This is a genomic window from Pseudomonas sp. GW821-FHT03C07 (genome assembly GCF_059420925.1).
Map to the genome: position 1 here is coordinate 1 of NZ_JBWKUQ010000025.1, position 92,680 is coordinate 92,680.

General features: G+C 62.3%; 86 protein-coding genes. 51 read left to right on the top strand and 35 right to left on the bottom strand.

Features of this window, described 5'->3' with window-relative positions; all coding sequences use genetic code 11:
• Positions 1–136: 136 nt before the first annotated feature.
• Together argE and argA are read left to right on the top strand one after the other, a co-directional pair.
• On the top strand, positions 137–1,297 hold the full coding sequence (gene argE / locus AC07VG_RS30000) for an acetylornithine deacetylase (RefSeq protein WP_495000009.1): 1,161 nt from the start codon (positions 137–139) through the stop codon (positions 1,295–1,297).
• Between the two features lie 144 nt (positions 1,298–1,441).
• A complete protein-coding gene (argA, locus tag AC07VG_RS30005) occupies positions 1,442–2,740 on the top strand; it encodes an amino-acid N-acetyltransferase (protein ID WP_495000008.1) in 1,299 nt (432 codons plus the stop codon).
• Positions 2,741–2,903: 163 nt separating this feature from the next.
• Here the strand turns inward: argA and gshA are convergent, their stop codons facing one another.
• The 3 genes from gshA to AC07VG_RS30020 form a co-directional block, all read right to left on the bottom strand.
• Entirely contained in the window at positions 2,904–4,487 is a 1,584-nt protein-coding gene (gene gshA, locus AC07VG_RS30010; RefSeq protein WP_495000007.1) for a glutamate--cysteine ligase, read from the bottom strand.
• Between the two features lie 199 nt (positions 4,488–4,686).
• A complete protein-coding gene (locus tag AC07VG_RS30015; protein WP_495000006.1) occupies positions 4,687–5,070 on the bottom strand; it encodes a PaaI family thioesterase in 384 nt (127 codons plus the stop codon).
• A complete protein-coding gene (locus AC07VG_RS30020; protein WP_495000005.1) occupies positions 5,070–7,394 on the bottom strand; it encodes a Tex family protein in 2,325 nt (774 codons plus the stop codon). Before AC07VG_RS30020 ends, AC07VG_RS30015 begins: the two co-directional genes overlap by 1 nt.
• 339 nt (positions 7,395–7,733) lie before the next feature.
• On the opposite strand from AC07VG_RS30020, the gene ompR reads away from it, so the two are divergent.
• Positions 7,734–8,474 carry an osmolarity response regulator transcription factor OmpR gene (gene ompR, locus AC07VG_RS30025; protein WP_100942051.1) on the top strand — a complete coding sequence of 247 codons (741 nt, stop codon included), beginning with the start codon at positions 7,734–7,736 and terminating at the stop codon, positions 8,472–8,474.
• A 132-nt stretch (positions 8,475–8,606) separates the two neighbouring features.
• Positions 8,607–9,920, top strand: coding sequence for an ATP-binding protein (locus AC07VG_RS30030; RefSeq protein ID WP_495000004.1), 1,314 nt, complete (start codon positions 8,607–8,609; stop codon positions 9,918–9,920).
• Positions 9,921–9,923: 3 nt separating this feature from the next.
• Here AC07VG_RS30030 and rimK read toward each other — a convergent pair whose 3' ends face one another.
• Positions 9,924–10,829: a 30S ribosomal protein S6--L-glutamate ligase gene (rimK, locus tag AC07VG_RS30035; protein WP_040071574.1), complete on the bottom strand. Its 906-nt coding sequence runs from the start codon at positions 10,827–10,829 to the stop codon at positions 9,924–9,926.
• Positions 10,826–11,308, bottom strand: a complete 483-nt coding sequence (gene rimB, locus AC07VG_RS30040; protein ID WP_121141562.1) for a retropepsin-like aspartic endopeptidase RimB — start codon at positions 11,306–11,308, stop codon at positions 10,826–10,828. Before rimB ends, rimK begins: the two co-directional genes overlap by 4 nt.
• Positions 11,309–11,526: 218 nt before the next feature.
• Between rimB and AC07VG_RS30045 the strand changes: the two genes are divergently transcribed.
• From AC07VG_RS30045 to AC07VG_RS30055, 3 genes are all read left to right on the top strand, one after another.
• Entirely contained in the window at positions 11,527–11,931 is a 405-nt protein-coding gene (locus tag AC07VG_RS30045) for an RNA-binding S4 domain-containing protein (RefSeq protein ID WP_495000003.1), read from the top strand.
• A gap of 251 nt (positions 11,932–12,182) precedes the next feature.
• Positions 12,183–13,085: an Hsp33 family molecular chaperone HslO gene (hslO, locus tag AC07VG_RS30050; RefSeq protein ID WP_495000002.1), complete on the top strand. Its 903-nt coding sequence runs from the start codon at positions 12,183–12,185 to the stop codon at positions 13,083–13,085.
• Between the two features lie 179 nt (positions 13,086–13,264).
• Positions 13,265–14,812 (top strand): phosphoenolpyruvate carboxykinase, encoded by a 1,548-nt coding sequence (locus AC07VG_RS30055; protein ID WP_495000001.1) that lies wholly within the window; start codon positions 13,265–13,267, stop codon positions 14,810–14,812.
• 129 nt (positions 14,813–14,941) lie between these two features.
• Here AC07VG_RS30055 and AC07VG_RS30060 read toward each other — a convergent pair whose 3' ends face one another.
• The 6 genes from AC07VG_RS30060 to AC07VG_RS30085 all read right to left on the bottom strand — a co-directional run bounded on the left by AC07VG_RS30060 (position 14,942) and on the right by AC07VG_RS30085 (position 18,531).
• Positions 14,942–15,481, bottom strand: a complete 540-nt coding sequence (locus tag AC07VG_RS30060; protein WP_495000000.1) for a hypothetical protein — start codon at positions 15,479–15,481, stop codon at positions 14,942–14,944.
• Positions 15,465–15,773, bottom strand: a complete 309-nt coding sequence (locus AC07VG_RS30065; protein WP_103497973.1) for a hypothetical protein — start codon at positions 15,771–15,773, stop codon at positions 15,465–15,467. Before AC07VG_RS30065 ends, AC07VG_RS30060 begins: the two co-directional genes overlap by 17 nt.
• Positions 15,774–16,063: 290 nt before the next feature.
• A complete protein-coding gene (locus tag AC07VG_RS30070) occupies positions 16,064–16,477 on the bottom strand; it encodes a type II toxin-antitoxin system VapC family toxin (protein ID WP_494999999.1) in 414 nt (137 codons plus the stop codon).
• Positions 16,474–16,911, bottom strand: coding sequence for a type II toxin-antitoxin system VapB family antitoxin (vapB, locus tag AC07VG_RS30075; protein WP_495022369.1), 438 nt, complete (start codon positions 16,909–16,911; stop codon positions 16,474–16,476). The genes AC07VG_RS30070 and vapB overlap by 4 nt, the downstream gene beginning before the upstream one ends.
• A gap of 88 nt (positions 16,912–16,999) precedes the next feature.
• Positions 17,000–17,290 (bottom strand): hypothetical protein, encoded by a 291-nt coding sequence (locus AC07VG_RS30080; RefSeq protein WP_494999998.1) that lies wholly within the window; start codon positions 17,288–17,290, stop codon positions 17,000–17,002.
• A gap of 473 nt (positions 17,291–17,763) precedes the next feature.
• On the bottom strand, positions 17,764–18,531 hold the full coding sequence (locus AC07VG_RS30085; protein WP_494999997.1) for a hypothetical protein: 768 nt from the start codon (positions 18,529–18,531) through the stop codon (positions 17,764–17,766).
• 230 nt (positions 18,532–18,761) lie between these two features.
• Between AC07VG_RS30085 and AC07VG_RS30090 the strand changes: the two genes are divergently transcribed.
• Complete coding sequence (locus AC07VG_RS30090; RefSeq protein ID WP_494999996.1) at positions 18,762–19,937, top strand: tetratricopeptide repeat protein; 1,176 nt, start codon at positions 18,762–18,764, stop codon at positions 19,935–19,937.
• A gap of 308 nt (positions 19,938–20,245) precedes the next feature.
• Positions 20,246–22,198 (top strand): RecQ family ATP-dependent DNA helicase, encoded by a 1,953-nt coding sequence (locus AC07VG_RS30095; RefSeq protein WP_494999995.1) that lies wholly within the window; start codon positions 20,246–20,248, stop codon positions 22,196–22,198.
• Between the two features lie 193 nt (positions 22,199–22,391).
• On the opposite strand, the gene AC07VG_RS30100 is transcribed toward AC07VG_RS30095, so the two are convergent.
• Positions 22,392–23,150 carry a DUF2059 domain-containing protein gene (locus AC07VG_RS30100; RefSeq protein WP_494999994.1) on the bottom strand — a complete coding sequence of 253 codons (759 nt, stop codon included), beginning with the start codon at positions 23,148–23,150 and terminating at the stop codon, positions 22,392–22,394.
• A 108-nt stretch (positions 23,151–23,258) separates the two neighbouring features.
• Here AC07VG_RS30100 and AC07VG_RS30105 point away from each other — a divergent pair, with 108 nt between their 5' ends.
• Positions 23,259–23,894, top strand: coding sequence for a 2OG-Fe(II) oxygenase (locus AC07VG_RS30105; RefSeq protein WP_494999993.1), 636 nt, complete (start codon positions 23,259–23,261; stop codon positions 23,892–23,894).
• Complete coding sequence (locus AC07VG_RS30110; protein ID WP_495000289.1) at positions 23,894–24,394, top strand: 2-thiouracil desulfurase family protein; 501 nt, start codon at positions 23,894–23,896, stop codon at positions 24,392–24,394. The genes AC07VG_RS30105 and AC07VG_RS30110 overlap by 1 nt, the downstream gene beginning before the upstream one ends.
• A 9-nt stretch (positions 24,395–24,403) precedes the next feature.
• Here the strand turns inward: AC07VG_RS30110 and AC07VG_RS30115 are convergent, their stop codons facing one another.
• Positions 24,404–25,003, bottom strand: a complete 600-nt coding sequence (locus tag AC07VG_RS30115) for a transporter substrate-binding domain-containing protein (protein ID WP_494999992.1) — start codon at positions 25,001–25,003, stop codon at positions 24,404–24,406.
• Positions 25,004–25,139: 136 nt separating this feature from the next.
• Here AC07VG_RS30115 and AC07VG_RS30120 point away from each other — a divergent pair, with 136 nt between their 5' ends.
• Positions 25,140–25,577: a DUF4399 domain-containing protein gene (locus tag AC07VG_RS30120; RefSeq protein ID WP_494999991.1), complete on the top strand. Its 438-nt coding sequence runs from the start codon at positions 25,140–25,142 to the stop codon at positions 25,575–25,577.
• A gap of 63 nt (positions 25,578–25,640) precedes the next feature.
• On the opposite strand, the gene serA is transcribed toward AC07VG_RS30120, so the two are convergent.
• Positions 25,641–26,870 carry a phosphoglycerate dehydrogenase gene (gene serA, locus AC07VG_RS30125; protein WP_495022370.1) on the bottom strand — a complete coding sequence of 410 codons (1,230 nt, stop codon included), beginning with the start codon at positions 26,868–26,870 and terminating at the stop codon, positions 25,641–25,643.
• A gap of 202 nt (positions 26,871–27,072) precedes the next feature.
• On the opposite strand from serA, the gene AC07VG_RS30130 reads away from it, so the two are divergent.
• Positions 27,073–28,467 (top strand): FAD-binding oxidoreductase, encoded by a 1,395-nt coding sequence (locus AC07VG_RS30130; RefSeq protein WP_495000288.1) that lies wholly within the window; start codon positions 27,073–27,075, stop codon positions 28,465–28,467.
• 37 nt (positions 28,468–28,504) lie between these two features.
• The gene (locus AC07VG_RS30135) at positions 28,505–29,170 is read left to right on the top strand and encodes a fumarylacetoacetate hydrolase family protein (protein WP_494999989.1); all 666 of its coding nucleotides are present in this window, start codon (positions 28,505–28,507) and stop codon (positions 29,168–29,170) included.
• Between the two features lie 133 nt (positions 29,171–29,303).
• On the opposite strand, the gene rpiA is transcribed toward AC07VG_RS30135, so the two are convergent.
• Positions 29,304–29,975: a ribose-5-phosphate isomerase RpiA gene (gene rpiA, locus AC07VG_RS30140; RefSeq protein ID WP_494999988.1), complete on the bottom strand. Its 672-nt coding sequence runs from the start codon at positions 29,973–29,975 to the stop codon at positions 29,304–29,306.
• A gap of 139 nt (positions 29,976–30,114) precedes the next feature.
• On the opposite strand from rpiA, the gene ilvA reads away from it, so the two are divergent.
• From ilvA to AC07VG_RS30160, 4 genes are all read left to right on the top strand, one after another.
• Complete coding sequence (gene ilvA, locus AC07VG_RS30145; RefSeq protein ID WP_494999987.1) at positions 30,115–31,698, top strand: threonine ammonia-lyase, biosynthetic; 1,584 nt, start codon at positions 30,115–30,117, stop codon at positions 31,696–31,698.
• Positions 31,699–31,914: 216 nt separating this feature from the next.
• Complete coding sequence (locus AC07VG_RS30150; protein WP_494999986.1) at positions 31,915–32,343, top strand: DUF2269 domain-containing protein; 429 nt, start codon at positions 31,915–31,917, stop codon at positions 32,341–32,343.
• A gap of 22 nt (positions 32,344–32,365) precedes the next feature.
• The gene (locus tag AC07VG_RS30155) at positions 32,366–33,622 is read left to right on the top strand and encodes an SDR family oxidoreductase (RefSeq protein ID WP_494999985.1); all 1,257 of its coding nucleotides are present in this window, start codon (positions 32,366–32,368) and stop codon (positions 33,620–33,622) included.
• The gene (locus tag AC07VG_RS30160; protein ID WP_494999984.1) at positions 33,619–34,086 is read left to right on the top strand and encodes a DUF2269 family protein; all 468 of its coding nucleotides are present in this window, start codon (positions 33,619–33,621) and stop codon (positions 34,084–34,086) included. Before AC07VG_RS30155 ends, AC07VG_RS30160 begins: the two co-directional genes overlap by 4 nt.
• Positions 34,087–34,426: 340 nt before the next feature.
• Here AC07VG_RS30160 and AC07VG_RS30165 read toward each other — a convergent pair whose 3' ends face one another.
• Positions 34,427–35,083, bottom strand: coding sequence for a histidinol-phosphatase (locus tag AC07VG_RS30165; RefSeq protein ID WP_494999983.1), 657 nt, complete (start codon positions 35,081–35,083; stop codon positions 34,427–34,429).
• 143 nt (positions 35,084–35,226) lie between these two features.
• Between AC07VG_RS30165 and AC07VG_RS30170 the strand changes: the two genes are divergently transcribed.
• On the top strand, positions 35,227–35,706 hold the full coding sequence (locus tag AC07VG_RS30170) for an RNA pyrophosphohydrolase (RefSeq protein ID WP_040071746.1): 480 nt from the start codon (positions 35,227–35,229) through the stop codon (positions 35,704–35,706).
• A 21-nt stretch (positions 35,707–35,727) separates the two neighbouring features.
• Complete coding sequence (gene ptsP, locus AC07VG_RS30175) at positions 35,728–38,001, top strand: phosphoenolpyruvate--protein phosphotransferase (protein ID WP_494999982.1); 2,274 nt, start codon at positions 35,728–35,730, stop codon at positions 37,999–38,001.
• A 10-nt stretch (positions 38,002–38,011) separates the two neighbouring features.
• On the opposite strand, the gene AC07VG_RS30180 is transcribed toward ptsP, so the two are convergent.
• Entirely contained in the window at positions 38,012–38,758 is a 747-nt protein-coding gene (locus AC07VG_RS30180; RefSeq protein WP_495000287.1) for an NRDE family protein, read from the bottom strand.
• 110 nt (positions 38,759–38,868) lie between these two features.
• Here AC07VG_RS30180 and AC07VG_RS30185 point away from each other — a divergent pair, with 110 nt between their 5' ends.
• The 3 genes from AC07VG_RS30185 to AC07VG_RS30195 all read left to right on the top strand — a co-directional run bounded on the left by AC07VG_RS30185 (position 38,869) and on the right by AC07VG_RS30195 (position 41,618).
• Complete coding sequence (locus tag AC07VG_RS30185) at positions 38,869–39,651, top strand: sulfite exporter TauE/SafE family protein (RefSeq protein ID WP_495022371.1); 783 nt, start codon at positions 38,869–38,871, stop codon at positions 39,649–39,651.
• A 125-nt stretch (positions 39,652–39,776) separates the two neighbouring features.
• A complete protein-coding gene (lgt, locus tag AC07VG_RS30190) occupies positions 39,777–40,598 on the top strand; it encodes a prolipoprotein diacylglyceryl transferase (RefSeq protein ID WP_495022372.1) in 822 nt (273 codons plus the stop codon).
• A gap of 48 nt (positions 40,599–40,646) precedes the next feature.
• Positions 40,647–41,618: a thymidylate synthase gene (locus tag AC07VG_RS30195; protein ID WP_494999979.1), complete on the top strand. Its 972-nt coding sequence runs from the start codon at positions 40,647–40,649 to the stop codon at positions 41,616–41,618.
• A gap of 129 nt (positions 41,619–41,747) precedes the next feature.
• Here AC07VG_RS30195 and cadR read toward each other — a convergent pair whose 3' ends face one another.
• Positions 41,748–42,194 (bottom strand): Cd(II)/Pb(II)-responsive transcriptional regulator, encoded by a 447-nt coding sequence (gene cadR, locus AC07VG_RS30200; protein WP_494999978.1) that lies wholly within the window; start codon positions 42,192–42,194, stop codon positions 41,748–41,750.
• A gap of 84 nt (positions 42,195–42,278) precedes the next feature.
• Here cadR and AC07VG_RS30205 point away from each other — a divergent pair, with 84 nt between their 5' ends.
• The 13 genes from AC07VG_RS30205 to AC07VG_RS30265 all read left to right on the top strand — a co-directional run bounded on the left by AC07VG_RS30205 (position 42,279) and on the right by AC07VG_RS30265 (position 58,730).
• Complete coding sequence (locus AC07VG_RS30205; RefSeq protein WP_495022373.1) at positions 42,279–44,612, top strand: heavy metal translocating P-type ATPase; 2,334 nt, start codon at positions 42,279–42,281, stop codon at positions 44,610–44,612.
• Positions 44,613–44,629: 17 nt separating this feature from the next.
• A complete protein-coding gene (locus tag AC07VG_RS30210) occupies positions 44,630–45,493 on the top strand; it encodes a LysR family transcriptional regulator (protein ID WP_495022374.1) in 864 nt (287 codons plus the stop codon).
• A 337-nt stretch (positions 45,494–45,830) separates the two neighbouring features.
• Positions 45,831–46,907, top strand: coding sequence for a putative 2-aminoethylphosphonate ABC transporter ATP-binding protein (locus AC07VG_RS30215; protein ID WP_495022375.1), 1,077 nt, complete (start codon positions 45,831–45,833; stop codon positions 46,905–46,907).
• Between the two features lies 1 nt (position 46,908).
• The gene (locus tag AC07VG_RS30220; RefSeq protein WP_495022376.1) at positions 46,909–48,633 is read left to right on the top strand and encodes a putative 2-aminoethylphosphonate ABC transporter permease subunit; all 1,725 of its coding nucleotides are present in this window, start codon (positions 46,909–46,911) and stop codon (positions 48,631–48,633) included.
• 53 nt (positions 48,634–48,686) lie between these two features.
• Positions 48,687–49,709 carry a putative 2-aminoethylphosphonate ABC transporter substrate-binding protein gene (locus AC07VG_RS30225; RefSeq protein ID WP_494999973.1) on the top strand — a complete coding sequence of 341 codons (1,023 nt, stop codon included), beginning with the start codon at positions 48,687–48,689 and terminating at the stop codon, positions 49,707–49,709.
• Between the two features lie 150 nt (positions 49,710–49,859).
• Positions 49,860–50,996, top strand: a complete 1,137-nt coding sequence (locus tag AC07VG_RS30230; protein ID WP_494999972.1) for a TIGR03364 family FAD-dependent oxidoreductase — start codon at positions 49,860–49,862, stop codon at positions 50,994–50,996.
• The gene (locus AC07VG_RS30235) at positions 50,993–51,589 is read left to right on the top strand and encodes a phosphonate degradation HD-domain oxygenase (protein WP_495022377.1); all 597 of its coding nucleotides are present in this window, start codon (positions 50,993–50,995) and stop codon (positions 51,587–51,589) included. Before AC07VG_RS30230 ends, AC07VG_RS30235 begins: the two co-directional genes overlap by 4 nt.
• Positions 51,590–51,899: 310 nt before the next feature.
• Entirely contained in the window at positions 51,900–52,052 is a 153-nt protein-coding gene (locus AC07VG_RS30240) for a hypothetical protein (protein ID WP_191489403.1), read from the top strand.
• Between the two features lie 195 nt (positions 52,053–52,247).
• On the top strand, positions 52,248–53,528 hold the full coding sequence (locus tag AC07VG_RS30245) for an HlyD family secretion protein (RefSeq protein WP_494999970.1): 1,281 nt from the start codon (positions 52,248–52,250) through the stop codon (positions 53,526–53,528).
• Entirely contained in the window at positions 53,525–55,690 is a 2,166-nt protein-coding gene (locus tag AC07VG_RS30250; protein WP_495022378.1) for a peptidase domain-containing ABC transporter, read from the top strand. The genes AC07VG_RS30245 and AC07VG_RS30250 overlap by 4 nt, the downstream gene beginning before the upstream one ends.
• Positions 55,687–56,697 carry a lysophospholipid acyltransferase family protein gene (locus tag AC07VG_RS30255; protein WP_494999968.1) on the top strand — a complete coding sequence of 337 codons (1,011 nt, stop codon included), beginning with the start codon at positions 55,687–55,689 and terminating at the stop codon, positions 56,695–56,697. Before AC07VG_RS30250 ends, AC07VG_RS30255 begins: the two co-directional genes overlap by 4 nt.
• Positions 56,694–58,076, top strand: a complete 1,383-nt coding sequence (locus AC07VG_RS30260; RefSeq protein ID WP_494999967.1) for an efflux transporter outer membrane subunit — start codon at positions 56,694–56,696, stop codon at positions 58,074–58,076. Before AC07VG_RS30255 ends, AC07VG_RS30260 begins: the two co-directional genes overlap by 4 nt.
• A gap of 117 nt (positions 58,077–58,193) precedes the next feature.
• The gene (locus tag AC07VG_RS30265) at positions 58,194–58,730 is read left to right on the top strand and encodes a hypothetical protein (RefSeq protein WP_494999966.1); all 537 of its coding nucleotides are present in this window, start codon (positions 58,194–58,196) and stop codon (positions 58,728–58,730) included.
• Positions 58,731–58,740: 10 nt separating this feature from the next.
• Here AC07VG_RS30265 and AC07VG_RS30270 read toward each other — a convergent pair whose 3' ends face one another.
• Together AC07VG_RS30270 and AC07VG_RS30275 are read right to left on the bottom strand one after the other, a co-directional pair.
• Positions 58,741–60,114, bottom strand: a complete 1,374-nt coding sequence (locus AC07VG_RS30270; protein WP_495022379.1) for a DUF3482 domain-containing protein — start codon at positions 60,112–60,114, stop codon at positions 58,741–58,743.
• The gene (locus AC07VG_RS30275) at positions 60,107–61,486 is read right to left on the bottom strand and encodes a DUF2868 domain-containing protein (RefSeq protein ID WP_494999964.1); all 1,380 of its coding nucleotides are present in this window, start codon (positions 61,484–61,486) and stop codon (positions 60,107–60,109) included. Before AC07VG_RS30275 ends, AC07VG_RS30270 begins: the two co-directional genes overlap by 8 nt.
• A 140-nt stretch (positions 61,487–61,626) precedes the next feature.
• Here AC07VG_RS30275 and AC07VG_RS30280 point away from each other — a divergent pair, with 140 nt between their 5' ends.
• On the top strand, positions 61,627–62,139 hold the full coding sequence (locus AC07VG_RS30280; RefSeq protein WP_495022380.1) for a dihydrofolate reductase: 513 nt from the start codon (positions 61,627–61,629) through the stop codon (positions 62,137–62,139).
• 166 nt (positions 62,140–62,305) lie between these two features.
• Here AC07VG_RS30280 and AC07VG_RS30285 read toward each other — a convergent pair whose 3' ends face one another.
• Complete coding sequence (locus AC07VG_RS30285; protein WP_494999962.1) at positions 62,306–63,697, bottom strand: L-cystine transporter; 1,392 nt, start codon at positions 63,695–63,697, stop codon at positions 62,306–62,308.
• Positions 63,698–64,192: 495 nt separating this feature from the next.
• Here AC07VG_RS30285 and AC07VG_RS30290 point away from each other — a divergent pair, with 495 nt between their 5' ends.
• Positions 64,193–64,774, top strand: a complete 582-nt coding sequence (locus AC07VG_RS30290) for a YopT-type cysteine protease domain-containing protein (RefSeq protein WP_494999961.1) — start codon at positions 64,193–64,195, stop codon at positions 64,772–64,774.
• A gap of 76 nt (positions 64,775–64,850) precedes the next feature.
• Here the strand turns inward: AC07VG_RS30290 and ilvD are convergent, their stop codons facing one another.
• On the bottom strand, positions 64,851–66,698 hold the full coding sequence (gene ilvD, locus AC07VG_RS30295) for a dihydroxy-acid dehydratase (protein WP_494999960.1): 1,848 nt from the start codon (positions 66,696–66,698) through the stop codon (positions 64,851–64,853).
• A gap of 398 nt (positions 66,699–67,096) precedes the next feature.
• Positions 67,097–68,293: a class I SAM-dependent rRNA methyltransferase gene (locus AC07VG_RS30300; RefSeq protein ID WP_494999956.1), complete on the bottom strand. Its 1,197-nt coding sequence runs from the start codon at positions 68,291–68,293 to the stop codon at positions 67,097–67,099.
• Positions 68,294–68,492: 199 nt separating this feature from the next.
• Between AC07VG_RS30300 and AC07VG_RS30305 the strand changes: the two genes are divergently transcribed.
• The 3 genes from AC07VG_RS30305 to AC07VG_RS30315 all read left to right on the top strand — a co-directional run bounded on the left by AC07VG_RS30305 (position 68,493) and on the right by AC07VG_RS30315 (position 70,575).
• On the top strand, positions 68,493–69,305 hold the full coding sequence (locus AC07VG_RS30305) for an HDOD domain-containing protein (protein WP_495000286.1): 813 nt from the start codon (positions 68,493–68,495) through the stop codon (positions 69,303–69,305).
• Positions 69,306–69,354: 49 nt separating this feature from the next.
• On the top strand, positions 69,355–70,167 hold the full coding sequence (gene mutM / locus AC07VG_RS30310) for a bifunctional DNA-formamidopyrimidine glycosylase/DNA-(apurinic or apyrimidinic site) lyase (RefSeq protein ID WP_495022381.1): 813 nt from the start codon (positions 69,355–69,357) through the stop codon (positions 70,165–70,167).
• Between the two features lie 69 nt (positions 70,168–70,236).
• The gene (locus AC07VG_RS30315) at positions 70,237–70,575 is read left to right on the top strand and encodes a multidrug transporter (RefSeq protein ID WP_494999954.1); all 339 of its coding nucleotides are present in this window, start codon (positions 70,237–70,239) and stop codon (positions 70,573–70,575) included.
• A gap of 240 nt (positions 70,576–70,815) precedes the next feature.
• Here AC07VG_RS30315 and AC07VG_RS30320 read toward each other — a convergent pair whose 3' ends face one another.
• The 5 genes from AC07VG_RS30320 to AC07VG_RS30340 all read right to left on the bottom strand — a co-directional run bounded on the left by AC07VG_RS30320 (position 70,816) and on the right by AC07VG_RS30340 (position 75,466).
• Positions 70,816–71,067, bottom strand: coding sequence for a YfhL family 4Fe-4S dicluster ferredoxin (locus AC07VG_RS30320; protein WP_191489419.1), 252 nt, complete (start codon positions 71,065–71,067; stop codon positions 70,816–70,818).
• A gap of 136 nt (positions 71,068–71,203) precedes the next feature.
• Positions 71,204–71,683: a pantetheine-phosphate adenylyltransferase gene (gene coaD / locus AC07VG_RS30325; protein WP_248795101.1), complete on the bottom strand. Its 480-nt coding sequence runs from the start codon at positions 71,681–71,683 to the stop codon at positions 71,204–71,206.
• Between the two features lie 117 nt (positions 71,684–71,800).
• Positions 71,801–73,396, bottom strand: coding sequence for a GMC family oxidoreductase (locus AC07VG_RS30330; protein ID WP_494999953.1), 1,596 nt, complete (start codon positions 73,394–73,396; stop codon positions 71,801–71,803).
• A gap of 68 nt (positions 73,397–73,464) precedes the next feature.
• Positions 73,465–74,007, bottom strand: a complete 543-nt coding sequence (locus tag AC07VG_RS30335; RefSeq protein ID WP_494999952.1) for a twin-arginine translocation pathway signal protein — start codon at positions 74,005–74,007, stop codon at positions 73,465–73,467.
• Between the two features lie 28 nt (positions 74,008–74,035).
• Complete coding sequence (locus tag AC07VG_RS30340; protein ID WP_494999951.1) at positions 74,036–75,466, bottom strand: coniferyl aldehyde dehydrogenase; 1,431 nt, start codon at positions 75,464–75,466, stop codon at positions 74,036–74,038.
• A 176-nt stretch (positions 75,467–75,642) separates the two neighbouring features.
• Between AC07VG_RS30340 and AC07VG_RS30345 the strand changes: the two genes are divergently transcribed.
• Positions 75,643–76,311 carry a TetR/AcrR family transcriptional regulator gene (locus tag AC07VG_RS30345; RefSeq protein WP_495022382.1) on the top strand — a complete coding sequence of 223 codons (669 nt, stop codon included), beginning with the start codon at positions 75,643–75,645 and terminating at the stop codon, positions 76,309–76,311.
• 132 nt (positions 76,312–76,443) lie between these two features.
• On the top strand, positions 76,444–77,298 hold the full coding sequence (locus AC07VG_RS30350) for a sulfurtransferase (RefSeq protein ID WP_494999949.1): 855 nt from the start codon (positions 76,444–76,446) through the stop codon (positions 77,296–77,298).
• A 48-nt stretch (positions 77,299–77,346) separates the two neighbouring features.
• Here the strand turns inward: AC07VG_RS30350 and AC07VG_RS30355 are convergent, their stop codons facing one another.
• The 6 genes from AC07VG_RS30355 to AC07VG_RS30380 form a co-directional block, all read right to left on the bottom strand.
• The gene (locus tag AC07VG_RS30355) at positions 77,347–78,402 is read right to left on the bottom strand and encodes a hydrolase (RefSeq protein WP_495022383.1); all 1,056 of its coding nucleotides are present in this window, start codon (positions 78,400–78,402) and stop codon (positions 77,347–77,349) included.
• 78 nt (positions 78,403–78,480) lie between these two features.
• A complete protein-coding gene (locus tag AC07VG_RS30360; RefSeq protein WP_495022384.1) occupies positions 78,481–79,944 on the bottom strand; it encodes a M16 family metallopeptidase in 1,464 nt (487 codons plus the stop codon).
• Positions 79,937–81,283: a M16 family metallopeptidase gene (locus AC07VG_RS30365; RefSeq protein WP_495022385.1), complete on the bottom strand. Its 1,347-nt coding sequence runs from the start codon at positions 81,281–81,283 to the stop codon at positions 79,937–79,939. Before AC07VG_RS30365 ends, AC07VG_RS30360 begins: the two co-directional genes overlap by 8 nt.
• Before the next feature lie 119 nt (positions 81,284–81,402).
• A complete protein-coding gene (rsmD, locus tag AC07VG_RS30370; protein WP_494999945.1) occupies positions 81,403–82,017 on the bottom strand; it encodes a 16S rRNA (guanine(966)-N(2))-methyltransferase RsmD in 615 nt (204 codons plus the stop codon).
• A complete protein-coding gene (locus AC07VG_RS30375; protein ID WP_495022386.1) occupies positions 82,017–83,507 on the bottom strand; it encodes a M16 family metallopeptidase in 1,491 nt (496 codons plus the stop codon). Before AC07VG_RS30375 ends, rsmD begins: the two co-directional genes overlap by 1 nt.
• Positions 83,504–84,856: a M16 family metallopeptidase gene (locus AC07VG_RS30380; protein WP_495022387.1), complete on the bottom strand. Its 1,353-nt coding sequence runs from the start codon at positions 84,854–84,856 to the stop codon at positions 83,504–83,506. Before AC07VG_RS30380 ends, AC07VG_RS30375 begins: the two co-directional genes overlap by 4 nt.
• Positions 84,857–85,030: 174 nt before the next feature.
• On the opposite strand from AC07VG_RS30380, the gene ftsY reads away from it, so the two are divergent.
• The 4 genes from ftsY to rpoH all read left to right on the top strand — a co-directional run bounded on the left by ftsY (position 85,031) and on the right by rpoH (position 89,204).
• Complete coding sequence (ftsY, locus tag AC07VG_RS30385; RefSeq protein ID WP_495022388.1) at positions 85,031–86,533, top strand: signal recognition particle-docking protein FtsY; 1,503 nt, start codon at positions 85,031–85,033, stop codon at positions 86,531–86,533.
• Complete coding sequence (gene ftsE / locus AC07VG_RS30390; protein WP_494999941.1) at positions 86,530–87,201, top strand: cell division ATP-binding protein FtsE; 672 nt, start codon at positions 86,530–86,532, stop codon at positions 87,199–87,201. Before ftsY ends, ftsE begins: the two co-directional genes overlap by 4 nt.
• Entirely contained in the window at positions 87,198–88,220 is a 1,023-nt protein-coding gene (ftsX, locus tag AC07VG_RS30395; RefSeq protein WP_494999940.1) for a permease-like cell division protein FtsX, read from the top strand. Before ftsE ends, ftsX begins: the two co-directional genes overlap by 4 nt.
• Positions 88,221–88,349: 129 nt before the next feature.
• Positions 88,350–89,204 (top strand): RNA polymerase sigma factor RpoH, encoded by an 855-nt coding sequence (gene rpoH / locus AC07VG_RS30400; protein WP_100944601.1) that lies wholly within the window; start codon positions 88,350–88,352, stop codon positions 89,202–89,204.
• A 231-nt stretch (positions 89,205–89,435) separates the two neighbouring features.
• Here the strand turns inward: rpoH and mtgA are convergent, their stop codons facing one another.
• On the bottom strand, positions 89,436–90,158 hold the full coding sequence (gene mtgA, locus AC07VG_RS30405; RefSeq protein ID WP_494999939.1) for a monofunctional biosynthetic peptidoglycan transglycosylase: 723 nt from the start codon (positions 90,156–90,158) through the stop codon (positions 89,436–89,438).
• Positions 90,159–90,228: 70 nt separating this feature from the next.
• On the opposite strand from mtgA, the gene AC07VG_RS30410 reads away from it, so the two are divergent.
• From AC07VG_RS30410 to trmB, 4 genes are all read left to right on the top strand, one after another.
• A complete protein-coding gene (locus tag AC07VG_RS30410; protein WP_495022389.1) occupies positions 90,229–90,609 on the top strand; it encodes a DUF423 domain-containing protein in 381 nt (126 codons plus the stop codon).
• An 87-nt stretch (positions 90,610–90,696) separates the two neighbouring features.
• Complete coding sequence (gene thiS / locus AC07VG_RS30415; RefSeq protein WP_177098270.1) at positions 90,697–90,897, top strand: sulfur carrier protein ThiS; 201 nt, start codon at positions 90,697–90,699, stop codon at positions 90,895–90,897.
• A 65-nt stretch (positions 90,898–90,962) separates the two neighbouring features.
• A complete protein-coding gene (locus AC07VG_RS30420; protein WP_100944605.1) occupies positions 90,963–91,757 on the top strand; it encodes a thiazole synthase in 795 nt (264 codons plus the stop codon).
• A gap of 9 nt (positions 91,758–91,766) precedes the next feature.
• Entirely contained in the window at positions 91,767–92,492 is a 726-nt protein-coding gene (trmB, locus tag AC07VG_RS30425; RefSeq protein WP_494999937.1) for a tRNA (guanosine(46)-N7)-methyltransferase TrmB, read from the top strand.
• Positions 92,493–92,680: the final 188 nt, after the last annotated feature.

Sequence of the window (92,680 nt, forward strand, 5' to 3'; positions counted from 1 at the left end):
CGCTGTCGTTGGCTTCATTAGAATGCCACCGTGGCGCTACAGACGCCTCGGCTTGGGCGAGTCCATCCAATTACAGGATGGCGTGTGACCTGGAGTCGTGCATCGGGGGCCGTCCTGTGAACGAGGAGTCAGCGTCATGCCGTTGCCGTCGATGAAAGATCAATTCGCTGCGCTGATTGCAGTCCCGTCTGTAAGCTGTACCCAGCCGAGCCTGGATCAGTCCAACCGGCCGGTGATCGACCTGCTGGCGACCTGGCTCGGCGACCTGGGCTTCAACTGCGATATCCAGCAGGTCAGCCCCGGCAAGTTCAACCTGCTCGCCAGCTTCGGCAGTGGCCCCGGCGGCCTGGTGCTGGCCGGGCACAGTGACACCGTACCGTTCGATGGCGCACTGTGGCAGACCGACCCGCTGAAACTGACCGAAGTTGACGGCCGCTGGGTCGGCCTGGGCAGTTGCGACATGAAGGGCTTTTTCGCCCTGGCGATCGAAGCCGTGCTGCCATTGCTCGACCAACCGTTCAAGCAGCCGTTGCTGATCCTCGCCACCTGCGACGAAGAAAGCTCCATGTCCGGCGCCCGCGCCCTGGCCGCCGCGGGTCGTCCGCTCGGCCGCGCCGCGGTGATCGGCGAACCCACGGGGCTGAAGCCGATCCGCCTGCACAAGGGCGTGATGATGGAACGCATCGAGATTCTCGGCCGCAGCGGCCACTCCTCGGACCCGAGCCTGGGCCATAGCGCCCTGGAGGCCATGCACGACGTCATCGGCGAGCTCAAGGGGCTGCGCTGGCAATGGCAGCGCGAATACAACAACCCGCAATTCAGCGTACCGCAGCCGACCCTGAACTTCGGCTGCATCCACGGCGGCGACAATCCCAACCGGATCTGCGGCCAGTGCTCCCTGGAATTCGACCTGCGGCCTTTGCCGGGCATGGACCCGAGCCTGCTGCGCGCGGCGATCCACGCCAAGCTCGAACCCCTGGCGCAGCGGCATCAGGTGAAGATCGACTATGCACCGCTGTTTCCCGAAGTGCCGCCGTTCGAACAGGCCGCTGACACGGAACTGGTACAAGTTGCTGAAAAACTTACCGGTCATCGCGCCGAGGCAGTGGCATTTGGCACCGAAGCACCTTATCTTCAGCGCCTCGGCTGCGAAACCCTGGTCCTGGGCCCGGGCGATATCGCTTGTGCGCATCAGCCGGGGGAATACCTCGAAATGTCACGTTTGCAGCCTACCGTGCATCTACTGCGTGAATTGATTCAACATTACTGCTTGAGCCCGGCCGCAACCTTGCGTTAAATGCGCGGCTGACTGACTTTTTACCCGATACCAAGGAGAGCGCGCGTGTCGCCAAGCCTGTTCCGACGATAACCAACAGCCCGTTGTGCGTTTTGACGTTGCATCTATTTTTTATTGGCTGTTTTTTATACAGGTTCAGGTTTTATGCCCGATTACGTGAATTGGCTTCGCCATGCGTCTCCCTATATCAATGCCCACCGGGACTGCACCTTTGTGGTCATGTTGCCCGGCGACGGCGTCGAACACCCCAACTTCGGCAATATCGTCCACGACCTGGTGCTGCTCCACAGCCTGGGGGTGCGGCTGGTGCTGGTGCACGGTTCGCGTCCGCAGATCGAAAGCCGCCTGGCGGCGCGTGGCCTGACCCCGCATTACCACCACGGCATGCGGATTACCGATGCGGCGACCCTGGAATGCGTGATCGATGCCGTGGGCCAACTGCGGATCGCCATCGAGGCGCGCCTGTCCATGGACCTGGCCGCTTCGCCGATGCAGGGCTCGCGGCTGCGGGTCGCCAGCGGCAACCTGGTCACGGCGCGGCCGATCGGCGTGCTCGAAGGGGTCGACTATCACCACACCGGCGAAGTGCGCCGGGTCGACCGCAAGGGCATCAATCGCCTGCTGGACGAGCGCTCGATTGTCTTGCTGTCACCGCTGGGCTACTCGCCCACCGGGGAAATTTTCAACCTGGCCTGCGAAGACGTGGCGACCCGTGCCGCCATCGACCTGGGAGCGGAAAAGCTCCTGCTGTTTGGCGCCGATCATGGCCTGATCGATGAAAATGGCAAGCTGGTCCGCGAGCTGCGCCCACAGCAGGTGCCGGCGCATCTGCTGCGTTTGGGCAACGATTACCAGGGCGAGTTGCTGGATGCGGCGGCGCAGGCCTGCCGCGGCGGCGTGGCGCGCAGCCATATCGTCAGTTATGCCGAGGATGGCGCGCTGTTGACCGAGCTGTTTACCCGTGACGGCGGCGGTACGCTGGTGGCCCAGGAGCAGTTCGAACTGGTGCGCGAGGCGGCCATCGAGGATGTCGGCGGTTTGCTCGACCTGATCAGCCCGCTGGAAGAGCAGGGCATCCTGGTGCGGCGTTCGCGGGAAGTGTTGGAGCGTGAGATCGAGCAGTTCAGTGTGGTCGAGCGCGAGGGGATGATCATCGCCTGTGCGGCGTTGTATCAGATCGCCGATTCAGAGGCGGGGGAGTTGGCGTGCCTGGCGGTGAACCCGGAGTATCGCCATGGCGGTCGCGGTGATGAATTGCTGGAGCGGATCGAGGCGCGGGCGCGGGCGCAGGGCTTGAAAACCTTGTTCGTGCTGACGACCCGTACCGCGCACTGGTTCCGCGAGCGCGGTTTCGAGCCGAGCAGCGTGGAACGGCTGCCGAGTGCGCGGGCTTCGCTGTACAACTACCAGCGTAATTCGAAGATCTTCGAAAAAGCCCTTTAACCTTTGAGGGCGGATCTTGCCTGAGAGGCTTTTGTTAGCCTTGAGGGCCTCTTCGCGGGCAAGCTCCGCTCCCACAAGGCCTGCATCGTACGCGTCTTCTGTGCACGACACCGACCTTGTGGAAGCGGAGCTTGCCCGCGAAAGCGTCAGTGGCAGCGCCGCATCAGTTACTGATCGCCAGGATGCTCGCCTGGTACGACCCGACAAACACGTCGAAATCCCCCACTTCGTTCTGTTCCAGCTCAGCCTGTTGCACCAGGGACTGACGGGCCTTCTCCTCGAAGCCGGCCTGCTCTTCCTTGCTCAACGGCTGGCCATGGAAGAACTCGGCATGGGCCAGGCTCTGGCGCATCGAGAACTGCGCGAAGCTTTCCTTGTGCAGGGTCATGCTTGCCAGGACCTGGGCCGATGGCGTCAGGGATGGGTCCTTGACCTTGGCGAACTGCTCGTCCAAGGCCTTGCCATGGCCGTCGCCACCGTGGCTGCGGTCCAGCAACGCCGCCAGCGGCGCGATCTTCTCCAGCAACTCGGCGGCCCATTCCTTCAGCTCCACCGGTTGGCCCTGACGCTGCAATTGCAGGCCCGGACGCCGACCTTCCTTGACCACGGTGAGGAAGTTCGAAGTGGCGTTGCCGCACTCGTTGTTTGCGAACAACGGGCTTTCGTTCAACGCGCAATACAACAGGAACGCATCAAGGAAGCGCGCTTCGGTCAGATCGATGCCGGTCGGCAGGAACGGGTTGATGTCCAGGCAGCGCGCCTCGACATACTGCACGCCACGGGCCATCAGCGCCTGGATCGGCCGCTCGCCGGTGTAGGTCACGCGCTTGGGGCGAATATTGGAGTAGTACTCGTTTTCGATCTGCAGGATGTTGGTGTTGAGCTGCACCCACTCACCATCCTTGTGCGTACCGATCTCTACGTAAGGCGCGTAGGGAGTGGCCACCGCTTTACGCAGGCTGTCGATGTAGCTGTCCAGATCGTTGTAGCACGGCGTCAGGCCAGCCTGGGCGTTGCTTTGGTAACCCAGGTCGCTCATGCGCAGGCTGGTGGCGTAGGGCAGGTACAGCGTCTCGGCGTCGAATTGTTCCAACGAATGGGAACGACCGCGCAGGAACCCGGCGTCCAGGGCCGGCGAGGCACCGAACAGGTACATCAGCAGCCAGCTGTAACGGCGGAAGTTACGGATCAGCGCGATGTAGGCCAGCGACTGGTAGTCGCGGTCGCTGCCGACGAAACCTTCGGCCTGCTTGAGCACCGGCCAGAGGTTTTCCGGCAGCGAGAAATTGTAGTGAATCCCGGCAATGCACTGCATGGTCTTGCCGTAGCGCAGGGCCAGGCCCTGGCGGTACACATACTTGAGTTTGCCGATATTCGAGGTGCCGTAATAGGCGATTGGAATATCTTCTTCGGCCGGCAGCGGGCAGGGCATCGATGGGCTCCACAGGTACTCGTTGCCGAGCTTGCTGTAGGCGAAACGATGGATCTTGTCCAGGCTGGCGAGGGTGTCCGCCGGGTCGGCCAGGGCGGGAGTAATGAACTCCAGCAGCGACTCGGAATAGTCGGTGGTGATTTGCTCGTTGGTCAGTGCGGAGCCCAGCTCTTCGGGGTGCGGTGTCTGCGCCAGGCGAGCAACGCTGGTGACGCGCAGGCATTCACGCTCGATGCCGTGCAGGCACTGTTCGAGCAGAGAGAGGTGGTCGCGCTCGCCGAGCAAAGCCAGGCGGCGGTTGAGAAGTTCGCTCAAGTTGGATTCCTTCACGCGTCGGTCGCCCCAATATGGGGGTGGGCAAGACGGTCTACAAGGGTGAAGTTGAGAACTGGCGTGGTCGCCTGGTAAATATCAGAAAACGCCGACACTTCCTCCCTGGGTCGGAGGCGGTGCTGGAAAAAATTCCGACACCGCTTTCACAGTGTCGAAATTAACCCAAATCGAGCAGGGGCGGCTAGAGAACAGCGAACGTGCCTTGTGCTTTCGCGACAAGTTTGTCGCCTTGGCGCACTTCGGCCTCGACCACCAAGGTGCGGCGGCCGGGATGGATGACCGTGGCGACGCACAGCACTTCGCCCTCGGACACCGCGCGCATGTAGTTGATCTTGCACTCGATGGTCACGCTGCGCTGGTCAAAACCATGGGAGCTGGAACAGGCCAGCCCCATGCTGATGTCCACCAGGCTGAAGATCGCCCCGCCGTGCATCACATTGCCGCGATTGCGCAGGTGCGGCTCCAGTGTCAGGGCCACTTCGGCCACGCCGTTTTCCAGGCGTAGCGGGCGGCAGCCGAGCATCTCGCTGAAAGCGCTCTGGGTGAGGCCGTCAGGCAGATCCATCAGCGTTTCTTCAACTGTTTGGCGTTGGCGAACAGCGAGGCCATGGCATTGTTGCTTGGCGCGGCGGGCGTGCTTTCCTTGCGCGGCGCGGTGTTCTGCGACGGCCGTGGTGCCGAGCCCGGGCGCGAGCCACGGGCACCGTCGACTTTCTCGCCGGGGGTGTCGCTCATGCGCATCGACAGGCCGACGCGTTTGCGCGGGATGTCGACTTCCATGACCTTGACCTTCACCACATCGCCGGCTTTCACCGCTTCACGCGGGTCCTTGATGAATTTCTCGGACAATGCCGAGATATGCACCAGACCGTCCTGGTGCACACCGATATCGACGAAGGCACCGAAATTGGTGACGTTGGTCACCACGCCTTCGAGGATCATCCCGGGTTCCAGATCCTTGAGGTCTTCGACGCCGTCCTGGAACGCAGCGGTCTTGAACTCGGGACGCGGGTCGCGGCCCGGTTTCTCCAGTTCCTGGAGAATGTCGGTGACGGTGGGCAGGCCGAAGGTTTCATCGGTGAACTTCTTCGGGTCCAGACGCTTGAGGAAGCTGGCATCGCCGATCAGCGAGCGGATGTCGCGGTCGGTTTCGGCGGCGATGCGCTGCACCAGCGGATAGGCTTCCGGGTGCACGGCGGACGAATCCAGCGGGTTGTCGCCGTTCATCACCCGCAGGAAGCCGGCGGCCTGCTCGAACGTCTTCTCGCCGAGGCGGGCGACTTTCTTCAGCGCGGCGCGGGTCTTGAACGCGCCGTTTTCATCGCGGTGGTTGACGATATTCTGCGCCAGGGTCGGGTTGAGGCCGGAAATCCGCGCCAGCAGCGCCACCGAAGCGGTGTTCACATCGACGCCGACGGCGTTCACGCAGTCTTCCACCACCGCATCCAGGCCACGGGCCAGCTTGAGCTGGGACACGTCGTGCTGGTACTGGCCGACACCGATGGATTTCGGGTCGATCTTCACCAGTTCGGCCAGCGGGTCCTGCAAGCGGCGGGCAATGGACACGGCGCCACGGATCGACACATCCAGGTCGGGGAATTCCTTGGAGGCCAGTTCCGAGGCTGAGTACACCGATGCGCCTGCTTCGGAAACCATGACCTTGGTCATCTTCATGGCGGGGTATTTCTTGATCAGTTCGGCGGCCAGCTTGTCGGTCTCACGGCTGGCGGTACCGTTGCCGATGGCGATCAGGTCCACCGCATGCTTGGCGCACAAGGCGGCGAGCACGGCGAGGGTCTGGTCCCACTTGTTGTGCGGTACGTGCGGATAGACGGTGGCGTGGTCGAGCAGCTTGCCGGTGGCGTCCACCACCGCGACCTTGCAACCGGTGCGCAGGCCCGGGTCGAGGCCCAGGGTGGCGCGCGGGCCGGCCGGCGCGGCCAGCAGCAGGTCGTGCAGGTTGTGGGCGAACACGTTGATCGCCTCGGTTTCCGCGCCGTCGCGCAACTCGCCCAGCAGGTCGGTTTCCAGGTGGGTGTAGAGCTTGACCTTCCAGGTCCAGCGCACCACTTCGCCCAGCCATTTGTCGGCGGGACGGTTCTGGTTCTGGATGCCGAACTGCTGCCCGATCATGCCTTCGCACGGATGCATGCTGCCTGGTTGCTCGTCGCCGACTTTCAGCGCGGAGCTGAGAATGCCTTCGTTGCGGCCACGGAAAATCGCCAGGGCGCGGTGCGACGGCATGCTTTTCAGCGGTTCGTCGTGTTCGAAGTAGTCGCGGAACTTGGCGCCTTCTTCTTCCTTGCCGGCGATCACCCGGGCACTCAGGGTGGCTTCCTGCTTGAGGTAGTTGCGCAGCTTGTCGAGCAGGCCGGCGTCTTCGGCGAAGCGCTCCATCAGGATGTACTTGGCGCCTTCCAGTGCCGCTTTCACGTCCGCCACGCCTTTTTCGCCGTCGACGAAGCGCGCGGCTTCGCTTTCCGGGGCCAGCGACGGGTCGTTGAACAGGCCGTCCGCCAACTCGCCGAGACCGGCTTCGAGGGCGATCTGGCCCTTGGTGCGGCGCTTCTGCTTGTACGGCAGGTAAAGGTCTTCGAGACGGGTCTTGGTGTCGGCCAGCTTGATATCGCGGGCCAGCTCCGGGGTCAGCTTGCCTTGCTCTTCGATGCTGGCGAGGATGCTGATACGCCGTTCGTCGAGTTCTCGCAGGTAGCGCAGACGCTCTTCCAGATGCCGCAGCTGGATGTCATCCAGGCTGCCGGTCACTTCCTTGCGGTAGCGCGCGATGAAGGGCACCGTGGAGCCCTCATCCAGTAGAGCGACGGCCGCTTCGACCTGTTGTGGGCGGACGCCGAGTTCTTCGGCGATGCGGCTGTTGATGCTGTCCATAAAACCACCTGACAAAGTGTGAAAGCAGACGCGTCGAGGCTCTCAAGCCATGGGACGAATCTGGTTTGGGATCAAAAGGCAGCCTTGAGACCCATGAAATCAGCACATTGCTGTGTGCCTTGGAAAATAAAGAGCGGCACGCCACAGCAATGATCAGACGTTGCCTGAGACAAGAGGCGGCGCATTATAACCAGCGTTCCGGGCTTGCGGGGATTGTGCACCGGCGCGGGGGGCTTTAGAGCGTTTACTGGTAGTTGAGGAAAAATCTGCTAACAATGCACCGGATACGGATAAGGGCCGCTGGGCCCATAATGCGTGCCGAGATCAAAGGAGCATCCAATGAGCAGCACTGCAAACCCTGCTGAAGGCGAAAAAATTCTCATCGTTGATGACGATCCCGGGCTGAGCAGCCTGTTGGAACGTTTTTTCACCAGCAAGGGCTATCGCGCCCGCGCAGTGGCGAACACCGAACAGATGGACCGCCTGCTGTCGCGTGAAGTTTTCAACCTGGTGGTCCTCGACCTGATGCTGCCCGGCGAAGACGGCCTGACCGCCTGCCGTCGCCTGCGCGCGGCGAACAACCAGGTACCGATCATCATGCTCACCGCCAAGGGCGACGAGCTGAGCCGGATCAAGGGCCTGGAACTGGGCGCCGACGATTACCTGGCGAAACCCTTCAACCCCGATGAGCTGATGGCCCGGGTCAAGGCCGTGTTGCGTCGCCAGTCGGCACCGGTGCCGGGCGCACCGGGCAGCGAAGACGAAAGCGTGACCTTCGGTGACTACGAACTGTCCCTCGCCACCCGCGAACTCAAGCGCGGCGAAGAAGTGCACATGCTCACCACCGGCGAGTTCGCGGTACTCAAGGCGCTGGTCATGCATGCCCGCGAGCCACTGACCCGCGACAAGCTGATGAACCTGGCCCGTGGTCGTGAGTGGGATGCCCTGGAGCGTTCCATCGACGTGCAGATTTCCCGTCTGCGCCGCATGATCGAACCCGACCCGTCCAAGCCACGCTATATCCAGACCGTCTGGGGCGTGGGTTACGTGTTCGTGCCGGACGGCGCCGCGACCAAGTGACGATGCCTGGTGCCTGTTGACGGGCGCCTGTTGATCGATAGGAACGATTCGCCCGGGTAAACCCCGGGCGAGTCGCAATCCGCAATATGCGAGCCCGCCCGCTCGCCTCTGCAAAGTGTCCAGCGGCTGCTCATGAAAACCCCTCTCTGGTTCCCCCAAAGTTTCTTCGCCCGTACCCTCTGGCTGGTGCTGATCGTCGTGCTGTTCTCCAAGGCGCTGACCCTGGTGTACCTGCTGATGAACGAAGACGTGCTGGTGGACCGTCAGTACAGTCACGGCGTGGCGCTGACCCTGCGCGCCTATTGGGCGGCGGACGAGGACGATCGCGACAAGATCGCCGACGCCGCGGGCTTGATCCGGGTGGTCAGCGGTGGGGTGCCGGAAGGTGAACAGCACTGGCCCTACAGCGAGATCTACCAGCGCCAGATGCAGGCTGAGCTGGGGGCCGACACCGAAGTGCGCTTGCGCATGCACTCGCCGCCGGCCCTCTGGGTGCGGGCGCCGAGCCTGGGCGCCGGCTGGTTGAAAGTGCCGCTGTACCCGCATCCGCTGCGCGGGCAGAAAATCTGGAGCGTGTTGGGCTGGTTCCTGGCCATCGGCTTGCTCTCCACCGCGTCAGCCTGGATTTTTGTCAGCCAGCTCAACCAGCCATTGAAACGCCTGGTGGATGCGGCGCGGCAACTGGGCCAGGGGCGCAGCGTACGGCTGCCGATCAGTGATACCCCCAGCGAAATGACCGAGGTGTACCGGGCCTTCAACCAGATGGCCGAGGACGTCGAACAGGCGGGGCGAGAGCGGGAGTTGATGCTGGCGGGGGTGTCCCATGACTTGCGCACGCCGTTGACGCGGCTGCGCCTGTCGCTGGAGCTGATGGGTAGCCATGACGATCTCAGCGACGAAATGGTCCGCGATATCGAGGACATGGACGCCATCCTCGACCAGTTCCTCGCCTTTATCCGTGACGGTCGCGACGAATCGGTGGAGGAGGTCGACCTGAGCGAACTGGTGCGCGAGGTGGTGGCGCCCTACAACCAGAGCGAAGAGCGGGTGCGCACACGGCTGCAACCGATCCAGCCGTTCCCGTTGCGCCGGGTGTCGATGAAGCGGCTGTTGAACAACCTGATCGGCAACGCCCTGCACCATGCCGGCGAAGGCGTGGAAGTGGCGGCCTATGTCTCGGGCGACAGCAGTGCGCCGTATGTGGTGCTGAGCGTCATGGACCGCGGTGCGGGGATCGATCCGGCGGAACTGGAGGGGATCTTCAACCCCTTCACCCGGGGTGACAAAGCCCGTGGCGGCAAGGGCACAGGCTTGGGGCTGGCGATCGTCAAGCGGATCGCCTCGATGCATGGCGGCAATGTCGAACTGCGCAACCGCACCGGCGGCGGCCTGGAAGCGCGAGTTCGTTTGCCGCTGGGGTTGATGCTGCCCCGCGATGCGGTCTAGGGTTTAACCCTTACCCTTGGTCCGAGTCATGTTCGGGCCACCATTTTTCTCGATATGCTCGATGATGATCCCGGCCACGTCCTTGCCGGTGGTTACTTCGATGCCTTCCAGGCCTGGCGAGGAGTTCACCTCCATCACCAACGGACCGTGATTGGAACGCAGGATATCCACCCCGGCCACGCTCAGGCCCATTACCTTGGCCGCGCGAATTGCGGTCATGCGTTCTTCCGGGGTGATCTTGATCAGGCTGGCGCTGCCACCACGGTGCAGGTTGGAGCGGAACTCACCGGGCTTGGCCTGGCGCTTCATCGCCGCAATCACCTTGTCGCCGACCACGAAGCAGCGGATATCGGCGCCACCGGCTTCCTTGATGTACTCCTGGACCATGATGTCCTGCTTCAGGCCCATGAATGCCTCGATCACCGACTCCGCCGCCGTCGCCGTTTCACACAGCACCACGCCGATACCCTGGGTGCCTTCGAGCACCTTGATCACCAGCGGCGCGCCATTGACCATCGCGATCAGATCGGGAATATCGTCCGGCGAGTGGGCAAAACCGGTCACCGGCAAGCCGATCCCGCGCCGCGAGAGCAACTGCAGCGAGCGCAGCTTGTCCCGTGAGCGGGCGATGGCCACCGATTCATTGAGGGGGAACACCCCCATCATTTCGAACTGGCGCAGCACCGCGCAGCCATAAAAGGTCACCGACGCGCCGATCCGCGGGATCACCGCGTCGAAGCCTTCCAGGGGCTTGCCGCGATAGTGGATCTGCGGCTTGTGGCTGGCGATGTTCATATAGGCGCGCAAGGTGTCGACCACCACCATCTCATGGCCACGGGCGACGCCGGCCTCGACCAGGCGACGGGTGGAATACAGACGCGGATTACGCGACAGCACAGCGATCTTCATGCAACACCTGTGGCAGAGGTAGTAGTGACCGGGAAAACCGGCTTGTCTTGAACGTATTTGTGTCCCGGATTGACCACCAACTGGCCATCGATCAGGGCTTTGGAACCGAGCAACAGGCGATAACGCATGGCCTTGCGGCAGGCGAGGGTGAATTGCACCTGCCAGACCCGGTCGCCCAGGGCCAGGGTGGTGGCGATCACGTAACGCACCTGGGCATGGCCATTGGAGCTCTTGATGGTCTTCATCGTCAGCAGCGGCGCTTCGCAGCGGCGGTGTCGCAGTTGCACCACGCTGCCCAGGTGGGCGGTAAAACGCACCCACTTCTCGCCGTCGCGCTCGAAGGGCTCGATTTCGGTGGCGTGCAGGCTGGAGGTGCTGGCACCGGTGTCGATTTTTGCCCGCAGGCCGGCGACTCCCAAATCTGGAAGCGCCACCCACTCGCGCAGACCCACAACAGTCAAATGGTCAAATGTCTTCAAAATGCTCAACCGGTGGAGAAAGGCGCGCTGGCTGCCCGGCAGCCATAATCGCGGTATTCACGCAGAATATTGGGTAAATGGCGATAGTTATCTCAGCGACCTGTTTCAGGTTGTGAAATTACCCCCAGGATCACCTGGCATTCTAGACTGGCCAGGACCATTCAGCTTCGACAGCAACGGTAGTACAGTTCGACAATATTTCAGTTTGAGGAAGGACCGTGGCGCAGAAAACGGAAGAGGACGACAAGGTTCGGCTGGACAAGTGGTTGTGGGCGGCGCGCTTCTATAAGACCCGTGCCCTGGCCAAGGCGGCGATTGAAAGCGGCAAGGTGCATTGCCGTGGCGAGCGTTGCAAGCCGGGCAAGGAGCCGCGGGTGGGCGACGAGATCCAGATTCGTACCGGCTTCGACGAACGGACCGTGGTGGTGCAGGCGCTGTCGCTGGTCCGCCGCGGCGCTCCTGAAGCGCAGACGCTCTATGCTGAAACCGAGCAGAGCCTGGCCAAGCGCGAAGCCGCGGCGGCTCAACGCAAGGCCGGTGCCTTGGGCCTGACCACCGATGGCAAGCCGAGCAAGAAACAGCGCCGTGATCTGTTCAAGTTCCGTGACAGCGGCGCCGACTAGGGCGCCGTGCGGGAGGGGCTTGCAGCGCTGAGGTTTACCGGACGGGGGCTGTCCTTGTGGGAGCCGGCTTGCCGGCGATGGCGATGCGGGATTCGCCGCCGCTCTCACTGGCCCTGCACGGCCTACAGGATCTTATGCCCTTGACTGGTCGCCATTCGCCCCCATGTTGCTTGGTACAAATCCCGTTTGTTCATAAAATGCTCACTTCCCTGGGCAGAACACCCTTATTCCTACTTCCAGAATCGATACCTATGTCAGACCTACCGGACACCGACTACACCCAGCGCTTCATCTTCGATGACAGCGACACCCGCGGCGAATTGGTGTCGCTGGAGCGCAGCTACGCCGAGGTGCTGGCCAAGCACCCCTACCCGGAGCCTATCGCGCAACTGCTCGGCGAGCTGATGGCTGCCGCGTCGTTGTTGGTCGGTACCCTGAAATTCGACGGCCTGCTGATTCTCCAGGCGCGCTCCGACGGCCCGGTGCCGCTGCTGATGATCGAATGCTCCAGCGAGCGTGAAATCCGTGGCCTGGCCCGTTACGACGCGGAGCTGATCCCGGCCAATGCGACCCTGGCCGAGCTGATGCCCAACGGTGTGCTCGCCCTGACCGTCGATCCGACCCAGGGCCAGCGCTACCAGGGCATCGTCGACCTGGACGGGGAAACCCTGTCGGAGTGTTTCACCAACTACTTCGTCATGTCCCAGCAGGTCGGCACGCGCTTCTGGCTCCACGCCGACGGCCGTCGTGCCCGTGGCATGCTGCTGCAACAGTTGCCCGCCGACCGCCTGCGCGAGCAGGACGAACGCGATGCCAGCTGGCAGCACCTGACCGCCATGGCCAGCACCCTGACCGCCGACGAACTGCTGAGCCTGGACAACGAGACCGTCCTGCACCGCCTCTACCACGAAGAGAGCGTGCGCCTGTTCGACCTCCAGCCGCTGCGTTTCCATTGCAGCTGTTCGCGGGAGCGTTCGGGCAATGCCCTGGTCAGCCTGGGGCTGGAAGATGCCCAGCAACTGGTGGTCGAGCACGGGGGCCGGATCGAGGTCGATTGCCAGTTCTGCAACCAGCGTTATCTGTTCGACGCCGCTGATGTTTCGCAATTGTTCGCCGGTGCTGGCGTCGACACCCCGTCAGATACTCGTCACTAAAACGTTTCAGCGCAGGTAAATCTCCTGTCAAACGACAGAAAATGGGCGTTCTGACAGGAGGACCCTACTTTTTTTGGGCTTTTCTGGCATAATCCGGCCCACTTTTTTCGCGGTAGTAGTGCGCGACTTTCTACTACAAAACGTTTGGAGCACTCGGCCAGTGGCCGACGGGGAATCTCATGACGCAAGCAATCAATGCCGTGTACACCGATCTGAGTGTTGACGATCTGGTAAAAGAAGCCCTGGCTCGTGGTGAAGGCGAACTCGCCGACACTGGCGCGCTGGTCGTGCGCACCGGTCACCGTACCGGTCGTTCGCCGGTCGACCGTTTTATCGTCGAAGAGCCTTCCACCCAGGACGCGATTGCCTGGGGCCCGATCAACCGCAAGTTCCCGGCCGACAAGTTCGACGCCCTGTGGAACCGCGTTGAAGCCTTTATCGGCGAGCGCGAGCGTTTTGTTTCCCACGTGCATGTCGGTTCCGACCCGGCGCACTACCTGCCGGTCAAGATGACCACCGGTACCGCCTGGCACAACCTGTTCGGCCGTTGCCTGTTCATCAACCCGGAAGCCGGCCAGTACAACGCCGGTGGCAAGGACGAGTGGCAGATCCTCAACGTGCCGGAGTTCGAGTGCGTGCCAGAGCGTGACGGCACCAACTCCGACGGCACCGTGATCCTCAACTTCGCGGCCAAGAAAGTCCTGATCGCTGGCATGCGTTACGCCGGCGAGATGAAAAAAGCCCTGTTCTCGGTGCAGAACTTCCTGCTGCCGGCTGTCGACGTGCTGCCAATGCACTGCGCGGCGAACATGGGTGAAGAGGGCGATGTGACCCTGTTCTTCGGCCTGTCGGGCACTGGCAAGACCACCCTGTCGGCTGACGAAAGCCGTTACCTGATCGGTGACGACGAACACGGCTGGGGCGTGGGCGTGGTGTTCAACATCGAAGGTGGTTGCTATGCCAAGTGCATCGACCTGTCCGAGAAGAACGAGCCGGTGATCTGGAAAGCCATCCAGCACGGCGCCGTGCTGGAAAACGTCGTGTTGGACGCCAACAAAAAGGCCGACTACGCCGACGACAGCCTGACCCAGAACAGCCGTGCGGCCTACCCGCGTGAACTGATCGAAAAACGCGCACCGAAAAACCTCGGTGGCGAGCCAAACGCCGTGATCTTCCTGACCTGCGACCTGACCGGCGTACTGCCACCGGTGTCGATCCTCAGCGAAGAACAGGCCGCTTACCACTTCCTGTCCGGCTACACCGCGCTGGTGGGCTCGACTGAAATGGGTTCGGGCGCCGGCATCAAGTCGACCTTCTCCACCTGCTTCGGCGCACCGTTCTTCCCGCGCCCGGCTGGCGAGTACGCTGAACTGCTGATCAAGCGTATTCGTGGTTTCGGTTCGAAGGTCTACCTGGTCAACACCGGCTGGACCGGCGGCGGCTACGGCGTTGGCAAGCGCTTCAACATCCCGACCACCCGTGGCGTGATTGCCGCGATCCAGAGCGGCGCGTTGATTGGCGCAGAGACCGAGCACCTGGACACCATCAACCTGGACGTGCCATTGGCCGTACCGGGCGTCGAGACTGGCCTGTTGAACCCACGCAACACCTGGGCTGACAAGGCTGCCTACGACGAAGCGGCGAAAGCGCTGGCGGGTCTGTTCACCGAGAACTTCAAGAAGTTCGACGTGAGCGACGCGATCAAGGCGGCTGGGCCGAAGTTGTAATCGAGTCTGGTTATCCGCCTCCAGAAAACCGCCCTTCGGGGCGGTTTTTTATTGTGTGGCTGATTTTGCTGTCGATAGCTTCAGGGGTATCCACTTTTGACGGTTTGTGAACGGCTGCGGGATTTTTGCTCATGGGCTGGGTGCTGGTAATCCGTTTGCACTAGCGGATTCCAGTAGTTTAAAGGGATGTCTCAGTATCTCCAGATCGTCCAGTTGCCTGCGCTTCGACTCTGGCAAGGTCTGATACCTGGCCTTGTAACGCAGCATTGTGTCGTAGCCCATGAGCTGAACAGTGGCGGCCAGGTTTTGTGGGTCGTCGGTTGCGGAGAATTCCGGCAGACCTGTTTCCCTGGCCATCTGTGTGGCAGCGAGTAGCTCGAGAGTGGCATGCTTCTCGCACTCCCACGACGCCAGGGATCTGAAGTACAGCAAGGCAATTTTCTTTTCTTCGTCATCCAGTCCGGCAGGGGACAATAGATTGGCAGGCAGGACCTTTTCCGTGTTTAGGCAGGCTTGTTGTTGTGCCTCCATGGCGGCGGTGGCCCTGGCGAAGTCGGCAATAACGAAGCCATGGAAGCGCTGCTCGACGGTTATGGACTGATCGGCGCTGGCTCCAAGGGCCAGTGCGCCAAGGCATCCGATCCAGATTGCCTTAGTACATGCAGCCATTGGCGACTCCTTTCCAGAACTCGAATTGAGCTCGATCGTGTAAGTGCTGCAGTGCCTGGTCATTGGCGATGGTGACGACTCGATTGCGCTGTATTTTCGACCAGGCATGTGTGCTTTCGCTGAAGAGCTTCCAGTCGTATTGGGTGATGTTGAAGGCCGTTTCCAGCGGCACGCTACGGGTGAATAAGCGGGCTATCACGCCACTCGACGTCACGGCTGCACCGAGCTGGGTCATGCGAGTGATTTTGTTGATCTGTTCGATGCTGGCGAGGCTTTGGGCATCGAGTTTCAATTGATGAATCAATGGGCAGGTATACACGGGAGCAGACCTCAACAGTATGAGGTTGCCTTATAACAATATTTATTTTTCGTGCTTAGTATGGCGAGCATCTTTCAGGCAGGGCTTTCGATATTAAAAGAAATAACTTACAAGAAAGTATGCATTTCTTATCCCCAGATGCACGAAAGCCCGCTCGATGAATCGATGCGGGCCTCGGAAGGTGGGCAAATGGTTGACCAGATGCGTTGTGGCTATTTTATCAATCTGCTCGTCCCAAGACAACAAACTTGGCGAGTAATACTTCAGTGAACCCAGTCTTCGTATTCAAGACCTGTAACACGACTGAACTCGCGCAGATTATTGGTGACTAGCTTGCACCCCATGGCTATGGCGTGGCCCGCAATGGCAGTATCATTGCCGCCAATGATTGAGCCGCTATCAGTTAATTGACGTCTTACTTCGATCACTGCGTCCACGGCGCTCTGATCCCACGGTAGGACAGCATCCAGGCGTTTCACAAACTCATCAACCATCGTTTTGTGTCTGGCGGACGCTTTCTTGCCGATCTGTCCGTAGCGCATTTCTGAATAAGTGATCGCAGAAATTACGATTCGGTTATTTCGGCCAACTTCTGCTACCAACCGCTTCAATACGGATTCTGGGCGTTCACGCATGATGAACGAGCAAATGCAGGTATCGAGCATATAGGTGGTCACAGGTTGAACCTACCTTCATCGGTGATGATGTCCGGACGCTCTTGCAGAAAGTCCGTGTCAGCAGCGGGCACTTCTGCCAGCGATTGCCAGCTGGGACGCACGGGGCGCAGGGTGATCACATCGCCATTGCGGGTAATTTCCAGTTCCCCTACACCTTCGTAAGCCATGTCGTTTGGTAGGCGAATCGCCTGATTTTTTCCGTTCTTGAAAATTGAGACTGTGCGCATGATGTCGCTCCTGCATATGTCTAGCATATGCAGAGTAGCATCGGTTTTTTGCATAGGCAAGGCATATGCCTGCTCGAGCATTGTCTGAATTGTCACCTGATTACCTCCAGAAGGGATTTTCTGCGGGCTATTGAGAGGCTGCGTCAGAAAGCCGAATGCAAATATTGAAGGCGCTGATACCTGCTGTGGATCAGCTCTTACCTTCATTCTCGTAGCCAGACTCTCAAAATGGGTTGTGAATTACCCAAGCTAAGTAGGCCATTTCCTATAGAGAAATGGCCTGTCTTTGATGGCGTTACTGAGCGACTTGCCTGCCCAATGCCATCGTCCGCTGCTGGAGCAGTTGCAACAGGTCGCAGCCTTCACGCACCAACAGGTACGCGGCATTGGTGACGTGGGTGAAGTCTTTGTCGCAGGTGGTGATGAGGCTCACACACGTCATGGTTTCCAGCAGGTCGCTGGCCGCTTGAAGGCGTTGATAGGCGCTGGTTTGCAGGTCGTCGAGGCTGGCGTTGGTGTCGATGACCAGGACGGGGATTGTGGTGAAATTGGTGCTGAGAGGGATATAGCGATTTTGAGTATTCATAGGTGTGCGCTCTGATGAGTTCCATTGATCCGCTCTCATCGTGACCAAGCGATGGGTGGCGGACTGTGCACAGGTTGGTCAACCGGCAGAGCGCACCGGCACACCCGAAGGTGTCCTGCACACAGCCGCCATGAAGCGTGCCGGCACGAAACGCGCCTGCAACATCCACTGTGGCGCTAGTGCGCACTCTGACAGGTGACCAAACCCGGTCGCTGAATTGGCAGCGACGGGGCGAACTATAGGAGGCTTCGGCGGGGCAGCGCAAGGCGTGGCGATCTGCTCTCAAGATGATGCAACCGGAAGCACTTTTCACATTGACAGTGCTTGTGGCGCTTGAGCGAGTTGTCCACAGTCCATGGACCGTGGACAAGCGCCAAAATGTGTTCGATCAAACTCAAGATAAAAACAATGTGCGCTTGTTTCGGGTCAGCCGAATTGGCATCGATAGATGGGGCTCGGCAGGAGCGTCAGATTTACTCCGCCGCGCTATACGTCTTCATCGCCGTGCAATAGCGCACCTGCATCTCTTTGCTTTTCTCATCCTGGTCGCGGTCCCAGCGCTTGCCCCATTCGCCGCACTGTTCCTTGAAAAAGACCTCCGCCGATTTGCGACATTCACGGCGCTCGGTGCTGCCGGCGAGGAAGTTGCCGCAGACGCTGGCGTTGTCGATGACGTTGTTGAAGATCCGCCATTTCGCCTGATAACGGTCGCGGCCATCCCATTCGCGAATGCTCACCGTGGCAATTTCGTATTGGCGTGTCTGTCTGGCTTCAGGCGTGTTCAAGTTGGCTTGGTAGCCAGCCAGGTAGCTGGCCGACACCAGGCCCTGGACCTTCGGGGTGGGTGGGGCTGCGGCGTGTGCTACTGCTGCGGGCGCCTGGGTCTGCACCACGACAACCACTTGCGGTGCAGGCGCTGGCACGAGTTTGGCGGTAGGTTCTGGATGCGATACCGGCTCCACTGGCGCTTCGGACGGTTTGGCCGTTTCAATCGGCACTGGCTCAGCCGCCGGCAGTGGCGCAACAGGGATCGGGTGGCTGCTGTTATGGTTGACCGTCATGTAGCCGAGCATGCCCACCAGTATCAGCACCATTATCCATATGCCGTAGGGCTTGGGCTGTGCGGGGCGCGGTACTTTCTGTTTGGCCGGGTGCGATCCCAGCACCACGTCAAAATGTTCGGGGTGCAGGCGTTTGAAACGGATGACGCCATCGTCATCTTCTTGCTCGGGTTGGTGCATGTCGCCGCTGCCTTCCTTGGTGAGTCAGCGGGTTATCGGCGCTTTCTCGTGGGCTTTGAGGGGAGTCGCAGATTAAATCGTTCATCGGCCGTTGGCGAGTAACGACGCCTCCACAAAAATGAAATTTTCCTTTTAAAAAGCAGACGCGTCGGACAAAAAATCGGTATGTTTCCCACCAATTTTTAGGGCGCCATCCGGTGCTCGAGTTTTGCACTTAAAGGGAGTTAAGTATGTCTCTGCTTCGCGTGGCCTCGGTCTTATCGTTGTGTGCCGCCGCCTGGTCGGTCCAGGCCGGGCAATTGCCCATCGAAGTCCTCAGTGCCGTGGTCAAGGATCAGAAGATCGCCGACGCTGAAGTGCTGTTGCAGCGCAACGGCGAGCAGAACGTGGTCGGCAAGACCAACGCCCAGGGCCAGGTCGTCCTCGAGGCCAGCTTCGCCGACGATGCCAGCAACCTGCTGATCATCAAGAAGGCCGGTTATTCCAATCTGGTGGTCAAGTGCCCCTGCAAGGACATGACCTATGCCGTCAGTCCGGTGATGCAGAGCCTCGACGGCCTGCGCGTGGTGCTGACCTGGGGCAAGACTCCGGCAGACCTCGACTCCCACATGATTTTCCCCGGCAACAACATCTACTTCGAGCAGCAGAAGGGGACTGACGCCGAGCTGGATGTGGATGACACCGACAGCTATGGCCCGGAAACCATCACCCTGCAGAAGAAGCACTACGGCGAAAGCTATGTGTATGCGGTGCATGATTACACCAACGCCAACAACCCGAGCTCTCGCCAGTTGTCCAACAGCCAGGCCACGGTATTTGTCTACATGGGGCAGTCCCTGGTCCGTACCTATTACGTCCCCGTCAATCGCAGCGGCAACCTGTGGACCGTGTTCCGTATGACCGGCAACGGTGACTTCCAGGACATCAACACCTTCAGCGGTGTGACCGTGGAGGCCAAGGATGTGTTGAATGAAGTCTCGCCGCTGCTCGACGACAAGGTCGCGGTCGCTGAAGTAGCGGTCAGCTCTACGGCGCAGATCGATGCGAAGGCGCTGAATGTGAAAGGCGAGGCGGCCTACAAGGCGGGTAATCTGGAGCAGGCGATTGCCTTCTTCCGCCAGGCCATCGATCTGAACAACGGCTTCGGTCAGGCCTACAGCAACCTCGGTCTGGCGTATCAGAAGGCCGGTAATACCGCTGAAGCCATTTGGGCCAACCGCAAGGCTGTTGCCCTGGCAGCCGGCAACTCGGCCAACACCGTACGCGCGAGCTCGTACTACAACATTGCCCGTATCTATGAAGACGCCGGGCAGTTCTCCGACGCCCAGCGTCACTACGAGTTGGCCAAGGAACAGAAAGCCAACCCGGTGTACGACACGGCGATCGAGCGGGTAAAAAATCGCTGAATCGCACACTGATGCAACCCCACAACGCGCCCTGTCTGGCGCGTTGTTCGTTTCTGGAGACCGTTCAGGAACGTTGCGTTGGCCGGTAGCTCCCTGTGCATGCCTTGGCCGTCGCGGTTGATGTAATCGATATTTCCACAGGGATGCACCTGTGGATTTGTATCCGGGTATTGGCCGCCGTCGCGCAACCGCGGCCTGCTTTGCGCTAGTCTGGCGCGCCGTAGCAGTTTGTAATGCTTGCCTCGGACCTTTTCTCGCCCGACCGCCTAGGGTTTGTTTATCCACAGCGGTCAACGGAGTGACAGCTTATGCACGACACCCTCCAGCGGGTTTTTGGTTATCCACAGTTTCGCGACGGCCAGGAGGCAGCGATCAGCGCGGTATTGGCTGGGCGTTCGGCTGCGGCGATTTTCCCCACCGGTTCCGGCAAGTCCTTGTGTTATCAACTGCCGGCGCTACTCCTGCCGCACCTGACGCTGGTGGTGTCGCCACTGCTGGCGCTGATGCAGGACCAGTTGGCCTTTCTGCAACGTCACGGTATTGCAGCGGCGAGCATCGACTCAGCGCAGAGCCGTGATGAAGCCAATGCGGTGATGGCCCGGGCCCGCTCCGGCGAGCTGAAGATCCTGATGATTTCCGTGGAGCGCCTGAAGAACGAGCGCTTCCGCAATTTTCTCCAGCAGGTGCAGATTTCCCTGCTGGTGGTGGACGAGGCGCACTGTATTTCCGAGTGGGGCCACAATTTCCGCCCGGACTACCTGAAGCTGCCGGACTATCAGCGCCAGTTCCGCATTCCCCAGGCCTTGCTGCTGACCGCCACCGCGACGCCGAAGGTGATTGCCGATATGCAGGCCAAGTTCGCCATTGCGCCGGACGATGTGGTCACCACCGGTTTCTATCGGCCGAACCTGAACCTGCTGGTGGAATCGGTCGGCGGCCAGGACAAGCATCGTCGGCTGGTGGAGTGGCTGGGCGGGCGCCTCGGGCAGCCGAGTATTGTCTACGTCACCTTGCAGAAGACCGCCGAGCAGATCGCCCAGCACCTGAGCCGCAACGAAATCCCGGCCACGGCCTATCATGCCGGCTTGCCCCATGAGCAGCGGGAGGCGATCCAGAAGCAGTTCATGGCCGGGCAGTTGAACTGCATCGTCGCCACCATCGCGTTCGGCATGGGCATCGACAAGGCCGATATCCGTAACGTGGTGCATTTCGACCTGCCCAAGTCCATCGAGAATTACAGCCAGGAAATCGGCCGCGCCGGGCGCGACGGCCAGCCTTCCGATTGCCTGGTGCTGGCCAACCGCGACAGTCTCAATGTGCTGGAGAACTTCGTCTACGGCGATACGCCGGAGCTGGAGGGGATTCGCCGGGTACTGGACGAGCTGAAGGGGGCGATCCCGGACGGCCAGTGGGAGTTCCTGCTCGGGCCCTTGGCGGACCAGAGCAATATCCGCCAGTTGCCGCTCAAGACCTTGCTGGTGCAGCTGGAGTTACGGGGTTTGATCGCGCCGCGTTATGCGTATTTCGCCGAATACCGTTTCAAGTTTCTAGTGGAACCGGAAGTGTTGCTGGCGAAGTTCGAGGGCGAGCGGCACGACTTTGTCTCGGCGATTATCCAGACCTCCAGTCGCGCGCGGACCTGGGCCACGGTGAATTTCGACGCTTTGTATCAACAGCATCAGGCCGAGCGCGGCCGGGTGGTGAAGGCCTTGGACTTCTTCCAGGAGCGGCGCTGGATCGAGCTGGAAAGCAAGCAGATGACCGAGGTCTACAGCCTGTTGGTCAGCGACTTCGATCCCCATGCCCTGAGCCTGGAGCTGTACGCTTATTTTGCCCAGCATGAGGTCAGCGAGATTGCGCGGATTCACGCGATGCTGGCGTTGTTTGCGACCGAGCAATGCCTGGGCTACCGGTTGGCCCGCTATTTCGGCGACGAGCAGGCGCCTGAGCGCTGTGGGCATTGTTCGGTATGTCACGGACAGGTGGCGTGTCTGCCGGAGCCGCCGGCATTGCCTGCCCTTGATCAGCGCGATTTCCCGGGACTGTGCAGTGGCTTTATCCACAGGCACCAGGAGCACAACGGGCATTCACCCAGTGCGGAGTGCCTGACGCGCTTCCTGTGCGGTATCAGCGTGCCGTTGTTTACGAAGTTGAAGGCGAGGGCGCTATCGGGGTTTTCGGCGCTGGAGGCCTATCCCTATGCCGAGGTGCGGGAGTGGGTCGCGGCGTGGTCCCTGGAGGGGCAGGCACAAACCGCGTAGGCGTTGTTCGAAAGAGCGTCTGCTGAAATTGCCGGGAGCCGTTGGGCTATACCGTCGATATCCGCGGCCGTGGCAAGGTTGATCCTGTACATGAGGGGGCTCCTGAGGGGAGGCGAACCTACTGCATGGATGGCGCCCGGGCTTTCATATTACGCCTGGATTATCGGCGGTTGCAGGCAGGGTTGTGTTGCAGTCAGTTTCCAGACGGCGTGGCCGACAGGTTCTGCCCCACCGCCAGCCCCGCGCGGATCGCCGCCAGTGCCGCCTGATAGTAGGCCTTGCCTTCCGGCGACTCGGCGAAGGTGGTGAACTCTTCCAGCTCCGGGTCGGACAGGCCGCGATAGACGTAGAGCAAGGTGTTATCCAGGTCGTTGCCGATCTGCTCCATCAAGCGTTCGCGCTGGCCGTTCAACATGCTTTGCGCCGCGCCGGCCCCCAGCAGTCCGGGAATCATCGAGCTCAGGCTGTCGGCCGCCACGCCAGCGATGGCCAGGCTGACTTCGGCCCCGGCTTCGCGCGCCGGCAGCGCACGGCCCAGGTGGTTGATCAGCAGGCGCCGGGTGGCGCTGGCGTCGATATGCGGCAGGCCCTTGGCATTCTTGGCCAGCTGGTCGCGGCGGGTGGCGAGCAATTCGGCGGAGATAATCTTGCGTCCCAGCGGTGACTGGAAGAACGCCAGGGCCGGTTTCGGATTGTCGAGGTTCTGGCGTAACTGGGCCTCGGCCCGCTGGTCCATGGCCTGGGGCGCGAAACGCTGGTTGCTGTTGTTCACCAATGCGTCATAGACCGCCGGCGGCAGGCTGTTGCGGTACTTCTGCTGGGCCGCGCTCAGGGCATCGTTGAAATGCGCGCGTTGTTCCGGCCAACCGGCGACCCGATACAACTGGTCATGGTTGTCTGCCCAGGCGGGCAAAGTGCAGAACATCAACAGCGAAAAAAGCAAACGGCGCATAGGGACTCCTGTCTACAGCCGGCTATTGTCCCGGCGAGCGCGGTACTTGTCGAGAATTCCTGTAAGTCGTTCGGGTGGCTCTGTCGGATTTCCGGGCATCTGGATACTATGCGCGGCATGCACATTCCCTCTGATCACCCGCTGCTGTTACGTATTGTCGACGACCTGGCCGAGCGCGGCTGGTCGCAGCAGAACATCTTCCTGCCACAAGCGCTGACCGTCGCCCTGGCCGCCGAGTGCCGCCTGCGCGCCGCCGCGGGCGAGTTGGCCCCGGCCGGAGTGGGGCGCGGGCCGGCCCAGGAAGTCCGCGAGGCGATTCGTGGCGATCATATCCAGTGGCTGGAGCCGGGCCAGACCGGGCCCTGCGATGAATACATGGGTTTGATGGAGAGCCTGCGCGAAGCCCTCAATCGTGGGTTGTTCCTGGGGATCGAGGACTTCGAAAGCCATTTCGCGCTGTACCCGCCCGGAGCCTTCTACAAAAAGCATGTGGACCGTTTTCGTGACGACGACCGACGGACGGTCTCGGCGGTGATCTACCTGAACGACGCTTGGTTGCCGGAGCACGGCGGGCAACTGCGCATGTACCTGGAAGGCGGCGTGGAACATGACGTGGTTCCGACCGGCGGTTGCCTGGTGCTGTTCCTCTCGGGCGAGGTGCCCCATGAAGTCTTGCCGGCGACGCGCGAGCGCCTGTCACTGACCGGTTGGTTTCGTCGGCGCGGAAGTGATCCGTTCCCATGATGCAGAAGATCCTGGTCAGTCGCTGCCTGCTGGGGCATCTGGTTCGTTATGACGGCGGGGCCAGCGGGCCTTATGCGCAGTTGTCCCAGTGGCAGGCCGAAGGGCGGGTGGTGCCTTTGTGTCCGGAAGTGGCCGGCGGCCTGCCAACGCCCCGTGCGGCGGCGGAAATTCCCGGCGGGCAGGGCGCGCAGGTTCTGCAGGGGCTGGCCCGGGTGATCACCAACGAGGGCGAAGATGTCAGCGACGCCTTTCTCTCTGGCGCGGATCAGGCGCTGGAGTTGGTGCGGCGGCATGACATCCGTATCGCGGTGCTCAAGGCCAACAGCCCGTCATGTGGCAACCTGTTGACCTACGACGGGACCTTCAGCGGGGTGAAGGTTCGCGGCGAAGGCGTGACGGCGGCGTTGTTGAAGCAGGCCGGCGTACAGGTGTTCAGTGAGTTGGAACTGCCTGAAGCCCTTGTCGCCCTGCAGCGCCTGGAACATCCCTCGGCGCCATAGCGAGCCGACTCACTGCTTCGGTGGCTGGGTCGCATCCATGCCGAACCACTTCTGCGAAAGCGCCGCCAGGCGTCCGTCCGCCCTCAGGCGCTGCAATGCCTTGTCGAGGCTGGCCTGGAACGCCGGATTGCCTTTCTGAAACGGAATCGCCAGGGTCACTATCGGCGCCTCGGACGCATCCTGCGTGACGGCTAATGTATTTCCACCCATGGCAAACGGAACCTGCGTCGGCTGCGCTTCCTTGTGCACCAACCATTGCGCACTGGTGTAACCATAAGGTTCGCTGAAGTCGTAACGTTTTTGCAGTTCTGCAGTCATAGGCATGTGGTTGATGGCGACATCGTATTTGCCCGTCTCGACGCCTTGCAGCAAATCGGCGGCGTCGGTGGGGACGAATGAGGCTTGCACGTCCAGCTCCCGGGCCAGTTGTTCGCCCAGTTCGACTTCGAAGCCGGTCAGGCGACCGTCTTCGCTGAAGCCGAAGGGCCGCATGTCGCCTTCCAGGGCGATGCGCAACTCGCCCCGGTCGTTGACGTCATCAATCAGTTCAGCCTGGACGAAAGGGCTGGCGAGGGGCAGTAAAAGTAATAGGCCAGGCAGAAAACGCATGGTCGCTCCCGAATTGGAATACAAATATGTACCGTGCCGTTCAGGCACGTTTTGCTATGTTGTTGAGTGCCTTGGACCACAAATCGCCACAAAGTTGTCTTAACCGTACCGAAATTGCGGAAAACTGGAGAAGTTAATGAAAACCTTAGTATCTCGTGTTGCGTTGGCTACTGTTTTGCTGGGTTCTTCGATGCTGGCGGTTGCGGATGATCTTCCGCGTATTGCGGCGCCCAAGGACGCCAAGGTCTTTATCGTTTCGCCGAAAAACGGCGCCACGGTCGACAAGACCTTCACGGTCAAGTTCGGCATGAAGGGCTTGGTGCTCAAGCCGGCCGGTGACCTTACCCCGGACTCCGCTCACCATCACCTGCTGGTCGACCAGAAGGCCCTGCCGGACCCGGCCTTGCCGATCCCGGCGAGCGACACCGTGATCCACTATGGCAAGGCCCAGACCGAGACCCAGCTGACCCTGACCCCGGGCAAGCACACCTTGCAACTGGTGGCGGGTGACAAGGGCCACATGCAGTTCAAGCCGACCGTCGCTTCGAAAGTCATCACCGTCAACGTGAAGTAAACGCGCGAAAGAAAAAAAGGGAGGCCCTTGCAGGCCTCCCTTTTTTCGTCCAGCGCTTGAGGCTTAGAACAGCACGCGGGAACGGATGGTGCCGTTGATGTGTTGCAGCTTCTCTTGCGCCAGGTCCGAGTACTCGGCGTCAACGTCGATCACCACGTAACCGACTTTCTCATTGGTCTGCAGGAACTGACCGGAGATGTTAATGCCGTTTTCCGCGAAGACCTTGTTGATTTCACTCATCACACCCGGGATGTTTTCGTGGATGTGCAGCAGACGGTGCTTGCCAGGGTGAGCCGGCAGGGCCACTTCTGGGAAGTTCACCGACGATACCGAAGTACCGTTGTCGCTGTACTTGACCAGCTTTTCCGCGACTTCAAGGCCGATGTTGGCCTGGGCTTCGGCGGTCGAGCCACCGATGTGCGGGGTCAGGATCACATTGTCCAGGCCGCGCAGCGGGCTTTCGAACTCTTCGTCGTTGGAGCGTGGCTCCACCGGGAAGACGTCGATGGCCGCGCCGATCAGGTGCTTGTCCTTGATCGCGTTCGCCAGGGCGTCCAGCTCGACCACGGTGCCGCGAGCGGCGTTGATCAGGATCCCGCCTTTCTTGATCGCGCGGATTTCCTTCTCGCCGATCATCCACTGGGTTTCCGCGGTTTCCGGAACGTGCAGGGTGACGATATCGGACATGCCCAGCAGGTCGCTCAGGTTCGAGACCTGGGTGGCGTTGCCCAGCGGCAGCTTGGTCAGGGTGTCATAGAAGAACACCTGCATGCCCAGGCCTTCGGCGAGGACCGACAACTGCGTACCGATCGAGCCGTAACCGATGATCCCCAGCTTCTTGCCGCGGATTTCAAAGGAGTTGGCCGCGCTTTTGATCCAGCCACCGCGATGGCAGGAAGCGTTCTTCTCGGGAATGCCGCGCAGCAACAGGATCGCTTCGGCCAGCACCAGCTCGGCAACGGAGCGGGTATTGGAGTACGGGGCGTTGAACACGGCGATGCCGCGCTCGCGAGCCGCGTTGAGGTCGACCTGGTTGGTGCCGATGCAGAAACAACCCACGGCGACGAGCTTCTTCGCGTGATCGAAGATTTCCTCGGTCAGTTGAGTGCGGGAGCGAATGCCGATGAAGTGTGCATCGGCGATCTTTTCCTTCAACTGGGCTTCTGGCAAGGAGCCAGTGAGGTACTCGATATTGACGTACCCGGCGGCCTTGAGGACGTCGACGGCGGATTGGTGGACGCCTTCGAGAAGAAGGAACTTGATCTTGCTCTTATCGAGAGAAGTCTTGCTCATCTGCGTAAACCTGTGTCCCGGAGAAAAATGGCAGGGAAATGGACAGCTTGAGCTGACCGCGCGGCGTGATCGCCGGCACCGCAGATCGGCCTGATAGCACGCTTCTGCGGGGGGCGTATGCTAGCATATGCGACCCGCAAACACTCATTCTGCGACGTGAAGCGTCCTCAGGATGACCATGAATAGTTCGAGAGTTCTGTCGATGACCCATCCTGCCCTGATTGATGAGCTGAAGACCCTGGTTGAGCCTGGTAAGGTCTTGACCGATGCTGACTCCCTGAATGCTTACGGGAAGGATTGGACCAAGCATTTCGCTCCCGCGCCGACGGCCATTGTATTTCCGAAGACCACCGAGCAGGTCCAGTCCATCGTGCGCTGGGCCAACCAGCACCAGGTCGCGCTAGTGCCATCGGGCGGTCGTACCGGCTTGTCCGCCGCCGCGGTGGCGGCCAACGGTGAGGTGGTGGTGTCCTTCGACTACATGAACCAGGTGCTGGACATCAACCTCACCGATCGTACCGCCGTCTGCCAGCCGGGCGTGGTCACCGAGCACTTGCAGAACGTTGCCGAAGAAAAGGGCCTGTACTACCCAGTGGACTTCGCCTCGGCCGGTTCCAGCCAGATTGGCGGCAATATCGGCACCAATGCCGGCGGAATCAAGGTGATTCGCTACGGCATGACCCGTAACTGGGTGGCCGGTATGAAGGTAGTAACCGGCAAGGGCGATGTGCTGGAACTGAACAAGGACCTGATCAAGAACGCCACCGGCTACGACCTGCGCCAGCTGTTCATCGGTGCCGAGGGCACTCTGGGTTTTGTGGTCGAAGCCACCATGCGCCTGGACCGCGCGCCGAAGAACCTGACCTGCATGGTCCTCGGCACCGCGGATTTCGACTCGATCATGCCGGTGCTGCATGCGTTCCAGGGCAAACTGGACCTGACCGCCTTCGAATTTTTCTCCGACAAGGCCCTGGCCAAGGTCCTCGCGCGTGGCGACGTGCCGGCACCGTTCGAAACCGACTGCCCGTTCTACGCCCTGCTGGAGTTCGAGGCGACCACTGAAGAAGTGGCCAACCAGGCCCTGGAAACCTTCGAGCACTGTGTCGAGCAGGGCTGGGTGCTGGACGGCGTGATGAGCCAGAGCGAAACCCAGTTGCAGAACCTCTGGAAGCTGCGCGAGTACATCTCCGAAACCATTTCCCACTGGACGCCGTACAAGAACGATATTTCGGTCACCGTGTCGAAAGTGCCGGCTTTCCTCAAGGAAATCGACACCATCGTCGGCGAATACTACCCGGACTTCGAAATCGTCTGGTTCGGTCATATCGGCGACGGAAACCTGCACCTGAACATCCTCAAGCCGGAAAACCTGAGCAAGGACGAGTTCTTCGCCAAGTGCGCTACCGTCAACAAGTGGGTGTTCGAAACCGTCGAGAAGTACAACGGTTCGATCTCCGCCGAACACGGCGTGGGCATGACCAAGCGCGATTACCTGACCTATAGCCGTTCCCCGGTTGAAATTGAATACATGAAGGCGATCAAGGCGGTGTTCGATCCGAACGGGATCATGAACCCGGGCAAGATCTTCGCGGTTTGAACCTGAAGCCACTGATGACAAAGACCAGGAGTCGGTAATGAGCTATCAGCACCAGTATGTTGACGGTACCCGCATTCACTTCCCTCTCGGCAAGGTGGTCTGCATCGGCCGCAATTACGCCGAGCACGCCAAGGAACTGGACAATCCGGTGCCGACCGAGCCGCTGCTGTTTATCAAGCCGGGCAGTTGCGTGGTGCCGATCGAGGGTGGTTTCAGCATCCCGGCGGACCGTGGTTCGGTGCATTACGAGGCCGAGATTGCCGTGTTGATCGGCAAGCCGTTGTCCAACAAGCCGAGTGTTGAAGAGGTGCTGGATGCGATTTCCGGGTTTGCGCCGGCTTTGGACCTGACCTTGCGCGACAAGCAGGCAGAACTGAAGGGTAAGGGGTTGCCCTGGGAAGTTGCCAAGTCGTTCGACGGTGCCTGTGTGCTGGCGCCGTTCGTGGTCGGCAGTACCTTCCCGGACCTGACCCGGATCGGCATTCGCCTGACCATCAATGGTCAGGTTTGCCAGGACGGGATCAGCAGCGACATGCTCAATCCGATCGTGCCGATGATCCAGTACATGGCGGCGTGTTTCTCGTTGCAGGCCGGCGATGTGATCCTGACCGGTACGCCGGTGGGCGTCGGTCCGTTGAATGCCGGGGATGAGCTGGTACTGGAATTGCCAGGCGCCAGCAGCTTCAGCAGCAGCGTCCGTTAATCCCGACGCCCCCCCTGTAGGAGCGAGCTTGCTCGCGATGATGGCACAGACACCGTGGGGCATCAGGCGCCCCGCGTTATCGTTAACGCCCATCGCGAGCAAGCTCGCTCCTACAGAGGGGGCGGTGCTTGCCTCAGACCTTGAGGGTCTTCACGCCTTCGCTGGTGCCCAGCAGCAGCAGATCCGCCGGACGCGCCGCGAACAGGCCGTTGGTGACCACGCCGACAATCGCATTGATCTGGCTTTCCAGCTCCACCGGGTTGGTAATCCGCAGATTGTGCACATCCAGGATGATGTTGCCGTTATCGGTCAACACGCCTTCGCGATACACCGGATCGCCCCCCAATTTCACCAGCTGACGCGCCACATGACTGCGGGCCATCGGGATGACTTCGACCGGCAGCGGGAAGGCGCCGAGCACTGGTACCAGCTTGCTGCCGTCAGCGATGCAGATAAAAGTCTTGGCCACGGCCGCGACGATCTTCTCGCGGGTCAGGGCGGCGCCGCCCCCCTTGATCAGGTTCAGATGCGCGTCGCTTTCGTCGGCGCCATCGATGTAGAACTCCAGGTCGCTGACGGTGTTCAGCTCATAGACCGGAATCCCGTGGCCCTTGAGGCGCGCGGCGGTGGCTTCGGAGCTGGCGACCGCGCCGTCGAACGCACCCTTGTGTTGCGCCAGGGCGTCGATAAAGCAGTTGGCGGTGGAGCCGGTGCCCACGCCGATGACGCTTTTGTCATCGAGCTTGGGAAGGATGAAGTCGACAGCGGCTTGGGCCACGGCCTGTTTGAGTTGATCCTGGGTCATGCGGGCTCCGAAAGCGGGCAGGGGATGTGCGAAAGGTCGGCATTATAAGCGTCAGGGCAGGCAAGGTCATTGTCCGTTTGGCCGCAGGTGGCGCTCCCTGGCAAACAGGTGGGCCAGGCAACAAAACCTCAGGAACCCTGTGGTCGTTGCCGCAAGCGCTGGGTTAGACTCCTCGGTCCCTGTCCACACCCGCCAGCGATGCCTTCCGATGCTTGAACAGTACGTCAAGAAGATCCTCACCTCGCGCGTCTACGACGTTGCCGTGGAAACCCCGTTGCAGACCGCTCGCCAGCTCTCCGAGCGGCTGGGCAACAAGGTCTGGCTCAAGCGCGAAGACTTGCAGCCGGTGTTTTCCTTCAAAATTCGTGGGGCCTACAACAAGCTGACCCAACTCAGCGATGTCGAGCGCGCGCGCGGCGTGGTCACGGCTTCGGCTGGCAACCATGCCCAGGGCCTGGCCCTGGCGGCCAAGGTGTTGGGGGTCAAGGCCATTATCGTGATGCCCAAGACCACGCCGGAAATCAAGATCGAAGGCGTCCGCTCCCGGGGTGGCAAAGTGGTGCTGCATGGCGATTCCTTCGCCGAAGCCCTGGCGCATTCGCTGCGGCTGGTCGAGGAAAAGGGCTACGTCTACATCCACCCCTACGATGATCCGCACACCATTGCCGGGCAGGGCACCGTGGCGATGGAGATTCTGCGTCAGCATCCGGGCCCGTTGGATGCGATCTTCGTTCCGGTCGGCGGTGGCGGCTTGATTTCCGGTATCGCCGCCTATGTGAAGTACCTGCGACCGGAGATCAAGGTGATCGGCGTCGAGCCGGATGACTCCAACTGCCTGCAACAGGCCATGGCGGCCGGTGAACGGGTGATATTGCCCACCGTGGGGCTGTTCGCCGACGGCGTGGCCGTGGCGCAGATCGGCCAGCACACCTTCGATATCTGCAAGGACTATGTCGACGAGGTGATCACCGTCAGTACCGATGAGATCTGCGCTGCCATCAAGGATATCTACGACGATACCCGCTCGATCACCGAGCCGGCCGGCGCCCTGGGCGTGGCGGGGATCAAGAAGTACGTCGAGTCGCGCAAGATCAGCGGGCAGACCCTGGTGGCCATCGACTCCGGCGCCAACGTCAACTTCGACCGCCTGCGCCATGTCGCCGAGCGCGCCGAGTTGGGTGAAGGCCGCGAAGCGATCATCGCCGTGACCATTCCGGAACGGCCGGGCAGTTTCAAGGCGTTCTGCGAGGCCATCGGCAAGCGCCAGATCACCGAATTCAATTACCGTTATCACACTGGTCGCGAAGCGCATATTTTCGTCGGCGTGCAGACCCACCCCGACAGCGATCCGCGTAGCGCCCTGATCGACAGCCTGACCGAACAGGGCTTCCCGGTGCTCGACCTGACCGACAATGAGCTGGCCAAGCTGCATATCCGCCATATGGTTGGTGGCCATGCGGCCCATGTCAGCGACGAAATAGTGCTGCGCTTCGAATTCCCGGAGCGTCCGGGGGCGTTGTTCAACTTCCTCAACAAGCTCGGCGGCCGCTGGAATATCTCGATGTTCCACTACCGCAACCATGGCGCCGCCGACGGCCGGGTGGTCGCGGGCCTGCAGGTGCCGGAGGACGAACGGCATCTGGTGCCGGCGGCGCTGGCGGAAATCGGCTACCCGTATTGGGACGAAAGCGATAACCCGGCGTATCGCTTGTTCCTCGGCTGAAACGCGTTGGATGGCTGCTAAGCTGATGGGCAAGCCCGGTTCCCGAGGACGCTACAAAATCCTGTAGGAACCTGGCTTGCCAGTGATGAGGCCCGTAAGCCTTGTGTTGCCCGTGCGGGCGCCATCGCGGGCAAGCCAGCTTCTACAGGGGTTGCGTTCCACCTGTTGCTTGATAGCTGCTCGAAAGTTGATCGCAAACACCAAGGAAACGATGAAATGGAAACCCTCACTGCCTTGAAACTGCTTCACGGTGCGGCGCCGGTGCTTTTGCTCGGCAGCGCGCTGGCGGTGACGATCAGGCTTTGGCGCGGACGCCGTGCCGGCGATGCGACCCTTCAGAATCACACCTTGCAGCGCCCCTGGTTCTTCGTCTGGGCACTGATGGCGCTGTGCCTTGCGGTGCTGCCGGTCAGCGGCTGGTGGCTGGTGCACCTGGCCGGTTGGCCGCTGGGCCAGACCTGGCTGTTGGGTTCGAGCGTGCTCTATACCCTGGGTACCCTGAGCTGGGTGTGGCTGGTGGTGCGTCTCAATCGCCTGCGCCGTGGCATGACGGCGCGGCATCCAGGGTTCACATTGGCCCTGGCGATTTTCACGGCTGTCTGTTTTGTCGCCATTGCGGGCCTGATGGGCGCGAAACCGGTTTAAACCGTCAGGCCGGGGAGTTGCCATGAAGGTGCTTCTGGTGGGGGCCACGGGTTTCGTTGGTCGTCATTTGCTGGCTGCGTTGCATGCCGCGGGTCACGAAGTGATTGCCACCAGCCGTGGTCATCACCTGCGCTCGATGCCGGGTGTCGAATGGCAGGTGCTCGACCTGGGTCGGTTGGCCGAGGACTCCAAGCATTTCATCCTGCCCCACGGTATCGACCTGCTGATCAATGCCGCTGGATTGCTCAGCGTCGATGAGCAGGCACTGCGCCTGACCCAGGACCTGGGCACTCGGGCGTTGTTCGACCTGGCGGCGCGCCGGGGCGTGCGGGTGCTGCATATTTCCGCGCTGGGCGCCGGCGAGCAGCCGGATGTGCCGTTCCTGGCGAGCAAGGCGGCGGCGGATGATTACCTGATGGCGCTCGGCGTGCCGGCCGTGGTGCTGCGACCCTCGTTGCTGGTGGGCGCTGGCGGGGCCAGTAGTGCCTGGTTGGCGCGGCTGTCGCCGTGGCCGCTGATTCCCCTGCTGGACCTGCAGGCCCGCTTGCAACCGCTGCATATCGACGACCTGTGCGCCGCCGTGCTGGCCCTGCTGCGGCATTGGCCGGCGCACTCCCTGGTGTTGCCGCTGGTGGGGCCGCAAGTGCTGACGCTGGCGCAGGTACTCGATCAGATGCGTGCAGCCCAGGGGTGGGCCCCCGCGCGCTACGTGAAGGCGCCGGGGATCCTGGCGCGGGCCGGCGCCTGGCTGGGTGAGCGCCTGGGCTGGCGGGTGTTGAATCGCCAGAGTCTGCGCATGGCCCAGCGCGACAATGTCGCCGACCCCGAAGCCTTGGCCACGGTCTGTGGTTACCGGGTCGCGCCGCTGTCGAGCCGTCTGCTGGACTGGCCAAACGCCGGCCAGAGCGTCCAAGGGGCGCTGCGGCCGTTAATGCTGGCGGTGATGCTGTTGATCTGGCTGGGCACGGCGGCGGTTTGCCTCGGGCCGGGCTATGACTGGAGTCTGCGGATCATGGCCGAGGCGGGTGTCAGCGGCCCGCCCGCAGTGTTCGCGGTCTACGCCGGGGCGCTGTGCGACGGGTTGCTGGGCCTGGGGATGCTGTTGCGCCGCACGCGCAAGTGGGCGTTCCGGGCGCAATTGCTGTTGATGGGGGCCTACACCCTGATTATCAGCTTTATGCTGCCGCACTACTGGTTTGACCCTTATGCTGCCGTCGCCAAGAACCTGGTGCTGATGGTGGCGACCCTTTGGCTGCTTTGGACCGAACCGCGTCGATGAGTGCTTACCTGCTGCTGAAAACCCTGCATATCCTGTCTTCCACCATTCTCTTCGGCCTGGGTGCCGGTTCCGCCTATTACGCCTTGCGCGCCTGGCGCACGGGTCGGGTCGAAGTGATCGCGGTGACCTTCAAGCACCTGGTGTTCGCCGACTGGGCCTTTACCACCACCACGGCGGTGTTCCAGCCATTGAGCGGGTTGGGGTTGATGCACCTGGCGGGTTGGCCGATCCAGCAAAGCTGGCTGATGTGGAGCCTGGGCTTGTTCGTGTTGGCGGGGATCTGCTGGTTGCCGGTGGTCTGGCTGCAGATCCGGGTGCACAGGATGGCCGAGCAGGCCTTGCACGAGGGAACGGCGATGCCGATCCAGGCCGAGACTTATATGCGCGGGTGGTTTGTCCTGGGCTGGCCGGCGTTTTTGTCGTTTATGGCGATTTTTTATCTGATGGTCGCCAAGCCGGCCTGATCTGACACCGAGTCGCCTGCTTCGCGGGCAAGCTCCGCTCCCACATTAGATTTGTGTCGTGCGCAGAAGGTGCGTACGGCTTGGGACCTGTGGGAGCTGGACCTGCCTGGTCTGGGACCGAGTCGCCTTCTTCGCGGGCAAGCTCCGCTCCCACATTAGGGTTATGTCGTGCGCAGAAGGTGCGTACGGCTTGGGACCTGTGGGAGCTGGACCTGCCTGGTCTGGGACCGAGTCGCCTGCTTCGCGGGCAAGCTCCGCTCCCACATTAGGGTTATGTCGTGCGCAGAAGGTGCGTACGGCTCGGGACCTGTGGGAGCGGAGCTTGCCCGCGAAAGGGCCATCAGCCGCGTAGCGTAATCACCGGCCACCCACGCTTCTCGGCCTCGGCCCGCAGATTCGGGTCCGGGTCCACCGCCACGGGATTGGCCACCTGCTCCAGCAACGGCAGGTCATTCATCGAATCGCTATAGAAATAGCTGTCCTCCAGGTCATGCCCGGTCTCTTCCAACCAACGAATCAAACGCGTCACCTTGCCCTCGCGAAAGCACGGAACGTCGGTGCTGCGCCCGCTGTAGCGACCGTCGATCATCTCGCACTCGGTGGCGATCAGGGTTTCAACCCCAAGCCGTTCGGCAATCGGTGCCGTGACAAAACGGTTGGTGGCGGTGATGATCACCAGCTTGTCGCCGGCATCCCGATGTTGGGCCAGCAGCGCCAAGCCCTTGGGCAACACGATGGGCTCGATGCAGTCGCGCATATAGTCGCGATGCCACTCGTCCAATTGCGCCATCTCGCTGCGGCCGAGAATTTCCAGGCAGAAATTCAGATACTCGGCGTTGTCCAGGCGGCCGGCCAGGTAATCCTGGTAGAACTCATCGTTGCGGTTTTTATAGGCCACCGGATCGAGAATCCCCCGTTCGCAGAGGTAATCGCCCCAGGCATGGTCGCTGTCGCCGCCCAAAAGTGTGTTGTCCAAGTCGAATAAAGCCAGACGCATTGCGGTTACTCGCTGATAAGCCTGTAAAAAGACCTCCAGAATACGGTCTTTTCACAAGAGTGCACATAAGGTAGGCAGGCTCGTTGCTGCTTTCACAACCTTTGTGGAACAATGCGACGACATGCGTTTGCGAGGTGGTTGCCGTGATCGACCCCGATGGTTTCCGTCCTAATGTCGGGATAATTCTGACGAATGATGCTGGGCAGGTCCTCTGGGCGCGCCGTATCAACCAAGATGCATGGCAGTTTCCGCAAGGCGGGATCAATCCAGACGAAACGCCCGAAGACGCTTTGTACCGCGAATTGAACGAAGAAGTCGGCCTGGAACGCGAAGATGTGCAAATTCTGGCCTGTACCCGGGGCTGGTTGCGCTATCGTTTGCCGCAACGTCTGGTACGTACCCACAGCCAACCGCTGTGCATCGGCCAGAAACAGAAATGGTTTCTCCTGCGCCTGCTCTCCAACGAGCAGCGGGTGCGGATGGATTTGACCGGTAAACCGGAGTTCGATGGCTGGCGTTGGGTCAGCTATTGGTACCCGTTGGGCCAGGTGGTGACATTCAAGCGCGAGGTCTACCGTCGCGCGCTCAAAGAGCTTGCCCCGCGCCTGTTGGCGCGCGACTGACACGGAGTTCGACCCCGAGCCATGCTCAATACGCTGCGCAAGATCGTCCAGGAAGTTAACGCCGCCAAGGATCTCAAGGCGGCGTTGGGCATTATTGTATTGCGCGTCAAAGAGGCCATGGGCAGCCAGGTCTGCTCGGTCTATTTGCTGGACCCCGAAACCAACCGCTTTGTCCTGATGGCCACCGAGGGCTTGAACAAGCGCTCGATCGGCAAGGTCAGCATGGCGCCGAACGAAGGCCTGGTTGGTCTGGTGGGGACGCGCGAAGAACCGCTGAACCTGGAAAACGCCGCCGATCACCCGCGGTATCGCTACTTTGCCGAAACCGGCGAGGAGCGTTACGCCTCCTTCCTCGGTGCGCCGATCATCCACCATCGCCGCGTCGTCGGCGTGTTGGTGATCCAGCAGAAAGAGCGTCGCCAGTTCGACGAAGGCGAAGAAGCCTTCCTGGTGACCATGAGCGCCCAGCTCGCCGGCGTTATCGCCCATGCCGAAGCCACCGGCTCGATCCGCGGGTTGGGGCGTGAAGGCAAGGGCATCCAGGAAGCCAAGTTCATCGGTGTGCCGGGTTCGCCGGGCGCCGCGGTGGGCACGGCGGTGGTCATGCTGCCGCCGGCGGACCTGGATGTGGTGCCAGACAAGGCGATTGTCGATATCGACGCCGAACTGGCCCTGTTCAAGACCGCCATCGAAGGCGTGCGCGCCGATATGCGCACGCTCTCGGCCAAACTCGCGACCCAGTTGCGCCCGGAAGAGCGCGCGTTGTTCGACGTCTATCTGATGATGCTCGACGATGCCTCCCTGGGCAGCGAAATCACCAACGTGATCAAGACCGGCCAATGGGCCCAGGGTGCCTTGCGCCAGGTGGTGACCGATCACGTCAACCGTTTTGAGCTGATGGACGATGCCTATCTGCGCGAGCGCGCGTCGGACGTCAAGGACCTCGGGCGCCGGCTGCTGGCCTACCTGCAATCCGAGCGTCAGCAGGCCATGGTCTACCCGGACAACACCATCATGGTCAGCGAAGAACTGACCGCGGCAATGCTCGGCGAGGTGCCGGAAGGCAAGCTCAAGGGCCTGGTTTCGGTGCTGGGTTCGGGGAACTCCCACGTCGCGATCCTGGCGCGGGCCATGGGCATTCCGACGGTCATGGGCCTGGTGGACCTGCCATACTCGAAGGTCGACGGTATCGAGATGATCGTCGACGGTGCGCGCGGCGAGGTGTTTACCAACCCGAGTGAAGTCCTGCGCAAGCAATACGCCGGTGTGGTGGAAGAAGAGCGCCAGCTGTCCGAGGGCCTGGACGCCTTGCGCGAACTGCCCTGCGTGACCCCGGACGGTCACCGCATGCCGCTGTGGGTCAACACCGGCCTGCTGGCGGATGTGGCCCGGGCGCAGCAGCGTGGGGCCGAGGGTGTCGGTCTGTACCGCACCGAAGTGCCTTTTATGATCAATGAGCGCTTCCCGAGCGAGAAGGAACAACTGGCGATCTATCGCGAGCAGTTGTCGGCGTTCCATCCGCAACCGGTGACCATGCGCAGCCTGGACATCGGCGGCGACAAGTCGCTGCCGTATTTCCCGATTGAAGAAGACAACCCGTTCCTCGGCTGGCGCGGTATCCGCGTGACCCTCGACCACCCGGAAATCTTCCTGGTGCAGGCGCGGGCCATGCTCAAGGCCAGCGAGGGTCTGAACAACCTGCGGATCCTGCTGCCGATGATCTCGGGCATCCACGAGATGGAAGAGGCGCTGCACCTGATCCACCGGGCCTGGGGCGAGGTGCGCGACGAAGGCACCGATGTGCCGATGCCGCCCGTGGGCGTGATGATCGAAATTCCGGCGGCGGTGTACCAGACCCGCGAATTGGCGCGGCAGGTGGACTTCCTCTCGGTGGGTTCCAACGACCTGACCCAGTACCTGCTGGCCGTGGACCGCAACAACCCACGGGTCGCGGACCTTTACGACTACCTGCACCCGGCGGTGCTGCAAGCCTTGCAGAACGTGGTGCGTGACGCCCATGCAGAAGGCAAGCCGGTGAGTATCTGCGGCGAGATGGCCGGTGATCCGATGGCGGCGGTGCTGTTGATGGCGATGGGCTTTGACAGCTTGTCGATGAACGCCACCAACTTGCCGAAAGTGAAATGGATGCTGCGCCAGATCAACCTGAGCAAGGCCCAGGAACTACTGGCCCAGGTGATGAGCATCGACAACCCGCAGGTGATTCGCAGTACCTTGCAATTGGCGCTGAAGAACCTCGGCTTGTCACGGATGGTGGTACCGACCGTCACGCATTGAGGGCGGGGAGCTAGACCTTTAGCTCCACCTCTCCCAGATGTCCGCCATAAGGTCCGAAGCTGCGCTCCACGAGATGGCGCGTGCCATCGGCCTGGCTGATCAGTACCGTGCTGGCCCGTGTGCCGTAGCTGGGGCTGGCGATAAACACGCTGGACAACAGGCTCTCGGTCGCCACGCCCACCCCGGTGTCCGGCAACTCGGCAAGCGGCGCGATCGTCGGATCGCCGAGCATCGCCAGCAAGGCCTCCGGTCGGGGATCGGCCAGCGCCCAGGACAATGCGGCGCGAGCCTTGAGCAGTTTCGGCCAGGGCGTATCGAGCCCGGCATTGGACAATCCGTACACACCCTCCGCCAGCTGGCGTGGCTCGCCCTCATGGGAGTTGAAATGCCACAACGTGTCCGTTGTGCCCAAGAGCAGGTTGAAACCGGCATATTCCAGCGATCTTGCGCGAATTTCTGCTAAATAGTGGTCAATCGACAGGTCCTCGGTAAGAAAACGTGCCACCAGCTCCCCGCGTGAGCGCCGGGCTACCGGCTGGTGCGGATCGCGGATATTGGTCAAGGCCGCGAAGCGTCCCCGAGGGCCGATCCCGAGCCAGGTACCACCCGCCTCCAGATCCCGTCCCGCATAGACCTGCGGCGCTTCGGGCCATGGCGCCAGCGGCAGGCTCGGGCGGGCATAAAACTCGTCACGGTTGGCCGCGACGATCAGCGGCTGGGCATGGCGCGGGCGCCAGGCAAAGACAATCAGGCACATCAGCGGGTCCTCGATGTTTTTGCCCACTCTACTCAGGGTATCCATCGCCATCCAGTAGAGCCGTGTCCGTCCTTCCGTTACCATGCCGGACTTGTTTCGCGAGGTCGCGCATGGAATTTCTGCTCTATCTGGTCTTGGGGGCCTGTGCCGGTGTGCTGGCAGGGCTGTTCGGCGTGGGCGGCGGGATCATTATCGTCCCGGTGCTGGTGTTCAGTTTCACCCTGCAAGGGTTCGATCCACTGATCCTCACGCACCTGGCGGTGGGCACGTCCCTGGCGACGATCATTTTCACCTCGTTCAACACCATTCGCGGGCATCACAAGCGCGGTGCGGTGCTCTGGCCGGTCTTTGCCTGGATGGCCGTGGGCATCCTGCTCGGCTCGGGCCTCGGCGCGTTGACCGCCAAGGCCATCGCCGGCCCGAACCTGCAGAAGATCATCGGTGTGTTCGCCCTGGTGGTGGCGGCGCAGATGGCGCTGAACCTCAAGCCCAAGGCCAGTCGCAGCGTGCCCGGCAAATTCGGCCTTGGCCTGGCGGGAGGGGTGATCGGCTGGGCTTCGGCGATTTTCGGCATCGGCGGCGGTTCGCTGACCGTGCCGTTCCTGACCTGGCGCAGCGTGCCGATGCAACAGGCGGTGGCGACCTCCTCGGCCTGCGGCTTGCCGATAGCCCTGGCCAGCACCTTGAGTTTCATGATCCTGGGTTGGCACGATCCGTTGTTGCCGGCCCACAGCCTGGGCTTTATCTATCTGCCGGCCTTGCTCGGGATTGCCCTGACCAGTATGTTTTTTGCTCGTTTCGGCGTGCAGCTGGCGCACCAGCTGTCGCCGCTGTTGCTCAAGCGGCTGTTCGCCGGCCTGTTGTTCGTTGTCGGTCTGAAGTTCCTGATCTGAACCGCAGGCTCGGTTCAGTCGTGCAAGCGCAATATTGGCTTAATGGCGCGGTTGCAAGATGACCCGCCGGCCCGGAGGATTGCTGTTCGCCGGGCCCTGAATTTTTACTCTATCGAGGAGTTGCAATGCTGCCTTACCCGCAGATTGACCCGGTGGCCCTGGCCATCGGCCCGCTGAAAATCCACTGGTACGGCCTGATGTACCTGGTCGGCATTGGCGGTGCGTGGCTGCTGGCCTCCCGGCGCCTGAACCGTTTCGACCCGACCTGGACCAAGGAAAAACTCTCCGACCTGATTTTCTGGCTGGCCATGGGCGTGATCGTCGGCGGGCGTCTGGGTTATGTGCTGTTCTATGACCTGAGCGCTTACCTGGCGAACCCGACGCTGATTTTCGAGGTCTGGAAGGGCGGCATGGCGTTCCATGGTGGCTTTATCGGGGTGATGATTGCCGCCTGGTGGTTTGGTCGGCGCAACGGCAAGTCGTTCTTCCAACTGATGGACTTTGTCGCGCCGATGGTGCCAATCGGCCTGGGTGCCGGGCGTATCGGCAACTTCATCAACGCCGAGCTGTGGGGCAAACCGACTGATTTGCCGTGGGCGATGGTCTTCCCGCCGTTCAGCGACCCGGCCCAGTTGCCGCGTCACCCGTCGCAGCTGTATCAGTTCGCGCTGGAAGGTGTGGCCCTGTTCGTGATCCTCTGGTTGTTCTCGCGCAAGCCGCGGCCGACCATGGCGGTCTCGGGTATGTTCGCGTTGTTCTACGGGATTTTCCGTTTTGTCGTCGAGTTCGTCCGGGTGCCGGATGCGCAACTCGGCTATCTGGCGTTCGGCTGGGTGACCATGGGGCAGATTCTCAGTCTGCCGATGATCATTGGCGGCCTGGGCTTGCTGTGGTTCGCCTATCACCGCGCCGCGACTCCACCGGCCGCGAAAGGCGCCGCGCTTTAAATTCGGATCGGGGCCCACGGGCCCCGCATTCAAGGATGCAGGTAACTCATGAAGCAATATCTCGAACTGGTCGCCCACGTCATCAACAACGGCACCAAGCAGGCCAATCGTACCGGGGTGAACACCATCAGTTTTCCCGGGGCGATGCTGCGCTATGACCTCAAGGAAGGTTTCCCGGCGATCACCACCCGCAAGATGGCCTTCAAGTCCGCCGTCGGCGAGATGTGCGGTTTTCTCCGTGGGGTGAACAACGCCGCTGAGTTTCGTGCGTTGGGCTGCAAGGTCTGGGACCAGAACGCCAACGAAAACGCCCAGTGGCTGGCCAACCCGTTCCGCCAGGGCGAAGACGACCTGGGCGAGATCTATGGGGTGCAGTGGCGTAAATGGCCGGCGTACAAGCAGATTGCCAAGAGCAACGTCGCGGCTATCGAGCAGACCTTGGGCCAGGGTTACCGGCAGATTGCCGAGGGTGAGGAAAACGGCCTGGCCTATGTGGTGCTGTACAAGGCCATCGACCAGGTGCGCCAGTGCGTCGACACCATCATCAAGGACCCGGGCAGCCGGCGGATCCTGTTCCATGGCTGGAACTGCGCGCAGCTGGATGAAATGGCCTTGCCGCCGTGCCATTTGCTCTATCAGTTCCATCCGAATGTGGAGACGAAGGAGATTTCCCTGACCCTCTACATCCGTTCGAATGACCTGGGCCTGGGCACGCCGTTCAACCTGACCGAAGGCGCCGCGCTGCTGAGCCTGATCGGGCGTCTGACCGGTTATACGCCGCGCTGGTTCACCTATTTTATTGGCGATGCCCATGTGTATGAAAACCACCTGGACATGCTTAATGAACAGCTGACCCGCGAGCCGTTTCCGATGCCGAAGCTGGTGATTTCCGAGCGTGTGCCGGAGTTTGCCAAGACTGGGGTGTACCAGCCGGAGTGGCTGGAGTTGGTGGAACCTGGCGATTTTTCACTGGAAGGCTACCAGCACCATGCGCCGATGACGGCGCCGATGGCGGTCTGAGCCTGGTTCTGGACCGAGTTGTTTTCTTCGCGGGCAAGCTCCGCTCCCACATTAGGTTTGTGCCGTCCACAGAAGGTGTGTACGACTCAGGACCCAATGTGGGAGCGGAGCTTGCCCGCGAAAGGGCCCTCAATGCCCGTGACTTCTTCCGACATGTGAATGCTCTTCAGCCGCCACCACGCTGCCGCTGACTTCCAACCGCTGCAAAATCCCGCACTGATCCAGATCCGGCCCGCCGCCACAGCGCTGGCGCAGGTCGAGCAACTGCGTCTGCAACGCCAGCAACCCGTCAATCCGCGCCTTGACGTGATGGATATGCTCATCAATCAGCGCATTCACGCTTTCGCACTGATCCTGCGGGCTGTCGCGCAGGTCCAGCAGGCTGCGAATCTCTTCCAGCGTCATGTCCAGGCTGCGGCAGTTGCGGATAAAGGTCAGGCGTTCCACATGCGCCTGGGTATACAGGCGATAGTTACCCTCGCTGCGCGCCGGTTCCGGCAGCAGGTTTTCCTTTTCGTAATAGCGGATGGTTTCCACCTGGCAGTCGGTGAGTTTCGCCAGTTCGCCAATCTTCATCGTTCGATCTCGCCAATGGGTGCTTGACCCTATAGTGGCTACAGGGTGTTCACTTGGCAACAAGCACTTTCAGGGACGTACCCCATGAGCGACTCCATCCATACTTCGCCCAAACCCGGCAGCGATCACGCGCATGCTGATCACGATCACGGCCATGACCACGGTCCTGCCGATAAGCCGGCGCCTCAGTCTTTTCGTGTCCTCCAGCCGGTGAAGGCTCCTCACTCCCATGGGGCGGCCGGGCCTGCGCACAGCTGCTGTTCGAGCGCCGAAGCGCCCGCGCTGATCAAACTCAGTGAGACCACCAGCGCCGACGCACGGTTGAGCCGTTTCCGCATCGAAGCCATGGACTGCCCCACCGAGCAGACGTTGATCCAGAACAAGCTCGGCAAGCTGGCGGGTGTGCAGCAGCTTGAGTTCAACCTGATCAATCGGATCCTCGGTGTCACCCATGACCTGCCGTCGACTACACCAATTGTCGCGGCCATCCAGTCCCTGGGCATGCAGGCCGAGCCGCTGGAAGAAGGCGCGAGCGCCGAAACCCCAAGCCAGCCGCCAGTGAAAAAGCCCTGGTGGCCCCTGGCACTGTCCGGTGTCGGCGCGTTGGTCGCCGAAGTGATTCACTTCACCGCCGTGGCCCCGACCTGGGTGGTGGCAATCATTGCGCTGGTTTCCATCCTCAGCGGCGGCCTGACCACCTATAAAAAGGGCTGGATCGCCCTGAAGAATCGCAACCTGAACATCAACGCGCTGATGAGCATCGCCGTGACCGGCGCCGTACTGATCGGCCAGTGGCCGGAAGCGGCAATGGTGATGTTCCTCTTCACCATCGCCGAGTTGATCGAAGCCAAGTCGCTGGACCGCGCGCGCAACGCCATCAGCGGCCTGATGCAGATGACGCCGGAAAAGGCCACGGTGCGCCAGGCTGACGGCGAATGGGCCGAACGCGAGGTTAAAAGCATTGAACTGGGCGCATTGGTGCGGGTGCGACCCGGTGAGCGCATCGGCCTCGACGGCGAAGTGGTCTATGGCAGCTCCAGTGTCGATCAGGCACCGATCACCGGTGAAAGCCTACCGATCGAGAAGAACCCGGGTGACAAGGTTTTCGCCGGCACCATCAACCAGGCTGGCTCGCTGGACTATCGGGTGACGGCGGTGGCGGGGAATTCGACCCTGGCGCGGATCATCCATGCCGTCGAGCAGGCCCAGGGCGCGCGGGCACCGACCCAGCGTTTCGTCGACACCTTCGCGAAAATCTACACCCCGGCGGTATTCGCCTTCGCCCTGGCGGTGGCGGTGCTGCCGCCGCTGTTCATGAATGGCCTGTGGTTCGACTGGATCTACCGGGCGCTGGTCCTGCTGGTGGTTGCTTGTCCGTGCGCGCTGGTGATCTCGACCCCGGTGACCATCGTCAGCGGCCTGGCCGCCGCCGCCCGCAAGGGCATCCTGGTCAAGGGCGGGGTGTATCTGGAAAGCGGGCACAAGCTCGATTACCTGGCCCTGGACAAGACTGGCACCATCACCCATGGCAAGCCGGTGCTGACCGACTACCTGACCCTCAACCCACTGTTTCTCGAGACTGCACCGCTGATCGCCGCCAGCCTCGCGGCGCGCTCCGATCACCCGGTGTCCCTGGCGATTGCCAAGGATGCGCGGGACAAACAGTGGGCGCTGCGCGATGTCGAAGCCTTCGAGGCCCTGGCCGGGCGTGGCGTGCGCGGCGAGGTCGGCGGCAAGGGTTATCACCTGGGCAATCATCGGCTGGTGGAAGACCTCGGCCTCTGCTCGGCGGCCCTGGAAGAAAAACTCTTCGCCTTGGAAAAACAAGGCAAGAGTGTGGTGCTGTTGCTTGACGACTCCGGTCCACTGGCGTTGTTCGCCGTGGCCGATACCGTCAAGGCCTCCAGCCGTGAGGCGATCCGCGAGTTGCACGCGCTGGGGATCAAGACCCTGATGTTGACCGGGGACAATGTCCACACTGCCTCCGCCATTGCCGCCCAGGTCGGGATCGACGAGGCCCGCGGCGACCTGCTGCCCAGCGACAAACTGCTGGCCATCGAAGCGCTGTATACCCGTGGCCATCAGGTCGGCATGGTTGGCGACGGCATCAACGATGCCCCGGCCCTGGCCCGCGCCGAGATCGGTTTCGCCATGGCCGCCGCCGGTACCGACACCGCCATCGAGACCGCCGATGTCGCCCTGATGGACGATGATCTGCGCAAGATCCCGGCTTTCATTCGCCTTTCGCGCCAGACCGCGCGTATCCTCAGGCAAAATATCGCCCTGGCCCTGGTGATCAAGGCGATTTTCCTCGCGGTCACCTTCCTGGGCTTGGCGACCATGTGGATGGCGGTGTTCGCCGATATGGGCGTCAGCCTGCTGGTGGTGTTCAACGGGTTGCGTCTGTTGCGCAAGTAAACGAATGAGAGAGTGATGTGCTGAGTGCCGAGCTGAAGGCGTTTTACCTGGTCGCCCGCCTGGGCAGCATCACCCTGGCGGCGAAAAAGCTCGGGCTCAGCCAGCCCACGGTGACCACCCAGATCCGCCATCTGGAAAGCCAGTACTCGGTCGAGTTGTTCTATCGCGGCGGTCGGCGGCTGAGCGTCAGTGAAGACGGCGCGCGTTTGCTGCCGATGGTCAAGACGCTGTTGCAGCAGGAGGCCGATATCGAGTTTTTCCTGCGTAACGCCGGGCAGGTGCAGGGCACTTTGCGCATTGCCGCGACGGCGCCGTACTACATCCTCGATCTGGTGAAGGCCTTTCGCGAGCGCTTGCCGCAGGTGGACGTATCGGTGGAAATCGGCAACTCCCAGCAGGTGCTGGAGGCGCTGGAGGATTATCGGGTTGATGTGGCGGCCTCGTCGCAGTTGCTCGACGACCCGCGCCTGATCCGCCGTTTGCTGGGCAGCGACCCGCTGGTCCTGGCGGTGCATCGCAACCATCCGTTGGCGGTGCACGATCATGTGCCGCTGAGCGCGCTGGCCGGGCATTGCCTGCTGATGCGCGAGGTGGGCTCGACCACCCGTCGCCTGACCGAAGAGTTTTTGCACGGTGCCGGGGTGAGTTTCGGGCCGCTGCTGGAGATCGGCAGTCGTGAGTCGATCCGCGAGGCGGTGCTGCGCAATATCGGCATCAGCCTGATTGCTCGCCAGGAAGTCCCGCATGACCCGCAGTTGCGGGTTCTGAGCCTGGAGAACGCGCCGCAGATCGCCGAGTACCTGTATTGCCTCAAGGAACGCAAGGCGGCGCGCCTGCCAGCGGCGTTTCTGGGGTTGGCGCAGGAAATGGCGCCGGCCTGATAGTTCCGTGGTGAATGGCCGCCTGCTGCGCGGCGGTTCGCGGGCAAGCTCCGCTCCCACAATGTTCGTGTCGTACCAAAGTTTCGTATACGGTAGCAAACCTGTGGGAGCGGTTCGCGGGCGAGCTCCGCTCCCACAATGTTCGTGTCGTACCAAAGTTTCGTATACGGTAGAAAACCTGTGGGAGCGGAGCTTGCCCGCGAAAGCGTCAGTCCGGACAACACCGATCCCCAACCCAAATCTACCAATACCACTATCGGTAGCTTTGGCCTCGTTGCCACATAGCCTACGCATTAGCTCCCTAGCATGACCCTCATCCGCTTGATGAGGTCCGTCCATGAACAACTCGATCGCCAACGCTCTGGCCAACCCCGGCGCCCCGATGAAGGTCCGTGGTGTGCGCAAGCGCTTCGGCGCCTTCACCGCGTTGGACAACGTCTCCCTGGACGTGGCCGCCGGCGAGCTGGTCTGCCTGCTCGGCCCGTCCGGCTGCGGCAAGACCACCTTGTTGCGCTGCATCGCCGGCCTGGAGCGTCAGGACGACGGCGAGCTGTTCCTCGGCGAACGCAATGTCTCCGACCTGCCGCCACAAGCCCGCGACTACGGCATCCTGTTCCAGTCCTACGCGCTGTTCCCCAATCTGACGGTTGAAGCGAATATCGCCTACGGTCTCGCCGGCAGTAGCCGCGAGGAAACCCGCAAGCGCGTCGGTCAGATGCTGGAACTGGTCGGCCTGCTCGGCAGCGAAAAGAAATACCCCGGCCAGCTCTCCGGCGGCCAGCAACAACGGGTGGCCCTGGCCCGCGCCCTGGCCCCGGCGCCCTCGCTGTTGCTGCTCGACGAACCGATGTCGGCCCTCGACGCCCGGGTCCGTGAGCATCTGTGCACCGAGCTGCGCCAGCTGCAACGCAACCTTGGCGTGACCACCCTGATGGTCACCCACAACCAGGACGAGGCCATGCTGATGGCCGACCGCATCGCCGTGATGAACAACGGTAAGGTCGAGCAATACGCCACGCCCCAGGAAATCTACGACAAGCCGGCCACGCCGTTCGTCGCCGAGTTCGTTGGCCAGGGCAACTGGCTGCCGTTCCAGCGCAGCAGCGACAGCCATGCGCGGGTCGGCGGCATGGATGTGCGCCTGGCCGATGGCAGCGCCCGCGCCGCCTCCGGTCGACTGTTCTGCCGCCCTGAAGCGATCAACGTCAACCCAGCGGTGCATGAGGAAAACCTGTTCCCGGCGCGGGTGCGTGAAATCACCTTTCTCGGCAATCGCTGCCGCATGCGTTTCGAACTCAACCAATTGCCCGGGCACGCGCTGTTGGCCGAAGTCGGTCCACAGGACATGCCGCGCCTCGGTGCGCCGGATATCTGGGTGGCCTTGCCACCCCACAGCCTCCAGGTGTTTGCCTGAGATGGCCGCGGAAATCAGCCTGCCCCTGTCCCGGCAGTCGAGCGTGAAGACCGCCCGGGTCGGCTTCGGCGACCGCCTGTTCGTGGTCGGCGGCAAGCTGCTCTGGCTTTGCCTGCTGGGTGTGGCGGTGCTGCTGCCGTTGCTGGCGATCTTCTGGCGCGGCTTCAGCAGTGAAGCCGGGCAGGGCGGTGGTTGGGTCGCGGCGAAGGAACTGCTGAACAGCGACAATTTCCACTGGCTGCTGGGCAATAGCCTGAAGGTTTCCCTCAGCGTTGCGGCCATCGTCGTACCGCTGGCTTATCTGTTTGCCTACGCCCTGCAACGCACGCTGATCCCGGCCAAGCCGTTGTGGCGCGCCTTGTCGCTGTTGCCGCTGATGGCGCCGTCGATGTTGCCGGGTATCGCGCTGGTCTACCTGTTCGGTAACCAGGGCCTGTTGCGTGGCCTGCTGTCAGAGAATATCTACGGTTTCTGGGGCATGCTCCTCGGCGAAGTCATCTACACCTTTCCCCATGCCCTGATGATCCTGATCTCGGCCTTGTCCCTGGCCGATGCGCGCTTGTTCGACGCTGCGTCGAGCATGGGCGCCGGGCCCTGGAAGGCGTTTCGCAGCATCACCTGGCCGGCCAGTCGCCAGGCGCTGTTCGCCGCTTTCTGCCTGGTGTTCACCCTGACCATCACCGACTTCGGCGTGCCGGTGGTGGTGGGCGGCGACTATCAGGTGCTGGCGCTCGAAGCCTACAAGGCAGTGGTCGGCCAGCAGCAGTTCGGCCGTGGCGCCTTGATCGGCATGATCCTGTTACTGCCGGCGCTGTTCAGTTTTGTCGTCGATGCCTGGCTGCGGCGGCGTCATGGCGAGGCCATGAACGGGCGCGCCCAGGTGTTCAAAGCGGCGCCGTCATGGCGGCGTGATGCCTGCTACCTGGTGATTGTGCTGCTGATCTGCGCGGCCCTGCTGCTGGTATTCGGCATGGCGGTGTACTCGTCGCTGGTGAAGTTCTGGCCGTACAACCTGTCGCTGTCGTTCAGTCACTACGCCTTCAATGCGACCACCGGCAGCGGCTGGCTGGCCTACCGCAACAGCCTGACCCTGGCGCTGTGCACGGCGCTGATGGGCAGTGGGCTGATTTTCACCGGGGCCTACCTGATGGAGAAAACCCGCGGCCAGAGTGGCCTTAACCTGGCCTTGCGCATTCTCGGCTTTGTGCCGATGGCGGTTCCGGGTCTGGTCCTGGGCTTGGGCTACGTGTTTTTCTTCAACCTCAACGGCAACCCGTTGAATGTGTTCTACGGGACCATGACCCTGCTGGTGGTCTGCACCATCGCCCATTACCTGACCACCGCGCAGATGACCGCCAGCACCGCGCTGCGCCAACTCGACAACGAGTTCGAGGCCGCCGCCCTGTCGCTCAAGGCGCCGCTCTACCGGCACTACCTGCGGGTCACGCTGCCGATCTGCCTGCCGGCGTTGCTCGACATCGTCCGCTACCTGTTCGTCTCGGCGATGACCACGGTGTCGGCGGCGATCTTTCTTTATAGCCCCGACACCATCCTTGCGGCGGTGGCGGTGCTGAACATGGATGACGCCGGCAATGTCGGCGGTGCCGCCGCCATGTCGAGTCTGATCCTGTTTACCTCGGTGGCCGTGTCGCTGCTGCTGGCCTGGGCTTCGCGCGGCGTGTTGCGCCGCTCCCAGGCCTGGCGGCAGACCGAGCCTGGCCATTGATCCCGCGCCAACGCTTTGCCCAACCCCAACCGCACTCACCAAGGAACCGCATCATGTTCAAGCCCCTGGCTCTTGCCGCTGCTGTCCTCACTGCTTTCAGCCTGAATGCCTTTGCCGCGAAAACCGAGTTGACCGTGTACACGGCCCTCGAGTCCGAGCAGTTGACCGCCTACAAGAAAGCCTTCGAGGCCACCTACCCGGACGTGGAGATCAAGTGGGTGCGCGATTCCACCGGCATTATCACCGCCAAGCTGCTGGCCGAGAAGGCGCGTCCGCAGGCTGACGTGGTCTGGGGCCTGGCGGCTTCCAGCCTGGCGATCCTCGATCAGCAGGGCATGCTGCAAAGCTACGCGCCCAAGGACCTGGGCAAGATCGGCAACCACTACCGTGACGCGGCGAACCCGCCGGCGTGGGTCGGCATGGACGTCTGGGCGGCAACCATCTGCTTCAACACCGTCGAAGCCGAGAAGCAGCACCTGAGCAAGCCGGTGAGCTGGCAGGACCTGACCAAGCCCGAGTACAAGGGCAAGATCGTGATGCCGAACCCGGCCTCTTCCGGCACCGGCTTCCTGGATGTCAGCGCCTGGTTGCAGACCTTTGGCCAGCAGCAGGGCTGGAAGTACATGGATGAGCTGCACCAGAACATCGGCCAGTACGTTCACTCCGGCTCCAAGCCGTGCAAGCTGGCGGCGGCGGGCGAGTTCCCGATCGGTATTTCCTTTGAATACCCGGCGGTGCAGCTGAAGCGCCAGGGTGCGCCACTGGACATCATCCTGCCGAAGGAAGGCCTGGGTTGGGAGATCGAGGCTACTGCGGTGATCAAGGGTACGCCGCATGAAGAGGCGGCGAAGAAGCTGGCGGACTTCTCGTCCAGCCCCGCGGCCATGGAGCTGTACAAGGAAAACTTCGCCGTGCTGGCGCAGCCGGGCATTGCCAAACCGCAGACCGAACTGCCGGCGGACTACGAGCAGCGTCTGATCAAGAACGACTTTGTCTGGGCGTCGAAGAACCGCGACGAAATTCTTACTGAATGGCGCAAGCGCTATGACGGCAAGTCGGAGAAATTGCCTCAGTAACATCTTTGTCTGACTCGCGGGCCTCTTCGCGGGCAAGCACCGCTCCCACAGGTTCGCGTCGAACACATCATGTGCGTACGACACGGATCTGTGGGAGCGGTGCTTGCCCGCGAACCGCGCAGCGGCCATTCCCCTCAGGACCCCCCTTCAATGAAAAATCACAGCGACATCCTCATCGTCGGCGCTGGCATCCTTGGCCTGTCCCACGCCTACGCCGCCGCCCGGCGCGGCCTCAAGGTCACGGTCTTCGAACGCAGCACCACGCCCCTGGGCGCTTCGGTGCGCAATTTCGGCCAGGCCCTGGTCACCGGCCAACCGCCGGGCATCATGTCCGAGCTGGCCCGCGCCAGCCGCGATATCTGGGCTAACTGGGCGCAGCAGGCCGGCTTCGCCCTCAAGCGCAACGGCTCATACCTGTTTGCCCGCACCGAAGCTGAAGAACATCTGCTGGACGCCTTCTGCGCCGGTCGCGCCGAGGAACAGGGTTACCGCGTCGAACTGCTGCGCGGCGCCGCGCTGAACGATCTCTACGGCGGCCAGTTCGGTCATCACCGCGCCGCCCTGCACGGCCTTGACGACCAGCAGCTCTACTCCCGCGAGGCGATCCCGACGCTGATCGAGTACCTGCGACGGGAACTGGGCGTGACCTTCCACTTCTCGACCCTGGTCCGCGAAGTCGAGCCCGGCCGGTTGCATAGCACCGCCGGCACCTTTCACGCCGAACAGATCATCGTCTGTTCCGGCCACGATTATCAGACCCTGCTAGCCGAGCCCATCAGCCAGTTGCAACCGAGCATCTGCCGCCTGCAAATGCTCCGCGCCCGACCCCAGGTCGAGCTGAACCTGCAACACGCGCTGCTCACCGGCCTGAGTTGCGTGCACTACGGCGCCTTTGCCGACCTGCCGGAGGCGGCGGCCGTTCAGGCCGAGATCCTGCGCGACAGTCCGCACCTGCACGAACACGGCATTCACCTGCTGATCAGCCCGACGCCTTATGGCGAGTTGATCATCGGCGACTCCCACCACTACGGCAGCGATGCCTCGCCGTTCAATGCCGAACCGGTCGATACCTGGCTGCTGGAGCTGGCCGAGCACACCCTGGGCTGCAAGGTGCGGGTGCTGGAGCGCTGGCAAGGGGTTTACGGTGCCAAGGGGCCGGGACCGTTTTCGTTTCTTCGGGCCGCACCGGGGCTGAGCGCCGCGCTGATGCACACGGGTGTTGGCATGAGCGTCGGCCCGGCCCTGGCCGAAGGCAATATCGCCCGCTTGCTGGGGGAGTCGGCATGAGGTCCGTCGAGCAGGTGCTGGATGAAGTCTTCGGTTTGTACCGGCAGTTTGGCAACGCCGACTACATCGGTGAGCCGGTATCCCAGCTGGAGCATATGTCCCAGGCCGCGCAGTTGGCCTTGGCCGAGGGCTTCGACGATGAAGTGGTGCTGGCGGCGTTCTTCCATGACATCGGGCATATCTGCCCGTCTGGTGAACAACCGGCGGGGGATATGGGCGGTTATGGCGTGGTCAGTCACGAGCGCCTCGGTGCCGATTATTTGCGCCGGGCCGGCTTCAGCGAGCGGCTGGCGCGGCTGGTGGAGTATCACGTCCAGGCCAAGCGTTTTCTGACGTTGCGCGAGCCTGGGTACTACGAGCGTTTGAGCGAAGCGAGTCGCCGGACTCTGGAATACCAGGGCGGGCTGATGACGGAGGACGAAGCCCGGGAATTCGAGCTGAACCCTTTGTGTGCCGTGAGCCTGCGGATGCGCCATTGGGACGAGCAGGCCAAGTGCGAGGAAGTGCCGGTGATCGACCTGCAACTGTTGCGCGCCAAGGCGACGCAGCTGCTGATCCTCACATCGACTTCATCTACACCACGAACCTTGTAGCTGGCTTGCCAGCGATGAGGCCATTGAGTCTTGCGGTGTCTGCCCGGCCGCCATCGCCGGCAAGCCGGGCCCCTACAGGGGAATTCGGTACATCCAGAAGGGCGGGCGCAGTTCCTACATGCTCATGCGGCTTTACGCCGTTCTCCAGAGACTATTCGGATATAAATAAATACGACCTTGGCCGAAGATGGCACTCGCAGTTCAAGCACGGCGCGTCGTTCCGGAACTGCCTGAAAGTTCGATTCGCCGGTGCTCTCGCCGGACGACTCGATGTTGTCTTCATCCAATAATAATGCCGAGGTCCATACCTATGCTGGAAGCAACCCAACAAGAAAACACCCTTCAGGAAATGACCCTCGAAGAGACCCAGGACGTTCGTGGTTCCGGGTTCTTCACCGACTTCGGTCCGATCCTCGACAAAGCCGTCGACTGGATCTCCGAAGGCCTGAAAAAAGCCAGCTGATCCCGCTGCCAGGGCGTGCAGGAGCGAGCTTGCTCGCGATGAACTCAAGGGCGCCGCGTGGTTTCAGATGCCCCGCATTATCGTTGACGTCCATCGCCAGCAAGCTGGCTCCTACAAAGTGCTCAGTGTCCTCAAGGTTGTATTCCTTCATCGGCGCGAGCCCTGTCGCGTCGGTTGTCATGCACGAGTTCACCTATGCTTGAGTTGGGCAAGGTCGCGCCGCGAGCGGCGCTGGCACCCGTGGTCTTCGCCTGGTTCGTCTGCCTGTTTTTCGCCGGTGGCCTGGTCTTGCTGTTTATCGGCAACTACGCGAAGAAAGAAGATGTCCAGGGCCGGATCCTCACCCGCGATGTGGTCCGCATCACCAGTGAGCGCCCCGCCCATATCCGCGAAGTGCTGGTCGAGGCCGGCGCGTCGGTGAGCAAGGACCAGCCCTTGGTGCGGATCCGTACCCTGGAGCCGGAAAGCTTCAACGAAGGCAGCGACAAACCCCTTTCCGCCCAAAGCGCCGAGCGTCTGGGCAGCCTGCTGGACGATGCCGCCGGCGATGAAACCCAGGCCCGCTCGGCCCACGAAACCCAGCAAAAACTCCTGCAATTGCAGATCGGGCAGTTGCACAAGGATCTGCAACTCACCGCCACCATCAAGCGTTCGATCCAGCGCCGGGCCGCCATTGCCCAGGAAAACCGCCAGCGTCACGAGCGCCTGGCGGCCGAGGGCGCGGTGTCCGTGGCGGCGCTGAACGAGGCGATCGTCAAGCACGAGGCGGTGCTCCAGGATCTGGCCAATAACGACCTGGCCCAGGCCAGCGCGCAACAGCGGATCCTTGAGCTGGAGCAGCGCGGCAGTGAGGCCGATCACACCCTCGCCAGCCGCGTCAGTGACCTCGCCCGGCAACGTCACGACCTGCGCGAGCGCCTCGAGACCCTCAACAAAAGCCAGGAATATGTCCTGTTGTCGCCCGTCGAGGGGGTCGTCGATGCCGTCTCGGTATTTCCCGGTGCCCGGGCCCAGGGCGGCCAGCCGATGATGTTGCTACGCATCAGCCGGGCCCTGCACGAGGCGCCGGTGGTGATCCTCGATGTCAGTCCGGCAGCCATTGGTTTCGCCAGCGCCGGTACCGAGGTCATCGTGCGGGTCGATGCGTTTCCCTATGAGCGCTACGGCGTGATCAAGGGGCAGATCGTGCGCAGCACCGCCAGTACCTATCTCGAAGCCCCGCCCGGTGCCAGGACCGATAGCGAGGAACCGGGGCCGACCTATCGGGCCGAGGTGAAACTCGATTTTTCCGACCCGCGCACCAAGATCCGCCAGGACTGGCTCAAGGACGGTATGACCCTCAGCGGTTCGCTGCGCCTGGAACGCCTGAACCTGATGGAGTGGTTGTTCCTGCCGGTGCTCCGCGGGCTGGCGGGCAATCCCGACTATCTACCAGCGCGAGGTGCCTCGGCGCGGCCCGTGGGTGAGTCGGCATGAGCCGGCTCAAGCAATCGCTGCGCGAGGCCCTGGCCCGCTCGCGGCAGCTGTTCCAGCGCACGGTCCCGGTGATTCTCCAGGACGAAATGTCCGAATGCGGCATGGCCTCGATTGCCATGGTCGCCGGTTATCACGGCAAGGCCCTGACCTTGCGCGAGATGCGCCAGCGCTACCGGGTGGCGCGGGACGGCATGTCGTTGTTCCAGGTGATCAAGGTCAGCGAGGAGCTGGGCTTCAGCTGCCGCCCGCTACGCTTGCAGTTGCATGACGTGCGGCAACTGCGCACGCCGTCGATCCTGTTCTGGAACAACATGCACTTCGTCGTGCTGCAGTCGACCAACCGCCAGGGGCTGCATATCGTCGATCCGGCGGTGGGGCGGCGCTTCTATAGTTGGGAAGAGGCGCTGTCGATGTTCAGCGGCGCGGCGCTGGAAATGCTTCCGGGGCTGGGCTTTACCACCCAGGTCCAGCGGCGGATGCCCGGCACCTTCGGCCCGCTCGGCGTGCTGCGCAACAACACCTGGCTGCTGCGTTACCTGGTGCCCATGGGCCTGCTCTCGGTGGTTGGTTACTTCGGCGCCATCGCCGCGCCCAAGCTGTTTTCCCTGACCATCGATGAAGTGGTGGCGAAGAACGACGAGGATTTCCTGTTTCTGATCCTCTACGTCTTTGGCGGGATCTTTCTGTTCAAGAGCCTCGCCGCCTGGCTGCGCGCGCTCCTCGATATGCGCCTGCGCATCGCCCTGAGCCAGGACCTGTCCACCGGAGTTATCGCCTGGCTGCTGCGGCTGCCGGTGAGTTACTTCGAACGCCGCGCCCCCGGCGATATCCTGCGGCGGACCCAGGCCACCGACAAAGCCTTCGTGCAGTTCACCGCCGGCTGGATGGATATCGCCATCGACCTGGCCTTCGGCGTGGCGTTTCTCGCGCTGATGGCCTTGATCAACGCCAAGCTGGCGGCCTTGTCACTGCTGTTGTGCCTGCTGTTTTTCCTGTTTCGTGGCCTGACCCTGCCGGTGATGGAGAAGCACCACAAAACCTCGATCGAAGCCGAGACGGCGCGCAACGTGACCTTGCTCGGCACCCTGGGCAATGTCGAGTCGATGAAGCTCTACAACTACGAAGCGGCGAAGCTGGCGAACTGGAGCAACCAGCACACCGACACCGAAATGGCCCGCGCCGGCGTCCAGCGTTTGCAGGCGATGAACCAGGTGGTGCATGAAGGGCTGTCCCACGGCCATTCGCTGCTGGTCAGCGCCCTCGGCGCGCTGGCCGTGCTCCATGGCGAGAACAGCGTCGGTGACCTGTTCGCCTTCGTCCTCTACAAGGACATGTTCATGGGCTGCGCGCTGAAGGTGGTCGACAGCTATATGAACCTGCGGCTGGTGAAGGTCGAGCTCAAGCGGGTCGAGGAAATCGTCGATGAGCCGGTCGAGCAGGTGGAGTCGAGCGTGTACAGCGCCGATCCTCTTGGCCAGCAGCCACCCTTGCGCTCGATCCAGATCGAGGGCGCGCGCTTTCGCTACAGTTCGTTCGACCGGCCAACCTTCGAGGACCTGAGTTTCAGCCTGGAAGGCCGGTGCCGGCGCATCGCGATATTCGGCCCTTCGGGTTGCGGCAAGAGCACCTTCCTGAAAGTGCTCGCCGGGTTCTATGCCCTGGACACGGGACGCTTCAGGATCAACGGCCTGGCGATGCGGCATTTCGGTTTGCGTCGCTACCGCCAGAGCGTGGCCTATGTCACCGCGCACGACGAGATCATCGCCGGTACGGTGATCGAGAATATCCTGATGGACAGCGACCCATTGGACGGCTCGCGTTTGCAGACCTGTGTCGAGCAGGCCGGACTGCTGGAAAGCGTCCTGAAACTGAGCAACGGCTTCAACACCTTGCTCGGCCCCATGGGCGTGCAATTGTCCTCGGGGCAGAAACAACGCTTGCTGATCGCCCGGGCGTTGTATCGGCGTCCGGAGTTGTTGTTGCTCGATGAACCGACCTCCCATCTGGACCCCGGTGCCCGCGATGTGATTATCGAGACCGTGCGCCACTTGCCGATGCTGTGTGTGATTGTGACCCACGACAAGGCCGTGGCCCAGGCCTGCGACACGGTACTGCTGATGCACCAGGGGCGTTTGCGGCCCTTGAGCGGCGCGGCGCGATGAATCCGTTTCGCCCGGGTTGGCCGATCCGCCGCTGGTTGTGGTGGATGCGTTGCAAGGCCGGGCTACGCGCGCGCCTGATCAAGGGGCTGGCCCTGATCTTTCGGCTGAAGTTTGCGCACCGTTGCTTGCCGTTGTTGCCGGCCTTCCTGCTGCGGTTGCCGGCCGTGTGGCGCGGCGCGGACTACAACACCTGCCGACAGAATCTCGAACTGTTCGGATTGGAACCTCGCGCCTGCCGGTCATTGGCCTGTCGCTACAGCGCCATCCAGTTGCAGTGTGCGATCTACCAGATGCTGTACCCGCGCAATCATCCCGAGCGACTGCGCGCCTGGATTCGCGCAATTACCTGGCATGACCCGGAGCAACATTGGCCGCGTACGCGGGTGCGCGCGACGATCATCGTGCTGGCCCACACGGGCGAGTACTGGATGGCGGTGGCCTGCATGATCGAGCGCTGCCCGGTCCCGAAGCGTTTCATCATCCCGATCTGGAACTTCAACGACCCCCTGACCCGGCGCTCCCTCAAGAGCCTGGAAGCCTTCGGTCACCGCGTGGATATTCTCGACAGCAACGCTCCAAAGACCGCGCTGGCGATTGCCCGGGCGCTCAAGCGCGGTGACCAGGTGCTCATCTTTGCCGACCTGCCGGTGAGTTTCGGTGGGGTGCGCTCCGGCGAGCCGGTGGACGGGCGCCTGTTCGGCCGCGCCGCGCAATTCGTCAAGGGCCCGATGTTCCTGGCAGCGAAAATGAAGTGCGATGTACTGCTGGCGGGGCATCGTGCCCGGCTCGGTGGTTGCGGCGAACTGCATGTGATCCAGTGGATCGGCAGGACCGCGGCGGCGGATATGCAGGCGCAATGGGCGCGGGCGATGGAGTCGTTTATTGGCGCGGCCCCGGAGCACTGGTTCTACCTGGCGCGGCTGGAGGCCTTCTACCAGCGGCAAAAGGCTTCGGACGAGAAAGCTGCGGGGCTGCCAGGACTTCTGCAACGACGGGGGCTGGGATGAAGGCAGGCTACCCGGGGCTGGTGATGTTGCTGTTGGCGGGGTGTTCGTTCATTCCCGACTACCAGCAACCATCACCGAGCGTGGCTGAGCATTGGCGTGGAGCGGGGGGGCGGGGCGATGCCGGGTCGTTACCGGACTGGCGCGAGGTCTTTCTCGACCCCGAGCTGCAAGCGCTGATCGAGCTGGCGCGCGCGCATAACCGTGATCTGCAGGTTGCCGTCCTGCGTATCGATGAGGCGCGAGCGTTGCATGGGATTTCCGCTGCCGATCAATGGCCCGGCGGGGGTGTCGACGGCTCGGTGCAGCGGCAGAAAATTTCCGCAGCGGACTCGCCCACCCGCAAGGCGGTGATCCATGAGCAGGGGCAGTTCAGACTAGGGATCACGGCCTTTGAACTGGACCTCTGGGGCCGGGTCCGCGCGCTGAAGGCTGAAGCCGGGCAGCGTCTGGTCGCCCGTGAGGAAGATGCCCTGAGCGTGCAGATCAGCTTGGTCGGCGAGGTCGCGACGGCTTACTACGAACATCGTGGCTATCTTGAATTGCACCGGCAGAACCGCCAGTTGCTGGAACGGGCCGGTGAGTCGAAACGCCTGATCGGTCGCCGTCAGGAACTGGGGCTGGCGAGCGAGTTGGAGTTGCGCCAGGCCGATACGCTGGCCTTGACGCTGGAGGCCGAGATGGCCGACGCGGCCCGGCAACAGAGCTTGGCGCTGAACCGCCTGGAGCTGCTGGTGGGGGCGACGATTGACCCTGCGCGGCTTTCCTCCGGGGCCTGGGGCGAAGGGCCGCAGTTACCGGAGATTGCCCCGGGCCTGCCTTCCGAGTTGTTGGTGCGGCGCCCGGATATTCGCGCCGCCGAGGCGCGGCTCAAGGCCTTTAATGCCAATATCGGCGCGGCCCGGGCGGCCTTCCTGCCGAGTATTTCCCTGACCGGTTTCTTCGGCGTCAGCAGCCCGCAGTTGAGTGAGCTGTTCTCCGGGGAGGCCAAGGGCTGGTCCTTTACGCCCGCCGTAAGCTTGCCGCTGTTCGATATCGGCCGACGTTTCGTGCAACTCGAGCTGTCCAAGGTGCAGCGCGATATTGCTGTGGTCGAGTACCAGCGTTCGATCCAGCAGGCCTTTCGTGAAGTGGCTGACGCCCTGGCTTCGAACGAACCGCTCGATCGACAGTGCGACGCGCAGCAACGACTGGTGCGCAGCGAATCGCGCCGCGTCGAGTTGGCGCAATTGCTCTATCAGGATGGCTTGAACAGCTACCTCGAGGTGCTCGATGCCCAGCGTGGCCTGAGCACGGCGCAGCAAGCCCTGATCCGGACCCGCTTGTTGCAGGTGAGCAATCGTATATCGCTGTACAAGAGCCTGGGCGGTGGTTGGTCCTGAGTGGCGCCGCGTCTTTCAGAGGTGGGTGCACATTCGTACGCAAGGTCAGGAATCCTGGTCTGGTGACTGATCGCTGTGGCGAATTAAGGTGAGGACTCACATGGAAAGGAGTCTTTTATGCGTTATCTGAGAATGACCGCCCAGGATCGCAGCGGTAATGGTCGGGCCGATACCGTGTTGCTGCGCTTTTATGAAGAAGTGTCGGGTCAGCCCGACAAATTGGTGCTCAAGGCCGCGGCGGTGGATGTGAGCGCCGATGGGGTGACCGATTTGCAGTTCGGCGGCGACGTCAACCGTGATGGCAAGGACAACGCCAAGGATGAAAAGCTGATCCGGGCCTGTGCCAATAGTTTCCTGAAGCTTGGCTGGTTCAACCGGGGGAAAAGTTGGCAGCGTTATATCAAGGTGTTTGCCGAGAACTATCACCGTGACAAGTCACCGAATGTGGTGAGGCTGCATCTTCATGAGGGGACGGGGACGCCCAGAAACCAGACTCTGATCTATAAGGCTTCGGCCCATGATACCGACAATAATGGGACGTTGGACTCGGTGGTTTACTTCGATATCGACGGTGAGGGTATTGTCAGCCGGGCCGAAGAGGAGTGGATCAAATATATGGGTCGGACCTTTCTGAAGTTCAAGTGGTATAGCTGAAGGCTCGACTTCAGGTTTCAGCCAGGCGTTGCAGCAACAGATCAATCTGTTCCTGGCGTTCTGGCCGGTTCAACCGGGCCTGAGGGTTGAGCGATGACCACTGCGGGTGCGCCCGGGCCTTGTGCAAGGCCTCGGGCAACTTGCCTTCACGCCAGGTGGTATCCCTCGGCATGCCCATCTGGATGCTGTCCATCGCCGCGTGCCCACGGGCTTCCAATGCTTTCAGCAGTTGCCGTTGGCGCAGTGCGAGCAGGCGCAGGACGTTGTCGTCGACGGTCAGTTCCCGTTGACCTTTGAGTTTGCCCAGCAGGCGGCTGCCATAACTGCGCGCGGTTTGCAGGGCGCCGCCGGCGAGGGCACCGGCCAGGGCCGCCGCACCGAGGGTCAGGCCACCCACCAGCAGGTCGATACCGGCACCCGCCGCCGCTCCCGCGGCAATCCCGCCACCGACCTTCACACCCAGTTGCTTGAGGGTTTCCGGGTTGAACAGGTCGTCGCCCCAGCGCCCGTCCAGCAGCGGCAGATCGCCGGCAGCCGCATCGCCAGGCCGGAACCCGTAGAGCTTGAGCAAGGCCTCGACACAGCGTTGCTCCCGCCGGCGCACGGCCTGGCGCAATTCACCGATGGCTTGGGTTTGCGCGTCGGCTGCGCTGATCACGCTGCGCCGACAGGCCGCGCAGTCGATCAGCAGTTCGGCGATCAGGCGGTTGGCGCTTTGCCGCCGTGCCTGGAGTTGGGCCTCCAGGTCGAGGACCAGCCGTTCCAGCTGTGGACGTGCACCTTCCAGCAACAGCGCCAGACTTTCATACAGTCGCCGCTCACCGTCTTCCGGCGGGGCCACGCTGTCGAAGCGCACCAGGGCGTGCAGGCCCAGGCGGGCCAGGGCCTCACGCCACTGCGGCTCGCGTTGTTCGGCGCTGCTGACAAAGTTGAGCACCGGTAACAGCGGCTTGCCGCAACTGGCCAGGACGCTCAGTTCGTCGCGGTATTTGGCCAGCACCGGCTCGCGGGCGTCGATCACATAGAGCCCAGCGTCCGAGGCCAGCAACTGGCGCAACACCTTGGCCTCCTGTTCAAAGCGCTGGCGGGCTTCGCTGCCGTCGAGAAAACGGGCGACGCGATCCGGACCATCGAGACGTTCGCCAGGGCGATCCAGGCGTTCGAGGTAGTCGAGCAGGGCGATGGCGTCTTCCAGGCCTGGGGTATCGTAGAGTTCGAGCAGGGCTTCGCCATCCACCGACAGTCGCGCACCTTCCACATGTCGGGTGGTGCTGGGGCGGTGGGAGACTTCGCCGAAGCCGACGTCCCGGGTCAGGGTGCGCAGCAGCGAGGTTTTGCCGACATTGGTGTGGCCGACCACGGCCAGTTTCAGGGCTTTAGTCATGGCCGCTCTCCAGCCAGTTCAGCGGAGCGCTGTCGGCGAAGGGCAGTTCCAGTTGTTGCAGGGCGCCGTGCCAGTCGCCGAGGCGATCGGCATCCAGGGCCTGGCCGGGTGGCGCCTGCAGCAGCCAGACCCGCGTCGCCCCTGCGCTGCGGGCCAGTTCGGCGATCAGCCCGAGGCTGCCACGGTCCGGCGAGCGCCGTGGGTCGCAGGCAATCGCCAGGCGCGCCGGCGGGAAGCGGGTCAATTGTTCGAGCAGTTTGTGCCGCGACTCGCGGCTGTCGAGGATGCCGGCGTCCCGCACGGTTTTCGGCAGGGTCGGCGGCCAGGGGCGCTGGTCGTCCAGCTCGATGGCCACCAGCAAGGCGCCTTCGCTCTCCAGGGCGGTGGCGCCGGCTTGGGTGTTGTGCTGCGCGTCGGGTGCCGCGTCGCTGACCCCCAGGCGCTCGCTGCTGGGCATCAGGCGTTCGCGCAGTTGCGCGTAGCCGGGCAGATTGAGGTCCAGGCTCAGGGCGCGGCTGCCATGGCGCCAGCGCCACAGGCAAAACCCGCCCAGCAGCAGGCGCGGCAACACGCCATAGACCACCAGCACCCCCACCAGCCAGGTGGCCCAGGCGTGCCGGGCGTTCTCCAGGTCCAACGCGGTATTGCCGCTGGCCCGGATCGTTTCGGGGTCGGGCAGGCTGAATCCGAGCAGGGCGGGCAGGGCACCGAGGGCCTGGGTCAGCGCGACGAAGGTGTCACCGCGCAGCAGGGTGGTTTCCCAGACAAAGCCGTAGCGCCGGGTCGACATCAACATCAACAACAGGACCAGCGCGCTGAGCATGGCCAGCAACCAGAGTCCATGAACCACCATGCCGATGGCCCAACGGTTGAGGCGCCGACGTTGCAGCATCAGCAGCAGGGCTGGTGCCAGTTGCGCGGCCTGGGCATCGCGGGCGAGCTTTTCGCTGAGCCACAGCCAGAGGCGGCCGAAGCTGGTCGCGTGTTCGCCAGCGAACGCCAGGCCCAAGGCCCAGCTCAGCAGCAACAGCAGGTTCAGCCCGAGCAGGCTGCCCAGGGCCCAGAACACATTGACCGGCGCCTGGCCGTTGCCCAGGGCGGCGAAGGCCATGCCGGCACCGCTGACGATCACCAGCAGCGCCAGGACCAGCAGTGCCAGGCGCGCGCCTTGCAACCAATGGTGCAAGGCCGTGAGCAGGCCGTCGCGTTCGGCCAGCCAGAGGGCGCGGTGCTGGATGCGGGTCGGCAGGTCGCCCCCCGCGGTGCGAGCGCGGCGATTGGCCTCAAGGTCTTCCAGCGGGCCTGCCTGTTCTTCGCGCAGGCGCACCGTCTCGGTCAGCCAGAGGCGGTGCAGGGGAGTCGGTTCAGTCACGCGGCGTCCTGGGCTCAAGTGAGCTGGAAGCATAACCGCTGTGGCGGGTAGCTGCATCCCGTTGTCCGTGCGGGAAAGCGGGCGTTAATTTTGTCGGCGTATGTCCGAGTCGGCCCATGGGCTCTGGTATCCTCGGCGGCATGAACAGAACTCTCCCTTTAAGCCTGATCGCGGCCCTCGGTGAAAACCGCGTGATCGGCGTCGACAACAGCATGCCCTGGCATTTGCCGGCGGATTTCAAATACTTCAAGGCCACGACCCTCGGCAAGCCGATCATCATGGGGCGCAAGACCTGGGACTCGATGGGCCGGCCGTTGCCGGGCCGGTTGAACCTGGTGGTCAGTCGTCAGGCCGGTTTGCAGTTGGAGGGCGCGGAAGTTTTTCCGTCGCTGGAGGCGGCGCTGGTGCGTGCTGAACAGTGGGCGCTGGAGCAGGGCGCGAGCGAGTTGATGCTGATCGGCGGTGCGCAACTGTATACCCAGGGGCTGGAGCAGGCGGATCGGCTGTACCTGACCCGTGTGGCCTTGAGTCCGGAAGGCGATGCCTGGTTTCCGCAGATCGATGAAGGTCAGTGGACGTTGGTGTCGGATGAACCGCATCCGGCGGCTGAGGGTAAGCCGGCGTTCAGCTTCGAGGTGTGGGAAAAGCGTTAAACGCTGTTCCTAAGAGGTGTCGAGGCTGAGCACGGTCTTGAGTGCCTCTTCGCGGGCAAGCTCCGCTCCCACATTAGTTTTGAGTCGTACCCGAATCTTGTGTACGGCCGAGAACCTGTGGGAGCGGAGCTTGCCCGCGAAGTCGATCTATCAGGCGCCGCAGAACTCAAGCCTGCGCCAATTCCCCATGTTCCTCAGCCTCCAGCAAGGCCTTGTCAGTCTGCTGCATCACCTGGCTGGCAATCGCCCCGGCGGTGATCGAACCGCTGACGTTCAGTGCCGTGCGGCCCATGTCGATCAGTGGCTCCACGGAAATCAGCAACGCCACCAGCGAGACCGGCAAGCCCATCGCCGGTAGCACGATCAGCGCGGCAAATGTCGCCCCACCACCGACCCCGGCCACCCCGGCCGAACTCAAGGTCACAATGGCCACCAACGTCGCGATCCACAGCGGATCCAGCGGGTTGATCCCCACTGTCGGCGCAACCATCACCGCCAGCATCGCCGGATACAGCCCGGCACACCCGTTCTGGCCGATGGTCGCGCCGAACGATGCGGCAAAGCTGGCAATCGATTGTGGAATCCCCAGGCGGCGGGTCTGGGCTTCAATGCTCAGCGGAATGCTCGCTGCGCTGGAGCGACTGGTAAAGGCAAAGGTCAGCACCGGCCAGATCTTGCGGAAGAAGCGCAGCGGATTGATCCCGGCCAGCGACACCAGCAGCCCGTGGACCCCGAACATCAAGCCCAGGCCGATATACGACACCACCACGAAACTGCCCAGCTTGATGATGTCCTGCAGGTTGGAACCGGCGACCACCTTGGTCATCAACGCCAGCACGCCGTAGGGCGTGAGCTTCATCACCAGGCGCACCAGGCGCGTGACCCAGGCTTGCAGGGTGTCGATGGCATTCACCACCTTTTGACCCTTCTCGACATCATCCTTGAGCAGTTGCAGCGCGGCCACGCCCATGAACGCGGCAAAGATCACCACGCTGATGATCGAGGTCGGCTTGGCCCGGGCCAGGTCGGCGAAAGGATTCTGCGGAATGAACGAGAGCAGCAGCTGCGGCACATTCAGGTCGGCAACCTTGCCCGCGTAATCGCTCTGGATCACTTGCAGACGGGCCAATTCCTGGGTGCCGGCCACCAGGCCTTCGGCGCTGAGGCCGAACAGGTTGGTCAGGCCGATACCGATCAGCGCGGCAATGGCCGTGGTGAACAGCAGTGTGCCGATGGTCAGGAAGCTGATCTTGCCCAGGGACGTGGCGTTGTGCAGGCGGGCCACGGCGCTGAGGATCGAGGCGAACACCAGCGGGATCACGATCATCTGCAGCAATTGCACGTAGCCGTTGCCAATCAGGTCGAACCAGCCGATGGAAGCCTTGAGCACCGGGTTACCGGCACCGTAGATACTGTGCAGGGCGACCCCGAAGAGCACCCCCAGGACCAGGGCGAGCAGGACTTTTTTCGCCAGGCTGAAGGTGCTGCGGCGGGTTTGGGCCAGCCCCAGCAGCAGGGCGAGGAATACCAGCAGGTTGAGAATCAGCGGCAGATTCATTGAAGCTCCAGAAAACGATAGGTGCCAATTACCCTAGTCGGCAATTGCCAGCCGGCAAGCCTAACAGCTTGATATATATGGATTTAATAACGATATCGAATGTCGACTGGAGTTTTTGGAATAAGCCGTTGGCGCTTCGGCGCCTGTAGGTCAACCGCAAGGACCGGTACATGACCGCGCTCAACGGCATGATGAGGAACCATGCCGACGCCCAGGCGAAAGAAGGCCTGGCGGTGGCGGCGGACAAGCACTGAGTGATCGTCAAGCCTGAAGACATTCAGTAAGGCGTAGCACGGATCATTAGCGAGCTGAAGCTTTGCTCTTCGGATGAGAGTGCCGGAATTAGATATAAAGTTTTAATTTTTGTGGGCGTTAATTTATAGAGTGCATTTTCACCGCCTCGCTAGAATCCTGGTCGTGCGGTTATTTTGCAGTCGATTGATAAACTGATTGGTGGGCGAACCGCACTGTCGAATTTTATATTTGGGAGTGGTGATGGGCGCTTTTGCAAGGTATGCGAAAAATTTTGAAGGGACTTGTGGCAAGCTCAAACAAGGCGATTATATAAATCATCATGATCTACGCAGTAAAGACGGTGTTTGCTACGCCTTGTGCCTGACCTATCTGGCCATGCGCCGAAACGGCGTCGAGTTTCGTAGCGCCAAGGAGGAAGCGGCCACCTGGATCTACGCCGACAAGTTACAGGCGATCATCAATAGCCCGGATAATACACCAGGTCTTTTTCCGCAGGTTCCCCGGCGGGTTGAGCTGGCGGCCCTGCAGACCGGTTGGCGAGTCTCGGGATATAACGCCGGCGTTGCACCCTTTGTACAAATCACCGGTTACATGATGAATACCCCCGGGGCCTTTATTCTGGTTGCGGGCAAACATGCGTGCGCGGTGTTCAAGGAGGCGGATCAGAAAATGCGTTTTTTTGATCCGAATTTCGGGCAAGCGACCTTTGCCTCGGCAAAAAACCTTTGCTTGTTTATCAGCGCTTTTTTTCAGGATCAAAAAATTCAGAAAGCTTACGGCATCAACTTCATGGACCCGATCGTGGCCATTCGACTGCAGTGAAGTTGATCGTTTTCTGAAAGAGAGACGCAATAAAAAGCCCGGCACTGCAGCCGGGCTTTTTATCGTACGAACCTTCTTAAGGTACCAGCTTGTCCAGCATCGCCTTGTCGCGTACCGCGCCCTTGTCGGCGCTGGTGGCGAGCAATGCGTAAGCCTTCAAGGCCGTGGTCACCTTGCGGGGACGCACTTCCACCGGCTTCCAGCCTTTCTTGTCCTGCTCGGCGCGACGTGCCGCCAGTACTTCATCACTGACCAACAGGTTGATCGAGCGATTCGGAATGTCGATCAGCACCTTGTCACCGTCCTGGACCAGGCCGATCGCGCCACCTGCTGCGGCTTCCGGAGAAGCATGGCCGATGGACAGGCCCGAGGTGCCGCCGGAGAAACGTCCGTCGGTCAGCAGGGCGCAGGCTTTGCCCAGACCCTTGGACTTCAGATAGGACGTCGGGTAGAGCATTTCCTGCATGCCCGGACCGCCTTTCGGACCTTCGTAACGGATGATCACGATGTCGCCAGCCTGCACTTCGTCGGCGAGGATGCCGCGTACGGCGCTGTCCTGGCTTTCGAAGATCTTCGCGTTGCCTTCGAACACGTGGATCGATTCGTCGACACCGGCGGTTTTCACCACGCAACCGTCCAGGGCGATGTTGCCGTACAGCACGGCCAGGCCGCCTTCTTTCGAATAGGCATGCTCGACACTGCGGATGCAGCCGTTTTCACGGTCGTCGTCGAGGGTTTCCCAACGGGTCGACTGGCTGAACGCGGTCTGGGTCGGGATACCGGCGGGACCGGCCTTGAAGAAGGTGTGCACCGCTTCATCGTTGGTCTGGGTGATGTCCCACTTGGCGATACCCTCGGCCAGGGTCTTGCTGTGCACGGTCGGCAGGTCGGTGTGCAGCAGGCCGCCACGGGCCAGTTCGCCGAGGATGCTGAAGATCCCGCCGGCGCGGTGCACGTCTTCCATGTGGTACTTCTGGATATTCGGCGCGACCTTGCACAGTTGCGGCACGTGACGGGACAGGCGGTCGATGTGGTGCAGGTCGAAATCGATCTCGGCTTCCTGGGCGGCGGCCAGCAGGTGCAGGATGGTGTTGGTGGACCCGCCCATGGCGATGTCCAGGGTCATGGCGTTTTCGAACGCCTTGATATTGGCGATATTGCGCGGCAGCACCGAGTCATCGTTGTCGCCGTAGTAACGCTGGCACAGCTCGACGATGGTACGACCGGCCTGGAGGAACAGTTGCTCGCGGTCGGAGTGGGTTGCCAGCGCCGAACCGTTGCCCGGCAGGGCCAGGCCCAGGGCTTCGGTGAGGCAGTTCATCGAGTTGGCGGTGAACATGCCGGAGCACGAACCGCAGGTCGGGCAGGCGCTGCGCTCGTACTCGGCAACCTTCTCGTCAGAGGCGCTGGAGTCGGCGGCGATGACCATGGCATCGACCAGGTCGAGGCCGTGGGCGGCCAGTTTGGTCTTGCCGGCTTCCATCGGGCCGCCGGAGACGAAGATCACCGGGATGTTCAGGCGCAGGGCGGCCATCAGCATGCCGGGGGTGATCTTGTCGCAGTTGGAGATGCAGACGATGGCGTCGGCGCAGTGGGCATTGACCATGTATTCGACGGAGTCGGCGATGATCTCGCGGCTCGGCAGCGAATAGAGCATGCCGTCGTGGCCCATGGCGATGCCGTCATCCACGGCGATGGTGTTGAATTCCTTGGCCACGCCACCGGCACGTTCGATTTCACGGGCGACCAGTTGGCCCATGTCCTTGAGGTGGACGTGGCCGGGAACGAACTGGGTGAAGGAGTTGGCGACGGCGATGATCGGTTTCTTGAAGTCGGCGTCTTTCATCCCCGTGGCGCGCCAGAGGGCGCGGGCACCGGCCATGTTGCGGCCGTGGGTGGATGTTTTCGAGCGGTAATCAGGCATGGAGCGCTCCGGGCGGCTAATCAGGTACACAAAGGGAAGTGAGCTTCTATGGGCCTCTGGCGCACACCGAAAATAGCCGGGTGCCCGAAAGCTGCCGTTGGCCTCGCGGGATCGCCGCGCGCCTGGGCCTGAGCTCATAAACCCGCCGGGGGATGACTGGCGATGAATAGGCTGATTCTACACGGGTCGTGGGCGGAAGGAATGGCGGCAAGCGTTGTGTCAGAGGTGACGAAGCGTGTGGGATGACGACTGGTGGTTTCCGGGCATGCACATCCTGTAGGAGCGAGCTTGCTCGCGATGGTCGCTCAGGCACCGCGGGGCATCAGGTGTCCCGCGCTATCGTTGATGTCCATCGCGAGTAAGCTCGCTCCTACAGGGGAGCGAGCTGGGTTCGGGGGTTAGCTGTTAGGCAACAACCGGCAAGTAATGCTCTTGATATAACGGGTTTCCGGGATCGCCGGGTGCACCGGATGGTCCGGGCCCTGGCCGCCGCGTTCCAGCAGCTGGATATTGCGATCCAGGTGACGGGCGCTGGTCAGCAGGATGTTCTGCAGGTCATCTTCCGGCAAATGCATCGAGCACGAGGCGCTGACCAGGATGCCGTCCTTGCTCAGCAGGCGCATGGCCTGTTCGTTCAGGCGGCGGTAGGCGCCTTCGCCGTTCTTCAGGTCTTTCTTGCGTTTGATGAAGGCGGGCGGATCGGCCACGATCACGTCGAAACGCTCTTCGGAGGCCTTCAGTTCCTTCAGGGCTTCGAACACGTCGCCTTCGATGCAGGTCATCTTCTCGGCAAAACCGTTCAATGCCGCGTTACGTTCGACACCGTCCAGGGCAAAGGACGAGGCATCGACGCAGAACACTTCGCTGGCGCCGAACGCCGCCGCCTGCACGCCCCAGCCGCCGATATAGCTGAACAGGTCCAGCACCCGCTTGCCCTTGGCGTAGGGCGCCAGGCGCGCACGGTTCATGCGGTGGTCGTAGAACCAGCCGGTTTTCTGGCCTTCCATCACCGGCGCTTCGAATTTCACGCCGTTCTCTTCCAGGGCAACCCACTCCGGCACCAGGCCGAACACGGTCTCTACATAACGCTCCAGGCCTTCGGCATCGCGGGCCGCGGAGTCGTTCTTGAACAGGATGCCGCTCGGTTTGAGGACCTGGACCAGCGCCGCGATCACTTCATCCTTGTGCTGCTCCATGGCCGCCGAGGCGAGCTGGACCACCAGGATATCGCCGAAACGATCCACCACCAGCCCCGGCAGCAGGTCGGAATCGCCGTAGACCAGGCGATAGAAAGGTTTGTCGAACAGCCGCTCGCGCAGCGACAGGGCTACGTTGAGGCGGTGCACCAGCAGCGACTTGTCCAGTGGCAGCTTGATGTCGCGCGACAGCAGGCGGGCGCAGATCAGGTTGTTCGGGCTCATGGCAACGATGCCCAACGGCTTGCCGCCGGCGGCTTCCAGCACGGCCTGGTCACCGGCCTTGAAGCCATGGAGGGGGGTGGCCGCCACGTCGATTTCGTTGCTGTAGACCCACAGGTGACCGTTGCGCAGGCGTCGGTCGGCGTTGGCTTTGAGGCGTAGGCTAGGCAGGGACATGACGTCGCTCCGGGGAAAAAAGAGCGGAATTATAGCGGGAGTTCGGCCTCCACGGCGTGCGATGTTTCATGTAAGCGATTGTGCACTCGGCCCATGTCGTACAAGTTTTCCGCTAGAATCGCTCACTCGTCCGGAGTGTGTACCCATGTCCCAAGAACTGTCAGCCGAACAGATCCAGCAGGCCCTGCAAGGCATCAGCGTGCCGCCTCAACCGCAAATCATGGTGGATTTGCAGATGGAGCAGTACATGCCCGACCCGGACCTGGAGGTGATTGCCCGCTTGATCAGTCAGGACCCTGGCCTCTCCGGCGCGTTGCTGAAAGTCGTCAACTCGCCTTATTACGGCCTGTCGAACAAGATTGCTTCGATCCAGCGCGCGGTGAATCTGCTGGGCAGCCGGTCGATCATCAACCTGATCAACGCGCAGTCGATCAAGGGTGAGATGGCCGACGAAACCATCGTGACCCTCAATCGGTTCTGGGACACCGCCCAGGACGTGGCTATGACCAGCCTGACCCTGGCCAAGCGTACCGGCGGACAAGCGGTCGATGAATCCTATGCCCTGGGGCTGTTCCACGATTGTGGCATTCCGCTGATGATCAAGCGTTTCCCCAACTATATGAGCGTGCTCGAGCGGGCCTACGCCAATGCCAGCGCGGAGCAGCGGGTGGTGGACACGGAAAACGCCGAGTTCAACACCAACCATGCGGTGGTTGGCTATTACACGGCCAAATCCTGGCGCCTGCCGGAGCATGTGACCAACGCCATCGCCAATCATCACAACGCCCTGGCGATCTTCAGCGACGAGTCGACCCGCAACAGCCAGTTGAAGAACCTGCTGGCGATCCTGAAAATGGCCGAACATATCTGTGCGTCCCATCGGGTGCTCGGCAACACGGCCGAAGACCACGAATGGAACGCCATCGGCCCTCTGGTGCTCGATTATGTCGGCCTGTCCGACTATGACTTCGAAAACCTCCGGGAAAACATCCGCGAGCTCGGCGCTCACTAAGCGTCCGAGTGCCGTCGTCGAGCCCGTTATCGCCTGACCTGGGGCCGCCATGCCTGAATTACCTGAAGTCGAAACCACCCGGCGCGGTATCGCGCCCCATCTGGAAGGCCAGCGGGTCAGCCGGGTGATCGTGCGCGACCGTCGGTTGCGCTGGCCGATCCCGGAAGACCTCGATGTGCGCCTGTCCGGCCAGCGCATCGTGCTGGTGGAGCGGCGAGCCAAGTACCTGTTGATCAATGCCGAGGTCGGGACCCTGATCAGTCACCTGGGCATGTCGGGCAACCTGCGCCTGGTGGAAGCCGGCTTGCCGGCGGCCAAGCATGAGCATGTGGATATCGAGCTGGAGTCCGGACTGGCCCTGCGCTACACCGACCCACGGCGTTTCGGCGCGATGCTCTGGAGCCTGGACCCGCTCAATCACGAATTGCTCGCGCGCCTGGGGCCGGAACCGCTGACCGAGCTGTTCGACGGTGAGCGGTTGTTCCAGCTGTCGCGCAAGCGTTCCATGGCGGTAAAGCCGTTCATCATGGATAACGCGGTGGTGGTGGGGGTCGGCAATATCTATGCGACCGAGGCCTTGTTCGCCGCCGGCATTGACCCGCGCCGCGAGGCCGGGAGCATCTCGCGGGGGCGTTACCTGGTGCTGGCGATCGAAATCAAGCGGATCCTGGCGGCGGCCATCGAACGGGGTGGCACGACCTTGCGCGACTTTATCGGTGGCGACGGCCAGCCCGGCTACTTCCAGCAGGAACTGTTCGTCTACGGGCGTGGCGGCGAGCACTGCAAGGTCTGTGGCACGGTCTTGCGCGAGATTCGTCTGGGCCAACGGGCCAGCGTGTACTGCCCGCGTTGCCAGAGCTGACCTGACAAGCGTGCGGACGCTGTTATAGTTAAGACTTTGCCATCCATTGCTTTGTTGAAGGATAGTGCCATGAACCCGTTTCGCACCCTGGCCCTGGTTGTGGCCCTGAGTTTTGGCCTGCAGGCGTTGCCGGTTCTGGCGGACGATGGCAGCAGCGGCGACCCGACCTACACGATCCAGAATCCACCGGCCTACGCGATGATCGCCGACCTGATCATCGCCCGTCCCTTGCTGGTGGGCGCGACCCTGGTGGGCACGGCGGTGTTCGTGGTGTCGTTGCCGTTTACCGCGTTCGGCGGCGTCGACGGCATGGGCAAGGCCGGCAAGTCACTGGTGCTCGCCCCCGGGAAAGCGGCCTTTGCCCGTTGCCTGGGTTGCACGGCGGAAGGTTTTGACGGCGACCAGTAGGTTGGCTTGGCGTCTATAACGCCCAGTACCACCTTAGGTGGCTGCGGCGCCAATGATGGCCCTTTCGCGGGCAAGCTCCGCTCCCACAGGGCTCAGGCGAACCGGATCTTTCGCGGCGGTCCGGCGTCCCGGCAAGCTCCGCTCCCACAATATTTGAGTCAAGCCTGGATATTGTGTACGGCACAAAACCTGTGGGGGCGGAGCTTGCCCGCGAAAAGGGCCTTGGATTCGCTACAACGCTCAAGCCTTACCGGTGATCTTCCGGTATTTGACCATCAACTCGGCTTCGGTTTCCGGATGGGCTTCGTCCAGTGGGATGCAATCCACTGGGCAGACTTGCTGGCATTGCGGCTCGTCGTAGTGGCCGACGCACTGAGTGCACAGGTTCGGGTCGATCACGTAGATCTCTTCGCCTTGGGAAATGGCGGCGTTCGGGCACTCGGGTTCGCAGACGTCGCAGTTGATGCAATCGTCGGTGATGATCAGGGACATGGGCACTCCGGCCCGGACGGCAGGCCCGGGCGACATGAAAACTAATGCGTCAATTGTGCCGCATTGGCGCGCGCAGTGCACGCGCGCCCGTCGAGGCGACCGCAATAGCCTGCCTCGACAGCGCCTGCGCCGGGCGTTATTTCTTGAAGCGCAGGGTCAGTGCGTCGGCCACCGCTGGGTGGACGAACTTGGTGATATCGCCGCCCAACGCCGCAATTTCCCGGACCAATGTCGAGGAAATGAACGAATAACGTTCCGACGGCGTCAAGAACAGGCTTTCGACGTCCGGGGCCAATTGACGGTTCATGTTCGCCAGCTGGAACTCGTATTCGAAGTCCGACACGGCGCGCAGGCCGCGCAGGAAGACGTTGGCATTCTGTTCCTTGGCGAAATGCGCCAGCAGGGTAGAAAAGCCCACCACTTCCACGTTGGGCAGGTGTCGAGTGACCTCACGGGCCAATTCCACACGTTGTTCCAACGGAAACAGCGGGTTTTTCTTCGGGCTGGCAGCCACGGCAATGATTACGTGGTCGAACAGGCGCGCGGCGCGCTCGACCAAGTCGCCATGACCCTTGGTAATCGGGTCGAAGGTACCTGGGTACAACACTCGGTTCATCGCGTCGTCCTGGCGGGTATCCGTTTGCGGGAGTCGGATGGTATCGCAGCCTTTCCGGTCGGCCAAGTCAGGATACCGGGAAGAAAGCACTATAGACGCGGCGAATAGTCCTCTTTTTTACGGGTTTTTCAAGCGCTCCGCGAGGGCCGTCGCCAACTGCGCGGTCAGACCATAGACTGAAAGCTGTGGGTTGGCGCCTATGCTGGTAGGGAACAGTGAGCCGTCGTGAATCGACAGATTGCGCAGTTGATGGTGGCGGCCGAGGCTGTCGGCGACCGCGCTTTTCGCGTCCTCGCCCATGGCGCAACCGCCCATGACATGGGCGCTGCCCAGGCGGGTGCGGTACAGCTCCAGGCTCAGTTCGTCGATCAGATCCCGGGCCTTGGCCAGGCTATTCACGTAGTCGGCATCGGCGTGCAGTGGCAGTACCGACTTGGCGCCCGCCGCGAACTGGATCTCGGCCATGCTGTGGTACGCCCGGCGCAAGCCGTCCCAGGCATAGGCGGACACCGGGTAGTCGAGCACCGGCGTGCCGTCGCCGCGCAGTTCCACGCTACCGCCGGGGCTGTCCGGATGAAATCCGTCGCGCATCAGCGCCAGCATCATGTGGGTGTGCGGCAGTTGTTCCATGCGCAGGGCGTTTTGCGCGCCGAAGCCACCCAGCAGGGTGCTGGCCAGTGCCGGTTGCAGTGGCGGTACCTCGAGTTTGTAGGACATCGGCCCGGTGACGCCGGCATTCCACTGGAAGTGATCGGAATAGATTGACTGTGGGGCGCCGTAAAATGGATTGATCACCTCGGAAAATTGCCCGGCGGAGAAATTCACCAGGTGCAGGAAGGTGCGTTTGCCCAGTTGGCCGCCGGGATCGGGTGCCTTGGAGCGCAGCAGCAGTCCCGGGCTGTTGATGCCGCCGCCCGCCAGCACGTAATGCCGCGCCTTGACCCGGATGGTTCGGCCATTGGGGGCCACGCAACGCTCGTCCATTGCCACGCAGAGCAGGCCGGTGACCTGGTCGCCTTCGATCTGCAAGCGTTCGGCCCGGGCCAGATAGAGCAGCTCGCCACCTTTTTCCAGGGTCGCCGGAATGGTGGTGACCAGCATCGACTGCTTGGCATTGGTCGGGCAGCCCATGCCGCAGTAGCCCAGGTTCCAGCAGCCGCGGACGTTGCGCGGAATGACTTTCCAGCTGTAGCCGAGGGCTTCGCAGCCATTGCGGATCACGTCGTTGTTGGCATTGGGCGGCATAATCCAGGGGGCGACGCCGAGGCGCTGTTCCATTTTCTCGAACCAGGGCGCCATCTCGGCGCTGCCGTGGCCCTTGACGTTGTGCTCCTTGGCCCAGTGTTCGAGGGTCTGGTCCGGCGTGCGAAAGCTCGAGGTCCAGTTGATCAGCGTGGTACCGCCAACCGCGCGGCCCTGGAGAATGGTGATGGCGCCGTCCTTGCTCATGCGGCCGATGCCTTCCTGGTAGAGGCTGGTATAGGCCTGGTCTTCGAGCATTTTGAAGTCGCTGCTGGTTTTCAGCGGGCCTTCCTCGATCAGTAAAACCTTGTAGCCGGCGGCGCTAAGGATTTCGGCGGTGGTGCCGCCGCCCGCGCCGCTGCCGATAATGGCGACATCGGCCTCCAGCGTCAGGTCCTGCTCCAGGCGAGCGCCGTTATAGGTTTTCCAGCCTCGGGCCAGGCCTTCGCGAAACAGATCGGGTACGGGCATGTGCAGCCTCTTTTATTGTTGTTTTGTCAGGTTCGCCCGCTCCCACAAGAGCCGGATCTCTACAGGGGCTAGACTTTCGGCGGTCCGGGATAACCGCAGTGGGCCCAGGCTTCGGCGCGGTTGTACCAGGCCATCATCACCAGTTGCAGCAGTGATGCGTGGCCCATGCGCAGCAGGCTCAGGTAGCTGTTTTCCCAGCGCTCGAGAAAGGCGTGGATCTGCGCGTCACTGGCATTTTCCCAGCGGCCCCAGATACCGGTCAGTGGCCCACGGGTGATACCCATGCCGAGGACGTCGAATAGTTGTCGGGTCAGCTTGAGCATTTCCGGCGACAGGTGGGCGAGGCTGTAGTCCAGGCTCGCCAGGGTCTGGTCGATGGCGCCGGGCATTTTCTCGGCAGCGACGGCGCCTTCGAGCATCACCGGGATCAGCGCCTGCAGAAACGGCAGGTCGTTGGCTTGTAGCACGGCAAAACCGCTGGCCGGATGGCCGGCCGAGCAGCCGCTGAGGCTGGCGGCGAGCCCGGCGGTGCTGAGGAAGGCGCCGGCACAGAGGCCGACTTTCAGCACGCCACGACGGCTCAGTACGGGGGATGCGGGCAGGCTTGGCATTCTTGTTATTCACCTGGACAGTGGAACATCAACGAACGAACAGTTTCTGGATCAGTTTCTGGATCGATTTTCCGTAAGGCGGATAGATCAGTCGCGCCGCGTTGAAGCGTTGCTTGGTCAGCACGCCCTTGGCCTTGCTGAAGGTCAGGAAGCCTTCGTGACCGTGGTAATGGCCCATGCCCGAGGGGCCGATGCCGCCGAAGGGCAGGTCTTCCTGGGGCACATGGAGCAGGGTGTCGTTCAGGCAGACGCCGCCGGAATGGGTTTCCTGAAGCACCCGTTGCTGTTCGACCTTGTTGTAGCCGAAGTAGTAGAGCGCCAAGGGACGAGGCCGGCGATTAATGTAGGCAAAGGCCTCATCGAGGCCCTTGTACGGCACGATGGGCAGCAACGGGCCGAAGATCTCGTCCTGCATCAGCGTCATTTCGTCGCTGACGTTCAGTAGCAGGCTGTGGCCCATGCGCCGCTGTTGGTTCTGCTCGAACAGCGGAATCAGCAACGCGCCCTTGCTGGTGGCGTCACTCAGGTAGCCGTTGAGCCGGGCCAGTTGGCGATCGTTGATGATGCTGGTGTAGTCCGGGTTATCGACCAGCGTCGGATAAAAGCTGCGCACCGCCTGGCGGTAGGCTTCGACGAAGGCGCCGACTCGATCTTCCGGCACCAGCACATAATCCGGTGCCACGCAGGTCTGGCCGGCGTTGAGGGTCTTGCCGAAGGCGATGCGTTCGGCGGCATCCTTGAGGGGGACGTCCTGGGACACGATGGCCGGCGACTTGCCGCCCAGTTCCAGGGTTACCGGGGTCAGGTTTTCCGCCGCCGCGCGCATCACGTGCCGACCGATGCTGGTGGCGCCGGTGAACAGCAGGTGATCGAATGGCAGCTTGGAAAAGGCCATGCCGATTTCGGCCTCGCCGAGCACCACGCACACCAGATCTTCCGGAAACACCCGGCCCAGCAGTTCCTTGAGCAAAAGACCGGTAGCCGGAGTCGATTCGCTGAGTTTGAGCATCACTCGGTTGCCCGCCGCCAGTGCCCCCACCAGCGGGCCGACGCTGAGGAACAGCGGGTAGTTCCAGGGCACGATCACGCCGATCACGCCCAGTGGCTGGTAGACGACCTTGGCCGAGGCCGGCTGGAAGGCCAGGCCGACCCGCCGGCGTGACGGTTTCATCCAGCGCTTGAGGTGTTGGCGGGCATGGTGGATGCCATGGAGGCTGGGCATGAGTTCGCCGAGCAGGGTTTCATCGGCACTGCGGTTGCCGAAGTCCTGGCTGATGGCGTCAATCAGCGCCTGGCGTTCGTCGCTGAGCAACTGGCGCAGGCTGTCGAGCCATTGGCGGCGTTGCTCGGCGGGGGGCATGGGATGCGCGGCATAGGCTTGGCGTTGTGCTTGAAAGCGGTGCTGGAGCTGGTCCAGTTGCTGCTGCGATTCCTGCAGATAGGCGATTTCGGCAGACATGGCGCGCTCCAGGGCATGTGATTTTATTTTTAAACGAATGTTTAGAGCTATTGCTCCATAAAGTCAACAAGGAGTGCCTGTAGATTCTTATAGCAGCTGAGAATCGTGGCGATTTATCCGCGGCCGGATAGGCCGTAAGATGGCCGATACCGTCTTCTGGAAGTAAAGCTGAAGTCATGGCCCCCCGAATAAAAACCAGCGAGCGCATCGTCCAGAACAGTCTGGATCTGTTCAATCAGCAGGGCGAGCGCAGTGTCAGCACCAACCATATCGCGGCGCACATGGACATTTCGCCGGGTAACCTCTACTACCACTTCCCGAACAAGCAGGCGATCATCGCCGTGCTGTTCGCCGAGTACGAAGCCCTGGTCGACAGCTTCCTGAGTCCGCCTCCGGGCCGCGCCGCGACCATCGACGACAAGCGTTTCTATCTCAAGGCATTGCTGGCGGCGATGTGGCGTTATCGCTTCCTGCACCGCGATCTCGAACATCTGCTGGAAAGCGATGCCGAACTGGCTGCGCGTTACCGGTGTTTTTCCCAGCGCTGCCTGATCCAGGGGCAGGCGATCTACGCAGGGTTTGTCGAGGCCGGCATCCTCGACATGGATCGCGTGCAGATCGAGGCCCTGACCCTCAATGCCTGGATTATCCTGACCTCCTGGGTGCGGTTCCTGAGCACCACCCGTGAGAATGCCCACCACTTGAGCGAAGAGTCGATCAAGCGTGGGGTCTATCAGGTGCTGGTGTTGGAGTCCGGGTTTGTTACCGTGCAGTCGCGGGCGGCGGTGGACACGTTGCTCAACGAATTTTATGTGCCGCTGGCACAGGCCCTGGATGAGGTGTAGGAGCGAGCTTGCTCGCGAGGGTGGCAGAGGCGCCGCGTAGCAGCAGATACCTCGCGTTATCGTTGACGCCCATCGCGAGCAAGCTCGCTCCTACAGTTGTCCGTTATCTACTTTACTTAGGAGGAGTTCGCCATGTCCCTTGCGCAACTGATCAGCCCCCGGCAACTGGCCGAACGCCAGGACCGGCCCGGGTTGGTGATCCTGGATTGCCGTTTTGCCCTTGAAGACGCGGATTACGGGCCGCGCAGCTATGCCCAGGGGCATATTGAAGGCGCGCACTACGCCGATCTGAACCGGGACCTGAGCGGTCCGGTGATCAAGGGCGTGACCGGGCGTCATCCGTTACCGGCGCCGGCGGCCTTGGTCGAGCGCCTGCAGGCCTGGGGCATCAGTGCCGACAGCGAGGTCGTGCTCTATGACGACGGTCCGGGCATGTACGCCGCCCGTGCCTGGTGGCTGCTGACCTGGCTGGGCAAGCGTGACGGCGTGTTCCTGCTCGATGGCGGGTTGAAAGCCTGGCATGCGGCCGGTCAGCCGCTGAGCCTGAATCCGCCGGCCGCCGCTCGTGGATCCTTCGAGGGGACGCCGGATGCCGCGTTGCAGATCAGCGCCGAACACCTACAACAACGCCTCGGGCAGCCGTCGATGACCCTGCTGGACGCCCGCGCCTTGCCGCGTTTTCGTGGTGAAGTGGAGCCGATCGATCCGGTGGCCGGGCATATCCCCGGTGCGTTATGTGCGGCGTTCAGCGAGAACCTGGATGCCGAGGGCCGGTTTCTGCCGGCGGATCAGCTCAAACAACGTTTCGCCGCCAAGCTGGGGCAGCGTCCGCCGCAGGAATTGGTGGCGTATTGCGGTTCCGGGGTGACGGCGTGTCAAAACCTGTTTGCCCTGTGCCTGGCGGGTTATCCGTTGGGAACCTTGTATGCCGGGTCGTGGAGCGAGTGGATTACCGATCCACAGCGAGCGGTGGCGACGGGCGACTGATTGTGGCGAGCGGGCTTGCCCGCTCGCCACATTGATTCCGCAGTGTGATCAACATCCTCTATCGGCCAGCCATTGCGGGATGCGTCGCTCCAGGTAGTAAGTCGGTTTGCCCAGGCTGCCGTCGACAAACCCCACATGCCCGCCCTTGGTCTGCAATTCGAGCTGGGTGTCCGCTGCCAGCTCGCCAGGCTCCGGCAGGCTGTGGGGGAACACGAAGGGGTCGTCCTTGGCCTGGATGATCAGCGTCGGGGTGCGAATCGTGCCAAGGAAATAGCGGCTGGAGGCGCGGCGATAATAATCCTGTGCATCGGCAAAGCCATTCAGCGGCGCCGTGACCCGGCCATCGAAGTCCCAAAACGTGCGCATGCCCGTCAGCGGTCCCAGGTCGCTCAGGGTCGCCAGGCCCTCGATCCGCCCGTCGTGCTGGAACTGGCGCTGCTTGTTCTTGATATAGGCCACCATCTCGCGCATGAAGTGCGCCTGGTAGATCCGTGAAAACCCCTGGCCGATGCGGTCGGCGCACTGATCCAGGCGAAACGGCACCGACACCGCGACGGCGCCTTGCAGGCCGCTGTCCTGGCCACTTTCCCCGAGGTGCTTGAGCAGCACATTACCGCCCAGGGAGTAGCCGACGGCGTAGAGCGGTGCCAGTGGGCGCAGCGCCTTGAGGTGGGCGACCGTCGCCGCCAGGTCTTCGCTGGCCCCGGAGTGATAACTGCGCGCCAGCAGGTTGGGCTCTCCCGAACAGCCCCGCCAGTTCAGCGCCACGCTGGCCCAGCCCTGGTTGGCCAGCGCCTGTTGCAGGCCGGCGACATAGGGCGAGTTCGACGAGCCGGTCAGTCCGTGCAGGATCAGCACCAGCGGCGTCTCGGCGGCGTGCGGGCCGTGCCAGTCGAGGTCGAGAAAGTCGCCGTCGTCGAGCCACAGGCGTTCACGTCGGCGGTCGAGGTGGACGGTCTTGCGCCAGAGTGGCCCCCACAGGGTTTGCAGGTGCGGGTTGCCCAGGCCCGGGGCGGGGGTGAAGCCCGACAAATGAGGGGGCTGGGAAAATGACGGCAACGCGGCGAGTCTCGGAGTGGGAGTGGACAGGTCTGGCGCTGCCATAAGCAAGTCGTCATGGCAGCCACGCTTGCGCGTGCGATGCGTCTAAATTGCCACAGTCCTGTCCATTACCGCAGCTTTTTATCCAGGCGGCAGGGCGCCGGGCTGGCAACTTGGTTCCGGACTCCGCAGATCAGGCAACGCTTGCTGGGTGACGCTCGGGCCGGTACTGGTCACCACCCAGCTTTCGGCATCGAAATGCGTGTTCAAGGCGACCTTGATAGCTTCACGGGTCAGCCGCTGCGCCTGTTCGGCGTAGTCGGTCAGGCTGAGCGGCAGGTCGTGACGAGCGATCAGCAACAAGGCCTGGAGGATATCCGCATTGCTTGCGCCATCCAGCGCCATGTCACCGCGCAGGCTCTGCTTGATGTTCTGCAGCTCCTGCTCGGTCGGGCCTTCTTGCAGGAACTGCGCGAACATCCGCTTTATCCGCTGGATGGCTGCGTCGCGATATTCGGGCGGGGTCGAGAGGTGGATATGGAACGGTCCACGGGCTTGCCAGTTCCTGAGCTGGGCCACCGCCGAATAGGTGACGCCATGTTGCTCGCGCAAGGCCTGCATCAGCCGGCTATCGAAGCCGCCGCCAAAGATCAGGCTGGCGACGTAGAGCGCGACGTAATCGGGATGGTGCCGGGGGATGGCGATCTGGGCCAAGTCCAGATGGACCAGCAGGGTCGGGCGTTCGATGTGGGTGGTGCCAACGATGCTGTCTTCACGGCGGGCACTGGCGGTGGGGGGGAGCGCCGGACCTTTGGGCAAGGCCTCGGAAATTTTCACACTGAGGGTTTGTGCCTGCTCCAGCGAGAGATCGCCGACCAACAGGATAACGGCGTTGCCTGCGCTGTAAGCCTTGTCGTGAAAGGCTCGCAGCTGATCGACAGTGATTTTCTCGATACTCTCCCGGGTGCCGTAGAGGGGCTGGGCGTAAGGGTGTCGTGAGTAAAGCGGCGGTGGAAAGCGGTGACTGACCCAGGTGTCGAAGGCGACATCCTGGCGCATTTGTTGATCGAGGGCCTCGCTCTTTACCCGGCGAATGGCATCGGCGCTGAAGCTGGGCTTGCTCAGCACATCGCTCAACAATTGCAGGGCCGGTGTGCGGATGGCTTCGTCGCTGAGACTGCGCAGGGTGAACCGCGCATGGTCGCGGTCGATGCCATTGCTGATATTGACCCCCAGGCTGTCGAACGCGGTCATGATCGCGTCGACGTCTTTACCGTCCGTGCCTTCGTTGAGCAGGCTCAGGGTCATGGCCGCCAAGCCCGGTTGCGCGCCATCGTAACGGCTGCCCGCGGCAAAGCTCACGGCCACGTCGAGCAACGGCAGGCCATGGGTTTCAACGAAGAGTACCTTGGTCCCGTTGAGCGTTTTCCAACCCCGCACAACACGGGTGGCGGGGGTGGGCGCCAGGTGCTGGACCTCGCTCAGCGATTGCAGAGGCTTGATGGTCGACATGCCGGCCGTGGTGGACGCCTTCGAGCCAGGAATTAACAACATGGCGAGCAGCACCAGCGGCACGCTCGATAACAGCGTGTAGGCCTTATTCATGGTTGGTTTTCCCAGGATTGGCCAGGGCCACACTGAGCCGCTCGTGGGTCAAGTAGGTTTGTGCGGCTTGTTGAATATCCAGGGGCGTGACGGCCTTCAGTTGCTCTTGTTCGCGTTCTTCCAGGGTCCACGACAGGCCGGCGCTTTCCAGGCTGCCGAGTTTCTGCGCCTGGTTTTCCACTGAGTCGCGGGCAAACACCCGTTTCGCCAACATTCGAGTACGCGCACGTTCAAGCTCCTGCGCGCTGACAGGCGTACGTTTGAACTCGTCGAGCAGTTGCCACAGGCGTGTCTGGATATCCTCCAGGCTCGGGTTTTTCTGGGTGTCCAGGTCGACGGCAATCATCAACAAGGTGTCTCCCCGGTGGAACGCCTCATAGCTGGAGTGGGCCTGGGTGATCAGTTCTTCACGGAATTTCAACTGCCTGAAAATCCGCGAGCCGCCGCCGACGCCGAGCAATTCGTTGAGCAGGCGTAAGGTGTGCGCGGTATGCGGGTCGGCGGCGGTCGCCAGGCTGGGCACGTTGAACGCCATGATCAGGCTGGGAAACTCATTGCGGGTCTGTAGCCTGATCCGCCGCTCGCCCGGCTCGTTCAGTTCCAGTGGGCGCGGGGCCTCGGGCAGCGTCCGGCGGGGCAGTTCGGCGAAGTAGCGACGGGCCAGGGTTTCGACCTCCTCGGCGGTGACATCGCCGACCAGCACCAGGGTGGCGTTGTTCGGCGCGTACCAGTTGGCGTACCAGCGCTGCAGTTGCTGGACGTTCATGCGTTGCAGGTCGTGCTGCCAGCCGACAGTGGAGGTGCGATAGCCGCTGGTGGTAAAGGCCAGGCTGCGCAGCTTCTCGTCGAGTAAGGCCCAGGGGGCGTCGTCGATGCTCTGTAACCGCTCGTTTTTGATCACCTCGATTTCACGTCGGAAGGCGGCTGGCGAAAGTTGCGCGGCGCTCATCTGGTCGGCCATGATTTCCAGCGCGACGCCCAGGACATGGCGCGGCATCAGGTATTCGTAGGTGGTGGCGTCATGGTTGGTGAAGGCGTTGATCCGAGCCCCCAGGCGCTCCATGATCTGGAACGCCTGGCCGGGGCAGACTTTGCTGCTGCCCTGGAACAACAGGTGTTCCAGGGCATGGGAAAGCCCGGATTCGCCAGGCGGCTCGTGACTGGAGCCGACTTTGTACCAAAGCTGGGCCGCCACGACAGGGGCACGATGATCTTCGCGCACGATGATTTTCAAACCGTTGTCGAGTGTCAGTTCGTGGGTGCTGGGCGCGGGGCTGGCGAAGGCGGCGAGCGGCAGCAAAAGCAAGCCGGGTAAGCGCCAGAGGGTGGGTCGTTTCATCCGTCGGGGATCCTTTTGAGTTTCAAAGGAGCACCTTGATCCGGCGGACGGATGAGCGGGCGGTATCGGGATAGTGAGGGCGGCTCGAGGATCAGTTCGAGCCGCCATCGAGGTTCAAGCTACTGGGTGGCGACGCTGCGCTGCCACAGCGCGTAGTAGACCCGCCCGGACTTTTGCTCGCGGTGCAGGCGCCAGTTGCCCGGCAGGCCGAGGCCCGAGGGCGCGGTTTCGCTTTCGGTGTAGACCCAGGCATCGTCGGCCAGCCACTGGCGCTCTTCCAGCAGGGCGCAGATGCCGGGCAGCAGGTTCTGGTTGAACGGCGGGTCGAGAAACACCAGGTCGAAGGCCGTGGCCGTCTGGGTTTCCAGGTAGCGCAGGGCGTCGGCGGTCTGCACCTGGCCGACGCTGCAACGCAGGGTGCCCAAGTGTTCGCGCAGGTTGGCCACGGCCAGGTTGCTGGCATCCAGCGCCTGACCCATGGCCGCACCACGAGACAGGGCCTCAAGGAACAAGGCGCCGCTGCCGGCGAACGGGTCGAGCACCTTGGCCCCGGCGACATAGGGCGCCAGCCAGTTGAACAGGGTTTCGCGCACGCGGTCCGGGGTCGGACGCAGCCCCGGGACATCCGGGAAGCTCAGGCGTCGGCTGCGCCATTCGCCGCCGATGATACGCAGTTGATTCACGCCGTTATGCGGGTGAGCGGGTTTCTTGCTGGGACGCGATGGGCTGGCCATTAATGCTCCGGAACCCCGAGCGGCTGCTCGGCGGGTTTGTCTGTCGGTGGCGGCAGGGGCTTTTGCGGCACCGTGGGGCCTGCGGTGACGACGATCATCTTGTCGACACTCAGGTGTTTGTTCATGGCCGACTTGATCTGCTCGACGGTCAGTGCCTGGGTCTGTTGCACGAAATTTTCCAGGTAATCGAGCGGCAGGTCATAGAAGCCCATCAGGCCCAACTGGCCGACGATGCTGCTGTTGCTCGCATTGGAGAGCGGGAAGCTGCCGGCCATTTCGCGCTTGGCGTCGTCGAGTTCCTTCTGGGTCGGGCCGTTTTTCAGGTAGTCGGCGATCACGTCGTCGACCAGCTTGAGCGTGCCTTCGCTCATTTCGGCGCGGGTCTGCAGGTTGATCTGGAACGGGCCACGCACCTGCATCGGCGAGAAGCCCGAATAGACGCCGTAGGTCAGGCCGCGTTTTTCACGGACCTCACTCATCAGACGGGTCCCGAAACCGCCGCCGCCGAGGATCTGGTTGCCCAGGGACAGGGCCGCGTAGTCCGGGTCGGTGCGGTCGATGCCCTGCTGGGCCATCAGGATAGTGGTCTGCTTGGACGGGAACTCGATATGCCCGACGCTGGCTTTCGGTTCGGCCGGCTGGGCGATCTTCGGCAAGGCCGGGCCCTTGGGCAGGGCGGCGGAGACCTGGGCGGCGACGCCTTCGGCTTCACTGCGCGAGAGGTCGCCGACCAGCGCGATCACCACGTTGCCGGCCGCGTAGGCCTTGGCATGGAAAGCGCGCAACTGTTCGAGGCTGATCGGCGGGATGCTCTGTGCCGTGCCTTCGCTCGGGTGCGCGTAGGGGTGATTGCCATACAGGCGCTTGGACAATTCCAGGCTCGCCAGCTTGCCCGGGTTCTGCTTCTGGTATTCGAAGCCGGCCAGCAACTGGTTCTTGATCCGCGTCAGGGAGTCGGCGGGGAAGGTCGGTTTGCCCACCACCGCGGCGAACAGCTTCAGCGCGGGCTCGCGTTTGTCCACGGCGCTGAGGCTGCGCAGCGAAGCAATGGCCATGTCCTTATAGGAACCGTTACTGAAGTCGGCCCCGAGGCCTTCGAAGCCCTGGGCAATGGCGCCGACGTCCTTGCCGGCCACGCCTTCGTTGAGCATGGCGTTGGTCAACGTGGCGAGGCCCGCCGCGTTGCCGTCCTGGCTGCTGCCGGCGGCGAAGGTCAGGTTCAGATTGAACATCGGTAGCTCATGGGCCTCGACGAACAGTACCTTGGCGCCTTCGGCGGTTTTCCAGGTCTGCACGTTCAGGGCGCGGTGCGCTGGCGCCTTGCCGTCCAGCTCCGCCAGCGATTGCAGCTTGTGGCTGGACTTGGCCGCGTCGAGGGCCTGGCTGGCCTGGGAGTTGCGTGAATCGAACAGATAAAAGCCGATACCACCCGCCGCAACGGCGAGGGTCAGGGCGAGCAAGGCGAAACGTGGCCCCTTGGACTGATTCATTGGGCGCTCTCCTCGGGCAATACATGGGCGACGCTGAGGCGCTCGCGGGTGAAATAGGTCCGGGCGGCTTTCTGCAGATCCTGCGGCGTGACGCTTTGCAGGTCGGCCAGTTCGGTGTCCATCATCTTCCAGGACAGACCGACGGTTTCCAGGATGCCGATGGCGCTGGCCTGGCTGGTAATGGAATCACGTTCGTAGACCAGGCCGGCGATCACCTGGGCGCGCACGCGTTCCAGTTCGTCGGCGCTCGGGGCCTGGGTCTTCAACTGCTCCAGCAGGCGCCAGAGGCCGGCCTCGGTCTGGGCCAGGGTCTTTTTCTTCTGGCTGTTGGGGGTGGCCGAGAGCAGGAACAGGGTGTCACCGCGGGTGTAGGCGTCGTAGCTCGACGAACCGCTGGAGATCAGCTCTTCGCCGCGCTCCAGTTGCGACGGCAGGCGGGCGCTGTAGCCGCCGTCGAGCAGGGCGGCGATCAGGCGCAGGGCGCTGACCGAACGCTTGTCTTCGGCGGTGGCGAAGCTCGGCACGTTGAAGGCGAGCATCAGGCTCGGCAACTGGGTCTTCACATGCAGGGTGATCAGGCGCTCGCCGGGCTCGTCGAGTTCCCGTGGGATCTTCGCCGGCGGCGTGTCACGCCGGGGAATGGCGCCGAAATAGCGCTGGGCGAGGGTTTTGACTTCGTCCGGGGTGACGTCGCCGACCACCACCAGGGTGGCGTTGTTCGGCACATACCAGGATTGGTACCAGTGGCGCAGCTCCTCGACTTTCATGCGGTCGAGGTCAGCCATCCAGCCGATGGTCGGCGTGTGGTAGCCGCTGGCCGGGTAGGCCAGTGCCTTGAAGCGCTCGAAGGCCTTGCCCATGGGCTTGTCGTCGGTGCGCAGGCGGCGTTCTTCCTTGATCACCTCGATTTCCCGGCTGAACTCGTCGGCCGGCAGGCGCAGGCTGGCCATGCGATCGGCTTCCAGTTCCAGGGCCACGCCCAGGCGGTCGCGGGCCAGGACCTGGTAATACGCGGTGTAGTCGTCGCTGGTGAAGGCGTTCTCTTCAGCGCCCAGGTCGCGCAGGATCAGCGAGGCTTCGCCCGGGCCGACCTTGGCGCTGCCTTTGAACATCATGTGTTCCAGGGCGTGGGACAAGCCGGTCTGGCCCGGTGTCTCGTAGCTCGAGCCGACCTTGTACCAGATCTGCGAGACCACCACGGGGGCGCGGTGATCCTCGCGGACCACGACCTTCAGGCCGTTGTCGAGGGTGAATTCGTGGGTCGGTTGCGGGTCGGCGGCCAAGGCGGCCAGGGGCAGACAGAGCGTGCTGAGCAACAGGCCAGCGGCACGGCGGGCTAGAGCATTCATTCGTTTTCAAACCTGTAGTACGGCCCGCGTGATCTTAGCGTCGGCGGGCGAGGAGGTGCTAGGATACTGCGTTGCGCGCGAACAATCTGGTCAAAAGGCAGTCTGTTACGCATCAGAATATTATTTGCCGAAGCGCCACCTTGGCGCGTCGCTACCGTGAGATAGCCGTCCTCCATGTTTGGTTCCAACGACGACAAGAAGACCCCAGCCCCGGCTGGCGAGAAAAAAGGCCTGTTCGGCTGGCTGCGTAAAAAACCGCAGGAAGCGGTCGTCGAACAGCCACAGCCGACCCCTGACGCCGCGCCGGCAGCGCTCAACGGAGCTTCGCCGGGCGCCGCCGAGCCGTTGCCGGCCAGCGCGCCGGTGGTTGAAACGCCCGCCGTTGCGCCGGATGCCCTCGTACATGAGCCTTGGCCGAATTTGCCAGTGGCCGAAGAACCCGTGGCTCTGGTCGAGGATGTTCAGGCGCCGCACATCACCCCGCCGATTCCGCTAACGGGTGTTGCGCCGGTCGCTGAAGTGGCCGTGCCTGAACCGTTCATCGCCGCGCCGGTGCAAGCGCTGGTCATTGCGCCGATTGTCGAAGCTCCAGCTCCAGCTCCAGCTCCAGCTCCAGTCTCTGCACCTGCACCTGCACCTGCACCTGCACCTGCGCCAATTGTGGCGCCCGTGGTTGCGCCGGCCCCGGTTGCGGTGGCCGAACCCGTGGCCGTCGAACCGGCCAAACCGGTTTCCGAAGAAACCAAGGTCGGCTTCTTCACCCGCCTCAAGCAGGGCCTGTCCAAGACCAGCGCCAGTATCGGCGAAGGCATGGCCAGCCTGTTCCTGGGCAAAAAGGCCATCGATGACGATCTGCTGGAAGAACTGGAAACCCGTCTGCTGACCGCCGACGTGGGCGTCGAAGCCACTTCGGTGATCATCCAGAGCCTGACCCAGAAGGTCGCCCGCAAGCAGTTGACCGACAGCGATGCGCTCTACGCTTCGCTGCAGGCCGAGCTGACCGCGATGCTCAAACCGGTCGAGCAGCCGCTGAACATCGTTTCGCAGCAGAAACCCTTTGTGATCCTGGTGGTGGGCGTGAATGGCGCCGGCAAGACCACCACCATCGGCAAGCTGGCGAAGAAGCTGCAACTCGACGGCAAGAGAGTCATGCTGGCGGCGGGCGATACCTTCCGCGCGGCGGCGGTGGAGCAATTGCAGGTGTGGGGCGAGCGCAACCAGATTCCGGTGATCGCCCAGCACACCGGTGCCGATTCGGCTTCGGTGATCTTTGACGCGGTCCAGGCGGCCAAGGCCCGAGGTATCGACGTGCTGATCGCCGACACCGCCGGTCGCCTGCACACCAAAGACAACCTGATGGAAGAACTGAAGAAGGTTCGCCGGGTGATCGCCAAGCTCGATGCCGACGCGCCGCACGAAGTGTTGCTGGTGCTCGACGCCGGTACCGGGCAGAACGCCATCAACCAGGCCAAACAATTCAACCAGACGGTCCAACTGACCGGCCTGGCATTGACTAAGCTCGATGGGACCGCCAAGGGCGGGGTGATCTTTGCCCTGGCCAAGCAGTTTGGCCTGCCGATTCGTTACATCGGCGTCGGCGAAGGGATCGACGATTTGCGTACCTTTGAAGCCGAGCCCTTTGTCCAGGCCCTTTTCGCCGAGCGGGAGCATTCATGATTCGTTTCGAACAGGTCGGTAAACGCTATCCGAACGGTCATGTCGGCTTGCATGAACTGAGCTTTCGGGTGCGTCGTGGTGAGTTCCTGTTCGTGACCGGGCACTCCGGCGCGGGCAAAAGTACCCTGTTGCGCCTGCTGCTGGCGATGGAGCGTCCGACCACCGGCAAGCTGCTGCTGGCCGGGCAGGACCTGGGCCAGATCAGCAACGCACAGATTCCGTTCCTGCGCCGGCAGATCGGCGTGGTGTTCCAGAACCATCAGTTGCTGTTCGATCGCACGGTATTCAACAACGTCGCCTTGCCGTTGCAGATCCTCGGCCTGTCCAAGGCCGAGATCGTCAAGCGGGTGGATTCGGCCCTGGAGCGCGTGGCGCTGTCGGACAAGACCGATCTCTACCCCGGCGACCTCTCCACCGGCCAGCAACAGCGCGTCGGCATTGCCCGGGCCATCGTCCATCGCCCGGCCCTGTTGTTGGCGGACGAACCCACCGGTAACCTCGACCCGCGCCTGGCGGCGGAAATCATGGGTGTGTTCGAAGACATCAACCGCCTGGGTACCAGCGTGCTGATCGCCAGCCACGACCTGGCCCTGATCGCGCGCATGCGCCACCGCATGCTGACCCTGCAACGCGGCCGATTGATCGGCGACGGGGAGGCCAGCGTATGAGTGCGACCCGCAGCCCCAAAGTAGCCGAGCGCGTGGCCCCGAAGGCCTCCGATCCGCAGGCACCGAAGAAAAAACGCGACGAAGACGACGGCCCGGACTTCGGCACCCTGTTGCGCGCCTGGATCGAAAGCCACCGCGCCAGCCTGGTGGACAGCCTGCGGCGCCTGGGCAAGCAGCCGATTGGCAGCTTCTTTACCTGCCTGGTGATGGCCGTGGCCCTGAGCCTGCCCATGGGTTTGTCGTTGCTGCTGAACAATGTCGAGCGCCTCGGCGGCTCCTGGCAGCGCGCGGCGCAGATTTCCCTGTACCTGCAACTGGATGCCAGCCCGACCGAAGGCGAGCACCTCAGCGAACAGATCAAGACCATGCCCGGCGTGGCGGATGCCGAGTTCATCAGCAAGGAAAAGGCCCTGGACGAGTTCCAGCAGCAGTCAGGCCTGGGCGAAGCCCTCAAGGAATTGCCACAGAACCCCTTGCCGGGGGTAGTGCTGGTGACGCCGAACGAAGTCGACAAAGCGACCCTGGAAGCGCTGCGCCAGCGCCTGGCCGAGTTGCCCAAGGTGCAACAGGCGCAGTTGGACCTGGTCTGGGTCGAGCGCCTGGCGGCGATCCTCAAACTTGGCGACCGCTTTGTCTTCGGCCTGACCGTGCTGCTGGTGTCTGCATTACTTTTGGTGATAGGCAATACCATTCGTCTTCATATTGAAAACCGCCGCACCGAGATCGAAGTGATTAAACTGGTCGGCGGCACTGATAGCTATGTGCGTAGGCCTTTTCTCTATATGGGCGCGCTTTATGGCTTTGGTGCCGGGTTTTTATCCTGGGGGGTGCTGGCTTACGGCCTCAACTGGCTGAATGACGCGGTGGTCGGGCTGGCCGGTCTCTACGGCAGCGATTTCGCCCTGGCCGGCGTGCCGGTCGCCGACGGTCTGTCATTGTTGCTTGGGGCGGTGCTCTTGGGGTATATCGGTGCTTGGATTGCGGTCGCACGGCATTTACGTGAGCTGGCACCGAAGTAGTTAATGTCAGATTAATGTGGTTTCGTTTGTATTGACCGTGTCAGTGGTTTAGGGAACTTGTCCTACGGTTCCCGGTCAATTTTCGCAGTGCATCACTGCACGAGTTATGTGAGTCGGAGGTTTTTTCGTATGACCACTTCTTTGCAACCTGTCTACGCGCTGGTCCCGGGTGCGAACCTGGAAGCCTACGTGAACACGGTGAACAGCATTCCATTGCTGACGCCGGAGCAGGAGCGTGAACTGGCCGAGAGTCTCTACTATGAGCAGGATTTGGGGGCGGCTCGGCAGATGGTGCTCGCCCACCTGCGATTTGTCGTCCATATCGCCCGTAGCTATTCCGGCTACGGCCTGGCCCAGGCAGACCTGATCCAGGAAGGCAACGTCGGTCTGATGAAGGCGGTGAAGCGCTTCAACCCGGAAATGGGTGTGCGCCTGGTGTCGTTCGCCGTGCACTGGATCAAGGCGGAAATCCACGAGTTCATCCTGCGCAACTGGCGCATTGTCAAAGTGGCCACCACCAAGGCCCAGCGCAAGCTGTTCTTCAACCTGCGCAGCCAGAAGAAGCGTCTGGCCTGGTTGAACAACGAGGAAGTTCACCGCGTGGCGGAAAGCCTCGGTGTGGAACCTCGTGAAGTGCGCGAGATGGAAAGCCGGCTGACTGGCCAGGACATGGCCTTCGACCCGGCGGCGGAAGCCGACGACGACAGCGCGTTCCAGTCTCCGGCCAACTACCTGGAAGACCACCGGTATGACCCGGCGCGTCAACTGGAGGATGCCGACTGGAGCGAGAACTCCAACAGCAACCTGCATGAAGCCCTGGAAGTGCTCGACGAGCGCAGTCGCGATATTCTCTACCAGCGCTGGTTGGCGGAAGAGAAAGCCACGCTGCACGACCTGGCGCAGAAGTACAACGTTTCGGCCGAGCGTATTCGCCAGCTGGAAAAGAGTGCGATGAACAAGCTGAAGCTGTCGATTGCCGCTTAAGCGCTGAGGCAATAAAAAACGCCCCGATCTGATCGGGGCGTTTTTGTTTCAGGCGATGACAGGCTATCAGTCATGCGCTGTTATTGCGGGCCTCTTCGCGGCGGTGCGGCGATCCGACAAGCTCCGCTCCCACAAGTTTTGTGGCGTATACAAGACTGGCGTACGACTCGGTCCACTGTGGGAGCGGAGCTTGCCCGCGAAGACGGCAGCACAGGCACCGCAGCGACAACTTTATAACGCCCAAGGCGCCTTGCGCGAGTTGTTCAGCCCCACCAGGTACTCATCCCCGCCCAGTTGGCTCATCTGCTGGCGAATCCAGCCGGCCCGGCGTGCCACATAGATGCTCGGATGACTGGCGCTCCACTCCCGTGGATTGGGCAGCACCGCCGCCAGCAAACTGGCTTGCTGCCGCGACAAGCCCGCCGCGCTGACGCCGAAGTGATGCCGCGCCGCCGCTTCTGCGCCGAATACCCCGTCGTCCCACTCCACGCTGTTCAGGTACACCTCGAGAATCCGCTGCTTGGGCCAGGTCAGCTCGATCAGCGTGGTAAACCAAGCCTCCAGCCCCTTGCGGAAATAGCTGCGACCCGACCAGAGGAACAGATTCTTCGACACCTGCTGGCTCAAGGTGCTGGCGCCGCGAATCGAACCGCCACGCTCGTTGTGCTCGAAGGCGGCCTGGATCGCATCGAGGTCGAAACCCCAGTGTTCAGGGAATTTCTGGTCCTCTCCGGCCATTACCGCGACTTTCAGCTCGTCGGAGATCTGCTCCCATGGGCGCCAGCTGCGTTGCAGGTCAATGGGCTCGCCATCGGTCCAGGACTCGATCTTGCGTTCGACCATCAGCGCGGTACCGGGCGGCGGCACCCAGCGAAACAGCAGCACCAGTAGCACACTGCCAATGGCGAACCATTTCAGGACGGTGACGAGGCGGCGGAAAAGGAATTGCAACATAGAGATGGCTTGGCCGGGGCGTGGGAGCGGGCCATTATACAGACCCTGTGCCCCCTGGATGGAGTTCGTCATGTTGCGTGGTTTTCTGCTGCTGGCCGCCTTTTTCGGTTTTACCGGCGTCGCCCTCGGTGCCTTTGCCGCCCACGGCCTGAAAGACCGCCTGAGCGCGGAGTACCTGGCGATCTTCCACACTGGCGTGACCTATCAGTTGGTGCATACCCTGGCGCTGTTCGGCGTCGCCCTGCTGGCGAGCCATATTCCAGGGCGTTTGGTCGCCTGGGCCGGCCTTGCGTTCGCCATCGGGATTATCCTGTTCTCCGGCAGTCTGTATCTGTTGACCCTGACCGGTATCGGCAAACTGGGCATCATCACCCCATTCGGTGGCCTGGGCTTCCTGATCGGTTGGTTCTGCCTCGGACTGGCCGCCTGGCGTCTGCAAGCGGCGGCTTGAGCTGACCGCCAGGTCGACGAATGGCTTGGGTCGCTTGGACTGATCGGGCTAGAATGCTGGCCCCTAAAAATGATGGCAGCCCGGCGCATGCGCATTCAATTGAACGGTGAACCCTTTGAACTGCCCGATGGCGAGACCGTCGCGGCGTTGCTGGCCCGGCTCGACCTGGTCGGGCGGCGGGTGGCGGTAGAGCTGAACCTGGACATCGTTGCGCGCAGCCAACATGCCGAAACGGCCCTGCGTGAAGGTGATCAGGTCGAAGTGGTGCACGCTATCGGCGGCGGTTGATCCCGCCTGCGGTCCCGCGCCCTGATCCACCCTGCAAGCCCTCAACCTTTCAAGAGGATTTCCGAATGAGCACTGTTCGCAGCGACAAGCCCTTCGTGCTGGCCGGCCGTACCTACCAGTCCCGCCTGCTGGTGGGCACCGGCAAGTACCGCGATATGGAAGAAACCCGCCTGGCCATCGAGGCCTCGGGTGCCGAGATCGTCACCGTGGCCGTGCGCCGGACCAACCTGGGGCAGAACCCGGGTGAACCGAACCTGCTGGATATCCTGCCGCCGGATCGCTACACCATCCTGCCGAACACCGCCGGTTGTTACGACGCCATCGAAGCCGTGCGTACCTGCCGCCTGGCCCGTGAGCTGCTGGACGGGCACAACCTGGTGAAGCTGGAAGTCCTGGCCGACCAGAAAACCCTGTTCCCCAACGTGATCGAAACCCTCAAGGCCGCCGAAGTGCTGGTCAAGGAAGGCTTCGACGTGATGGTCTACACCAGCGATGATCCGATCATCGCCCGGCAACTGGCGGAAATCGGCTGCATCGCGGTGATGCCGCTGGCCGGCCTGATCGGTACGGGCCTGGGGATCTGCAACCCGTACAACCTGCAGATCATCCTCGAAGAAGCGAAGATCCCGGTGCTGGTGGATGCCGGTGTCGGCACCGCTTCCGACGCCACCATTGCCATGGAGCTGGGTTGCGAGGCGGTGCTGATGAACTCGGCGATTGCCCACGCCCAGCAACCGATCCTGATGGCTGAAGCCATGAAACACGCCATCGTTGCCGGCCGCCTGGCCTACCTCGCCGGGCGTATGCCGAAAAAACTCTATGCCAGCGCTTCCTCGCCGCTGGATGGTCTGATCAAGTAAGAGCCTTTGATGACTGAATCGAACGACACGCCAATCCAGACGGACGCCGGCGAAGAGCGCCAACACCGCCGTATCAAGAGTTTTGTGATGCGCGCCGGGCGTATGACCGAGGGCCAGCAAAAGGGCCTGGAGCAGGGCACGCCGCTGTTCGTCCTGCCGCTGGCCGATGCGCCGGTAGATTTCGACCAGGTATTCGGTCGCTCGGCACCACGCTCGCTGGAAATCGGCTTCGGCATGGGCCATTCCCTGCTGGAGATGGCGGCGGCGGCGCCGGAGCAGGACTTTATCGGTGTGGAAGTGCATCGTCCGGGGGTCGGCGCGCTGCTCAATGGTGTGCTGACCCAGGGGTTGAAGAACCTGCGGGTCTATGACTGCGACGCCATTGAAGTGCTCAACCGCTGCGTGGCGGACAACAGCCTGGATCGGCTGATGCTGTTTTTTCCGGATCCTTGGCACAAGAGCCGCCATCACAAGCGGCGTATCGTCCAGGCGTCCTTCGCCGAGCTGGTGCGTAGCAAGCTGAAGGTCGGCGGGATCCTGCACATGGCCACCGACTGGGAACCATATGCCGAATACATGCTGGAAGTGATGAACGTTGCCCCGGGTTATCGCAACCTGGCGGAAGATGGCAAATGCGTGCCGCGTCCGACCGAACGCCCGATCACCAAGTTCGAGCGCCGTGGCGAGCGACTGGGGCACGGGGTGTGGGACCTGAAGTTCGAGAAGCTGGCCTGAGGCCTATGGCGGTGAGGTGAGCCGGATCCCGTACTCACCCACACCGCAACCTATGTAGGAGCCGGCTTGCCAGCGATGACGTCCGCAAGATCGATGCAAGACTTGCTGGCCTCATCGCTGGCAAGCCAGCTCCTTGTATCTCGACTAACGCTCCGTCAGGAGCGATAGTTCTCGACTGATCATCGAGG

Bases quoted from the DNA above. Each gene is read 5' to 3' on its own strand.
- argE (WP_495000009.1), top strand. From the start codon at position 137: ATGCCGTTGCCGTCGATGAAAGATCAATTCGCTGCGCTGATTGCAGTC.
- argA (WP_495000008.1), top strand. From the start codon at position 1,442: ATGCCCGATTACGTGAATTGGCTTCGCCATGCGTCTCCCTATATCAAT.
- AC07VG_RS30015 (WP_495000006.1), bottom strand. From the start codon at position 5,070: ATGGATCTGCCTGACGGCCTCACCCAGAGCGCTTTCAGCGAGATGCTC.
- AC07VG_RS30020 (WP_495000005.1), bottom strand. From the start codon at position 7,394: ATGGACAGCATCAACAGCCGCATCGCCGAAGAACTCGGCGTCCGCCCA.
- ompR (WP_100942051.1), top strand. From the start codon at position 7,734: ATGAGCAGCACTGCAAACCCTGCTGAAGGCGAAAAAATTCTCATCGTT.
- AC07VG_RS30030 (WP_495000004.1), top strand. From the start codon at position 8,607: ATGAAAACCCCTCTCTGGTTCCCCCAAAGTTTCTTCGCCCGTACCCTC.
- rimK (WP_040071574.1), bottom strand. From the start codon at position 10,829: ATGAAGATCGCTGTGCTGTCGCGTAATCCGCGTCTGTATTCCACCCGT.
- hslO (WP_495000002.1), top strand. From the start codon at position 12,183: ATGTCAGACCTACCGGACACCGACTACACCCAGCGCTTCATCTTCGAT.
- AC07VG_RS30055 (WP_495000001.1), top strand. From the start codon at position 13,265: ATGACGCAAGCAATCAATGCCGTGTACACCGATCTGAGTGTTGACGAT.
- AC07VG_RS30060 (WP_495000000.1), bottom strand. From the start codon at position 15,481: ATGGCTGCATGTACTAAGGCAATCTGGATCGGATGCCTTGGCGCACTG.
- vapB (WP_495022369.1), bottom strand. From the start codon at position 16,911: ATGAAGGTAAGAGCTGATCCACAGCAGGTATCAGCGCCTTCAATATTT.
- AC07VG_RS30080 (WP_494999998.1), bottom strand. From the start codon at position 17,290: ATGAATACTCAAAATCGCTATATCCCTCTCAGCACCAATTTCACCACA.
- AC07VG_RS30085 (WP_494999997.1), bottom strand. From the start codon at position 18,531: ATGCACCAACCCGAGCAAGAAGATGACGATGGCGTCATCCGTTTCAAA.
- AC07VG_RS30090 (WP_494999996.1), top strand. From the start codon at position 18,762: ATGTCTCTGCTTCGCGTGGCCTCGGTCTTATCGTTGTGTGCCGCCGCC.
- AC07VG_RS30095 (WP_494999995.1), top strand. From the start codon at position 20,246: ATGCACGACACCCTCCAGCGGGTTTTTGGTTATCCACAGTTTCGCGAC.
- AC07VG_RS30100 (WP_494999994.1), bottom strand. From the start codon at position 23,150: ATGCGCCGTTTGCTTTTTTCGCTGTTGATGTTCTGCACTTTGCCCGCC.
- AC07VG_RS30105 (WP_494999993.1), top strand. From the start codon at position 23,259: ATGCGCGGCATGCACATTCCCTCTGATCACCCGCTGCTGTTACGTATT.
- AC07VG_RS30110 (WP_495000289.1), top strand. From the start codon at position 23,894: ATGCAGAAGATCCTGGTCAGTCGCTGCCTGCTGGGGCATCTGGTTCGT.
- AC07VG_RS30115 (WP_494999992.1), bottom strand. From the start codon at position 25,003: ATGCGTTTTCTGCCTGGCCTATTACTTTTACTGCCCCTCGCCAGCCCT.
- AC07VG_RS30120 (WP_494999991.1), top strand. From the start codon at position 25,140: ATGAAAACCTTAGTATCTCGTGTTGCGTTGGCTACTGTTTTGCTGGGT.
- serA (WP_495022370.1), bottom strand. From the start codon at position 26,870: ATGAGCAAGACTTCTCTCGATAAGAGCAAGATCAAGTTCCTTCTTCTC.
- AC07VG_RS30130 (WP_495000288.1), top strand. From the start codon at position 27,073: ATGACCCATCCTGCCCTGATTGATGAGCTGAAGACCCTGGTTGAGCCT.
- AC07VG_RS30135 (WP_494999989.1), top strand. From the start codon at position 28,505: ATGAGCTATCAGCACCAGTATGTTGACGGTACCCGCATTCACTTCCCT.
- rpiA (WP_494999988.1), bottom strand. From the start codon at position 29,975: ATGACCCAGGATCAACTCAAACAGGCCGTGGCCCAAGCCGCTGTCGAC.
- AC07VG_RS30150 (WP_494999986.1), top strand. From the start codon at position 31,915: ATGGAAACCCTCACTGCCTTGAAACTGCTTCACGGTGCGGCGCCGGTG.
- AC07VG_RS30155 (WP_494999985.1), top strand. From the start codon at position 32,366: ATGAAGGTGCTTCTGGTGGGGGCCACGGGTTTCGTTGGTCGTCATTTG.
- AC07VG_RS30160 (WP_494999984.1), top strand. From the start codon at position 33,619: ATGAGTGCTTACCTGCTGCTGAAAACCCTGCATATCCTGTCTTCCACC.
- AC07VG_RS30165 (WP_494999983.1), bottom strand. From the start codon at position 35,083: ATGCGTCTGGCTTTATTCGACTTGGACAACACACTTTTGGGCGGCGAC.
- ptsP (WP_494999982.1), top strand. From the start codon at position 35,728: ATGCTCAATACGCTGCGCAAGATCGTCCAGGAAGTTAACGCCGCCAAG.
- AC07VG_RS30180 (WP_495000287.1), bottom strand. From the start codon at position 38,758: ATGTGCCTGATTGTCTTTGCCTGGCGCCCGCGCCATGCCCAGCCGCTG.
- AC07VG_RS30185 (WP_495022371.1), top strand. From the start codon at position 38,869: ATGGAATTTCTGCTCTATCTGGTCTTGGGGGCCTGTGCCGGTGTGCTG.
- lgt (WP_495022372.1), top strand. From the start codon at position 39,777: ATGCTGCCTTACCCGCAGATTGACCCGGTGGCCCTGGCCATCGGCCCG.
- AC07VG_RS30195 (WP_494999979.1), top strand. From the start codon at position 40,647: ATGAAGCAATATCTCGAACTGGTCGCCCACGTCATCAACAACGGCACC.
- cadR (WP_494999978.1), bottom strand. From the start codon at position 42,194: ATGAAGATTGGCGAACTGGCGAAACTCACCGACTGCCAGGTGGAAACC.
- AC07VG_RS30205 (WP_495022373.1), top strand. From the start codon at position 42,279: ATGAGCGACTCCATCCATACTTCGCCCAAACCCGGCAGCGATCACGCG.
- AC07VG_RS30215 (WP_495022375.1), top strand. From the start codon at position 45,831: ATGAACAACTCGATCGCCAACGCTCTGGCCAACCCCGGCGCCCCGATG.
- AC07VG_RS30220 (WP_495022376.1), top strand. From the start codon at position 46,909: ATGGCCGCGGAAATCAGCCTGCCCCTGTCCCGGCAGTCGAGCGTGAAG.
- AC07VG_RS30225 (WP_494999973.1), top strand. From the start codon at position 48,687: ATGTTCAAGCCCCTGGCTCTTGCCGCTGCTGTCCTCACTGCTTTCAGC.
- AC07VG_RS30230 (WP_494999972.1), top strand. From the start codon at position 49,860: ATGAAAAATCACAGCGACATCCTCATCGTCGGCGCTGGCATCCTTGGC.
- AC07VG_RS30235 (WP_495022377.1), top strand. From the start codon at position 50,993: ATGAGGTCCGTCGAGCAGGTGCTGGATGAAGTCTTCGGTTTGTACCGG.
- AC07VG_RS30240 (WP_191489403.1), top strand. From the start codon at position 51,900: ATGCTGGAAGCAACCCAACAAGAAAACACCCTTCAGGAAATGACCCTC.
- AC07VG_RS30245 (WP_494999970.1), top strand. From the start codon at position 52,248: ATGCTTGAGTTGGGCAAGGTCGCGCCGCGAGCGGCGCTGGCACCCGTG.
- AC07VG_RS30250 (WP_495022378.1), top strand. From the start codon at position 53,525: ATGAGCCGGCTCAAGCAATCGCTGCGCGAGGCCCTGGCCCGCTCGCGG.
- AC07VG_RS30255 (WP_494999968.1), top strand. From the start codon at position 55,687: ATGAATCCGTTTCGCCCGGGTTGGCCGATCCGCCGCTGGTTGTGGTGG.
- AC07VG_RS30260 (WP_494999967.1), top strand. From the start codon at position 56,694: ATGAAGGCAGGCTACCCGGGGCTGGTGATGTTGCTGTTGGCGGGGTGT.
- AC07VG_RS30265 (WP_494999966.1), top strand. From the start codon at position 58,194: ATGCGTTATCTGAGAATGACCGCCCAGGATCGCAGCGGTAATGGTCGG.
- AC07VG_RS30270 (WP_495022379.1), bottom strand. From the start codon at position 60,114: ATGACTAAAGCCCTGAAACTGGCCGTGGTCGGCCACACCAATGTCGGC.
- AC07VG_RS30280 (WP_495022380.1), top strand. From the start codon at position 61,627: ATGAACAGAACTCTCCCTTTAAGCCTGATCGCGGCCCTCGGTGAAAAC.
- AC07VG_RS30285 (WP_494999962.1), bottom strand. From the start codon at position 63,697: ATGAATCTGCCGCTGATTCTCAACCTGCTGGTATTCCTCGCCCTGCTG.
- AC07VG_RS30290 (WP_494999961.1), top strand. From the start codon at position 64,193: ATGGGCGCTTTTGCAAGGTATGCGAAAAATTTTGAAGGGACTTGTGGC.
- ilvD (WP_494999960.1), bottom strand. From the start codon at position 66,698: ATGCCTGATTACCGCTCGAAAACATCCACCCACGGCCGCAACATGGCC.
- AC07VG_RS30300 (WP_494999956.1), bottom strand. From the start codon at position 68,293: ATGTCCCTGCCTAGCCTACGCCTCAAAGCCAACGCCGACCGACGCCTG.
- mutM (WP_495022381.1), top strand. From the start codon at position 69,355: ATGCCTGAATTACCTGAAGTCGAAACCACCCGGCGCGGTATCGCGCCC.
- AC07VG_RS30315 (WP_494999954.1), top strand. From the start codon at position 70,237: ATGAACCCGTTTCGCACCCTGGCCCTGGTTGTGGCCCTGAGTTTTGGC.
- AC07VG_RS30320 (WP_191489419.1), bottom strand. From the start codon at position 71,067: ATGTCCCTGATCATCACCGACGATTGCATCAACTGCGACGTCTGCGAA.
- coaD (WP_248795101.1), bottom strand. From the start codon at position 71,683: ATGAACCGAGTGTTGTACCCAGGTACCTTCGACCCGATTACCAAGGGT.
- AC07VG_RS30330 (WP_494999953.1), bottom strand. From the start codon at position 73,396: ATGCCCGTACCCGATCTGTTTCGCGAAGGCCTGGCCCGAGGCTGGAAA.
- AC07VG_RS30335 (WP_494999952.1), bottom strand. From the start codon at position 74,007: ATGCCAAGCCTGCCCGCATCCCCCGTACTGAGCCGTCGTGGCGTGCTG.
- AC07VG_RS30340 (WP_494999951.1), bottom strand. From the start codon at position 75,466: ATGTCTGCCGAAATCGCCTATCTGCAGGAATCGCAGCAGCAACTGGAC.
- AC07VG_RS30345 (WP_495022382.1), top strand. From the start codon at position 75,643: ATGGCCCCCCGAATAAAAACCAGCGAGCGCATCGTCCAGAACAGTCTG.
- AC07VG_RS30350 (WP_494999949.1), top strand. From the start codon at position 76,444: ATGTCCCTTGCGCAACTGATCAGCCCCCGGCAACTGGCCGAACGCCAG.
- AC07VG_RS30355 (WP_495022383.1), bottom strand. From the start codon at position 78,402: ATGGCAGCGCCAGACCTGTCCACTCCCACTCCGAGACTCGCCGCGTTG.
- AC07VG_RS30360 (WP_495022384.1), bottom strand. From the start codon at position 79,944: ATGAATAAGGCCTACACGCTGTTATCGAGCGTGCCGCTGGTGCTGCTC.
- AC07VG_RS30365 (WP_495022385.1), bottom strand. From the start codon at position 81,283: ATGAAACGACCCACCCTCTGGCGCTTACCCGGCTTGCTTTTGCTGCCG.
- rsmD (WP_494999945.1), bottom strand. From the start codon at position 82,017: ATGGCCAGCCCATCGCGTCCCAGCAAGAAACCCGCTCACCCGCATAAC.
- AC07VG_RS30375 (WP_495022386.1), bottom strand. From the start codon at position 83,507: ATGAATCAGTCCAAGGGGCCACGTTTCGCCTTGCTCGCCCTGACCCTC.
- AC07VG_RS30380 (WP_495022387.1), bottom strand. From the start codon at position 84,856: ATGAATGCTCTAGCCCGCCGTGCCGCTGGCCTGTTGCTCAGCACGCTC.
- ftsY (WP_495022388.1), top strand. From the start codon at position 85,031: ATGTTTGGTTCCAACGACGACAAGAAGACCCCAGCCCCGGCTGGCGAG.
- ftsE (WP_494999941.1), top strand. From the start codon at position 86,530: ATGATTCGTTTCGAACAGGTCGGTAAACGCTATCCGAACGGTCATGTC.
- ftsX (WP_494999940.1), top strand. From the start codon at position 87,198: ATGAGTGCGACCCGCAGCCCCAAAGTAGCCGAGCGCGTGGCCCCGAAG.
- rpoH (WP_100944601.1), top strand. From the start codon at position 88,350: ATGACCACTTCTTTGCAACCTGTCTACGCGCTGGTCCCGGGTGCGAAC.
- mtgA (WP_494999939.1), bottom strand. From the start codon at position 90,158: ATGTTGCAATTCCTTTTCCGCCGCCTCGTCACCGTCCTGAAATGGTTC.
- AC07VG_RS30410 (WP_495022389.1), top strand. From the start codon at position 90,229: ATGTTGCGTGGTTTTCTGCTGCTGGCCGCCTTTTTCGGTTTTACCGGC.
- thiS (WP_177098270.1), top strand. From the start codon at position 90,697: ATGCGCATTCAATTGAACGGTGAACCCTTTGAACTGCCCGATGGCGAG.
- AC07VG_RS30420 (WP_100944605.1), top strand. From the start codon at position 90,963: ATGAGCACTGTTCGCAGCGACAAGCCCTTCGTGCTGGCCGGCCGTACC.
- trmB (WP_494999937.1), top strand. From the start codon at position 91,767: ATGACTGAATCGAACGACACGCCAATCCAGACGGACGCCGGCGAAGAG.